Source organism: Paenibacillus sp. FSL R7-0345 (assembly GCF_038595055.1).
Taxonomy (GTDB): Bacteria; Bacillota; Bacilli; order Paenibacillales; family Paenibacillaceae; genus Paenibacillus_AQ.
In genome coordinates, this window is record NZ_CP152002.1 from 3,565,390 (window position 1) to 3,680,732 (window position 115,343).

General features: G+C 47.4%; 88 protein-coding genes, 2 pseudogenes and 1 riboswitch (2 of these 91 only partly in view). Of the genes and pseudogenes, 73 read left to right on the top strand and 17 right to left on the bottom strand.

What is annotated here, in order from left to right:
* A protein-coding gene (locus NST84_RS15130) for a helix-turn-helix domain-containing protein (protein ID WP_342561020.1) crosses the window boundary here: on the bottom strand, positions 1-170 show its start. The gene continues 448 nt to the left of window position 1, outside the view; the window shows 170 of its 618 coding nt (coding positions 1-170); it begins with the start codon at positions 168-170; its stop codon lies off the left edge, out of view.
* Positions 171-299: 129 nt separating this feature from the next.
* Here NST84_RS15130 and NST84_RS15135 point away from each other — a divergent pair, with 129 nt between their 5' ends.
* From NST84_RS15135 to NST84_RS15145, 3 genes are all read left to right on the top strand, one after another.
* Complete coding sequence (locus tag NST84_RS15135; RefSeq protein WP_342561021.1) at positions 300-1,067, top strand: alpha/beta fold hydrolase; 768 nt, start codon at positions 300-302, stop codon at positions 1,065-1,067.
* A 155-nt stretch (positions 1,068-1,222) separates the two neighbouring features.
* On the top strand, positions 1,223-1,648 hold the full coding sequence (locus NST84_RS15140) for a hypothetical protein (RefSeq protein WP_342561022.1): 426 nt from the start codon (positions 1,223-1,225) through the stop codon (positions 1,646-1,648).
* Positions 1,649-1,904: 256 nt separating this feature from the next.
* On the top strand, positions 1,905-4,085 hold the full coding sequence (locus NST84_RS15145; protein ID WP_342561023.1) for a penicillin-binding transpeptidase domain-containing protein: 2,181 nt from the start codon (positions 1,905-1,907) through the stop codon (positions 4,083-4,085).
* Between the two features lie 84 nt (positions 4,086-4,169).
* Here the strand turns inward: NST84_RS15145 and NST84_RS15150 are convergent, their stop codons facing one another.
* Positions 4,170-5,387: an FAD-dependent oxidoreductase gene (locus NST84_RS15150; protein ID WP_342561024.1), complete on the bottom strand. Its 1,218-nt coding sequence runs from the start codon at positions 5,385-5,387 to the stop codon at positions 4,170-4,172.
* 156 nt (positions 5,388-5,543) lie between these two features.
* On the opposite strand from NST84_RS15150, the gene NST84_RS15155 reads away from it, so the two are divergent.
* The 15 genes from NST84_RS15155 to NST84_RS15225 all read left to right on the top strand — a co-directional run bounded on the left by NST84_RS15155 (position 5,544) and on the right by NST84_RS15225 (position 24,206).
* Positions 5,544-5,732, top strand: coding sequence for a hypothetical protein (locus tag NST84_RS15155; protein ID WP_342561025.1), 189 nt, complete (start codon positions 5,544-5,546; stop codon positions 5,730-5,732).
* 137 nt (positions 5,733-5,869) lie between these two features.
* Positions 5,870-7,723 (top strand): sensor histidine kinase, encoded by a 1,854-nt coding sequence (locus NST84_RS15160; RefSeq protein WP_342561026.1) that lies wholly within the window; start codon positions 5,870-5,872, stop codon positions 7,721-7,723.
* The gene (locus NST84_RS15165) at positions 7,720-8,568 is read left to right on the top strand and encodes a response regulator (RefSeq protein ID WP_342561027.1); all 849 of its coding nucleotides are present in this window, start codon (positions 7,720-7,722) and stop codon (positions 8,566-8,568) included. Before NST84_RS15160 ends, NST84_RS15165 begins: the two co-directional genes overlap by 4 nt.
* A gap of 236 nt (positions 8,569-8,804) precedes the next feature.
* Positions 8,805-10,097 (top strand): extracellular solute-binding protein, encoded by a 1,293-nt coding sequence (locus NST84_RS15170; protein ID WP_342561028.1) that lies wholly within the window; start codon positions 8,805-8,807, stop codon positions 10,095-10,097.
* A gap of 117 nt (positions 10,098-10,214) precedes the next feature.
* A complete protein-coding gene (locus tag NST84_RS15175; protein WP_342561029.1) occupies positions 10,215-11,099 on the top strand; it encodes a sugar ABC transporter permease in 885 nt (294 codons plus the stop codon).
* A 12-nt stretch (positions 11,100-11,111) separates the two neighbouring features.
* Entirely contained in the window at positions 11,112-11,939 is an 828-nt protein-coding gene (locus tag NST84_RS15180) for a carbohydrate ABC transporter permease (RefSeq protein WP_342561030.1), read from the top strand.
* A 21-nt stretch (positions 11,940-11,960) separates the two neighbouring features.
* Complete coding sequence (locus tag NST84_RS15185; protein WP_342561031.1) at positions 11,961-13,571, top strand: 5'-nucleotidase C-terminal domain-containing protein; 1,611 nt, start codon at positions 11,961-11,963, stop codon at positions 13,569-13,571.
* Positions 13,572-13,710: 139 nt separating this feature from the next.
* Positions 13,711-14,328, top strand: a complete 618-nt coding sequence (locus NST84_RS15190; RefSeq protein WP_342561032.1) for a methyltransferase domain-containing protein — start codon at positions 13,711-13,713, stop codon at positions 14,326-14,328.
* A 39-nt stretch (positions 14,329-14,367) separates the two neighbouring features.
* Positions 14,368-14,988, top strand: a complete 621-nt coding sequence (locus NST84_RS15195) for an SDR family oxidoreductase (protein WP_342561033.1) — start codon at positions 14,368-14,370, stop codon at positions 14,986-14,988.
* A 177-nt stretch (positions 14,989-15,165) separates the two neighbouring features.
* On the top strand, positions 15,166-16,500 hold the full coding sequence (locus NST84_RS15200) for an extracellular solute-binding protein (protein WP_342561034.1): 1,335 nt from the start codon (positions 15,166-15,168) through the stop codon (positions 16,498-16,500).
* Between the two features lie 93 nt (positions 16,501-16,593).
* Entirely contained in the window at positions 16,594-18,669 is a 2,076-nt protein-coding gene (locus NST84_RS15205) for an alpha-glucuronidase family glycosyl hydrolase (RefSeq protein WP_342561035.1), read from the top strand.
* Between the two features lie 175 nt (positions 18,670-18,844).
* On the top strand, positions 18,845-19,807 hold the full coding sequence (locus NST84_RS15210; RefSeq protein ID WP_342561036.1) for a sugar ABC transporter permease: 963 nt from the start codon (positions 18,845-18,847) through the stop codon (positions 19,805-19,807).
* Complete coding sequence (locus tag NST84_RS15215) at positions 19,804-20,649, top strand: carbohydrate ABC transporter permease (protein WP_342561037.1); 846 nt, start codon at positions 19,804-19,806, stop codon at positions 20,647-20,649. The genes NST84_RS15210 and NST84_RS15215 overlap by 4 nt, the downstream gene beginning before the upstream one ends.
* Before the next feature lie 99 nt (positions 20,650-20,748).
* Positions 20,749-22,485 (top strand): sensor histidine kinase, encoded by a 1,737-nt coding sequence (locus tag NST84_RS15220; RefSeq protein WP_342566444.1) that lies wholly within the window; start codon positions 20,749-20,751, stop codon positions 22,483-22,485.
* 101 nt (positions 22,486-22,586) lie between these two features.
* A complete protein-coding gene (locus NST84_RS15225; protein WP_342561038.1) occupies positions 22,587-24,206 on the top strand; it encodes a response regulator transcription factor in 1,620 nt (539 codons plus the stop codon).
* Positions 24,207-24,236: 30 nt separating this feature from the next.
* Here the strand turns inward: NST84_RS15225 and NST84_RS15230 are convergent, their stop codons facing one another.
* On the bottom strand, positions 24,237-25,094 hold the full coding sequence (locus NST84_RS15230; RefSeq protein ID WP_342561039.1) for an AraC family transcriptional regulator: 858 nt from the start codon (positions 25,092-25,094) through the stop codon (positions 24,237-24,239).
* Between the two features lie 149 nt (positions 25,095-25,243).
* Between NST84_RS15230 and NST84_RS15235 the strand changes: the two genes are divergently transcribed.
* Entirely contained in the window at positions 25,244-27,220 is a 1,977-nt protein-coding gene (locus NST84_RS15235; RefSeq protein ID WP_342561040.1) for a hypothetical protein, read from the top strand.
* Positions 27,221-27,266: 46 nt separating this feature from the next.
* Here NST84_RS15235 and NST84_RS15240 read toward each other — a convergent pair whose 3' ends face one another.
* Positions 27,267-28,220 (bottom strand): AraC family transcriptional regulator, encoded by a 954-nt coding sequence (locus tag NST84_RS15240; RefSeq protein ID WP_342561041.1) that lies wholly within the window; start codon positions 28,218-28,220, stop codon positions 27,267-27,269.
* Positions 28,221-28,410: 190 nt separating this feature from the next.
* Between NST84_RS15240 and NST84_RS15245 the strand changes: the two genes are divergently transcribed.
* Together NST84_RS15245 and NST84_RS15250 are read left to right on the top strand one after the other, a co-directional pair.
* On the top strand, positions 28,411-30,081 hold the full coding sequence (locus tag NST84_RS15245) for a carbohydrate-binding protein (protein ID WP_342561042.1): 1,671 nt from the start codon (positions 28,411-28,413) through the stop codon (positions 30,079-30,081).
* A gap of 355 nt (positions 30,082-30,436) precedes the next feature.
* Positions 30,437-36,811 (top strand): S-layer homology domain-containing protein, encoded by a 6,375-nt coding sequence (locus NST84_RS15250; protein WP_342561043.1) that lies wholly within the window; start codon positions 30,437-30,439, stop codon positions 36,809-36,811.
* Between the two features lie 119 nt (positions 36,812-36,930).
* On the opposite strand, the gene NST84_RS15255 is transcribed toward NST84_RS15250, so the two are convergent.
* Together NST84_RS15255 and NST84_RS15260 are read right to left on the bottom strand one after the other, a co-directional pair.
* On the bottom strand, positions 36,931-37,713 hold the full coding sequence (locus tag NST84_RS15255) for an AraC family transcriptional regulator (protein ID WP_342561044.1): 783 nt from the start codon (positions 37,711-37,713) through the stop codon (positions 36,931-36,933).
* Between the two features lie 15 nt (positions 37,714-37,728).
* Positions 37,729-38,874, bottom strand: a complete 1,146-nt coding sequence (locus tag NST84_RS15260; protein ID WP_342561045.1) for a glycosyl hydrolase family 8 — start codon at positions 38,872-38,874, stop codon at positions 37,729-37,731.
* Between the two features lie 206 nt (positions 38,875-39,080).
* Here NST84_RS15260 and NST84_RS15265 point away from each other — a divergent pair, with 206 nt between their 5' ends.
* Both NST84_RS15265 and NST84_RS15270 read left to right on the top strand, forming a co-directional pair.
* Positions 39,081-40,520 carry a glycoside hydrolase family 43 protein gene (locus NST84_RS15265; protein WP_342561046.1) on the top strand — a complete coding sequence of 480 codons (1,440 nt, stop codon included), beginning with the start codon at positions 39,081-39,083 and terminating at the stop codon, positions 40,518-40,520.
* A 13-nt stretch (positions 40,521-40,533) separates the two neighbouring features.
* Positions 40,534-42,057, top strand: a complete 1,524-nt coding sequence (locus NST84_RS15270) for a glycoside hydrolase 43 family protein (protein WP_342561047.1) — start codon at positions 40,534-40,536, stop codon at positions 42,055-42,057.
* A 145-nt stretch (positions 42,058-42,202) separates the two neighbouring features.
* On the opposite strand, the gene NST84_RS15275 is transcribed toward NST84_RS15270, so the two are convergent.
* Entirely contained in the window at positions 42,203-43,009 is an 807-nt protein-coding gene (locus NST84_RS15275; protein WP_342561048.1) for an AraC family transcriptional regulator, read from the bottom strand.
* A gap of 226 nt (positions 43,010-43,235) precedes the next feature.
* On the opposite strand from NST84_RS15275, the gene NST84_RS15280 reads away from it, so the two are divergent.
* Genes NST84_RS15280 through NST84_RS15290 form a run of 3 tightly spaced genes read left to right on the top strand, consistent with a single transcriptional unit; the run spans position 43,236 to position 46,078 of the window.
* The gene (locus tag NST84_RS15280; RefSeq protein WP_342566445.1) at positions 43,236-44,066 is read left to right on the top strand and encodes an amidohydrolase family protein; all 831 of its coding nucleotides are present in this window, start codon (positions 43,236-43,238) and stop codon (positions 44,064-44,066) included.
* 24 nt (positions 44,067-44,090) lie between these two features.
* Positions 44,091-45,056, top strand: coding sequence for an aldo/keto reductase (locus NST84_RS15285; protein WP_342561049.1), 966 nt, complete (start codon positions 44,091-44,093; stop codon positions 45,054-45,056).
* Positions 45,056-46,078: a zinc-binding alcohol dehydrogenase family protein gene (locus NST84_RS15290; RefSeq protein ID WP_342561050.1), complete on the top strand. Its 1,023-nt coding sequence runs from the start codon at positions 45,056-45,058 to the stop codon at positions 46,076-46,078. Before NST84_RS15285 ends, NST84_RS15290 begins: the two co-directional genes overlap by 1 nt.
* A gap of 839 nt (positions 46,079-46,917) precedes the next feature.
* Here the strand turns inward: NST84_RS15290 and NST84_RS15295 are convergent.
* Positions 46,918-48,585, bottom strand: a complete 1,668-nt coding sequence (locus tag NST84_RS15295) for a PucR family transcriptional regulator ligand-binding domain-containing protein (protein ID WP_342561051.1) — start codon at positions 48,583-48,585, stop codon at positions 46,918-46,920.
* Between the two features lie 203 nt (positions 48,586-48,788).
* Between NST84_RS15295 and NST84_RS15300 the strand changes: the two genes are divergently transcribed.
* The 8 genes from NST84_RS15300 to ureC all read left to right on the top strand — a co-directional run bounded on the left by NST84_RS15300 (position 48,789) and on the right by ureC (position 58,239).
* On the top strand, positions 48,789-50,018 hold the full coding sequence (locus NST84_RS15300; protein WP_342561052.1) for an amidohydrolase family protein: 1,230 nt from the start codon (positions 48,789-48,791) through the stop codon (positions 50,016-50,018).
* Between the two features lie 41 nt (positions 50,019-50,059).
* On the top strand, positions 50,060-51,274 hold the full coding sequence (locus NST84_RS15305; protein WP_342561053.1) for an amidohydrolase family protein: 1,215 nt from the start codon (positions 50,060-50,062) through the stop codon (positions 51,272-51,274).
* A gap of 314 nt (positions 51,275-51,588) precedes the next feature.
* Complete coding sequence (locus NST84_RS15310) at positions 51,589-52,503, top strand: ABC transporter permease subunit (protein WP_342561054.1); 915 nt, start codon at positions 51,589-51,591, stop codon at positions 52,501-52,503.
* Positions 52,504-52,522: 19 nt separating this feature from the next.
* Positions 52,523-53,401, top strand: coding sequence for a carbohydrate ABC transporter permease (locus tag NST84_RS15315; protein WP_342561055.1), 879 nt, complete (start codon positions 52,523-52,525; stop codon positions 53,399-53,401).
* A gap of 25 nt (positions 53,402-53,426) precedes the next feature.
* Positions 53,427-54,911, top strand: a complete 1,485-nt coding sequence (locus tag NST84_RS15320) for an ABC transporter substrate-binding protein (RefSeq protein WP_342561056.1) — start codon at positions 53,427-53,429, stop codon at positions 54,909-54,911.
* A gap of 14 nt (positions 54,912-54,925) precedes the next feature.
* Positions 54,926-55,882 carry an amidohydrolase family protein gene (locus NST84_RS15325; RefSeq protein ID WP_342561057.1) on the top strand — a complete coding sequence of 319 codons (957 nt, stop codon included), beginning with the start codon at positions 54,926-54,928 and terminating at the stop codon, positions 55,880-55,882.
* 24 nt (positions 55,883-55,906) lie between these two features.
* A complete protein-coding gene (locus tag NST84_RS15330; protein WP_342561058.1) occupies positions 55,907-56,530 on the top strand; it encodes an urease subunit gamma in 624 nt (207 codons plus the stop codon).
* The gene (ureC, locus tag NST84_RS15335) at positions 56,527-58,239 is read left to right on the top strand and encodes an urease subunit alpha (RefSeq protein ID WP_342561059.1); all 1,713 of its coding nucleotides are present in this window, start codon (positions 56,527-56,529) and stop codon (positions 58,237-58,239) included. Before NST84_RS15330 ends, ureC begins: the two co-directional genes overlap by 4 nt.
* A 92-nt stretch (positions 58,240-58,331) precedes the next feature.
* Here the strand turns inward: ureC and NST84_RS15340 are convergent.
* Both NST84_RS15340 and NST84_RS15345 read right to left on the bottom strand, forming a co-directional pair.
* Positions 58,332-58,560, bottom strand: a pseudogene (locus tag NST84_RS15340) (helix-turn-helix domain-containing protein); the annotation flags it as partial.
* A gap of 364 nt (positions 58,561-58,924) precedes the next feature.
* Positions 58,925-59,473, bottom strand: a complete 549-nt coding sequence (locus NST84_RS15345; protein ID WP_342561060.1) for a TetR/AcrR family transcriptional regulator — start codon at positions 59,471-59,473, stop codon at positions 58,925-58,927.
* 196 nt (positions 59,474-59,669) lie between these two features.
* On the opposite strand from NST84_RS15345, the gene NST84_RS15350 reads away from it, so the two are divergent.
* The 5 genes from NST84_RS15350 to NST84_RS15370 all read left to right on the top strand — a co-directional run bounded on the left by NST84_RS15350 (position 59,670) and on the right by NST84_RS15370 (position 64,394).
* Positions 59,670-60,671, top strand: a complete 1,002-nt coding sequence (locus NST84_RS15350) for an NADP-dependent oxidoreductase (RefSeq protein WP_342561061.1) — start codon at positions 59,670-59,672, stop codon at positions 60,669-60,671.
* A gap of 278 nt (positions 60,672-60,949) precedes the next feature.
* The gene (locus NST84_RS15355; protein ID WP_342561062.1) at positions 60,950-61,528 is read left to right on the top strand and encodes a TetR/AcrR family transcriptional regulator; all 579 of its coding nucleotides are present in this window, start codon (positions 60,950-60,952) and stop codon (positions 61,526-61,528) included.
* A gap of 211 nt (positions 61,529-61,739) precedes the next feature.
* On the top strand, positions 61,740-62,438 hold the full coding sequence (locus NST84_RS15360) for an SDR family oxidoreductase (protein WP_342561063.1): 699 nt from the start codon (positions 61,740-61,742) through the stop codon (positions 62,436-62,438).
* Between the two features lie 44 nt (positions 62,439-62,482).
* Positions 62,483-63,580, top strand: coding sequence for an alkene reductase (locus tag NST84_RS15365; protein WP_342561064.1), 1,098 nt, complete (start codon positions 62,483-62,485; stop codon positions 63,578-63,580).
* Positions 63,581-64,052: 472 nt separating this feature from the next.
* Positions 64,053-64,394, top strand: coding sequence for a family 20 glycosylhydrolase (locus NST84_RS15370; protein WP_342566446.1), 342 nt, complete (start codon positions 64,053-64,055; stop codon positions 64,392-64,394).
* Between the two features lie 480 nt (positions 64,395-64,874).
* On the opposite strand, the gene NST84_RS15375 is transcribed toward NST84_RS15370, so the two are convergent.
* A complete protein-coding gene (locus tag NST84_RS15375) occupies positions 64,875-65,300 on the bottom strand; it encodes a MarR family transcriptional regulator (RefSeq protein WP_342561065.1) in 426 nt (141 codons plus the stop codon).
* A gap of 199 nt (positions 65,301-65,499) precedes the next feature.
* Here NST84_RS15375 and NST84_RS15380 point away from each other — a divergent pair, with 199 nt between their 5' ends.
* The 8 genes from NST84_RS15380 to NST84_RS15415 all read left to right on the top strand — a co-directional run bounded on the left by NST84_RS15380 (position 65,500) and on the right by NST84_RS15415 (position 75,577).
* Positions 65,500-66,699 (top strand): MFS transporter, encoded by a 1,200-nt coding sequence (locus NST84_RS15380; protein WP_342561066.1) that lies wholly within the window; start codon positions 65,500-65,502, stop codon positions 66,697-66,699.
* A 429-nt stretch (positions 66,700-67,128) separates the two neighbouring features.
* Complete coding sequence (locus NST84_RS15385) at positions 67,129-68,601, top strand: 4-hydroxyphenylacetate 3-hydroxylase N-terminal domain-containing protein (protein WP_342561067.1); 1,473 nt, start codon at positions 67,129-67,131, stop codon at positions 68,599-68,601.
* Positions 68,602-69,188: 587 nt separating this feature from the next.
* Complete coding sequence (gene nikA / locus NST84_RS15390) at positions 69,189-70,967, top strand: nickel ABC transporter substrate-binding protein (protein WP_342561068.1); 1,779 nt, start codon at positions 69,189-69,191, stop codon at positions 70,965-70,967.
* A gap of 24 nt (positions 70,968-70,991) precedes the next feature.
* A complete protein-coding gene (gene opp1B, locus NST84_RS15395; RefSeq protein ID WP_342561069.1) occupies positions 70,992-71,924 on the top strand; it encodes a nickel/cobalt ABC transporter permease in 933 nt (310 codons plus the stop codon).
* Entirely contained in the window at positions 71,925-72,818 is an 894-nt protein-coding gene (gene opp1C / locus NST84_RS15400) for a nickel/cobalt ABC transporter permease (RefSeq protein ID WP_342561070.1), read from the top strand.
* Between the two features lie 5 nt (positions 72,819-72,823).
* Positions 72,824-73,645: an ABC transporter ATP-binding protein gene (locus NST84_RS15405; RefSeq protein ID WP_342561071.1), complete on the top strand. Its 822-nt coding sequence runs from the start codon at positions 72,824-72,826 to the stop codon at positions 73,643-73,645.
* Positions 73,632-74,414 carry an ABC transporter ATP-binding protein gene (locus tag NST84_RS15410; protein ID WP_342561072.1) on the top strand — a complete coding sequence of 261 codons (783 nt, stop codon included), beginning with the start codon at positions 73,632-73,634 and terminating at the stop codon, positions 74,412-74,414. Before NST84_RS15405 ends, NST84_RS15410 begins: the two co-directional genes overlap by 14 nt.
* Positions 74,411-75,577: an MFS transporter gene (locus NST84_RS15415; protein WP_342561073.1), complete on the top strand. Its 1,167-nt coding sequence runs from the start codon at positions 74,411-74,413 to the stop codon at positions 75,575-75,577. The genes NST84_RS15410 and NST84_RS15415 overlap by 4 nt, the downstream gene beginning before the upstream one ends.
* A 344-nt stretch (positions 75,578-75,921) precedes the next feature.
* Here the strand turns inward: NST84_RS15415 and NST84_RS15420 are convergent.
* A pseudogene (locus tag NST84_RS15420) lies at positions 75,922-76,569 on the bottom strand (transposase).
* A 773-nt stretch (positions 76,570-77,342) separates the two neighbouring features.
* Between NST84_RS15420 and NST84_RS15425 the strand changes: the two are divergent.
* Positions 77,343-78,701 (top strand): TrkH family potassium uptake protein, encoded by a 1,359-nt coding sequence (locus NST84_RS15425; protein ID WP_342561074.1) that lies wholly within the window; start codon positions 77,343-77,345, stop codon positions 78,699-78,701.
* 219 nt (positions 78,702-78,920) lie between these two features.
* Here NST84_RS15425 and NST84_RS15430 read toward each other — a convergent pair whose 3' ends face one another.
* Positions 78,921-79,787 carry an alpha/beta hydrolase gene (locus NST84_RS15430; RefSeq protein ID WP_342561075.1) on the bottom strand — a complete coding sequence of 289 codons (867 nt, stop codon included), beginning with the start codon at positions 79,785-79,787 and terminating at the stop codon, positions 78,921-78,923.
* A 368-nt stretch (positions 79,788-80,155) separates the two neighbouring features.
* Here NST84_RS15430 and NST84_RS15435 point away from each other — a divergent pair, with 368 nt between their 5' ends.
* The 6 genes from NST84_RS15435 to NST84_RS15460 all read left to right on the top strand — a co-directional run bounded on the left by NST84_RS15435 (position 80,156) and on the right by NST84_RS15460 (position 87,326).
* Positions 80,156-81,394: a cation:proton antiporter gene (locus NST84_RS15435; protein ID WP_342561076.1), complete on the top strand. Its 1,239-nt coding sequence runs from the start codon at positions 80,156-80,158 to the stop codon at positions 81,392-81,394.
* Positions 81,395-81,445: 51 nt separating this feature from the next.
* Positions 81,446-83,026 (top strand): ClC family H(+)/Cl(-) exchange transporter, encoded by a 1,581-nt coding sequence (locus tag NST84_RS15440; protein WP_342561077.1) that lies wholly within the window; start codon positions 81,446-81,448, stop codon positions 83,024-83,026.
* 68 nt (positions 83,027-83,094) lie between these two features.
* A riboswitch (cyclic di-AMP (ydaO/yuaA leader) is annotated at positions 83,095-83,233 on the bottom strand.
* A 453-nt stretch (positions 83,234-83,686) separates the two neighbouring features.
* Positions 83,687-84,352, top strand: coding sequence for an HAD-IA family hydrolase (locus NST84_RS15445; protein WP_342561078.1), 666 nt, complete (start codon positions 83,687-83,689; stop codon positions 84,350-84,352).
* A 42-nt stretch (positions 84,353-84,394) separates the two neighbouring features.
* The gene (locus NST84_RS15450) at positions 84,395-85,612 is read left to right on the top strand and encodes a mannitol-1-phosphate 5-dehydrogenase (protein WP_342561079.1); all 1,218 of its coding nucleotides are present in this window, start codon (positions 84,395-84,397) and stop codon (positions 85,610-85,612) included.
* A 353-nt stretch (positions 85,613-85,965) separates the two neighbouring features.
* The gene (locus NST84_RS15455) at positions 85,966-86,448 is read left to right on the top strand and encodes a Na+/H+ antiporter subunit E (RefSeq protein ID WP_342561080.1); all 483 of its coding nucleotides are present in this window, start codon (positions 85,966-85,968) and stop codon (positions 86,446-86,448) included.
* Between the two features lie 62 nt (positions 86,449-86,510).
* A complete protein-coding gene (locus tag NST84_RS15460; protein ID WP_342561081.1) occupies positions 86,511-87,326 on the top strand; it encodes an alpha/beta hydrolase in 816 nt (271 codons plus the stop codon).
* Positions 87,327-87,951: 625 nt separating this feature from the next.
* On the opposite strand, the gene NST84_RS15465 is transcribed toward NST84_RS15460, so the two are convergent.
* The 3 genes from NST84_RS15465 to NST84_RS15475 form a co-directional block, all read right to left on the bottom strand.
* Positions 87,952-88,428, bottom strand: a complete 477-nt coding sequence (locus tag NST84_RS15465) for a DinB family protein (protein WP_342561082.1) — start codon at positions 88,426-88,428, stop codon at positions 87,952-87,954.
* A gap of 66 nt (positions 88,429-88,494) precedes the next feature.
* The gene (locus NST84_RS15470) at positions 88,495-89,067 is read right to left on the bottom strand and encodes a TetR/AcrR family transcriptional regulator (protein ID WP_342561083.1); all 573 of its coding nucleotides are present in this window, start codon (positions 89,065-89,067) and stop codon (positions 88,495-88,497) included.
* Positions 89,064-89,525: a nuclear transport factor 2 family protein gene (locus NST84_RS15475; protein WP_068724138.1), complete on the bottom strand. Its 462-nt coding sequence runs from the start codon at positions 89,523-89,525 to the stop codon at positions 89,064-89,066. Before NST84_RS15475 ends, NST84_RS15470 begins: the two co-directional genes overlap by 4 nt.
* A 178-nt stretch (positions 89,526-89,703) precedes the next feature.
* Here NST84_RS15475 and NST84_RS15480 point away from each other — a divergent pair, with 178 nt between their 5' ends.
* The 17 genes from NST84_RS15480 to NST84_RS15560 all read left to right on the top strand — a co-directional run bounded on the left by NST84_RS15480 (position 89,704) and on the right by NST84_RS15560 (position 110,461).
* Positions 89,704-90,318, top strand: a complete 615-nt coding sequence (locus tag NST84_RS15480) for a VTT domain-containing protein (RefSeq protein ID WP_342561084.1) — start codon at positions 89,704-89,706, stop codon at positions 90,316-90,318.
* A gap of 200 nt (positions 90,319-90,518) precedes the next feature.
* Positions 90,519-92,345: a sensor histidine kinase gene (locus tag NST84_RS15485; RefSeq protein WP_342561085.1), complete on the top strand. Its 1,827-nt coding sequence runs from the start codon at positions 90,519-90,521 to the stop codon at positions 92,343-92,345.
* On the top strand, positions 92,333-93,919 hold the full coding sequence (locus NST84_RS15490) for a response regulator (protein WP_342561086.1): 1,587 nt from the start codon (positions 92,333-92,335) through the stop codon (positions 93,917-93,919). The genes NST84_RS15485 and NST84_RS15490 overlap by 13 nt, the downstream gene beginning before the upstream one ends.
* 98 nt (positions 93,920-94,017) lie before the next feature.
* Positions 94,018-95,331: an extracellular solute-binding protein gene (locus tag NST84_RS15495; RefSeq protein ID WP_342561087.1), complete on the top strand. Its 1,314-nt coding sequence runs from the start codon at positions 94,018-94,020 to the stop codon at positions 95,329-95,331.
* 71 nt (positions 95,332-95,402) lie between these two features.
* Positions 95,403-96,272, top strand: a complete 870-nt coding sequence (locus NST84_RS15500) for a sugar ABC transporter permease (protein WP_342561088.1) — start codon at positions 95,403-95,405, stop codon at positions 96,270-96,272.
* A 2-nt stretch (positions 96,273-96,274) separates the two neighbouring features.
* Positions 96,275-97,141: a carbohydrate ABC transporter permease gene (locus tag NST84_RS15505; protein ID WP_342561089.1), complete on the top strand. Its 867-nt coding sequence runs from the start codon at positions 96,275-96,277 to the stop codon at positions 97,139-97,141.
* Between the two features lie 365 nt (positions 97,142-97,506).
* Positions 97,507-103,098 carry a sugar-binding protein gene (locus tag NST84_RS15510; protein WP_342561090.1) on the top strand — a complete coding sequence of 1,864 codons (5,592 nt, stop codon included), beginning with the start codon at positions 97,507-97,509 and terminating at the stop codon, positions 103,096-103,098.
* Between the two features lie 473 nt (positions 103,099-103,571).
* Positions 103,572-104,129 (top strand): sulfurtransferase TusA family protein, encoded by a 558-nt coding sequence (locus tag NST84_RS15515; RefSeq protein WP_342566447.1) that lies wholly within the window; start codon positions 103,572-103,574, stop codon positions 104,127-104,129.
* A 46-nt stretch (positions 104,130-104,175) separates the two neighbouring features.
* On the top strand, positions 104,176-104,571 hold the full coding sequence (locus NST84_RS15520) for a DsrE/DsrF/DrsH-like family protein (protein ID WP_038696162.1): 396 nt from the start codon (positions 104,176-104,178) through the stop codon (positions 104,569-104,571).
* 19 nt (positions 104,572-104,590) lie between these two features.
* Positions 104,591-105,712, top strand: coding sequence for an MBL fold metallo-hydrolase (locus tag NST84_RS15525; protein WP_342561091.1), 1,122 nt, complete (start codon positions 104,591-104,593; stop codon positions 105,710-105,712).
* A gap of 16 nt (positions 105,713-105,728) precedes the next feature.
* A complete protein-coding gene (locus NST84_RS15530; protein WP_342561092.1) occupies positions 105,729-105,956 on the top strand; it encodes a sulfurtransferase TusA family protein in 228 nt (75 codons plus the stop codon).
* 302 nt (positions 105,957-106,258) lie between these two features.
* Positions 106,259-107,047 carry a sulfite exporter TauE/SafE family protein gene (locus NST84_RS15535; protein ID WP_342561093.1) on the top strand — a complete coding sequence of 263 codons (789 nt, stop codon included), beginning with the start codon at positions 106,259-106,261 and terminating at the stop codon, positions 107,045-107,047.
* A 149-nt stretch (positions 107,048-107,196) separates the two neighbouring features.
* A complete protein-coding gene (locus tag NST84_RS15540; RefSeq protein WP_342561094.1) occupies positions 107,197-107,466 on the top strand; it encodes a metal-sensitive transcriptional regulator in 270 nt (89 codons plus the stop codon).
* Positions 107,467-107,736: 270 nt separating this feature from the next.
* Positions 107,737-108,054 carry a rhodanese-like domain-containing protein gene (locus tag NST84_RS15545; RefSeq protein ID WP_342561095.1) on the top strand — a complete coding sequence of 106 codons (318 nt, stop codon included), beginning with the start codon at positions 107,737-107,739 and terminating at the stop codon, positions 108,052-108,054.
* 489 nt (positions 108,055-108,543) lie between these two features.
* Positions 108,544-108,915, top strand: a complete 372-nt coding sequence (locus NST84_RS15550) for a rhodanese-like domain-containing protein (protein ID WP_342561096.1) — start codon at positions 108,544-108,546, stop codon at positions 108,913-108,915.
* Between the two features lie 1,130 nt (positions 108,916-110,045).
* Positions 110,046-110,228 carry a hypothetical protein gene (locus NST84_RS15555; RefSeq protein ID WP_342561097.1) on the top strand — a complete coding sequence of 61 codons (183 nt, stop codon included), beginning with the start codon at positions 110,046-110,048 and terminating at the stop codon, positions 110,226-110,228.
* A gap of 53 nt (positions 110,229-110,281) precedes the next feature.
* On the top strand, positions 110,282-110,461 hold the full coding sequence (locus NST84_RS15560; RefSeq protein WP_342561098.1) for a hypothetical protein: 180 nt from the start codon (positions 110,282-110,284) through the stop codon (positions 110,459-110,461).
* A gap of 126 nt (positions 110,462-110,587) precedes the next feature.
* Here the strand turns inward: NST84_RS15560 and NST84_RS15565 are convergent, their stop codons facing one another.
* Positions 110,588-111,436: an AraC family transcriptional regulator gene (locus tag NST84_RS15565; RefSeq protein ID WP_342566448.1), complete on the bottom strand. Its 849-nt coding sequence runs from the start codon at positions 111,434-111,436 to the stop codon at positions 110,588-110,590.
* A 301-nt stretch (positions 111,437-111,737) separates the two neighbouring features.
* Here NST84_RS15565 and NST84_RS15570 point away from each other — a divergent pair, with 301 nt between their 5' ends.
* Together NST84_RS15570 and NST84_RS15575 are read left to right on the top strand one after the other, a co-directional pair.
* Positions 111,738-114,692, top strand: coding sequence for a glycoside hydrolase family 2 TIM barrel-domain containing protein (locus NST84_RS15570; RefSeq protein ID WP_342561099.1), 2,955 nt, complete (start codon positions 111,738-111,740; stop codon positions 114,690-114,692).
* A 141-nt stretch (positions 114,693-114,833) separates the two neighbouring features.
* Positions 114,834-115,343 carry the 5' portion of a glycoside hydrolase N-terminal domain-containing protein gene (locus NST84_RS15575; RefSeq protein ID WP_342561100.1) on the top strand. The gene runs 1,779 nt beyond the window's last position, so the window shows 510 of its 2,289 coding nt (coding positions 1-510); it begins with the start codon at positions 114,834-114,836; the stop codon falls past the right edge of the window.

Below are 115,343 nucleotides of genomic sequence, written 5' to 3' on the forward strand. Positions count from 1 at the left end.
GCCTGCTTGGACACGCCGCACCGGTTGCCGATCTGCTGCAAGGAGACCGATTCATAGCCATATTCTTTAAATAATGCGGAAGCCGCCGAAATAATCGTCTGATAAATAGTGGTGTCTGTGTCCCCCTGTTTGGGTCTCCCCGGCAGGCGTTTTGCTGATTTCTCTGGCATTGCACACGCTCCTTCATGAATATATTATGACAAACACCGGACATTAGCAAAACCGGCTTGTAATTTTACTTACCAGTAAATATAATTTAATTTGTAATTAAAATTGTAAGGAGTAAAGGTGGTTAACTATTGAATACGGCGAAACGCATGAGCAGATGGAAGAAGATACTGATATGGATAAGCGTGGTCGTCGTTGTCCTGGCAGCCGGAGTATATGTATATGTTGCATCGGCTACATACAGCCCGTCCGCACAAGCTGAAGCAGCTATGCAAAGCGACAGTAAGGTAAGTGTTACCGAGGTAAAGCAGGGTTACCGGTTTGAGCCGCAAGGGGTAGAGGCGGTGGAGCCGAATATCATCTTTTATCCTGGGGGTCTGGTAGATCCGGCAAGCTACTCTCCTCTAGCAAGAGCAATGGCAGAACAGGGTCACCGGGTATATATTGCCAAGATGCCGCTGAATTTGGCGATCTTTGGTAAGAATAAGGCCGATACATTTATTGCAGAGCATCCGGATGAAGCCTTTGTGATTGGCGGCCATTCGCTGGGCGGCGCTTTTGCCTCCCGATATGCAGCAGAGCATCCTGATAAGCTTGAAGGAATTTTCTATTTGGCAGCTTATGCTGATGATGGCGGAAGCTTAGCTGCTGCTACAGGCCTATCCGCATTGCAAATTACAGGAACAGATGATGGCGTATTAAACTGGGAGGAATGGGAGAAGACCCAAACCAACCTGCCGGTGGACACGACATTTGTCAGTATAGACGGAGGCAACCACGGGCAGTTCGGATCATACGGTATGCAAAAGGGAGATCACACACCCGAGATTACCGGAGATGAACAGCTTCAGAGTGTCGTTCAGGCGCTGGATGACTGGTTAGACGTGTTGAACAAGTAAGCAGAGGCTCGAATTACTAAACCTGAAAAGGGTAGTGGTTCGAGTCTTTTAACATTGTAATGAAAAAAATATAATTAGATTTAAGATTGTAGTCCAATCTATCATTCCAGCTTCAGAATAAAGTAGAGTATACCCTTGAAATGGAGTGATCAAAGATGGCGACAATAATAAGCTATGGCTCGCAGGCAAAACTTCCGTTAGACCCGCTGAATACAGCTGTAACGATTGCGGGCATTCCTGGAGCTGGAGCAGGCTTAGCCACAGCACAAGTCGTTCTTAGTCCGGCTAATCCTGCTTCTTTCTCCAGCAGAGTCGAGTTAAATGGTAGCTTTAGTGTTAATGCACCAGCCAATAGTCCATTCTTTGTACTGATCCGGCGCGCCGGAACCGATATTTACCGGTCCTTTTTCAATTTTACGACAACAACTGATATCCAATTAAATGTACAATGGGTGGACGGTCCTTATATTGGAATCCAAAACTATGAGCTGGTCATCCAAAATGAAAGTAACCTGCCTTTAAGTCTATTCGGACCCATATCTTTCACAGCGACTGCTATTGGGGGAGAGGGCGTTATTTAGCCTGATAGATAAGAAAGCAAAAAAAAGAGAAGCGGATTACCGGCTTTTCTTTTTTTTGCGCAGGTATTTTTTATTACAGATGATTTCACGTTTCTGAATGGAAATGTGTAAATAGATACATTTTATTGGTTGAATTTACCTAGTTCTGCATTGTACAATGGGTAACTAGGGTGAGAATACTAACATACGATTTACCAAAAGTCGCAAATACATAGGTTTGTGAGGTTTGCATATGATGAAGAGAATAAAGTTTCGGATGCTGCTTATTGGAGGGTGTATCACCCTCTTTTTTCTTATTTTACTCGCCAGAGTGTTCTGGATTCAGATGCTGGAGCGGGATTACTGGCAAGCCGAAGCCGCCAAGCAACGTGCCCATACTTCTGTGATTAAAGCAGTGCGCGGTTCGATCAAGGACCGCAACGGCAAGGTGCTCGCCAGCGATGTACCAGCCTACACAGTAGTGGTTAACCCGGAAATGATCGCTGCGCTCGGCATCGGGGAAGAAGTGATCACCGGTCTGCATAAACTGCTCGGCAAGCCTGAGGATGAGCTTAAGAAGCTGGTGGAGGCCAAAGACAAGAACGGGAAGTATCTGAAGAACCGGGAAATCCGTAATGAAGGCTGGAAAATAGACAAAGAGCTGCGCGACCAAGTGAACGGGTTCATTGAGACACTGAAGAAAGAACATAGCACACTGGAGACTGGCGTCGGTCTGATTAGGGAGCAGAAGCGCTATTACCCGCAGCAGACACTGGCCGCACAAATTTTGGGTTATACGGACCGTGACGGCAAAGCAGTGATGGGCCTTGAAAAATATTTTGACAAGCAGCTTACAGGTGTAAACGGCAAGCTGCTGTACCAGAGCGACGGCAAGGGCATAAAGCTGCCTGAATCAAAGGATACATACCAGCCGGTGATAAATGGAAGTAATATCAAACTGACGATTGACAGCACAATCCAGTACTACATCGAACAGGCGATGCAGAAGGCCTATGAAGAGTATAAGCCCAAAAGCATTACGGTAATTGCTGCAGATCCGAACACCATGGAAATATTGGGAATGGCGAATATGCCAACCTTTAATCCGAACGAGTTCTGGAATTATGCCTCGAACCCCGGAGTATTCTTCAACCATGCCATCCAGGCGAGATTTGAACCGGGCTCGACCTTCAAGATTGTAACGCTTGCCGGAGCGGTCGAGGAGAATGTGTTCGATCCGGACGCAACCTTCGTCTCCGGTTCAATCCGCATCAAAGGGTATGGCAAGCCGCTGTATGACCAGAAGAGAAGCGGTTACGGCAGAATTACTTTCCTGGAAGGTGTAAAACGTTCAAGTAACGTGGCCTTCGTTAAGCTTGGCTATGAAATGCTCGGTCCGGACAGGCTGCTTAATTTTGTAGATGCCTTTGGTTTTAATGATCCTACAGGCATCGACCTGCCGGGCGAAATCAGCGGGGTCGTCAATCCCACACCGAACAATGCTGCGGAGAACGCGACGATCGCATACGGGCACGGCAAAGTGCTGGTCACACCGATTCAGCAGCTTACGGCCATGGCAGCTATTGCGAACGGCGGCAAGCTGATGGTACCGCATGCCGTTAAAGAAATGACGAACCCGAATACCGGGAATACAACCATTACCCAGCCGGAAGTGGTCCGTCAGGTCATCTCCAAAGAGAGCGCAAGAGAAACGGGAAGCTACCTGGAACAGGTCGTTGCGGATCAGGTCGCCGGGACCGGGCGTCATGCTTATATTGAAGGATACCGGGTAGCGGGCAAAACCGGTACAGCGATTAAACCTGACGGTAAGGGCGGGTATAACCGTAACAAGGTGCTTTCATCTTTTCTCGGCTACGCACCGGCTAATAATCCGAAGATTGTGGTTTATGTAGTCATTGATGAGCCTGTGTATGCTACTGGCGGCGGTGCTGCGGCGGGTCCGGTGTTTAAAGAGATCGTATCATCCGTATTGCCCTATATGGGTGTGCCAAAAGTGACAACGGGTGATAAAAGCAATACCTCGCTTTCTCCCAAGAATTCATCTGTCCCGCAGCGCTCTACACCCGATCTGACCGGTAAATCGCTGCAGGAGGCCAGGAAGCTGCTGATTGATCAGGGAATTGATTTTGAAGTGGTCGGGTACGGAAAAGATGTAGTCCGCCAGTACCCGGAATCGGAAGCTCTGCTTGCTGCGGGACAGCGGATTTATCTGATAAGCGAGCAGGACGACCAGGCATCCATCCCCAACCTGCGGGGACAGTCGCTCCGTGATGCGCTGGAGGTGCTCACTTTGCTGAAGGTTGCAGTTTCCGTTGAAGGCGAAGGGTATATTACCAGCCAGACAGAAGCCATTCTACACGGTAAAAGACTTGTACAGCTCAAGCTTAACCCGCTTAATACATATGGTGAGGATCTTCCGGTATCTGCGGCCCAATAGGAAGCTGCGGATACCGGGGTTTACGGAAGGTAACCGGCAGCTGGGATCAATCCTCTAATAATGGCTCCACAGACTGTCTTTAAATCAGGTTACAGCCAGTGGTCTGGTTTGCAGGTAAAGCTCCAAGTCCGGGCTTGAGCCTGTTAGGATTTTGTCCGTAACAATTTTGGCCAGAACACCGTTATATACGGTTCCGTTGTCTCCGTAAGCCATAATAATATAACAATGCGGGTAGCTTTCGTATTGGCCGATGATTGGCATTCCGTCATGCGTTCCTCCGTAGAAGGCGCCCAAATAGTATTCCGGTATAGCCTGAATGTCAGGAAAGAGGTCTTTAAACGCCTCAAGCAGCTTGTCCTTGCTTGCAAGGATTTTGGAATCTCTTGTGCCGGAGTAGGATGTATCCTTATCCATGCCCCCAATGATAATCCGGTTATCAGGAGTGGTACGCATATAGACATACGGGCGCGCGGTTTCCCATATTAAAGTTCTTTTATGCCAGCTTGAAAAATCGGCGACCGACTTTGTAATGACAGCGTAAGAGCTTGCCAGTGTAGCATTTTTTTCCGTTTTAAAGTCACTGTCCTCGTAACCGGCTGCGATAATAACGTGTCTGGCCCGGATTTCGCGGTGCTCTTTTGTATAAAAGACGGCATAATCCTGCTCGAACCGTCTGCCTGTTATTTCTGTATTTTCATAGATCTGTCCGCCCAATGCTTTTACTTTTTCAAGTAATCCGTAAACAAATTTAAGCGGGTTCATTTCGGCATCATCGTGGTAGTAAAGTGCGGCTTCTTTCTGAAAAGGATATCGTCCGGTTATTTGCCCGGCATCCCATAGATCCACCTTGAACCCGTAATTCTTTAACAGGTGATATTCCGCAGTCAGATCAGAAACATCCTCCTTGCAGCTTGCATAATACAGGCTGTCCCGTCTTATAAAATCAGGATCTACGGGTAACCGGCGGCTTACCCGCTCAATCTCATTGATAGACTGTTCACAGAGCTTAAGATGGCGTGCAGCGGCTTCTTCCCCAAAAGAGTGGCTCAGGGATACAAAGCTCTTTTCTCCGGCATATTGGATTAATGCTGTATTCGTGCTGGTGCTGCCTTCACCGGCTTTTCTTTTGTCAACTAGAACAACGGACAAGCCTTGCTCACACAGGAGATTTGCACACTGTGCACCGGAGCTGCCCGCACCAATTATAAGGACATCACAAGATATATCCTCTTCAAGCTTGGGATAAGAAGGGGGAGCCGTTATCGTTGTTGGCCAGTACAATTTACCGCTTTGCAAATCCATATCATATCTCTCCCTTAATTATTTTTCGACGCTTAGTATGGACACTTTACCGCGACTCGATGCAAAACATTCCTGATGCATAAGCCTTTCATTCTAATGGAAAACTCTCATGGAACGCATAAGCAGTGTGATTTCATTTTCAGGGAGGTTAACCTAATGACAACTCAGGATCCGAAGGAGCTTTTGAAGAAAAAACATGAGCTGGATGAGCAAAAAAGACAGTTCACAAATTTTGCCCGGAGTGTCAGCGGCCATACTGAGGTCGAAGCAGGCCAGGAATTTAGTAATGACCGGATATCTGACGATCAGAACCGTATGAAATCGGTTGAGAACAAACGTGATTGATTGTATATGAAGCTATAAAATGAGCCGATCCTTTTGAGGGTCGGCTTTTCTGGTTGACAGAAGACAATAATGCTTTAGACTAAATATTGCTTATATATCAGCAAGTCATTTACATACATCACATAACGGAGGGAAAGATGAAGAGATTCATGTCATACCAGCCCTTCAGGAAGCAGCTCCGGGCAGTGCTTTCTTTTTTACTTAGAGGGAGTATGCCGCTCAGACGAAAAATTCTGGTCAGCAACATCCTTATTGTCTCGCTGGCTCTGGTTATTTTTATGATTAGCATTCACCGGATTGTCTTTAACCAGACGCTGGAAAGAACCACGGCAAGCTCACAGCAGGAAGTGAAGCTGGTCAAGCAGTCGATGGAGACTGTGTTTCAGTCTGTCCAGAATTTCACCAAATTCGTGCTGATTAATCAGGACACTCAGAAGCTGCTTAGCAGAGACACCGGTGCGAGTCATGATGTGGCTGCTCTGAAATCGATCTATAATACACTGGCTGCAATGCTGGAGACAGAACCGAATATCGATTCCGTCATTATTGAATCCTTAAACGGCGACCTCTATTTCACATCTAACCTGACCGGCGTTACCCTGCAGAGTCTCGGCATCTACCCCAAAGATGAAATGGATGCCGCAAAAGGCGGGGCCGTCTGGACAGATTCGCTTAGTCCCTCATTCCTGTCCGGGATGCAGCACAAGAACATGATCAGTGTGGGCAGGGTCATTATGAGCATGGAAACGGGAACTCCGCTAGGTTATATTTATGTGAATATTGATGAGCGGACGCTTGCCCGTTTGTACCATAATAATGATCAGATGGATCAGAATGCTACTCTGGTCATTAACCGGGACGGAACCATTGTATCTGCCAATGATGCTTCAATCGTTAACCAGCCGGTTGGGGAAGAAGCTCTGGCCAGCTGGGTGAACGCAGTCAGTCAAGGGAGTAAGACATTCCGGGTTGCCGGAGAGCGCTATTTAGTGTCACTACAGAGCCTGGCCCCCTATGGCTGGAAGGTTGCCCATCTGGTTACTATTTCGGAGCTGACTTACGGCTATTGGAAAATCGCATTATTATTAGCCGGCTTTGGACTGATCAGCATCCTGTCAGCGGCGTTACTCTCCTTCGTATTCACACGTCTACTGACCCGGCCGCTCAGCCAGCTCAGTGAGGTGATTGTCGAGGTAGGGGCCGGGAACTTTGAGCGGCGTGCTCCTGCCGACACAGAGGATGAGGTTGGCCGGTTAGGCGCTACCTTCAACGAAATGGTACAGCATATTCAAGACTTGATGGGAAGAGTTGAAGCTGAAGAGAAAACCAAGCGGATGCTGGAGCTGAGGCTGTTGTATTCGCAGATTAAACCGCATTTTTTGTACAATACGCTGGACACAATCCGTGCAATGGCTGTGATGGCAGACGCTAAAGACATCAGCAGTATTCTGAAGGCGCTTGGTGAGTTCTACCGGATTTCGCTGAGCAACGGCCGGGAGCTAGTTACGGCGGCCCAGGAACAGAAGCATCTGGAAAGCTACTTATATATCCAGCAAATCCGCTTTAACAAGCTGAGCTACCGGATTTCGTTCGAACCGGGCATTGAATTATGCCAAGTGCCTACGATGCTGCTGCAGCCGCTGGTTGAGAATGCGATCCACCATGGCATAAGAGGAATGGCGGACGGGGGATTATGTGAAATCAGCGGTTATATTGAACGAACGGACGGGCAGAGCAATCTCTGCTTTATGGTCCGCGACAACGGCAAGGGCATGAGTGAAGAGCAGCAGCGGCTGATCTGGTCGGACAACAGCAGGGAAGAGGACTACAGCTTTGGGCTCAAAAATATCCAGGACCGCATTCAGCTGCGCTTCGGGGAAGCTTACGGGATCTCCCTGTCGTCCGAACCGGGTAATGGCGTGGAAGTGAAGGTACGTTTACCGATGATCTTGAAAACGAACGAACAGGAGGAGGGGACAGCGAGATTATGAATACAGCGCCGGTAGCCCGTGTCCTGATTGTAGATGACGAGTATTATTTCAGGCAGCTTTTGATCCGTCTGGTGGATTGGGCTTCCGCCGGATTTAAGGTCGTTGCAGAGGCCGAAGAGGGTTCAGCCGCATTGCGGATTATAGAGGAACAGGCGATTGATCTCATTATTACGGATATTGAAATGCCGAATATGAACGGGCTTGATTTTATTAAGGCAGTCCGCAAGCTGGACTCTGCGGCCAAGCTGATTTTTATCACAAGCTATGATAACTTCTCTTATGCGCAGCAGGCCATTTCACTTGGAGCAGACCATTATTTGCTGAAGCCCGTTGATGAAGATGCAGTTGAACAAGCTCTTGCCGCAATCCGTGCCCAATTGACGGAGAAATGGGAAGCGGAGCGCTATCTCAGCCGGCTGAAAATAGAAGCGGGTTATGTGCAGGAGCCGGAAGCGGAGAATGTACAGGAAGAGAGACGGCATAGCAGCGGTAAGCGGCTGATTAACAACGCTATAGCCTATGTAACCTCGCATTATGCCGAGGATACGTTGTCGCTGCAGAGTACGGCCAGCGCCCTTTTTGTGAATCCGAGCTATTTAAGCCATATGTTCAAGAAGGAGACCGGTGAATCGTTTGTAGAATACGTCACGAATGCCCGCCTTGCACAAGCTATGGAGCTGCTCAGCCAGGGGATTGCCGCCGATGAAACTGAAGCTCCCAAGGTAGCGACGATAGCCCGCCAGGTGGGATACAAGGACCCGTTCTATTTTAGCAAATGCTTTAAGAAAAGGTATGGCATTACCCCGAATAAAGTACACAGCGGTACCCGTTCAGACCCATATTGAGCAGTTTAGGCGTGGTCCGGTTTTTCTGCCGGGCTTTTTTTTGTTGGAGTAAAATAAACGCTGCGTAAAGCAGCTGTTAACATACGAACACTCTGTAAATCCTGTGTAAAGTATCATGACACACCTAAAAATTTTACTGTCAGAACCAATATTTATCCATTCGAACCTGACCGCACACTTGTTAAGATTGTACCTGTAATTCGAATCCGTAAATATGGAAAGGTGGTCCACATCAAATGTTTGGGAAAAAGCTTGGGGTTGTTGCGGCATCTGTCGCGCTCTGTAGTGTAGTGCTTACTGCTTGCGGAGGTGCGGAAGTAAACAATGGGGGAACCCAGAATCAGGATGCTACGGCGGACAGCAAGGAGTCTGTTACCTTATGGATTTTTGATGCAGATCCGATGTACCATGCAGCAGCTGAAGCTACCGCAGCAGAAGTCGGCGTTGATTTGAATTATGAGTACATACAAGATGAGACCTACAAAACAAAAATCAGTGTGGCGCTGGCTGCAAATGAACTTCCGGATGTATTCCAGCAGCATGCCGGGAAGTCCTACCGTACTCCTGTGCTGCAGTCAAAAACCGTTGCTCCACTGAATGATATACTGGATTCTACCGGCCTGGGCAAGCAATTCCTGGACAACCAACTGGTAACTGAGGAAGATGGCAATATTTATTCTGTTCCTTCCAATATCAGCACAACACTGGTACTGTACTATAACAAAAAGCTGATGAATGAGCTCGGCGCTTCTGCACCGGCAACCTGGGCTGATCTTCAGGCGCTTATTCAACAGGCTAATGAGAAAGGAATTATTCCTATTTCATTGGGCGGAAAAGAAAGATGGCAGGGCGATCTGCTATACAACATGCTTGTAGCACGCCAGGATGTTAATGCCTTCGATCATGCGATTAACGGACAAGCGAAATTCACGGATGCCCCATTCCTGGATGCAGCTAAACAGGTGACAGATTTGGTCAGCACGAATGCCTTCCAGAAGGGTTTCCTCGGCTCCGCTTACCTGGATGCACAGGAGCTGTTCAAGAACAATAAGGCTTTGATGTGGATCGACGGCAGCTTTAACTTCACTGCCCTGTCGGAGGCTATGGGTGACAATCTCGGATATATCGCATTCCCGGCAACGGGTGCGGAGGATATCTACAGTGCAACAATCGGGTTCCAGAATTCGGCAGCACCTTACTCCCTGTTCGTGAATAACAGCTCCAAAAACCTGGACAAAGCCAAAGAGTTTGCCATCCGCCTGTCCCTGAAGCTCAATGATGAATTTGTCCGTAAAGGCCTGCCCGGATATGCAACAAGCGAAGTGAAGTCGGAATCGCAGAATGAACAGCTCTCCGCGTACGCTACGGATATCGGTAAAACAGCCAAAACACAGGCTATGTGGTTCGGTCTGCTGTCAGCGGATACGGGGCAAGAATACCGTGATCTGACCCAGCAGCTGTATGGCGGTAACCTGACTGCTGAGGAGTATACGGCTGAACTGGAAACCTTGCTCCGTTCGGCAGAGTAAGACGGCGTTAATAACAGATTAACTCGGTATTGCTGTGTTTCAAAAATAAAAACTGGGAAAGGCGATGCAGTCCCTTGGACCCGCATCGCTTTTCTGCAAGCTGACAGGTGGTTAGTGATGGAAAGAGCGCTCTCGAACAAGAAGCTGATAGCTTTGTTTTTAGTGCCCGGTTTAACTGTATTCCTTGTATTCTATTTTGTGCCGATTATAATGACAGCCTATTACAGCCTCCATGACTGGGACGGAATTAATCCTATGACCTTCATTGGACTGGATAACTACACTAAAATGTTCACGACGGATAAAAGCTTCTGGCAGGCGGTATGGAACAGTCTTGCCTTTTTGCTTGTGGGTGTGCTGATCCAGCTGCCGATCTCGTTTGCTCTGGCAATGCTGGTCTCCCGTAAGATGAAGGGACGCAAATGGTTCCGTAATATTTACTTTTTCCCTGTGGTAATGTCAACGACAATGGTGAGTCTGCTGTGGGTTAAAATTTACGATCCGAACATCGGGATGCTGAACACGCTGCTGGATGCTGTTCACCTCAGCAGCTGGACACAGGCCTGGCTTGGAGATACCAAGACCGCTCTCTTGTCTGTACTGATCGTAACGACTTGGCATTATGTGGGTTACAACATGCTGATTCTGTTCGCCGGTATGCAGGGGATCTCCGAGCAATATTATGAAGCCGCGAAGCTGGACGGAGCGGTTGGCTGGAAGGCAGTACGGCATATCACGCTTCCTTTATTGTCAGATGTGCTGCGGATTTGTATCGTTCTAAACGTCATTTATGCGCTGAAAACATTTGAAAGTGTATACGTGATGACCAATGGCGGGCCGCTGAACTCGACAACGATGATTGCCCTGAAAATGTTCCAGGAAGCGTTCCTGAAGCAGAATTTCGGTTACGGCAGTGCGCTTGCTGTGTTCATGGTGCTGGAATGTCTCATCATTGCCTGGGTACTCAATAAAGTGCTGACCCGGGAAAAAATTGAATACTAGGGAGGACTGGTCATGCTGAAGAGAACAAAAAACACAGGACTTTATATACTGATGATGCTCATTGCCGTCCTCCAGCTGTTCCCGCTTTACTGGCTTGTAGTCAGTGCCTTTAAGGATAATTCGGAGATTATTGGCGGAGTCGTCTGGGCCTTGCCAACCAAATGGCGGTTCAGCAATTTTTCGGAGGCCTGGGTGAGCGCCAAGGTCAATCAATACTTTTTTAACAGTGTGTCTGTTACGCTGATTACCCTCTTTTTTGTGCTGCTGTTTGCGTCCATGATGGCTTATGCGCTGACACGAATGAGATTTAAATATAACGGTGTCATTTTGTTCATTCTGCTGATGGGGGTCATGGTGCCAATCCACGCTACGCTGATCCCGCTCTTTATGATCCTGAAAAACCTGGGGATTCTCAGCTCACGGTTATCAATTATCTTGCCTTACATTGCTGTGAATCTGCCTATCGGCGTCTACATGCTGTCAGCTTTTCTGCGGAGCATGCCGAAGGAGCTGGAAGAGGCTGCGTTCATTGACGGCTGCGGGGTGCTTAAATCCTTCTTCAAAGTCGTGCTTCCATTGCTGAAGCCGCCGCTTGCCTCGGTAGCAATCTTTGTATTCCTGGCCGTATGGAATGAACTCCTGATGGCAGCTACCTTTATTCAAAAAGAGGCGCTGCGGACACTTCCGCTCGGACTGATGAATTTCAGCGGCCAGTACAGTATCAGCTGGGGCCCGCTTGCAGCGGCGATGGTGATTTCGACTCTTCCGATTCTGCTGGCTTATGTACTGTTCAGTGACCAGATGGAGAAGAGCTTCACCGCGGGCGCAATTCTGAAATAAAGAGACAGAGAAGGTGACGGAATGAATGAACTGGCAGCTGCCTGTAACAAGATTAATATCGTAATTATTGCTACCTCGGATGTTCACGGCAACCTGTGGGGTTACCGTTACGAAGACGGCCTCGACACAACAAATGACGGGCTGGCCAGAGTTGCCTCTTATGTCCGGGAGCTCAGACAGAGCGGTGCGGAAGTCCTCCTGATCGACAACGGCGACGTGTTCCAGGGGAACATGCTGACTGACGATGTCTACAATAAACGGCCGGATGTTGTCCATCCGGTCTCTGTTGCGCTAAATAGCATGGGCTATGCGGCGATGACGTTAGGCAACCATGAATTTAACTTCGGACTTGGCCTAATTGAGCGGATCAAGCAGGAATTGAATTTCCCTGTGCTGGCTGCAAATGCCTGGTATTCTAATGGTGAAGCTTTTGCCGAGCCTTATATTATAGTTGAAGTGAAGGGCATCAAAATTGCGGTAATCGGACTTACCAACCCCAATGTCCCGCGCTGGGATGGAGGCAAGGTGGAAGGGCTCAGGTTCGGCCATATGGCGGAGACTGGGCAGAAAGTTGCGGCATCCCTCCGGGCGGAGGGGAAAGCGGACATTATTGTAATCAGTGCCCATGCGGGAATGGTCGCAGAGTTCGATGAAGACGGCGGCTCGGATGCCGCCGAACGTATTGCGGAGCTTGTACCTGAAGCAGATGTGCTTATGGTCGGTCATATGCATATTACGGTTAACCAGCGCATGGGGAATACCGTCATCGGAGGGCCGCGTGACCGCGGGCGGGAGGTTGTGCGCTTCGATCTCACGGTAGATCTGGACGGTGAACAGCCTCAGGTAGTGAACCGGGAAGCAGCCGTTGTGGATATGGCCGGCCGGGAACCGGACCCGGAATTCCGGAGTCTGGTTACGGAGGCGCATGAAGAGACGCTTCGTTTCATCGCGCAAGGCGGCGGAGGTACTTCGGCAGAGGCGGATGGCGGCGTCCTGGGTTATGCGGCAGCCGACTTCCAGCCCCCTGATGAAAACGCAGATATACCGGCGGGAAGATTGATGGATACGGCGGTCATTACGTTGATCCAGAAGGCCATGCTTCAGGCCAGCGGAGCAGATGTTGCCGCCACAAGCCTGTTCGCCGATAAGGCGGATTTGAAGCAGGGGCCGCTGACTTACGCGGATGTATACCGTATTTATCCCTTTGATAATGTGCTGTATGTCGTTACTGTCACCGGTAAAGAGATGAAGGCTTACATGGAAGCTTCGGCCACACATTTTAAACAGTGGCGGCCGGGCGACCTTGCCATCACAACCGATCCCGATGTGCCGAGCTACCTCTATGATATGTTCGCCGGCATTGATTATCAGATCGACCTGTCACAGCCGCCAGGACAGCGGATTATCAATGTCAGGTTCCAAGGCAAACCGCTTGCCGATACCGGCCGGCTGCAGCTTGCCGTTAACAATTACCGCTACAGCAGCTTATTAAAAGCCTCTAAACTGGTCAGTGCCAACAAGCATTGGGAGTCGGAATGCAGCGTCCGCGATATGCTGGTAAGCTATATCCGGGAGCGCAAGACGATCTCGCCTGAGGTTGATAATAACTGGTCCATTGTAGGGATCAACTGATGATAGAATAGATAAAAGATCAACTCCGTTTGATGGGTTGATCTTTTTTTGACGACGTTCTCCATAATTGACTAATTAGTCAGCCCAGTTATAATGAACATATGAGTAATCATTCATATAATATACGGGAGTGAACCCTATGAACAACCGCTGGAACAAAATCATCTACAAGCTATGGGCTCCTTTGTATGACCGGGTTTTCAATGCAGGTGCTTTTGCCCGGGCGCGGGTTAAGGCATTATCCGGTCTTGATTTAAAACCCGGCCAGCGTGTGCTGCTGGTAGGAGCGGGTACGGGGGCCGATCTGCCTCTGCTCTCAGGGCGCGGCCTGCTCATTACTGCGATCGACCTTTCGCCGGAAATGCTGGCTGAAGCCCGCGCGAAAGTGAAAGCAGGAGAGGATATCACCTTTTTAGAGATGGACGCACAAAATCTGCGCTTTGGGGACGAGGCCCTTGATGCCGTAATTGCAAATCTGATCGTGTCCGTTGTACCAGATGCGGAGCGTTGCCTGCAGGAAGTTGTTCGCGTAACAAGCAGGGGCGGCAGCATCGTTATTTTTGATAAATTTGCCCCTAACGGACGTGTATCTCCGGTAATGAAAGCACTGCGTCCGCTGATCTCCCTTCTCGGAACGGATATTGGCCGGGACTTTAATCAGCTGTTTCTTCCTCATCAGGACCAGGTGTCCATTAAGGAAGACCAGCCGCTTCTAATGCGCGGGATGTATCGTAAAATTGTACTTATGAAACAATAACGGAGAAAATAGATTTCATTATACAGGAGGGGCATTCCCATGAACATTCTCATACTAGGTGCAACCGGACGTGTCGGGAGTCAAATATTGAGCTATGCACTTCAAGACGGACATCATGTTACAGTATTAGTTCGCACTCCGGAGAAGATTCAAATCGATAATGAGAATTTAACTATTCTTCAAGGCAATGTGTTAAATCAAGCTGATATTGTCCGTACTGTACATGGAAAAGATGCGATTATCAGCGCACTGAGCACTGATGGTACAGATACTTTATCACAAAGTATGCCGCTAATGATTGAAGCCATGGAGAACGAAGGGATACGACGAATAATTACGATTGGAACTGCCGGTATACTGCAAAGTGTGAGCAATCCCCAATTATTGCGTTATCAGACGGATGAATCCAGGCAAAAGTTAAACCGTGCAGCAAAAGAACATCACAAAGTTTACGATATGCTGCAGCAATCAACACTGGAATGGACGATCGTATGTCCTACGTATTTACCGGATGGTGAACGGGTAGGTAAGTACCGTATCAAACCTGATTTTTTGCCGGAAGGCGGGACTAAAATTTCTACTTCAGATACAGCAGAGTTTACTTATAGCCAGATAAAGAGCCGTGAATTCATACAATCACGTGTGGGCATCGCCTATTAATACATAGACAATCTTAGAAGACATCATGATGCATGGAGCGGCAACTGCTGTTGCTCCTTCAGCCATTTCCGTGCGATTTTAAAATAAATCGTGCATCACCCTCATATGAACTTCGATCTTTAATTGTTACTATAACGGTGTAGCAAGTGAATAAAGATCAAAATAGGAGGGTTAAAGATGTTCAAATGGAAGCGTTCTCTTACAGTGCTGGCCATGACGGCCTTGCTGGGAACGATGGCAGCCTGCGGCGGTAACGGAAACGGGGCTACAAACAAGGCAGAGCCTACTAACGAGCCTGCCAGCACGGCTGCAGCGGCAACGGCTGCGCCCAGCAATGAGCCTGTTAAACTGCGTATTATGTGGTGGGGTTCCCAGCCCCGGCACGAGGCAACCTTGGCTGCTCTGGACTTATACACTAAGAACAATCCTAATGTGACCTTCGAGCCGGAATATTCAGGTATGGATGGCTACCTGGATAAATTATCGACCCAGGCTGCAGCGAAAAATGCACCGGATATCGTTCAGCTTGATCCGGGCTGGATGCCGGACTGGATGTCCCGGGGCCAGTTAGCCGAACTGGCGCCTGAGGTGGATGTAAGTAAATTCGATGCCAAGCTGCTGTCCGGCGGACAGTTTGACGGCAAGCAGTACGCTGTTCCGCTTGGCTCGGTAGCATTCGGAATGGTATATGACAAGGCGGCCATGGATAAGCTCGGGATTGCAAATCCGGCTAACGGCTGGACATGGGATGATTTCTTCGCGCTGGCCAAGGAGTCCAAATCCAAGCTGCCTGACGGTCAATATTTCACCTTGGATTATGGCGGCAACTACTTTATGTACTCAGCCTACCAGTACGCCAAAGGCAAGGGGCAGGTCATTACAGATGACGGCCACTTTAACGTCGATCAGGCAGCCTATCTGGAGTGGACCAAGAAATTTGAAGAGCTGCGCAAGGAAGGGCTGGTTCCTCCGGCTGACGTAAATGCTTCCGATAAGGAAAATGATCCGCAAATGGATCTCCTGGCAGCAGGTAAGGTTCTGTTCCGTTACAGCTTCTCCAATAACCTTGGTACCTGGGACAGCATCAAGCCAGGTGCTTATGCTCTGGTAACGATGCCGCGTGCGGAAGAAGCGGGCGGCTGGCTGAAGCCGTCCATGTACCTGTCCGTTTCCGAAAACTCCAAGCATGCTGAGGAAGCCAAGAAATTCATTAACTGGTTTGTGAATGACCAGGAGGCAGGAAATATTCTCAAGACTTTCCGCGGACTTCCGGCCAACAAGGAAATAGCTACGGCGCTGGAAGCAAGCATGAGTGATCTGGATAAGGTTGGTTTGGGCTTGCTCCGCGCTACAGAGCCGGACGGCCAGACCTGGTCAGCCGGAGCCGGCGGCTGGACCAACTTTATCGACAAGGACTGGGTGCTTGTCCGTGACCAGCTCAGCTTTGGAAAAGTGACACCGGAGAAGGCTTTTGAGCAGTTGAAGGAAGCAGCTCAGTCATACGAAAAATAGTTCAAGAACGAAAGCCCGGAGCATTTTGTTCCGGGCCTTGTTTTTATTAAGAATTCTATTACGGAATCAAAAGTTAGAGAGGATGTGTCACTCATGAATCACAATGTAGAATATCAGCCTGGAGACGGGTATCTGGGCTGGCTGCAATACCGCCGTCCTGCGGCTGAAGAGCAGGTCCGGTATCAGGATTACCGGCATATTGTTGCCGCTGTCCAGGGAGATGCTGTTGTTCGTACAGCTGTGGTCGAGCTGGCCCAAGGCCTGAAGGGAATCACAGGCAATGATATTTTGATCTCGAAGTCACGAGCAGCGGCCCCCTGTATCATTATTGGAACCTTCGGTACCTGCACCGAGGTTGATGAGGCTTTCAGCAAGGAGGTAAGCTCTGCTGTTAAAGCGGAGGGCTATGCCATTCAAACCAACAGCCATACCGGCAGTATTGTTATTGGGGCCCTTACCTCTGCAGGGGTATTATATGGCGTATTTCATCTGCTGCGGATTATAGGAACAGGAGATTCTGTCCGGCAGTTAAATATACTTGAGAATCCGGCCAATCAGCTGCGCATGATCAACCAGTGGGATAATATGGACGGCAGCGTGGAGCGGGGGTACGCCGGGCAATCCATCTTTTATGAGACTAACCGGGTCACAGACAATCTTGAACGGATACAGGATTATGCCCGTCTGCTGGCTTCCGCCGGAATCAATGCCATAACGATCAACAATGTGAATGTCCATCAGACCGAGAGCCGGCTGCTGACAGAATTTCTGCCGGATGTGGCGAAGCTGGCAGCCATTTTCCGCAGCTATGGCATCAAGCTGTTTCTGAGTATTAATTATGCCAGCACAATGGAAATCGGAGGTCTGGAGACGGCAGATCCCCTGGACCCTAATGTCCGGGACTGGTGGCGCATGGCAGCATCCGCTGTATATGAAGCTGTGCCTGATTTCGGGGGATTTCTGGTCAAAGCCGATTCGGAGAACCGGCCGGGACCATTCAGCTACGGCAGAGATCATGCAGACGGAGCCAATATGCTGGCTGAAGCGCTGAAGCCGTATGGCGGCATTGTCATCTGGCGCTGCTTCGTCTACAACTGCAAGCAGGACTGGCGTGACCGTGCCACCGACCGTGCAAAGGCAGCCTATGACCATTTTCAGCCGTTGGACGGACGCTTTATGGACAATGTCATTTTGCAGGTAAAGAATGGGCCGATTGACTTTCAGGTAAGAGAGCCTGTCTCGCCGCTGTTGGGTGCAATGCCGGAGACGAATCAGGTCATTGAATTCCAGATTGCCCAGGAGTATACCGGCCAGCAGCGCCATGTATGCTATCTGGTGCCCCAGTGGAAGGAAATCCTGGATTTTGATACACAGCTCCATGGGGAAGGAACAACTGTACGGCGCATTGCGGATGGCTCTGTTCACGGCAATCCTTATAGCGGCTGTGCAGCCGTTTCTAATATAGGCAATGACAGCAACTGGACGGGCCATCTGCTGGCGCAGGCCAATCTATACGGTTACGGCCGTCTTGCCTGGAATCCCGGACTCTCTGCCGGGGGGATAGCCGGGGAATGGATTACCCTTACTTTTGGCTTTAGCCCGGAACATAAGCCGTTCCAGATCCTGTTAAGAATCCTGATAGATTCGTGGGAGATCTATGAATCGTATACGGCCCCCCTGGGCGTCGGATATATGGTCAACCCTGACCATCATTACGGGCCTAATGTAGACGGATATGAGTATTCCATGTGGGGCACGTATCACTTTGCGGATTGTCACGGAATTGGTGTTGACCGCACAGCAGCCACCGGAACTGGTTATACGGCCCAATACGCCAAGCCCAATATGGAAAAGTATGAGTCGCTGGAAAGCTGTCCGGATGACCTGCTGCTGTTCTTCCATCATGTGCCTTATACACATGTGCTGCATTCGGGTAAAACCGTGATCCAGCATATTTATGACACGCATTTCGATGGTTCAGAGCGGGCATACGGGCTGCTGTCTGACTGGAAGCAAATGAAGGGACACGTAGATGAACAGGCGTACAGCCATGTTGAAGCGCGTCTTACAGAACAGGCAGGGCACAGTAAAGAGTGGCGGGACCGGATTAATACCTACTTCTTCCGGAAAAGCGGCATTGCCGACCTGCATGGAAGAACAATCTACTAATTATGCTGCTGGAGAGAGGCGGAGCAATCCGCTTCTTTTTTTTATGGCGGGAAAGGCTGGAGAGGGTTCGTTTCCCGTTATATTTTGAAAGAATTCGAGCATTCCCCTCCTTTAGGAGGACAAAAGCGGCCTATATACTTAAAGTATACAAATTAACCACAAGAGGTGACCACAGATGAACCGTTCCACAGCCGCCATAGCCAAAACTGCTGCGAAGCCGAAAAAGAGCTCCTATTTCAAAAGCAGATGGAACGCTCCGCTAGCAGGCTATTTGTTTATTTCCCCCTGGCTGATCGGGTTTCTAACGCTTACGGCGTACCCGTTATTTTTGTCCCTGTACTATTCATTTACCGACTACACGCTGATGCAGCCGATGAAGTGGATCGGAGCCCGCAACTATGAGCGGATCTTTACGGCAGACCCCAGATTCGTCCAATCTGCCAAAGTAACCTTCACTTATGTGCTTGCTTCCGTACCCTTAAAGCTGATAGCTGCACTTTTTGTGGCAATGATTTTGAGCAAAGCGGTTAAAGGGATCAGCATCTACCGCACTGCCATTTATTTTCCATCGCTGATCGGAGGCAGTATCGGGGTATCGCTGCTCTGGCGCAACATCTTTGGCGTGGACGGGGTTTTCAACAAGCTGATCGCTGTCTTAGGCTTTGAAGGAAAGGGCTGGATCACAAGCCCCGATACGGCGTTAGGCACGCTGATTCTGCTGACAGTCTGGCAATTCGGCTCAACGATGGTTATTTTCCTGGCCGGCCTGAAGCAAATTCCTAACGATCTGTATGAAGCCTCTTCCGTGGACGGGGCCAGCAAAGTGACCCAATTCTTCAGGATTACACTGCCGATGCTCTCACCAATTCTCTATTTCAACCTGATTATGGCTGTTATCGGCGCCTTCCAGATGTTCACTTCGGCATTTGTTATTACGAACGGCGGCCCGATGAATTCTACTTACGTGTATGCAATGTACCTGTATGAAAGAGCGTTCAGCCGTTACGAGCTGGGGTATGCTTCCGCACTTGCCTGGATTATGCTCTTGGCTATCATTGCCGCTACGCTGCTGATCTCTTATACCTCGAAGTACTGGGTATTCTATGAAACAGACACTGGAGGGAGAAAACGTAAATGACCACATTAAAGGTAAAGCCGGCGCTTCGTCATCTGTTTATGATTCTCTTCAGCTTCGTGATGGTCTATCCGGTGCTCTGGTGGATCGGCGCATCCCTGAAGCACACTACAGAGCTAAACTCGCCGTCCATTTTCCCGTCTGTTCCGCAGTGGAGCAACTTCAGCGACGGCTGGAATTCGGTACCCGGACATACATTTACTGATTTCTATCTGAATACCTTCGGCCTTGAACTGGCTGTCATTGTCACAACACTTTTATCTACTACACTGGTTGCCTTCGGGTTTGCCAGACTGGATTTTCCGCTCAAGGGCTTCTGGTTTTCCATCCTGATGCTTACCTTGATGATGCCTGGCCAAGTGCTGATTATTCCTCAATATGCCTTGTTCTATCAGCTTGGCTGGGTAAATACGTATCTCCCGTTCATTATCCCCCATCTGCTCGCAGGCGGGGCAGGCGGCAGCTTCTTCGTCTTCCTGCTGATCCAATTTATACGCGGAGTTCCCAGAGAGCTTGACGAATCTGCCAAAATTGACGGCTGCTCCTGGTTCGGCATCTTCTGGAGAGTGGTGATGCCGCTTGCTTTTCCGGCCATCGTTACCGTGACGATCTTCTGCTTCCTGTGGAACTGGGATGACTTCCTGGGTCATCTCCTGTATATCAACACCGTTGACAAGTATACGGTCGGCCTGGCGCTGCGGATGATTAATGATTCCCAATCCGCCCAGGAATGGGGCCAGCTGCTTGCCATGTCACTTGTATCGATCCTTCCGGCAACCATCGTGTTCATGTTCCTACAGAAGTATTTTGTGGAAGGGATTGCAACAACGGGAATAAAAGGATAAGATGTAAAAAACATTTATTCACTAACGGTAAAGCCCCGAATTTCTTTCGCTGCTTTGCCGTTTATTTTGTCTGAACCGGGGCCGGGAGGAGTGAAGGAACTGACTAATCCTTTTAAGAAATATAGAATTGACCGGCTGTTTTTCCATAGCTTCGCCATTGTGCTGATTGCAGTTATCGGGGTTACGGCATGGACAAGCTACAGCAATTCATCCAAAGCGCTTGTTGAGACGACCTCCCATTACCAGCAGCAGCTGCTGGATGAGCTTAACAATGAAATTACAACCAAGCTGGTCATGATCGAGCAGATTTCCCTGTCCAGCACCCGCGACAGTGAATTAACCAATTTTCTGCTGAACAGGCAGGATGAGTTCGAGAGATACCGCAGGCGTGCCGGGGTGGAGAGCGCACTCGCGAATCTGACCTACGCCATTCCCCTGATCCAGGGGATCGATCTTTACATGGATAACCCCATCTTCAGCGAGCGGCAAAGCTATATTCAATTCCGCAGCTTCAAAGATCTGAATAAGCAGGAGGGGATCCAGTGCCTGGAGAAAAGCGACTTCTGCTGGTCCAGGGAATATAACTTATCCACTTCACAGGGGGACGTTCCTGTACTCAGCTTTTTCCGGAAAATTGTTTATGAGAATGACTACCTGGGTGTTCTGATGGTACATATCAAAGCGGGTGAAATAAGGAAGCTGTTAACCGGAAATTCAGACAGTTCAAACCGGATCATGGCAGACAGCGAAGGCCGGGAGATTATGAAGATCGGCGATACGCTGGCCCAGGACGACTGGCCAAGGTGGATTGATCTGAAGAGCAATAATTCAGGTTATGTGCATATACCGGCAAAGGAAGGAGCGCGTGATACACTGCTAGTCTATTCCAGGGTAGATAATTCCATCTGGACGCTCATAGAGTTTACTTCCTGGAAGCAGATCACGGCAAGCAGCCTGAAGCTGGCGGAATGGATTGGTCTAATCGGGCTTGGTGCAGTGCTGATGGTCGTGCTGCTGACCCATTTTTTGAGCAGGCAGTTTACGAAGCCGATCAGGAGGCTTGTAAATGCGATGCGGGTATATTCCGTAGGCGGCGATAATGTGGAGCTCCCCTCGGACTATGAGAATGAGTTCGGATATTTATTCTCCGGCTACCGTAAGCAGAATGAGCGGATTGAAGAGCTGTACCTCTCCCTTGAAAGCCGTTATGAGCAGCAGCGCAAAGCTGAAATTGAAGCGCTGCAGGCCAATATTAATCCTCATTTCCTGTACAATATGCTGGATCAGCTTAACTGGATGGCGATTGAGGCCGGCCAGGATGAGTTAAGCCGGATTCTGGAGCTGATGGGCCGGATGTTCCGGATCGGATTGTCCAACGGGAATAGCTTTATTACCATTGCAGATGAACTTATGCATATTAATTGTTATCTTGAAATCCAGCAGCTGCGCTGGGGTGAGGGGCTGGAATACAGCATCGAAGCTTCCACAGACATTCAGACTTTATACATTCCCAAGCTTACGCTGCAGCCGTTCGTGGAGAATTCGATCGTCCATGGCTTCAACAAGCAGCGGAGCGGTTTGGTTACGATCGTGATGGGGAAGAGCGGTGATAAGCTGCAGATTAGGATTGAGGATAACGGGTCTGGACTGAAGCAGCCTGAAGAAAAGCCGCAGAACAGGCATACCGGAGGCTATGGCATCCGTAATGTGAGAGAACGGATCGACGGATATTTTGGAGCAGGCTATGGCATTGTTTTGGAGGACCGTAAAGAAGGCGGAAGCAGAGTGCGGATTACCCTGCCGCTGCTGACGGAGCCTCCAGGTGGTAATGAATGATCCGGAGACCGCGCTGATGTAGCCAAGGGACTGCGCTAATTTTCCGTAAGCGCTTCCTTAGACAAGGTGCTTTCACTGAAGGAGTTAAGGAGGTAAGGGCAATGTGGAAAATTGCAATCATAGACGATGAGCGGCAGGTACTCAAAGGAATGAAACGCTCAATTCCCTGGGATGATCTGGGGGCGGAGTGGGTCGGAGAAGCGATGAACGGAGAGGATGGACTGGAGATTATCCGCCGAACACTGCCGGATATAGTCATTACTGACTTGTATATGCCTGTCATGAACGGGCTGGATATGATGGAGCAGCTAAGGAAGGAGGGCTTCAGGGGCAAACTCATTATCTTGAGCGGCTATTCGGATTTTGAGCACGCCAGGCAGGCCCTGCGGTTTCAGGTAACTGATTATGTATCCAAACCAATCAGCCTGCCGACCTTAAGAGCGATTCTGTCAAATGTCGTACAGGAGCTTGAGGCAGAGGAAGAAAAGCGTATGCGCCAATTGGAGCTCGAATTCAAAATGACGCTGTATGAGCCTTTTGTAGAAAAGGAGTGGGTCCGCTCGGCTGCTGTCGGCACGCTGGATTCCGCATACAGGGACAGCATGCATCTTCCGCCGTCCTACCAGTATTGGCAAAAACGCAGGCATGTCACGGTCGGCATCGAGCTGATCCGGGATGAACGGGCCAAATGTCTCTCTGTCTCGGACTGGAACCTGTTCCGCTTTGCAGTCAGTAATATCGCATGTGAGGTTGCATGCAGGCTGTTCCCGGATCTGGAATATACAGAGCTGCACAGTACAAGGGCTTTATTAATTATTCATCCGGAGGAAGGGCTGCAGGAACAGCTTGAGCTCCGGCTGGATGAGCTGGGAGTCAGGCTGACCGACAGTATCAGCACCTATCTCAAGCTTGTCACCCGCATAGGGATTGGGGGAATCAAGGATTCCTGGACAAGACTATCGGACTCGACGGAGGAGGCCTTCCGGGCCATGGACCAGACTGCTTTACGGTGCGCTCCGGCCCATGAGGTGTACAGATACAGGGAGAGCAGCAGCAGCGGGCAGGTAAGGGGCGCCCACTTTCCCGTGAAATTTTCGTATAAGCTGGCAGCGGCAATGAAGGCTTCACAGGAAGCAGAAGCCCATGACCTTGTGCTGGCTTATATAACGGAAATGAAGAAACAAGAGGGCATTTCGCAGGGGTACGTTCAGATGCTGGGAAGCGAGCTGTGGGGGATCATAGCCTACTCGCTTTATGAATCCGGATTTGTCCTGGATGATCTGTTCACCAATGACCAGATTGCCAAGGAGATCAGCGGCCTTGTTGTACCGGATCAGCTGGCAAGCTGGCTTATGGACAAAATCAGCAAAATCTGCACCAGCAGACAATGGAAGGGAAGCAGCAAGCACCGCCAGATTGTCGATTTTATGACCAGCTATATTCATGAGCATTATGCGGAGGAGCTGACCCTTGCCGAGCTTTCGGATAAGGTATTCATTTCACGGAATCATCTGTCTATCCTGTTTAAGAATATCACCGGAGAGACGTTCAACAATTATTTGACCCGGGTACGCATCGAGAAGGCGCGGGAGCTGCTGATGGAGCGGAACATGCTGGTATATGAAGTGGCGGAGCGGGTCGGCTACAGGAACATCCCCTACTTCAGCACGCTGTTCAAAAAGATTACCGGTATGAACCCGACAGAACTGATAAAAAATTGACATAGCGGAAGTTCGTATAGCGCAAGTCTCCTACTCCGGGGAACTTGCGTTTTTTTTGGCGTACCTGCCGGGTGATAGTCCCGTGATCTTGGTAAAACTGCGGATAAAATTCGCATAATCGCTGAACCCGGATTGATAGCAGGCTTCAGTAATGCTCAGTCCTTCACTGAGAAGGGATTTGGCGAGTGATATGCGGCGGTCCAGGATATAGGAACGGAGGGTTAGTCCAGTATGCTTCTTGAACTGGCGGCTGATATATGTGCTGTTCAAATGAAACAGGCAGGAAAGCTGTTCCAGTGTGATGTCCTCACCGAGATGTCCTTCAATGTAATCCATTGTTTGGCGTACCAGCTCAGGCATAATATCTGCCGGGATAAAGCTGGCCTGCTGAAAAACAGTATTGGTCAGCACCAGAAGTTGAGCGATACAGCAGTTGGCCTGAACATCTGTTCCATACGCATCAGACGAAAGCGCTTGTTCCAGCTCACCCGTAAGCTGCAGAAACTGTTCCAGCTGCACTTCTGTTAAATGCACGATATTTCCTTTTCCGACCGGCCGGTAGTGGAAGCATGAAGCTAAAAGTGTGGCCGGAGTAGAGAGGCGGTGCAAATAGGATTTCTGCAGGTTGATGGTGATCCGTTCATATTCGGTTTCATCCAGGCTAAAGGAACGGTGCATTTCTTCCGGGCTTAAGACAAGCAAATCACCAGGCTCCAGGCGGTAACAGCTGTTTTCAATATAAAAATTGACGTTGCCCCGGAGAAACAGGTACAGCTCATAAGCTTCATGCCGGTGATAGAAGGTCCCCATATTGTAAGTAGTAGTCCTGTGCAGGTAGAGAAAATCCTTGTGAATAAGATCATATCGAAGCTCTGCAGACTCGTTCACTCTGTAACCTCCTGATCAGTTGGCGCAATAAATACCGCGGATATCGCAATGATTATTCGCTGAAGGTACTTTAAAATGTCAATATCCTAACATGTTAGGCTGATTAATACAAGTGAAATGTAACTTTAAGCAGACTGGAGCGTGTTGATGTGGAGCTGATAATAACAGCAAGAAGCAAATTTCAGGAGGGGCCGGAATATACGGAGCCCGGCAGGCATGGACTAAGTGCAGCTGTATCACTTACCGGCGGAACCGGCAGTGCGGTACAGCCGTTACAGGCCCGGGTGCGGATCAGTAACCTTTCCTCTGCTGCATGGTCGGGAGTCATTCATATTGAGCTTCCTTTTAAGAAACGGAATCCGCGCTTCTTCCTGCCGGCATTTATGTATGGCCGAAACCGCGGTGAAGCCCCGCAAAATGTCCCGAATGAATTCCCCAGACTGAGGGAAGGCAAGCCTTCGCGGCCTTCCTCCCCCTGGTGGATGGTGCGCAGCGACCGTTTATCCCATCCGGCGGCCTTTGTCTATGACACGGGCATCATATACGGTCTTTGCGCCAGTCCTTATTTTATCTTTAAGGATGGGGTCAAAACGGAATGGAAGCCGGAGCTTAGGGGTGAGTTCTACCAGTATAGCGGCTTTACGTGCTCGCTTGCCAAAGGAGCTGTCGGGTATACGCTGGGTTATGAGAATGCCCCGCTGCTGTTCATCAAATCACGGCTGGTAAAGGAACGGGCGGCTCTGGATAAAAATTGCTTTGAGCTGTCTCCCGGTGAGGAAGTAGCCTTCACGTTGGAGCTCTTTGCATATGAAGCCGGGTCGGAGCTCGGTGTCAATACTGCGCTCCGGGAGATCTATTACCGTTATCACCAGTCTCCTAGACAGGGAAGCGATATCCGGACAGCCGCAGCTGATCTGTCAAAAGCCATTTTCCAGGATGCCTGGCTGCCCGCGGAACAAACCTATTCCACCTTTGTCTATGAGGACAAGGAGAAGGGAGGCTACCGCTACAATAAAATAATCTCGATCAGCTGGACGGGCGGCTTGACCGCAGCAGCTCCGGTGCTAATGGCCGCCCTGCGGCTTGGTGAGGAGTCCATGCGTGAGCAGGCGCTTTTCTGTATCGGGAACATTATCACAAATAGCCTGAACCCGGACTCCGGGCTTCCCTATGAGGCCTATCAGGACGGGCAATGGAGTATATCCGGCTGGTGGTTTGACGGAATGCGTACACCGGGACATTCTGCCTACCTGTGTGCGCAGGCATTGTTTTACATTATGAAAGCGTATGAATTTGAGAAGAGGATCAAAGATATTCACCATGAGGATTGGATGCATTTTGTCAGCAAGGTACTGCCAATACTGGAAGCAAGTAAAAACACAGACGGGGAATATCCGGCCATATTGTCGGAGAAAACCGGCGCCGGACTTGAATATGATTCCTTCGGCGGGGTATGGTGCATGGCTGCTATGGCATACTACAGCTGGCTTACCGGAGATAAAACCTGTCTGGTGGATTTGAAGTTCAGTGAGAAGCATTACTATGAAACCTATGTGAAACGAATGGAATGCTACGGGGCTCCGCTTGACGCGGATAAGGCGGCAGATTCGGAAGGCATTCTGGCCTATATCAAGGCCGTCAGATTTCTACACGCATTAACTGGAGATGAGCTGTTCCTTGACCATATGAAGGATGCGATCGATTATGAATTCAGCTTTAAATTCGCTTATAACTCACCGGTTAAGGTACCGCCGCTAAGCACCATCGGCTGGTCCAGCTGCGGCGGAAGTGTTACCTCGGTTGCCAATCCGCATATTCATCCGATGTCCGGCAATCTTGTTGATGAACTCTTTTACTATGTACAGCAGCGTGAAGATCCTTATGTCCGGCAACGGATGCTGAATACGGTGGGCTGGGGCTGCCAGACCTATAACCGCTACGATAACGAATTTGATTACGGCAAAAGAGGCTGGATGTCTGAACGGTTTTGTCATTCTGAAGGTCTGCTAACAGAAACTTACAGCGATGGTGCTCCGGCGAGCACCTGGTTCTGTCTGATGCCTTGGGCCGGCGGCAGTGTTCTGGAAGGTCTGGTCGGCGATTACTGGGAAGCGGAAGCCAGATAACAACAACGTTTACCCCGAATTGAAGAATGGAGCTAACCCGGCAGGGTCAGTTCCATTTTGTTTTTCTGCCGGCATTTGCAGCTCCTTCGCTCCGGTACCGCTCCGAATGTTTTTTGGCCTTGTATTTGCCGGGGGAGATGCCTGCCGTCTTCTTGAAGCTGCGGATGAAGTTGGCATAATCGCTGAACCCGGATAGCTCACAGGCTTCCGCAACGGATTTACCGGCAGCGAGATGGCTTTTGGCGAGCGATACGCGCTGGTCAATGATGTAGGAACGTATCGTAAGTCCGGTATGCTCCCGGAACAGCCGGCTGATATATTTGCTGCTGTAATGAAACTCCTGCTCCAAATGTCCGGATGTAATGTCTTCAGCCAGATGGCATTTGATATAGGACATCGTATTGCTGACCAGCTCAGGCATGATATCGTCCGGACTATGCGTGGAGGAGCGGTAAAGGGTGTTGATGAATACAAGCAGTTGGGTTGCGTAGGCTTCCGCCAGAACATCCTGTCCATATTCCCCTGAGCTCAGGCAGGAGATCAGCTGATCAGCTAATCCGGTGTAAAATACCATTTGCTCGTGCGTGAGCCGGGTCAGATTGTTCTGTCCGAAAGCGTGAGTCTCGAAGCAGGAGGCCAGGCTGGTGCGGCGGCTTGAAAGCTTTTCCAGTGCTGTTCGTTTGATATTCAATCCGATCCGTTCATACGTTTGGGTATCTAGACAGATACACCGGTGCAGCTCACCCGGGCTGATAATGATTAAATCTCCAGGTACCAGCTTGTAGCAGGATTGTTCAAGATACATCAGGGAATTGCCCCTCAGGAACAGATAAACTTCATAGGCATCATGCCGGTGATAGGGCAGCGTCGGATCGATCAGCTCTGTCGTGGACGTGTTGTGAAAGCAGATTAGCTCTTCCTTGATCGGTGAAAAAATGTGGCCGGTATCCTGCAGCATCGCATCCAATCCTTTTCTTGTAATCTTTGGAATATGTAGCATTCACGCAATAATAAATCGTTCTACTGCAAGGAATATAAGGCTAATAACTATTATAATACATTAAAAGGAAGCGCTTGCAAGTAATGCAAGTAAGGAAGACAAGCTATGGACTAATACAGCCGCTTCGACCAGACTGGGGGTGGTACAGGTTTCAGTGATGCAGTGACATATTCAGTGAGGAGATGGATAAATGATAACCGGTGTAAAAAAATCAATGTGTACCCTCCTGGCAGCCGTAACGGTACTGACGGCAGTACTGGTTCCTGCACCTCCCAAAGCTTCGGCAGCAAGTGATGTCACAGTAAATCTGTCAGCGGAGAAGCAGGTCATCCGCGGTTTCGGGGGAATCAATCTTCCCGCCTGGATTGGAGACCTGACCCCTGCACAAAGAGAAACGGCATTTGGCAATGGTGCCAACCAGCTTGGCTTCTCGGTTCTGCGAATTTATGTAGACGAGAACAAGAATAACTGGTACAGGGAAGTAGATACGGCGAAGGCCGCTATCGCCAAAGGAGCGACAGTCTTCGCTTCACCCTGGAATCCTCCAAGTGACATGACAGAAACCTTTACCCGTAACGGGGAGTCAGCCAAACGGCTCAGATATGACAAGTATGCTGCCTATGCACAGCATCTTAATGACTTTGTTACGTACATGAAGAATAACGGAGTAGACCTTTACGCGATTTCTGTGCAGAATGAACCGGATTATGCCCATACCTGGACCTGGTGGACACCTGAAGAAATGCTTAAGTTCATGAAAGAAAATGCTGGGTCCATCAATTGCCGGGTGATCGCTCCAGAATCCTTCTCCTATCTCAAAAATATGTCGGACCCGATTCTGAATGACCCGCAGGCCCTTGCGAATATGGATATTCTGGGTGCTCATACTTACGGCACCTCGTTCAGCAATTTCCCGTACCCGCTGTTTAAGCAAAAAGGGGCAGGGAAGGAGCTGTGGATGACGGAAGTGTATTATCCTAACAGTAATAACAGCTCAGCCAACCTCTGGCCTGAGGCACTGGAAGTCGCTTACCATATGCATAATGCAATGGCCGAAGCGGATTTCCAGGCCTATGTGTGGTGGTACATCCGCCGCCAATACGGCCCGATGAATGAGGACGGCACGATCAGCAAGCGCGGTGACAGCATGGCCCAGTTCTCCAAATTCATCCGCCCGGGCTATGTAAGAGTTGATGCAACCAAGAATCCGGACACAAATGTGTACACTTCCGCTTACAAGGGGGATAACAAGGTTGTCATTGTAGCCATTAACAAAGGCACCTCAGCAGTTAATCAAAACTTTGTCCTGCAGAACGGGACGGCTTCAAGTGTTTCCACATGGGTCACCGATGCCACCAGAAAGGTTGCTGCCGGCGCAGCAATCAATGTGTCCAACAATGCGTTCACAGCCCAGCTTCCTGCGCAGAGTGTGACAACCTTTGTAGCAGCACTGGGAAGCGCAAGCGGAAGCGCCGGGACCACTTATGAAGCCGAAACAGGTACAACCTTGACTGCTGCGGTAACGGAAACAACCAATTCGGGCTATAACGGCAGCGGTTATGTCAACTTTAATGCAGCGACGGATGCGGCCGTTCAGTGGAACAGTATCTACTGTGCTACTGCCAGCAGCAAAAATGTGAAGTTCCGTTATGCACTGGAGTCAGGCACGAGAAACCTGGATGTCTATGTAAATGGCACCAAGGTTATCAGCAATCTTGCCTTTACAGCAACCGGAAGCTGGACAACCTGGAGCGAGAAAACGATTCAGGTTGCGATGAATGTTGGAATCAACACGCTCAAAGTGGTCACTACCGGCACTGAAGGTCCTAATATAGACAGCGTTACAATCACGCTCAATTAAATGAACTAGCCCGACAATTGCATATTTCTGATTCCTGAGAATCCCGGTTTGCAGACTCCGCTTGTATAAGTGCGGATTGCAGACCGGGATTTTTTACGTAATAAATAGAAATTGTGCAATACATGTTGGATGAAGAACAGGGGATCGCACCTCTTTGCACTGCGCCGAAATAAACCTATGGTTTTCCCGTTGTACGGTAAGGGATGTTTTTTTTGTGCAAATTTAAAGCATTACAGTGTTATTTTAAAATGATTCGTGCATCGCTCTCATACAAATCCCATTTTTGAATTGATAAGCTATAACCAGGAAAGGCGATGTAAGCGTATACAGAATAACCTAAGGAGGAACACGCAGAATGAGGAAAAAGATCTGGAGAAAGACACTTGCGGTTTCAATGGCAGGCGCGCTTGCGCTGTCCGTTATTGTCCCGGTGCCGTTTTCCAACCCGGTTCAGGCTGCTGCGGCAGCTGCAGCTCCGGCACAGGTAACCGCCGACTGGTACAAGACCTACCAGACGATGGACGGGGTAGGGGCAGCCTATGCGTATACGGATTCTATCCATATGCTGCAGCTGGCCACAGCCGGCCATCAGGATACGGTCAGGCATCTGCTGGATTTGACCTTCAGTGAAAAGGAAGGCACAGGCCATGACATTGTCCGGGTTATTATCGGCGACAACGGCGGTCTAACCACTACAGGAGCCACTGCGGCCAGTCCGGGGTTCAACCCATTGACAGGACTGCTGGCAGATGTCAGCAAGCCCGGCTTCGATGTTGAAGGAAATGCGATTCCGATGCGGGGATCAGCAGGACAATACGGGTATAAAATCGAAGCCGAGAACCGCTATTATGACGGGAATACCGACAGCATCTGGCCTGTTGAACCTGAGCATGCTCCCGGTACGCTTGTCCCGGTACAGGATTTCGTCTGGGATTATCCATCGTGGAATGAGCCGATCGGCAATGATGACGGCGGCCCGACCAATCTTTTAAGCGCGCCGGGAGAAGCTCCTGTAGTCATAAAGAATTCGCCGCGTACCCGCAAGGAGCTGTTCGATGTGGATCAGGTCTGGACGATGCGGCAGGCCATGCAGTACGGTGTTAAGCAATTCTATGCATGTACCTGGACTGCACCTTACTGGATGAGCCAGTCTTCGACCAATACCCCAAGTAAAATCATCCGCAACGACACGGCTACCATAAACGGAAAGACAGTAAAAATCTATTATCAGGCCTATGCGGATTATCTCGTTAATTATATCCGCGGCATGTGGGAGCAATGGGGAATTCCCATTACACACATCAACCCCTTTAACGAGGTCGATCTGGCAGGCGGGACCGCCTCCTATGTAACCGAGCTGATCAACGGCTATATTGGCCCGACTCTGAAGAAGTCCATGCAGCCGGGCGGCGCCCTCTATGATATCCAGAATCCTGACGGCAAGCTGATTGACTTCATTCCTCAGCTCGCAGCAGTAGACGGCACCAATCTCGGCGCGTCGCTCAGCAGAGGAGGGGAAGTATTCTCCCAGACCGACCCTGACAATGCGCTCGACAAAAATCCGTATCTCGACGTCTTTACGACCCACTTGTACGGTACGGTCGGCATAGGGACAGATGAGAACAAGCTGTACCATACGGGTGACTTCTCCCAGAATCCTCTTGATTATTCAAGAGACGGAAGCAAGTATCCCGAATATTTAACCAAGTATAAGCTGTGGCAGGCCGAATTCATGAATCAGGATACCGCTGACGGATCAGCCGGCGCCTATACCCAGCGGTACGGCAATCAGAATATTAACGATGCTGTGCGCTGGTCGAATCTTATGACCAATATGTTCAACAGCAACCCGGGTTTTAACGGCTTTGTCTGGTGGAGCATGTGGGATAGCAATGGTGCAGACGGCTCTGACCTGATCCGTTTCGTCACGACCAACTCACAGCAGGAACCGGGACGTATCAGTACATTAACGGGTGAATATCGTCTGTTCAAGCGCTTTTACGGCTACGGGCATTTCTCCCGGTTTATGAATCCCGGCGATGTCCGGTTTGATGTGACGCGTAATCCCGCCGCCGATATTAATGTTACCGGGTTCAAGAATCCGAATACCAATGATTACTCCATCACAGTTTCCAATGCCAGGAATGATGACAGTGTTCAGCCGCTTGAATTTAACTTAAAGGACTTTCCGGCAGGTACCAATAGTGTAACGGTGTTCCGTACTTCGGGCAGTGAAAATATGAAGAAGCTGACAGCCATTCCTGTTACGGACGGCAAGTTCGTCATTGACATCCCGTCCGCCAGCATCGTTACCCTCGTTCCGTCCCAGGGTACATTTGCCACATACAAGGGTCTTGAAAGCGAACGCGACATTTTCTCCAGCCTGGAGGCTGAAGGAAATGATAACGGCGTACCGGGTGACAGCGCAGGAAATGCCGGACGTGCGAACGAGGCCGTCTCGCTCGGTGATGGCGGATTCCTGGCCTACAAAAACCTGAACTTCGCCGACGGCTCCGCTAACGGCGGTGTTGTCCGCAGGCATTTGCTGTATCTGACTGCCCAGACGAAATCGGCCCATGGAGGAAAGCTTGCCGCTTATGTCCTTCCGGTAGGCACAGCAGTCAGCAGCAGTGCTGATGTCCTGTCCAAGGGGACGCGTGTAGCGGAAATTACAGTACCAGCCAATGAAATCTACGGCAAGTACCAGGATATGGTTGATACGGGTGATCTGAGCGCCTATGGCCATAAGGATCTGTACATGGTTGCCGAACCGAACGGAGCTGGCGGTACGATCACGATTGACCGTTTTCTGTTCGGAGCAAACGATTCCGACTGGAGTGTTGCCGCTAATAATTCGACAGTCTCCATTCCGGGGAACATTCTGCAGAATGGAGATTTCGATACAGCTACCTCCTCCACTACAGAGCATTGGTCCACGGGACGTTACAACAAGGGCACCTTTGAACCGTCTGTCACTGGACCGGCGTTAACGGCAGATACCATCCAGAGCTATTCGGGCCTGTCCCGTTACCTGAAAAACAATGCCACCTCGAAGGTTGCCGGTTCCGCAAAAATAGCGGGACGCACCGACACAGCCGGGCAGTATGACGGAATGTGGCAGGATGTAACCGGTAAGCTGAACAAGGGCGAAAGCTATAACTTCAAGGGCTATTTCCTCTCTATGCTGAGCCGGCCGGAGAGCTATGATCTCGCCGCTGAGAATCCCGGTGATGTGGAGGCTGCGCTGGTATTTTATGACCAGAACGGCAATCAGCTGGGCATAAGCGGGATCAATAACCGCGATATGCCTGAGCCGTATGCAGCCCGTGAGGCTGGTGATCCGGCTTACTGGAGCAACGGCAAATTTAACGGACGCATCCTGGAGGGCGGGCCGCTTACTTTAAGCTCCTTCCAGCCTGTAGACGTTAGGGTCGCAGACTGGCATGAGACGCCAAACCGGCCGTTTACCTACGACGAACCGGCAGGCACTGCCAAGGTACTACTGGCAGTATATGCAAAGGATGCCAACATCCTGTATGCAGATCAGCTGTCGCTGACTCCAGAACGGGTAGCGTCATACAGTATCTTTATTGACGGCATTCAGCTATCCAATTTTGATGCAGCCAAATACGAATACACGTATACCGTGTCCGGAAATGCCATACCGGAGGTTAAGGCTGTTTCCAGTGATCCTGCAGAAATCATCAGTATTTCACAGGCAGACAGTGCGCAGGGTACGGCAGTAGTCCGGTTTATAAAAGGGGAGAATGTTAAGACATATAGAATTACTTTCAGCACTAACGAGCTGATTTCATTTGCAGATGGTCTTCCGTCAGGCTGGGAAATTATGAATCCGTCAGATCCGCAGAGCGCCTTAAGCTTTAGCGCCGAAGGCGCCACGATTAAGACACTTAAAGGCGATACTGAATATCCTGCCAGCCATAATATGCTGCAGTTTCCGGGTACTGCCGAAGGCAACTGGACGCTGACAGCAAAGCTGGTAGTGGATAAACCGCTGAATGATTCGTCCATGGGGGAGAATTCCCAGGCCGGACTTGGCATCAGCCGGGTTTCGAGCGGTGAATTCTACCGGATCAATGCAAGAAAAGTAAGCGCGAATATTAAAGTCAATAATTCGGGCAAAACAGGCAGCACCTCCTTTACCAACAATACCAATCAGACCAATTTGAGCGGAGTGAACTATTTCCTGCGCATTGTAAAGGAAGGGAATGTCGTTCAGGGGTATTTCTCGACGAATAGCGGTTCCAGCTGGACCGCTATGGGCAGTCCGTCAACGTATACCCCGGAATTCTTTAAGGATGCAAGGGTACAATTGTACGGAACCAATAACAGTGCTTCTACTGATTTCCAGGTAACCTTCACCAATGTGAATCTTCTCAAAACATCCGGAGGAACCGGCGGGGTCAGTGCGGATCAGCTGGCACTAGAAGAAGCAGCGGCACTGATCGGCAACCGGATTACAATTCCGGATACTGCCGGTGATGATGCAGCAGCACTGTTAGCCAAAGCACAGGAATATCTGAACAACCATAAGGAGCTGAAGGCGCTTGAAGTAAAAGCTGCGCTCACCTACCAGAATGAGGCTTTCTCCCTAACGCTGTCCAAGGGCAGTGCAAGTGTATTGATCAGTCCGTTAACCATTGCGGAGGGTGTGAAAGCTGTAAGGGATTTTGAGGATCAGACGCTTCAGGGCTTCAAGCCCAAAGGCAGTGCAGGCGTAACGCTTACGTCTGTAAAAGAGACAAACCATACTCCAGGCGGAGCATATGCCCTGAAGGTAACCGGCAGAACAGCCAACTCCGACGGCCCGTCCGTTCATGTGAAGGATATGATTAAGACCGGTAATGCGTACAAGGCTGCCGTATGGGTTAAGCTGATTGAGCCCGCAAGCGCCCAGCTGAAGCTGACCGCACTGGTCAATGCTGATACGCCTTATTACATCAGCCTTTCAACCCAGACTGTAAGTACAACCGGAGATTGGGTCAAGCTGGAAGGCATCTACCGTTACCTGCACGATGATGTCACTCTATATGTAGAAAGCCCTAACAGTGCTACGGCTTCGTACTACATTGATGATTTCAGCTTCGAGGAAACAGGGCCGCCGGCATGGGGTGAGGGAAGCAAGCTTGAAGCTTCTGATCTGACGAGTACTGAAGTCACCTTGTCGTGGCCGGCAGCAACAGATGAAACTGGAGTCACCGGATACCGGATTTATACGGGTGCTGGTTCAGACCCGGTTACTGTGAACGGGGATGAGCTTACTGTATCAGACGCTGTATACCGTTATCAGCTTACCGGATTGCTTCCGAATACCCTGTATAGCTTCAAGGTAGAAGCAGGGGATGCAGACGGCAACTGGAGTACGGACGGACCTTCTATTACAGTAACAATTCTGCCTACTTCCGATACCACACCGCCGGTATGGCAGGAAGGCAGTACGCTTGAAGCCTCCGGCGTTACCGACACGGAATTAACGTTGACATGGTCGGCAACAGCAACCGACGAAAGTGGAATCTCCGCTTACAGAATTACTAACAGTGTTGACGACAAGCCGGTTACAGTTACAGATGCCGTATACACGGAGACTGTATCCGGGGCAGTATACCATTATCAGGTCAAGGGCTTAACACCTGATACGAAATATATCTTTACCGTAGAAGCCGGGGATACCGGGGGGAATTGGAGCACCGGCGGACCATCCGTTTCGGCTGCTACCCTGCCGTCTGCGGATACGATCCCGCCTTCATGGCCTGCAGGCAGCAAGCTTCAAGCCGCCGGGGTAACCACTTCCGGGCTTACCCTGACATGGGACAATGCGGCTGATGATAAAGCGGTCACAGCATACAAGATCTTCAGGGGTGCTGAGGAAATCGCAGCGCTGTCTGGAACGGCACACCGCTATGAGGTGTCCGGTCTTTTAGCCGGTACCGGATATGAATTCTCAGTCCAAGCCGGTGATGCGGCAGGCAACTGGAGCATAGACGGTCCTAGCCTTACTGTGACCACGCTGAACAACAGCGGAGGGCCATCGGGTCCGGAGCCCACACCAACACCAATACCGACACCAATACCAACACCGACACCGGTAACCGGAGCAACTCCGGGCACCGCACCGGGAACAGCAACACCGCCGCCGGCAGCAACGAAGACACCTGCACCTTCAAGCGGCTTTGAAGACTTGGGCAGTAAATATAGCTGGGCTTCCGAGGCTATAAACGAGTTGTATGCGGAAGGAATCATTAAAGGCACATCCGATACAACGTTTAGTCCGGGGAGTAATATCACAAGAGCGGACTTTGTAGTGCTGCTGGTACGCGCTCTAGGCCTCGAAGTGGAAGCCGGCTCCAATTTCGCAGATGTTAGTCAAGGGACCTACTATTATGAAGCATTAGGGATTGCCAAGCAGCTGGGAATCATTAATGGCACAGACGGCAACAGCTTTAATCCAAAAGGCGAAATCTCCAGGCAGGATATGATGGTCATTGCAGCCAGAGCGTTGAAAGCAGTGAACAAGTTATCCGCCAGCGGCAATGCCGGGGATTTGAGCAGCTTCACAGATGGAGCGAAGGTCGCTAAATACGCTGTTGAAAGCGTAGCCGCTCTGATTAAGGAAGAGATCGTCACAGGAGACGGGAAATTCATCAACCCGGCCGGTACAGCCACCAGGGCTGAAGCCGCTGTAATGATCTTCCGTATCCTCAAAAAGTAAGCAGTTGAAATACGCAGCACAAGAAATCCCCTCACGGCGCCGGCCGGAGGGGATTTCTTGTGCTGCTGATGTTTCAGTTAATAGAATTCTTTTAACGGACGTTTAATGCATAAATCATTTTACGTTGCCTTGATATGGCTGACTCCTATATGCTTTTGAAAATTTTTGGGCGTTTGCCCGGTTATCTGCTTAAATTGCCTGCAAAAGTGCTCTACATTCTGATATCCGCACCGGGAGGCAACCTCGCCGATACTCTGGGCATTATGAATTAAATATTCCTTTGCCATACGGACCCGGCTGTTGATGACATCATCAATGCAGGAGATGCCGAATGTTTTTTTGTAGATGCTTTGGAGATAACCCGGACTGATCCGGAGAAATTCAGCCATCATGGAGACCGTCCAGTATTCTCCGGGATTATTTTGGATGGCGGTACGCAATTTCAGCAGCTTGTAGTATTGGGGCGTAATCTTATCCTGGAAGTAGGACTCCAGAAGCTTGTTAAATAACGCCCTCAGCAGAAGATCGACAGAGGATTCCTTGCAATCCAGACTGAAATTCTGCTCAATGATAAGCAGCTCCAGCAGCTTCCGGCAATATTCCGGATTACTGAGGCCAAAGGGAACACCGAACGGAAGAGGGGATTCTGTAATATAAGCTTCAGTTGCCTCGAAGCGGAGCCAGTCATTAACGAATCGACCGGTACTGGCCCGGTAATAGACCTTTTGCTGCGGACGATAGAGGATTGCGCTGTGGGCAGGGTACTCCTTAAGCACGCCATTAACCCAGAACATTGCCGGGGTCTTGGTGATTACCAGTAGCCAATGATGGCCCGCCGGAACATCTATAACAAAATTGCCCGGGTGCGTGGTGTTACACTCAACAAAGTGAATATGGGCCATCTTGACACCTCCCCTTTACCTATAGATGCGATAGTGTCCGCTAAGAGCCAGCATGGTGAAAAAGTACAGGCAATTGTCATAATACCGGCGGTCTCCGGTGCGCAGCGGTGTATCCCAGAATAGTTTCACATAGTATTCCGCATCAGGTCCGTCGGCAGCGAGTGAAGCCATGGCCAATGTTGCCAGCAGGCCGACCGGATGCAGGGACTTCTCCTCAAAAGGCTGCCCGTCTATGGTGTAGCGGCGGTAATCGGCAACCTCGATGTCCCGGAAGAAGGCCTGAATCCGGTTCGATTGCTCCACCTGCCAAGGATCACAGCGGTACCATTCATAGTCAAGCCCGATATTCGCCGCCACCCGGTAAGCATCACTGAAGAAATGGCGGAAGTCCCCGTGCGGCTGAGGCTCAGCCGGAGTTCCGTCGAAGTTGGCGTATTCGGGTGACAGCCCCGTTTCAGGATGACATGCCTTGTGCAGATAAGCTCTGCTGCCGGCTGCAGCTTCTTTCCAGAAAGCCCTGTCCTGTTCATCCGCCTGCAGGGCAAACAATTCATAGAAATGCGGCAAATGATAAGAAGGATCACTAAACGGGGTTTCCGGAACAAATTTAATCAGCCGGGTTGCCGGATCCCACATCGGATCGCCTTCACCGTCTTCTCCTTTATGAATACAAGCCCGCAGTATGATTCTGGCCTGCTCGGAATAGTTGAACGGCTCGGCACCGTCACCCCAGCGGTTGGAAGCAAAGAACAGGGCCATTGCAAAGAACTCTTCTCCGTCCGGCGCCGGGCCCGGTGACAGCCGGGTTCCGTCCAGTTTGCAGTGCCAGGCGAAATAGTCCTTGTAACGGCCTTCCGTATGCTGCATATGCACCTTGGCAAATTTCCAGAGCCGGTCAAATTCCTCTTTTTTATTCATCTGGACAGCCATCATCATTCCGTAAGACATGCCCTCTGTACGCACATCCGTATTGCCTGTATCTACGATGTAGCCCTTGTCTTCGCCCATAGTATGGTAGAAGCGGACATCACCGGCTCCGTAAAACAGCTCGTTCCAGGTATCCTCCAGCCTTTTGCGGATGAGCTCTTCCGGTACTCCTATCTCTCTAAACAAGCTTCTATATTCCCCGGTATAAAAGGAGCCTTCATTAAGATTTTTCATAACAATCCCCCGTCAGCTATTATTTTCGAAAAGTATAACATAAGCCACGCTGAAGAAATTAAAGCGTTTTCTTTAAAAAGTATAGGAGTTTTGTGCACCAGCAGATTGTGAGGATAGATCAATTCTGAGTGTTCATCTGTCATGGACTTCGCTAAAAAGGTCTGACTATAATCGATATGAATCATTCACGAAATGGAGCGGATAAAATGGAAAATCTATTGAAGCAAGCCACCGGAAAACTACCTCCTGCCGGTAATCCGCTGGTTGCGCACCGTTATGGTGCTGACCCTTATGCCCTTGTATTCGGTGACCGTGTCTATCTGTATATGACCAATGACGCTTTGGAATATGATGAGAATGGCGTGATAAAAGAAAATACTTACAGCAGCATCAATAAAATTGCGGTGATTTCTTCAGCTGACCTGGTCAACTGGACCGATCACGGCGAAATTGCGGTTGCCGGGCCGAATGGTGCAGCTAAGTGGGCAACCCAGTCCTGGGCACCGGCGGCAGCGCATAAGGTGATCGGCGGCAAGGATACCTTTTTCCTTTATTTCGCCAATAATGCCAGCGGTATCGGCGTTCTCTCAAGTGACAGTCCCGTCGGTCCCTGGGTTGACCCTATCGGTGAAGCGCTCATTTTGCGTTCTACTCCCGGGGTTGAAGAGGTAACCTGGCTGTTCGATCCGGCTGTTCTGGTCGATGATGACGGTAACGGTTACATTTATTTCGGAGGCGGGGTGCCGGAGGGAGAATACGCAGAGCCCGGAACTGCCCGGATGATGAGGCTTGGTGATGACATGATCAGCGTTGCCGGTACGGCAGAGGTTATAGCCGCGCCGTTCATGTTCGAAGATGCCGGTATCCATAAACGGGATGGCCTCTATTATTTCACCTACTGCTCCAACTTTTATGACGGGGAACGCCCGGAAGGCAGCCCTCCTGCGGGAGAGATTGCATATATGACGGGCAGCACACCGATGGGGCCCTGGACCTATCAGGGGACGATGTTGCGAAATCCGGGGCATTTCTTCGGAGTATCCGGGAATAACCACCATGCGATTTTCCAGTTTCACGGAGAGTGGTATATCGCCTATCATGCACAGACCTTGTCCAAAGCACAGGGAATAGCCAATGGCTACCGTTCAACGCACCTCAACCGCCTGTTCCATGAGAAGGATGGCTCCATTCCTCATGTTGAAGCGGATTATTCCGGTGTGCAGCCGATCAGCCGCTTCAATCCGTATCAAAATGTCCAGGCTGTAACGATTGGGTGGAGCGCAGGGATAAAGACAGAACGAAAGCCGGGCTCGCAGGAGCAGATAGTCACAGATATTCATAACGGCGACTGGATCGGATTGTCCGGTGTTGACTTTGGGGATGTCCCTGCAGCAGCATTCCTTGCAACTGTCATAAGTCTCGGGGGCGGATCAATTAAACTGCATCTGGATCATCCGGCCGGCCCGCTTATAGGGGTACTGACGGTTCCGGCCTGTGGTGAACCTGAGCTGCAAAGTCAGTGGAGGACAGAGGTCAGCGGAGCAGACGGGGTCCATGATCTCTATCTGGTGTTCACAGGCCCTGAGGAGGCTAAATTGTTCGAGCTTGTATCCTGGCAATTTTCTAACCGGATCCATGCATCCTAAGGAGGGCCTCTAAGTGAATACCGCTATCATAACGAATCCTGTAATGTGGGCAGACGTGCCGGATGTGGATGTTATACGCGTTGGACCTGTGTTTTATATGGTAAGCACCAGCATGCATTCCATGCCGGGCTGCCCGATTATGAAGTCGGTCAATCTCAGAGATTGGGAAATTGTAAATTATGTGTATGAAACCTTCGAAGACAACGAGGCACACCGGCTGCAGGACGGGAAAGGGATTTATGGCCGGGGCTCCTGGGCAGCCTCTCTCAAGTATAAAGACGGGATATTCTATGTTTGCTTCTCATCCAACGATATGAACCAGTTCTATATTTACAGAACGAAAGACATTGAGCATGGAATCTGGGAGCGTTCGGTCTTACCCGGGCTTTACCATGATCCGGCCCTGCTGCTGGATGACGACGGCCGCAATTTTGTCCTTTACGGCAATGGCGATATCCGGATCAAAGAGCTGACGGAGGACCTTGGCGCTGTGAAGCCGGGCGGGGCCGATCAGCTGCTGCTTGAGGGCGAACGGACAGGCATGGGGCTGAGGATTGAAGGCTGTCATGCCTACAAGCTGAACGGTTACTACTATTTATTCTTTATTGAATGGCCGCTAACCGGAAATAAACGCAGACGGCAGGTAAGCTACCGTTCCCGCGAGCTTTTTGGTCCCTACGAGTTCAAGATCATTCTGGATGATGATCTGGGCTACCATAATAAAGGGGTTGCACAGGGCGGTATTGTCGATACTCCGGATAACGGCTGGTATGCCGTATTGTTCCAGGATCATGATGCTGTCGGGCGAATCCCCTGTGTGCTGCCTGTGATCTGGGATAGGGACTGGCCGGTTATCGCAGATAGCGGTAGTAAGGCCCCCCGCCAATTTGAGACCGGGCTGCCAGCTGCGGAATCCAAGCCGCTGGTCATCAGCGATGAATTCGATTATGCAACGGATAAGCTGGCCTTGAACTGGCAGTGGAATCACAATCCTGACAACAGCCTATGGTCTGTTACAGAGCGGCCAAGCTTTCTGCGCCTTCGTACCGGTCAACCGGCAGACAGTATTTTAACGGCGCGCAATACATTAACACAACGGACGGAAGGTCCGGCTTGCAGTGCGGAAACGGTTATGGAGCTTTCGGGCATGCAGCCGGGTGACCGGGCAGGGATGGCAGCGCTGCAGAATGAATTCGGCGTTGTACGGATCACAGCTGCGGAGCAGGGACAGTACACTATCGACATGTGCGTCAACGGCGGCGACGGCCTCGAAAAACAGCTGGAAAGCGTTGAATTCACGGCTAAGCACGTTTATCTCAAAATTGAATTCAATTTCGAGGACAGCCTTGACGAGGCAGTCTTCTTCTATTCAAAAGACGGGATAGCATGGACCCAAATCGGCCATACCTTGCATATGAAGTACACACTGGATCATTTTATGGGGTACAGAATCGGGCTTTTTAATTATACGACCCGGCAGTCAGGAGGTTATGCGGATTTCGGTTATTTTCACTATAGAAGGGGCATTGTTTACTAATGAAACCGACGGGCTGGGGAACGGCTTTCAGAATGACATAGCGGATATTATGAGCCCGGAATGATATTTCGAATAATTATCTAAAGTTGCCAAAAAAGCCCGGGGAGCAGTGCTGCTTAGTCACTGAAAACGCCTCAGGCTTCTTTTATATTCGGGACTGGTTTTGTCTGTATTTATGGGGGGTTACTCCTGTTAAGGCTTTGAATACGCGGTGAAAATGTGTGACTGTCTCGTAGCCGCATTGCTCTGCAATATCTGTAATCTTCTGATCCGTACGTATCAGCAGCTCCTTGGCGCGGATAATCCTTTTGGCATTTACATATTGGGTTAGATTCATCGTTGTGAGCTGCCGGAAGACGCGTGAGAAATGTGGGGCAGATACATTGGCTTTGTCTGCGAGCCGGGCAAGCGAGTTCTCATGTTCAGGATGCTCGTCAATGTCACGCAGTACCTGCCTCATCCACAATGGACCTACACCGGGCTCAAGCGGGTCTTCGCGCCTGCGGACAGACTGGACATGCCGGTTGATTTGCAGCAGGAGCTGGCAGGAAAGCAGCTTGACTGCTTCATGATAACCTAACCTATGTTCTTTAAGCTCCGTATGAATTTGTTCTAGCGCCGTTTCCGCAACAACTCTCAGAGGCTCTGTCAGCTCAATCCGGTATATCCCTTTTTGCCTGGCCAGATCAAAGCACAATAAGCTCCTGTATGAATCATCGATCGGGTCCATCGCAAGCAGTGTTGGTGCGAAATAGAGAGCAGAGGATACGATGGGATCTTCGTTATGAGGCAGGGAGTGGTGAATGGTGTTCCCCGGAATGATGAACAGATCACCCTGCTTTTTCTCGTACCAGGCATTATCAATAAAAAACACACCCTTACCCTGATGAATATAAACGAGCTCATACCGGTCATGCAGATGGTCCGGGAGCTCGTTCGTTTGTCTTTTCACCGATTGGTATGCAAGTTCAAACGGAAACAGAGGATCGCCAATAAAGGGCTTGCGGATAGGCGCCAATCAGATCATTCCTTCTAAATAGATTCGCATTGTATATTCAAGATATCAAAATAGGTTATAAAATTGCAAGATAAGGACATTAACTACTTCATTAACTTGGTATACAATGTTCAGAGAACAGGATCACGACACTATGAATGCAAAAGAGGTGTGCAGCAGAATGCGCATTGACGCTCATCAACACTACTGGAAAATCAAACGGGGGGACTACGGCTGGATCACGCCGGAGCTGCCGGTCCTGTACCGTGATTTCATGCCGGCTGATCTGGAACCGCTGCTTCAAGCACACCAGCTGGATGGAAGTATTATTGTCCAGGCAGCACCGACGGCCGAAGAAACAGATTTCATCCTATCCATTGCCGATAATGCTCCATCTGTACTTGGGGTTGTGGGCTGGCTGGATCTTTTTGACCCTGATCACTATCAGGTCTATACAAGGTTCCGGCAGAACCCGAAATTCAAGGGCTTCCGGATTATGATTCAGGACATGCCGGATGCTTACCGCATCCTGGAGCCTGGGTTTGTTGAAGCACTCCGCCAGTATGCAGAAGAGGATGTACCCGTAGATTTACTGCTGGCTGCAAATCAGATAGATGCTGTATTAAAGCTGCTTGAACGGGTTCCGGATCTGCGGGGCGTTATCGATCATATCGCTAAACCGCCGGTCAGGAACAAAGAAATAGAGATCTGGACGCAATATATGAGAGCGCTTGCCAAACACCCTCAAATCTATTGCAAGCTATCCGGAATGGTTACAGAAGGGGAGCATGACCGGTGGAGCAAAGAAGATTTTGTTCCGTATATCCGTACGGTTATCGACCTTTTCGGCCCGGACCGGGTAATGTTTGGCAGTGACTGGCCTGTATGTCTTTTAGCGGCGGATTATGCAGAGGTTGTAGATCTGCTGGCCGGCTCTTTACCTGAGGCCTGGGGGGATGCTGAGCGTGAAAGATTATTCGGTGGCAATGCGAAGGATTTTTATAAACTATGAGTCTGTTGAACGGGGGAACCTCAAATGAAATATCGTAAACTGGGAAATACCGGACTAGATGTATCTGTGCTAAGCTTTGGCGCCTCATCGCTGGGCTCTGTGTTTCGTGAGTCGGAGGACAGCCAGAGCATCAGGACGGTGCATGCCGCCATTGATGCAGGCATTAATTATATAGATGTTTCACCTTATTACGGTCTGACCAAAGCGGAGACGGTACTTGGCAAGGCTATTCAGGAGCTGCCGCGTGACAAATTCCTGCTATCCTCCAAAGCGGGGCGTTACGGGGAAGCGGTGTTTGATTTTTCCGCAAAACGCATATTCAGCAGTGTGGAGGAAAGCCTCAAGCGGCTGAATACAGACTATCTGGATATTTTGTTCATGCATGATATTGAATTCGTGCCGGCCTCAATTATTCTGGAAGAAGCCGTGCCCGCGATGGATAAGCTGAAGGAGCAGGGCAAAATCCGGTTCAGCGGGATCAGCGGACTGCCCTTACAGTTGTTTGACACACTGCTCCCGCAAATCAATGTGGATGCCATTTTATCCTACTGTCATTATTCGCTTAACGATACTTCTCTTATTGAGCTGCTCCCGCTGCTTAAGTCCAAAGGGACCGGGCTGGTCAATGCTTCGCCTCTGTCGATGGGACTGCTGAGCACGCGTGAGACTGCAGCCTGGCACCCTGCCGGAAGCAGATTAAAAGAAGTCTGTAAACAAGCCGCCGGGCACTGTACTGCCAGAGGTGTGGATATTGCCAAGCTCGCTGTACAGTACTCTACCAGCCATGAACAAATTCCGACTACACTGGTCAGCACAGCCACTCCGGCAAATATAATCAACAATGCCGCCTGGACGGAGGAGGCAATGGACACCGTGCTGCTGAAGGAAGTGCTGGATATCCTAAAGCCTGTTCACAATGAAACATGGATTAGCGGCCGGCCCGAATACAATGAACGTCTGGAACCAGCTAAAGGGGGCGGCACCGTATAATGAAAGGGATTGTCTGCGAGGAAGTCGGTAAATGGGTATGGCATGAGGATTTGGCCGGACCTGCTATAGAGGAGGGAAAAGCCATTGTCCGCATTCGCCGGATCGGAATCTGTGGAACTGACCTGCATGCCTATCTGGGCAATCAGCCGTATTTCAGCTATCCGCGGGTGCTTGGACATGAGCTTGCCGGTATTATCGAAGCTGTAGGTGAGAATGAGGCAGGGCTGAAGGCAGGGGATCAGGTCAGCATTGTGCCCTATATGCACTGCGGCGAGTGTTCTGCATGTCTCAGCGGAAAAACAAACTGCTGCAAAAATATGAAGGTATTCGGTGTCCATATCGATGGAGGCATGCGTGAGCTGGTTGCGGTCCCTTCCGGACATTTAATTAAAACAGAGGGGCTTACGCTGGACCAGGCTGCAATGCTGGAGCCGCTGGCGATCGGGGCACATGCCCTCCGGCGCTCCGGCTTGGCTGCGGGTGATACTGTACTCGTAATCGGAGCAGGCCCGATCGGTCTTGGTATTATGGCACTTGCCAGGTATGCAGGAGCCAGGGTCATCGCTATGGATGTCAATGAGGAGCGACTGGACTTTTGCCGTAATTGGGCCCAAATAGAACACACCGTGAATGCACTGCAGCCGCCGCAGGAGCAGCTGACAGCCATTACAGGTGAGCCAAAAGCCGCATTTGTCATTGATGCAACCGGTAATGCCAAATCCATGACGAATGCATTCAATCTGGTCGCGCATGGCGGATCACTGGTCTATGTCGGCTTGGTCAAAGGCGATATTACCTTTAATGACCCCAACTTCCACAGCCATGAGCTGAGCCTGATGGGCAGCCGTAACGCAACCATGGAGGACTTCGGTTTTGTGCTGAAGGCAATCTCGGCTGGCTACGTTGATGTCGACCGTTATATAACACACCGTTCAAGCTTTGAGGATATGATTCATCATTTTGAGAGCTGGCTCAAGCCGGAATCCAAAGTGATTAAAGCGGTGGTTGAGATAGGTGAATGAATCCGCTTCTTATAACAAGTGTAATGAGATATTCATTTTTTTCGATAACTGCCGATCCATACCGTGACCTTTCTATGAACCTGAGTTTTATATGATCCCTGCTGTAACCTATAACAGAAATGACTGGGGAAAAGGATTTGAACCAAAGGGATTGACAAAGGATGGTGAACCATGGGTATTTGCCTGGCACAGGACAGCTGTTGCAGGGGCTACGTATTCAGAAGGAAAGGGGGGGACCGTCGCTTTGTTTGGGCATACACCGGCGGATATGAATGGTTTCTCCTGCTCCTTGACACCCCTCAATGGCCAAGTATTACACAAATTAATCTGGCCTGAAAAAGAATCTCCGGTTGTTTACTCAGATAGAGATCAATATTCAGAAGCATTTTATAGTAAACTATTGCTTTCTCCTGGGGAGACCTTTACCACAGCAGCCTATCTGGTCATTAAACAATATGAACAGCCCAGGGTTGCATGGAGTAAAATGTTAGAAGTAGCCTGGCAATTAAATGCCCATAATATTAAAACGAATGTTAGCTTATCTGATATTTGGGACCATTCCATTAATTATGCCCGGAAGGGCTTATGGAAGGAAGACGGGGCTTTTAAAGGTTTTACGATTGGCACGCATTGGAGCGACGGAGAATGGACTCAAGTCCGTCATTATGAGATCGGCTGGTGTGGACAAAATGCATCCCTGGCTAATTCCTTTCTTGCGGATTATTTACGAACCGGAAATCTCACTTCCAAAGAGCAGGGACTGGCTGTCTTGGACGTATGGGTAAAGAACGGGAGACTGCCAAACGGATTAATACATTGCCACTATGATTATTTATTGTTTAAATCGAGCCCTTCAGCAGGGGTTCAATCGCTATGGCAATCCGGATTCGGAGGCTTTCAACCGGGTCCTTCAGCTTCACGCCGAGCAATTTTTCGCATTTTTCCAGTCTGTATACCACCGTATTGCGATGGATGAACAATTGCTTTGACGTTTCGACGAGCTGGCATTGGGTGTCGTAAAAAGCACTTAACGTGCGGAGCAGCTCCGTCCGCTCTTGCTCTGCCACATCTATAAGTCCGCTCAGGGTCTCCTCGTAAAATTGCCTCAGCTCAGCATGGGGAAGCATATGGAACAAGTAACTGATATCTTTGGCCCGGTATGACTGCACAAATCTCCTCCGCTTCATCCGATATCCGAAATTCAGCGCATTCACAGCCTCGGTATAGGAATGCTTGATTCCCAGCATATTGGTGGTTGGTTTGCCGATGCCTGCGGACAAGCTTAAACCATATTGATTGTACAGGGATTCGGTCATTTCATTCAATTGCCGGATAAGGCCCGCCTCGTCCCAGCCCGTCTCCGGAATATGGAGCAGAATGCAAAAGGTATCCTGTCTGGTAAACATGACAAAAGGATGTCCAAAAAGGTTGAAGAACCGCTTAATCCGGTCATATTGCTCCTCTTGCTCCGAGAAATTGTCCTCGCGCAAAACGGCCGGGCTCCTGAAGTTGGAACGCTCCCCATCCACGGCTGCCGTAAGCGCCTCATCATTTCGCAGCGCCACTACGGACCTTGTGCTATCCGGGTACAGGCCATATTTTTTGCCGCGGTTCAGTGCCTCCTGTTCAGCATTAATATAGCCCTCGATCAAATCGGAGAAAAATTCGGTTTTATATCTTCTGGAACGCTCTTTAACCGCCTGGGACTTGGTGATTTCCATACCAATGACGTTGGTTGCCTGCTCAAGTGTCAGCTCATAGAGCGCCGTTGTCCTTTCAGAGGAGTGGAATGACAGCAGGTAGCCTTCATGCCGGTAGGTCCGTACCGGATATATTAGCAGGTGGCTGTATTTACGAAGCCGGGGATCCGCCAGGCAGATGGAAGTAGGAGAAGCGGATTCGCTCAGCTCCTGCAATGCCCGTTCGGCGGCGGCGATCAGCCCGGTGTTGTCCTTTAGATTATCCGGAACCGCTATGGCTTGCAGTTTACTGTTCACCAGAATGACAGGGGAGAAGAGCAGCTTGGACAAAGAATTAATAATATCAGTGATCCCTTTACCCTTCATAATCATCTCGGAAAATTTCTTGTGTATGCTAAGCGCATATTGCAGCTCATCATTCTTATTATTCAGAATTAAGCTGGTCGATTGCTGCAGGATTTCGCCAAGTGACAGCGGGACATCGGAAATTTCGATTAAAGGGAATCTGCTGCTTTCTGCCAGCCGCACAATTTCGTCAGGGAGAATCAGTTCAAAGCGGCGGGTCTTAATCGCCATTCCGCAGCAATTCAGACGCTGCATATCTCTGATTAATTGAATCAACAGCTCCGGCTGCTGCTTCATGAAATAGCCGTTGGTCAGAAGAAGCTCGTTCGGCCGAAGAAACCGGATGATATCCGGAGAATCCATAATATTGACGGTTTGAACTTCCCGCATCAGACCGTCAATCCCGGCAATAACTTTGGCATTCTCGTAAATACCGGTACTAAGCAAGTCGTTTAGCAGCACATTGATCGGTCCCTTCCGTTTTGCTCATGATTATGAAAAGTAATATAACACGGCGTTTGTGGAGAGTAAACCACGTTTGGTCTATTCATCCAAGGACGCCGCTTTTTTTTATTCGATTCAGCCAATGACTTCCGTGACGGGAAACGATATGCTGAATAATGTTCTCGTTGAGTAATGTATGTTAACACGAAAAGAGGTTTAAAATGACCGATTTACTTGTGAAAGATGTGCTTCTGCCGGATGGCAGCGGACGGATGGATGTTGGCATTTCATCAGGGAGAATCGCATTTATTGCTCCAAGTAGTGAAGGCGGGCGGGAGGCTGCTGAGATCGTAAACGGAAAAGGGGGATTATTGCTCCCCGGATTCGTTGAGCCGCATATTCATTTGGAAAAGGCTTATCTGCTGGCAAGGATGGACAGGGAGACGGAATCCCTGCAGGATGCGATTCAAATGACAGCCCAGATGAAAAATACGTTTACTGCAAAGGATATTACAGAGCGGTCACTTGCCGTAATCCGCGAAGCCAGCAGACACGGAGTAACGCATATGCGCTGTCACGCCGAGGTTGATCCTATTCTGGGCCTTAGTGCCATTGAATCGGCGCTTGAACTGAAGCAATCCGTCAGCCGGCAAATGGACCTGCAGGTGGTTGCATTCCCCCAGGAAGGCATCTTTAAATGTCCAGGGACTGCCGAGCTTATGGAAGAGGCGATGCGGCTTGGCGCAGACGTGGTAGGGGGCATCACCTATCAGGACCACGACCTGGGCGGGCACTTGGATTTTACTTTTTCCCTGGCGGAAAAGTACGGAAAGCCGCTCGATTATCACGCCGATTTCTCTGACAATCCAAGTGACCGTGCGATTGTAGATATTGCCCGCCGGACTATTGCCGCAGGAATGCAGGGTCTCGTATCGGCAGGTCATGTCACCTCACTCGGATCCATGCCCGTTATTGAGGCATGCTCCATAGGGGAATTGCTGCATGATGCGCAGATCCATGTCATTACATTGCCTTTGACCGATCTGTATTTAAACGGGCGGGGAGATGGAGAGAAACCTCGAAGAGGTCTAGCCCCAGTCCGCCTGCTGCGGGAATGCGGCGTAAATGTGACCCTCGGCACCAATAATGTGCGAAATCCGTTCACACCGTTTGGCAAGGCTGATCCGCTCGAGGTGGCCTGGCTGCTGGCCATTGCCACCTACATGGGCGGAGGGCAAGATGCACACAGCCTAATGAACATGCTGACGGTTGATTCGGCCAAGGCTCTTGGTCTTGACAGCTATGGGATACACGTAGGTTCTCCGGCGGATATGGTGCTGTTTCGGGAGTCCTCGGTCCGGGAGGTATTGCTGAACCGTCCGGAAATCCGAACCGTCTGGAAGCGAGGGAAGCAAGTCGCCCATACCCGCATGAAACAGCAGCTGTTATAAAGCTATGCAGTAGAAGGGATGAGACCATGAACAAGCAAAGCATGAACAAGCAAATAACGATAGTGAAGCATGTAAAATGGCTGGAAAGCTTATTTGATTTAACCATAGACCGGGTGACAGGAAGCATCATTCATATTGGACACAGCAATGCAGATGGCGGCAGTGCTGTGGAGCCGGGTGCGGAGATTACCGTTTACGACGCGGCGGGGCTGCACTATCTTCCTCCGCTGGCGGATATGCATATCCATCTGGACAAGCATTTTCTCGGCGAGCCGTGGAAGCCGCTGCAGCCCTTTGTCACGCTGCCCGGCCAGCTGGAATTCGAACGTAAGATGCTCTCTTCACTTCCTACGGGAGCGGGTGAACGGGCAAGGCGGCTGCTGGAGGTACTGCTGGCCCAGGGCACGACCATGATTCGCACGCATGTGGATGTAGATCCGCGTATAGGACTGTCACATCTGGAAGAAATTCTGGAAGTGCGTGAATTGTACAGGGGACGTATAGAGATGGAGATCGTGGCCTTTCCGCAGCAGGGACTTCTGCGTTCGGGCTCCCTGCCGGTTATGCGGCAGGCGCTTAAGGCTGGAGCCGATTATGTCGGCGGAGTCGACCCGGCCGGATTGGACCGGCAGGTAGATGCCAGTCTGGACGCGATGTTTGAGCTGAGCACCGAATTCAATGCAGGCATTGATCTGCATTTGCATGATCCCGGCCATCTCGGCATATACACGATGAGCCGTTTCGCCGACTTAACGGAGCAGACGGGGAAGGCTGGACGTGCGGCGGTCAGCCATGCTTATTGTCTGGGACAAGTAAGTGCGGCTGAGACAAGGACGATCGGCCAGAAGCTGTTCGCCAGCGGTGTCGCAGTCATTACAAGTGTGCCGATTGACCGGCCAATGCCGCCTGTCAGCCAGTTACTCGACATAGGCGTCACTGTACATGTGGGGTCCGATAATATCCTGGATGCTTGGAGCCCGTTCGGTAATGGCGATTTACTGGCCCGCGGCTCGAGACTGGCGGAAGTGTCCGGCTGGATTGAAGACAAGCCGCTGATGGATACGTATCCGCTGATCTCCAGGTCAGCGGTATTTCCCCAGGTAGGTGACCGGGGAAGCTTCTCCTTAGTGAATGCAGCCAATGCGATGCATGCCATTGCTTCAGCTCCTGCGCGTGCGGCTGTATTTTCAGGCGGAGTTCTTGTTGGGGGATATACCACCCTTGACGCTCCCCAAGCGGCAGCCACAAATCGATAATTGAACAAAGGCAGTATATCTTACCGATATGCTGCTTTTTTTGCGTTATTAGAAAGTATATAAGCAATGTTGCCAGCAGAGTTATGTTATGTATCATTACAGAATTAACTGATTTCGGCTTCGGACTGGTGGATTCATCCAACACTCACCACAATTTTTAGTCAGGTCGACTAATGACTTTAACCTGCCGGCATCGTATTATTCATATAAGAAAAGAAAACATGTAATAAAACATCACATTAACAAGGAATAGGAGGTTTGATGAACACTCACGAAACTGATTGGAACCAAAAAAACGGAAAGGGGGGCACCTTATGGAGAGAATAAAAAACATTAGAAGACATGGGCTGCTGCTGATTATGATTTTACCGGGAATCATCTATCTGTTTGTGAATAATTATCTTCCTATGCTTGGAATTGTAATTGCATTTAAGGATGTCAATTTCGCAAAGGGGATTTGGGGCAGCGATTGGGTCGGGTTGGATAATTTCGCATACCTGTTCCAGACGAAGGATGCCTGGCTGATTACCCGCAACACCCTTTTGTACAATGGCGCTTTTATCGCACTCGGAACCCTTCTGGCGGTGGCTGTTGCCATTCTGCTCAATGAAGTAAAGGTCCGTTTCTTCTCACGGCTGTATCAGAGCATGATCCTGCTGCCTTATTTGATCTCGATGGTCATTGTTGCCTACTTGGTACTGGCCTTACTCAATGAGCAGAACGGTTACCTGAATCATTATATCCTTCCATTACTCGGGATTGATCCTGTCTCATGGTACGCAGATGCCGGGAAATGGCCGTATATTCTGACCCTTGTCTATTTATGGAAGACCGTTGGCTATACCTGTATCGTGTATCTGGCTTCCATTGTAGGAATAAACCAGGAATATTACGAATCTGCAAGGCTGGACGGAGCCTCCAAATGGAGACAAATCTGGAGCATCACGGTCCCGCTGATCAAGCCTACGATTATCATCATGGTCCTGCTGGCTGTAGGCAGGATATTCAATTCCGATTTCGGATTGTTCTATCAGGTGCCGCTGAATTCGGGGGCATTGCAATCCCACACGGATGTCATTGATACCTATGTCTACCGGGGACTGATGACGTTCGGTGATTTCGGGATGTCCTCTGCAGCCGGATTATATCAATCGATTGTCGGGTTTGTTCTGGTCCTGACGACCAACGCTGTCGTCCGCCGCCACAACCGAGACTTGGCTTTGTTTTAGTAAAGGAGCGAGACCAGGTATGCAATCTAACAGAATTTATCAACTGGCCATTCACGCGGTATTTATAGCAATGAGTATACTTGCACTGTTTCCGTTTATGCTGCTGGTTTCCGCCTCTTTCACAGAGGAACAATCGATTATACAGAACGGGTACAGCCTCATTCCGGATCAGCTGAGCCTGGATGCCTACGCTTACTTATTCAATAAATCTTCAATGATTCTGCGGTCATATGGCATTTCCATTTTCGTAACGGCTGCCGGAACGCTGGCGGGTGTCTTCATTACTACACTGGTGGCGTACCCTCTGTCCAGAAGCGTATTGCCGTTTCGTTCTTTCCTCTCCTTCTTCGTATTCTTCACCCTGCTGTTCAACGGCGGACTGGTTCCGTTCTACCTGGTGTACACCGACCTGTTCCATATGAAAGACACCGTGTGGGCGCTTGTCATCCCCAATTTGCTTACCAACGGATTCTTTATCTTGTTGATGAGAAGCTTCTTCTCCACATCAATTCCCGGTGAGGTTGTTGAGTCGGCGTATGTCGACGGTGCCAATGAATGGACGATCTATTGCAGAATCGTTCTGCCGCTTGCTCTTCCGAGTCTGGCTACCATCGGTTTGATGCTCATGATTTCTTACTGGAATGACTGGTTCAATGGACTCATCTTCATCAACGACGGAGGCTTGTACAGCATTCAGAATCTGTTGAACCGAATGCTATCCGATATTCAATATTTACAGCAGAATGATCTGTCCGGTCAGTCCGCCGTAGCCTCCGTCCCGCTTGGCAGTGTGAGAATGGCCATTGCCGTTATCGGCGTATTGCCGCTTATAGCAGCCTATCCATTCTTTCAAAAGTTCTTTGTAAAGGGACTTACCGTCGGTGCCGTAAAAGGATAATTACATTGCATGTGGAGGGATCGGAATGTTGAAAACAGTTAAAAGCATCTCGCAGTACGTGTCCGTGTTGGCGGCATTTGTTCTTATGCTGACTGCCTGCGGTAAAGAAGCAGCGCCGGAATTAGGATCCGCCAGCGCATCAAGTCCGGATCTGTATGAGGTGGTAATCACCTACCCGGCGTTCGGTGATGTGACAGATGTCAAAACGGTACAAGAGGAGATCAGCAAAATTACAGCTGAAAAGGCCGGGGCAACGGTCAAGCTGCTTCCAGTCAACGGGTCGAACTATGCCAACCAGATGAATTTGATGCTGGCCGGCAGTGAGAAGCTGGACCTGGTCTATACCAGCGTCTGGTTTGGCTATGAATCCCAGGTGAGCAGGGGGCAGCTGCTTCCAATGGACGATTATCTCAAGAATTCCGGCAAAAGGATTCTGGAGACGATTCCGCCGGAAGCGGCGGAAGCCGGGAAGCTAAACGGGGAGACCTACGGTGTTCCGAGCGTGAAGGCATGGGCACTAACTCCAAGTCTTGTCATGACCAAAGAATTGGTCGATAAGCATGGGATCGATATTAACAGCGTAAAGAGCTGGAGCGATGTGTCCGGTATTCTGCAGATCATTAAGGACAATGAACCAGGGATAACTCCGATTGTCAGTTACACCTCACAGGAGACCCCGGGGCTTGGAATGCTGCATTTTGATCCGCTGGGATTATCGCCCGGTGTCCTGAAATTCGAAGGTACGGATTACAAGCTTCTTGATATCGCGGGCACCTCCGAGTTCACAGCCATGGCAACCCTCATGCATGAATGGTATGAAAAAGGCTTTTTCAGCAAAGACATCGCAACGTCTCAGGAAACAGGCTCGAACCTGATTAAAGCCGGAACCGCCTTTTCGTATATCCGCAACATTAACGAGGTTTATACCGAATCCGCCGCCGCAGGCAAGGAGCTCGTCGCCGCGCCGCTGGAGTCCCCGTATATGACCAGAAACAGCGTCGCCTCCAACATGATGTCATTGGCACGCAACAGCAAGCAGCCCGATAAGGCAATTCAAGTGCTTGAGCTGCTGTACTCTGACGAAGAGGTAATCAATCTGTTTACAAACGGTGTGGAGGGCAAGCATTACGTGAAGCAAGACAACGGCTTGATCCGTAAGCCGGACGGGGTCTCAAGCACGGGCTATGATTCGAACCAATACGCCGTCGGCAACAACTTCCTGTCTTCTATCTGGGAAGGAAATGATCCAAAGACATGGGAGCATATGAAGGCGCTGAACGAAAGCGCAGTAAAATCAAGGGCGATGGGCTTCAGCTTCGATATCAATCCCGTCAAGGCACAGATTACTGCCGTTACCAATGTGCAGAACCAATATGATACCGGCTTTCAGACGGGAACCTTCGATCCTGCGGAACTGACCTCATATCTCGATAAATTGAATAGCGCAGGAGTCGATACTATTATCGCCGAGAAGCAAAAGCAGCTGGATGAATGGCTTAAAAACAAATAAAGGAGCGGTTAACGATGAACTATCCTGTTATTGATGTGCATCATCACATTATCTCGCGTGCAATGCAAAAAAAGCAGCTGGAGCTAGGAATGACGATTCCCAGCTTTATGCCGAAATGGACCCCTGAAATCGGTATTGAAAAAATGGAGCTGACCGGCATTTCCTGCTCCTTTCTCTCCGCACCTTCCGATTTGACCTTTATTGACCAGCCGTCAGCTAATTTGCTGGCCCGGCAGATGAACGAAGAGCTTGCCTCCTATGTGCAGAGATACCCGCAGCGATACGGCGCCTTCGCCACGCTGCCGCTGCCGGATGCCAAAGCGGCACTCGATGAAGTTATCTATGCCCTGGATGAGCTTAAGCTGGACGGAGTGGCCATCCTGTCCAGCTATCAGGAGAAATATTTAAGCCATCCTGATTACACGGAGCTGCTGGAGGAGCTTGACCGCAGGAATGCAGTCGTCTTCCTGCATCCCATCTTAATTAAGCAGAAGATCGCGGGGCTGAGCCCCGCACTGCTTGAGGGAACCTTTGACACAACCCGAGCCGTAACGACGATGGCCGTTAACCGGATTTTTGATAAATACCCGTCCATTCAATTCATTCTACCGCATACGGGAGGAATGGTTCCCTATATTAAATGGAGAATTGCGCTTGCTGCAATCGGACAGGATTCCATTCAAGTGGAGGCGACGCCGGAGCAGTTTCAGGAGGAGATCGCCAAGCTGGACAATCTGTACTATGACACAACCCTGAATCTGGGCACTCTTCAGAAGCTTATTGCTCCTGACCGGATCCTGTTCGGTGCAGATATTCCCTGGCCGGCCGACAGCGTGCTGCGCATGCAGAATGAATCGGTATTCAGCGAAGCCCTGCAGGCCGGAGAAGAACATGCGAAGGCTATCGCCTACGGGAATGCATTCCGTCTCTTTCCGCGCATTGCCGGGCTGTTTCATGTTGAGCTCAAATAGACTGATTCGAAAGGAAGGATAGCTATGAATTTAACAGTCCAGGAACGGGAGAAGCTGCTGGTCTATGTGGCGGCCGATATGGCGCAGAAGCGTCTGGCCCGCGGAGTAAAGCTTAATTATCCGGAGGCTATTGCATATATCAGCGGCTTTGTCATGGAAGGCGCGCGTGAGGGGAAAACCGTGGAGAGCCTGATGGAGGAAGCGAGGCATCTGCTGCAGGCGGGACAGGTTATGGAGGGAGTCGCCAATCTGATGGGTGAGGTGCAGATTGAGGCAACCTTCACCGACGGTACCAAGCTTGTGACAGTGCATCAGCCGATTGCCGGGGAATCCGCGTTGTCTCCTGGAGAATATGAGTTCGCCGAGACGCCAATCGAGCTGCTGCCGGACCGTCAGCGGATACAGCGCAATGTGACCAACACCGGAACCAGGCCGGTTCAAGTCGGGTCCCACTTCCATTTTTATGAGAGCAATCCGGCCCTTTCGTTCGAGCGGGAGGGAACGCTTGGCTACAGACTCGACATTCCTTCAGGCCTGTCTGTACGATTCGAGCCGGGAGAAACAAAAGAAATCGGCTTGGTGGAAATCGGAGGACTTAAACAAATCTATGGCTTTGCCGGAAAAGTAAACGGAGGGATTACGCCATGAAAAGCATAGACCGTGCCACGTACGCCAGTATGTATGGGCCGACAACCGGAGACCGCATCCGTCTGGCCGATACTTCGCTGAAAATTGAAATCGAACAGGATTATACCGTCTACGGCGACGAATGTGTATTCGGCGGCGGGAAAACGGTACGGGATGGAATGGGGCAGCATCCGCTTGCAACGCGGGACGAAGGCGTACTGGATACCGTAATTACGAATGCCGTCATTGTGGACTATTGGGGAATTGTTAAAGCAGACATAGGGATTAAGGATGGACTTATCGCCGGCATCGGAAAAGCGGGAAATCCTTATATCATGGACGGGGTTACTCCAAATATGTATATAGGCGTAGGTACCGAGGTCATTTCTGGTGAGAACCTGATCGTTACAGCCGGAGGCGTAGACAGTCATGTACATTTGATTTGCCCCCAGCAAATTGATGTTTCCCTACAAAGCGGTATCACCACCATGGTTGGAGGAGGCTCAGGACCGGCTACCGGCACGCTCGCCACCAATTGTACCTCCGGCGTATGGCATATTGAGCGGATGCTTCAAGCGACGGATTCCCTGCCGATGAATTTTGTGTTCCTGGGCCGGGGGAACAGCTCCCGCCCGGAAGCGTTAATTGAACAGGTGAAGGCAGGCGTAGGCGGGCTGAAAATCCATGAGGATTGGGGCAGCACTCCATATGTGATCGATAAATGCCTGGAAGTTGCCGAAGCCTTCGATATTCAGGTCAATATTCATACCGATACTTTAAATGAGGCCGGATTCGTGGAGGATAGCCTGCGGGCCTTTAACGGCCGGGCGATTCATACGTACCACACCGAAGGGGCGGGAGGGGGCCATGCGCCGGATCTGCTCCGGGTGGCTTCCATGGAGAATGTGCTCCCTTCCTCCACAAGCCCGACCATGCCTTTCACCCGCAATACGGTAGCCGAGCATATGGATATGCTGATGATGTGTCATCATCTCGATCCGCGGATTGAGGAGGATGTGGCTTTTGCCGCCTCGCGTATCCGGGAGACGACCATCGGTGCCGAGGATATTCTGCATGATATCGGCGCGATCAGCATGACCAGCTCGGATTCACAGGCCATGGGAAGAGTCGGCGAGGTGGCAATTAGAACCTGGCAGACCGCAAATAAAATGAAGCAGCAGCGCGGCGTGCTTACAGGAGACGGGCGGGCCGACAACAGCCGCGTCAAAAGGTATATTGCCAAATACACCATCAATCCGGCAATTACGCATGGCATCTCAGCCTATGTCGGATCCATTGAGGTCGGGAAAATGGCGGATCTTGTTCTCTGGAAGCCGTCATTCTTCGGAACGAAGCCCGAATTGGTCTTGAAAGGCGGAATGATCGCCCATTCATTAATGGGAGACCCCAATGCCTCGATATCGACTCCGCAGCCCTATATGTACAGACCGATGTTCGGAAGCTACGGCCAGGCGAGAGCTGCGACAAGCGCGACCTTTGTATCACAAGCCTCACTAGACTTCGGAACGCTGGATAAGCTGCATCTGACGAAAATGCTGAAGCCCGTTCTGGGATGCCGGAAGGTTAACAAAAAATCACTGATCCACAACGGCGAAACCCCGGAGATTTGGGTTGACCCGCGCAGCTACTCCGTGTCCGTTAACGGCGAGACACTCCAATGTAAGCCGGTAGACACCGTTCCGATGTCGCAGCTGTATTTTCTGACTTAAATTCAAAAATGAAATAGCGGTATTCATTGGACTTAATACATAAGTCATGAATACCGCTATTGTTCAACTCCCGTTGCCCTGTTAGCTCAGACTTATAAATGCAGCTTGATTCCCTTCTCCGTAAGTGAGTATTTAACCCGCGGGGGCACTTCTGGATACACATCACGCTTAATAATACCATCCTCCTCCAGCTCCTTGAACTGCTTTGTGAGCGAGCCTTGCGATAAGCCTCCAATTTAAATTTTTTATCTCAGTAAACGAGCGTCTGTCACCTTCCAGATACCAGATAATAAAATATTTCCATCGCCCCGAAAGTACATTTTATGCGCCGTGAGATTCGTAAGACTAATGATTACTGACTCAGATACACAAAAGGATATGCCAGGAAGTAAAGGCTATTTGAATGTGGCATGATGTCAAACTTACAGATGCCCGCAGGATTGAGCAGCTGGAAGGAAAAAAATTCGGTAACAGCGCCTATCCATAGCAATTGCAGTTTATAACCATTCGCATAAACAATCAGTCATGAACGTAGTAAATGAGCTCGGCTTCGACCCGGTAGATGGCGGATCTCTCCTGATATGGATCATTATATGCCAATAAACACATGGTTTGTACTAAGAAAAGGACTGTAATAGAAGTCCTTTTTTTGTTTTTTAAGTCTCGTTCGAGGAAAAATTTTGAATTAAAGCCCATCCTTAATTAAATTCCAGATGCGCTCAAACCTTGCTTGGTAGTCTGGTGAATTCCAGGATTCCTTGAAGGAAGGCAGACTAAATACCGCAAATACGGATAGAATCGCCTCCGCCCGCTCGAAGAGGGGATCTCGATATTCCATGATACCATCGATAATTTGGTAGGAGTCCCAGAGAACGTCACGCAATACCAATGGATTGCTGTCCACATATTGTGTATTAAGAGCAAACATTTTGGGATTTTCGTTGTATGCGCGTTTTTTAGCGTTAACAAAGGACCAGAGCCACTCGTGGAGCACATCCCTTGGCATAGCCAAATTAATTGTGTCTATTTGGATTTGTTCTGAAATCATCCGGTTGAACCAGCTTTTAGACACAGCCGCCCAGAGCTCTTGTTTATTTTTAAAATGTTTATAGAGCGCTGCATGAGTGATACTTAATTCATCGGCAATTTGAGAGAGTGTCACTTCCGGTTTTTCCGTTCGTTCAATTAATGCTTCTGCTGTTTCAATAATAAGTTCTTGTGTGATTCTAGCCATTTGTTTTGGCAGGTGCCAACCCTTCTTTCTTTAATGAATTCATTAATCGCCGTGTCTATACCTGTCTGTAGTATAGCATAATATAACATCAGGTAACAATTGTTGACTTTTGTAACTTCAGGTATTATGCTTATCGAGTCAGTTACAATTCAACTTAAATGTTACTAACCATTTTTGTAGAGGGAGGTTATAAATTATGAAAGCTGCTCAGATTACTAAATATTCAAAACAGTTCAAAGTTGAAGTGAATGATATCCCAGTTCCGGGAATACGGGATGACGAAGTCTTGGTTAAAGTGAAGGCTGCGGCAGTTAATCATCTGGAACTGCTTATCGCTACTGGAAGCGTGAAGTTAATCCAGGATTATGGGTTCCCGCTGACACTCGGTAATGAGCTCACAGGCATTATTGAAAAGGTTGGCAAAAATGTTCAGGGATTCAAAGCAGGCGATGCCATTTATTCACGTCTGCCTATACAAAAAATTGGTGCATTTGCAGAATACGCGGCGATTGAGGCTGATGCCATCGCACATTTACCTGCTAATCTGGATTTTGTTACCGGTGCGGCTGCACCCTTGACTGGATTAACGGCTTACCAAGGATTGCATGAAGAGTTAGCTGCTAAAGCTGGCGAAAGTGTATTTATTCCCGGAGGCTCTGGTTCTTTTGGCCAAATGGCTATTCCGATCGCCAAAAGTATGGGGCTCAAGGTTATCGTCAGTGGTAGTCCACAAGCACGTGAGCGGACAATGATGGCTGGAGCTGACCAATACATTGATTACACGACCGAGAACTATTGGGAACAGCTTAGAGATCTTGATTATGTAATTGATACCTTGGGATCAAGCGAATTTAATCATGAGCTTTCCATTATTAAAGCAGGCGGCCGTCTTCTTTCTTTGCGGACCGGTCCTAACAAACGTTTCGCCGAGGATATGGGCTTGTCAGGTTGGAAGCAAAAGCTCTTCGCTATTGCTGGAGCCAAGTATGACCACAAAGCCAAGAAGAAGAACATTCAGTATCATTTCATTTTTGTTCGCAGTGATGGAGAACAATTAAAAAGCATTACAAATATGATTGAAGAAAACGGAATTGTTCCAGCAGTGGACCCTACAATATTCCATATTGGAGATATTAATGAAGCCTTAAAGTTGGTTGCTGCAGGTCATCCGAAAGGAAAAGTCATAATCCAATTTTAAGGAGAGTATCGGGACGTGGGCGAGGGAAAGTCATATTGGAGATAGGCTAATCAGATGATTTCTTTACCTTTAACGAATCTTGTTATTATTAGCGTTAAAAAGGATTAAAAAACAAAATACGTGTAAATGCAGGATTTACTAAAATCATGCGCTTCTCCATGAAGGTTGCTCCGGATTTCATAACGCATACTTGGGGTCAATTGCTTCTTAAGTTAAAATAAATCATTCTTTACCAATCGTTCTCAATATGTTATATTGAACAACAGGGAGGGAAAAGAATGGCAAGGAGCAAAGAATTCGAAGAGAACGTGGTATTAGAAAAGGCGATGAAGCTTTTTTGGGAACAAGGTTATGAGAAGACATCTATGACGGAACTGGTTGAGCATATGGGAATTCATCGAAGAAGTTTATATGACACATTTGGCGACAAGCATACGTTATTTTTAAAAGCAATGGACCAATTCCACGAAAAAGTATGTGCTACACTTGTAGGAAAAGTTAAACGCTCTAAGACTGCAACTGAGGCACTTCAGCATATTTTTAGTTTCGTGATCTTTGGTGATGAAGATTCTCCTTCCGGATGTTTAATGGTGAATTCAGCGGTGGAACTGGCAATGCGCGATGCCGATGTGGATTTAAAGACCACAGAATTATTTGTATTATCAGAGCAGCTGTTCAAAGATATTATTCTGTGGGGACAGCAGAATGGAGAGTTTAATCCGGACTATAAAGCCAGTGATCAAGCGGAACATCTGCATGCTGTCTATGTAGCGTTACGGGTGATGACAAAAACCTCTATGCGTAAAGAAAAGCTACAACGTATAGCCGATGTATCGAGTAAACTTTTATCTAAATAATTATTCATTTAATTCCCTATGCACTTTCTAGTATGATCGTTCTCAAAAGCTTAGTCCTTCCATCTCTTGCACTAAGCTTGTACTCACAAAGGGTATGGTCATTTAATTTGCAGTTATTAGAACGATTATTCCCGTATGGTTAGAGCTTTCTAACCCTGGAACTTTTTTTAAAAAAAATGTACTCAAACAATGAATATAAGGAGCTAATACAATGAATATTTCTGAACAAGTCGCTTTTGTCACTGGAGCAAATCGGGGTTTTGGCCGCCAGCTTACTCTTGAACTTTTATCTAGGGGAGCTAAAGTTTACGCGGGTGCAAGAAATCCGGAAACCATTGATATTCCTGGTGTTACACCGGTAAAGCTTGATATCACCAACCCTCAAGAGGTTGCCGAAGCAGCTCTAGTCGCAAAGGATGTAACGCTTTTGATTAACAATGCAGGATCATCTACAGGAGCTTCTTTGCTGGAAGATGATGTGCAACAAATACAGCTGGAATTCGATACACATTTCTTCGGTACGCTATCCATGATTCGTTCCTTTGCACCGATTATTGAAAAAAACGGGGGAGGCTCCATTCTAAATGTTCTTTCCGCATTATCCTGGTTTAGTTCAGGAACTGTGGGTGCATATACAGCTGCAAAGGCTGCAGAATGGGCATTGACGAATGATTTACGTTTGAATTTGTATTCTCGTAATGTACGAGTATCAGGATTGCATGTGGGCTTTATGGAGACAGACATGACCACCGGTTTAGATACTCCAAAATCCAACCCTGCAGAGATTGCAAAAAAAGCTGTTGCTGGCATAGAATCTGGCAGCTTTGAAATTATTGCTGATGATAACAGCCGTATGTTACAGGCAGCACTTGCCGGCGGCGTTCCTGCCTTATACCCGCATCTTTCTTAATCACTGTTCCGTTGTTAACTTAATTATTAAGAGGAGTGTATAAAATGACAAAATTATGGAGTAAAACAAAAGTTGGAAACTTGGAACTGCCACATCGATTAGCGATGGCACCAATGACACGCAGCAGAGCAGAAGAAGATGGTACTCCGGGAGATTTAAGTCCCCTTTATTATGCTCAAAGAGCATCAATGGGACTCCTTATTACGGAAGGCGCACAGCCTTCTGATGATGGTCAAGGATACCTATGGTCACCGGGGATCTATACTGAACAGCATATAAAAGGGTGGAAACAGGTTACGGATGCAGTGCATGAAGCAGGTGGATATATGTACATCCAATTAATGCATGCCGGTCGTATGTCCCATCCTGACAATACACCCCATCATCGCCAACCCGTTGCACCATCAGCCATTGCTCCCGGTGTTCAGATGTTTACAGCTACAGGAATGCAGGACATTCCCGTTCCGCGTGAGTTAAGTAAAGAGGACATTCAAACGACTATTTCCGATTTTCGTAAAGCAGCAGCAGCAGCAATTGAAGCTGGTGCGGATGGCGTTGAAATTCATGGAGCCAATGGATATCTCATTAATCAATTTCTCGGAGAAAATTCGAACACACGGACGGATGAATATGGAGGATCTATTGAAAATCGTGCTCGTTTCGCGATTGAAGTCACAAAAGCCGTCGTACAAGAGATTGGAGCAGACAGGACCGGTTTCCGTATTTCACCAGGGACATCTCTTGGGGGAATTCAAGATGGGGAGCAAGGTTCACAACTGTATCTCTACCTGGTAAAAGAGCTAGCTAAGCTGGAATTAGCATATCTCCATGTAATGCATCTTGGAAATGAAAAACTGCTCTATGATATTCGTTCCATTTGGACAAATCCACTATTAGTCAATCGGGCGGGGCGTGCTCTGGAAAATCTAAGTATTGATCTTGATAATGACCTGGCTGATATGGTACCAGTCGGTGCATGGTCATTAGCTAATCCGGATTTAGTAGAGCGGCTAAAATCAGGAGCGCCATTAAATGAAGCAGATCCTTCAACATTTTTCGGAATAGGAAGCAAAGGGTATACGGATTATCCTACGCTACAAGAATTGGAGTCAGTGTCACTACATAATGAAAAAAACGAATAGTTCATTCGCCTTCTGACTGCGGCAAGTGCAGATGGGGTATCCAGTGTTGTTTACAGCGGCACAGTAACAACCAATAGCCATGGCATGGGCCACTAAATTACTACTATCCACTTTATTTTATTTTGTCATCGGACAAGAACATGTTACATTAGAACCCGCGCTGAGCGCGGTTTTTTTTGTGGGATCAAGTTTTGCTTATGTGAAGCGGAATGCTACTCTATCATTTTTTCTTCAATTTGACTAGTGTATCTTTAATATCGCTTCTACTTGGACCGGCAAATCCTGCTATATAGTGATTTTGGATAAAACAGAAAGGGGAGGTATAGCGGATCTTTTCATGAATGCGATTTCAAAAAACACTTGAGCCAAGCACCAGATATTATCATGGAATGAGGAGAGTGAACAATGGTATTATATCCACGAGCATACAAGCTCCAAAAGCTGACTTCAGCTGTACTTAGACTATCCCGTGATGCCCGAGCGGGCGCTGCATATCGACACCGGACGGAAATACTATTCTGCTGAATGGATCAAGGAGCGGATCGAGGAGATGTCCAGGCTCAGGATGAACACGCTGCAGCTGCATTTTTCCGAGAATGAAGGTTTCCGGCTGATGAGTGAAAAATATCCTGAGATGATGTCAGAGCAGTATTTAACGAAGGAGCAGGTGAAGGATATTATCCGCTCGGCAGCAAAGTATCTTATTGCTGTCATTCCTTCGGTGCAGGAATACAGTAAACCGTATCCACCCGGGCTGATTGGCTGCTGTTCATGTAAAAGAACAAAAAAAGGAGGAATTACTGGCCATGACTAGACTCCTTTCTTCATTATTTTCCGCTTTACTTCTGTCACTTGTTATCACAATGGTAAGCCAAAACAACAATACTGACGATAATGTTCTGTACTATTCATTTACGAATGAATTTTTAAATGGATTTTTGATACTTTTATGCATTTATTTATTCTTAGTAACTCCAGTCTCCTTGTATATAGATAGAATAATCAGGAGTCGCAGTATTATATTACATCTACTTCTGTATTTTGGTATCGGCGGCCTAATGGGTTCATTAATCCTTTTGATCAATTCTGCAAATGATATACAGGCTTCATTACAGCTAATATTACTTTTCGGATTGGGTGCATCTGTATTTATCTTATTTTTATACTTGTTTACTTTCATTAAGAAGAAAAGAAAATGATGATAGTACAGCTAATTTCGTAATATGTGAGCCTGAAGTCAATAGAATCCCTGCACATTAATAATTGTGCAGGGATTTTGATTTTGGAAGCACCATTATCCAACCAAGCTGTGTAGCATTTCCCTCAATTGCTGACGCTGTTCCACTGTAAGCTTCTCCATGAGCTTCTCGGAGATTTCCGCGCTAATCGAGCGAATCGTCCTGATATGGGGCTTCGCTTTATCTGTCAGTGACAGGATGGTTGCGCGCCGGTCTGTCGGGTCGCCGGTACGTTGTATAAGTCCATCTTCCTCTAAAGCGTTCACGAAATCCGTGATTGTACGGGGCTTTAAGTCCATGACAGCCGCAAGTTCATTCATACGCATATGCTCCGCTTTCCAGACTTCCATCAACAGGCGCAGCCGGGCTCCAGAGAGCGGAATTGGCAGGTCTAAAGAAGCCAGGCGTTTATCAAATTCGAATTTCAGAATACGGGAAGTGGTTATGAGTAAATAAAAGGTATCGGCAGCTTCGTCATCCATGTAATCCTGTGGCGATAGGTTCATTTGCTTATACAGCCTCGTTTCGAAAAAGTCTACCCTTATTTTATCGCAAAGAGCCTTTTTTTCAAATGACTCCATACAAATAAGCATTGACTTCAATGAAATTAGTGAGTAAACTCACTATAAACAAATAAAGTGAGGTTACTCACTAAATTAAGCATGCTGGAGGCAAGCTATCATGAAAACCGGTTATTCACAGCAACAACAGTCTACTAAATTATGGACAATGGATTTTGTACTAATTACGGCGGCTAGCTTTTTTTTATTCTTCGGATTTCAAATACTGCTGCCTACGTTGCCGGTTTACATGCTGGACTTGGGTGGAAACAATACAGCGGTCGGCTTGATCATCAGTATCTTTACTGTATTCTCGTTATTCAGCCGGCCATTGGTCGGAGCACTTATGAGCCGGAGCAAAAAAGGCTGGCTTGTTGCAGGTCTAGTCCTTTGTTTTATTATTATATCCTCGTACAATTGGACGCTTTCAGTTGGATTGCTACTACTGGCACGCTGTGTTCATGGCGTTTGCTGGGGAATTGTCACCGTCACGTCGAGTACAATGGCCTCAGATATTATTCCGGCTAACCGGCGGGGAGAGGGGATTGGTTTTTTCGGGCTCGCCAGCACGCTTGCTATGGCACTCGCACCTGCGATCGGACTTGCTCTTCTAGATGGAAAATGGCAGATGCCTGGTGTCATTTTTGTTGCAGCCGCCAGTACAGCGCTAGCCTTGATATGCGTGTGGGGCGTTCAGAAGCAGCGTAATCATAGTAATGAGCGTTCCGGCAGCACTGATCAGGCACAAGCAAGGCTTCCTCTCCGGTCACAGCTATTCGAGCCAAAGGCGCTGTTTCCCTCCTTGCTCGGCTTGTTGATCGGGATCGTTTACGGCGGGATCGTCAGCTTTATTACGCTGTTTGGTGAAGAAGCCCAGATTGGCAATGTCGGTTTGTTTTTTACGTTAAATGCCATCAGCCTGCTCATCGTGCGATTAATTTCCGGACGGCTGTTTGACCGTAAAGGCCACGTATGGGTCATTTTTCCAGGCAGTTTGTTACTGGCCGCTTCGCTCCTCGTTTTGTCCTATACCCATAGCATGACTATGCTGGCAATTTCGGCAGTCCTTTTTGGTTTCGGGTTCGGTGCAGTGCAGCCTTCGCTCCAGGCGTGGATCTTAAACCGCGTAGAACCGGAACTGCGGGGTCCTGCGAATGCGACATTTTATTCGGCATTTGATCTTGGCATCGGCGGAGGGGCGCTACTCCTTGGCCGCCTTGCAGAAGCAAGCAGTTATGCGGTGATGTATCGTTATTCCTTTCTCGTTATCGTACTATTCTGTACTGTCTATATAGCGTATATCTGGAGGAAATCTAATTAAAGGGAAAACACTTGAAGAGGTGATCTTTTCTTTGTTCTATACAAGCCTATAAAAGGCAGCCCCAATAGGGACTGCTTTTTTCTTCATTTTATAAAAGATGGTGTTTCCTTACCGGTAAGAGCTGCTTATAAACTGACAAGTGAAAAGAAAACGTTTCGGAATTTAGAATATAGTCCCACAAGAGCCCGCGCCCAGCGCGGGTTTGTTGTTTTTAAGGAACAACGTTCTTGTCTTTTGCTCAGGGCAAGAACTTGCCCCCATTGCCGAATTGATAATTATCTAAGTTATTTGTGCTAAGTAGTAATATGTTTGACTTGAGATTGATGGAAAGTAAATGTTTGAACATGGACAATGTACTGCTTTCAACGGTACAACGTATTTTATAGCAACTGGATTAGTCATATTGGCTGAACCGTTGAATCTTCATGAATGGGGTGGTGGGCCACGGCAGTTAAGAACGGCAAGGAATATACCGAGCGTATCAACCGCCAGCAAATCAATATATGGTATCAGGGTAAAACCATCAAAGGGCCTTTATCCAGCCATCCCGCTTTCAACGGATTAATGAAGACCCAAGCTGAAATGTATGATATGCAGCATCAGAAGAAAATCATGGAACAACTGACCTTTCAGAGCGGGACTGACGGGGAGCGTTACGGACTTTCCTTCCTGGCACCGAGAAGCAAGGAAGACCTGGTTCGCAGGAGAATCATGATGGAATTGTGGGCAGAGAAGCACCATGGGTTTTTAGGGAGATCACCAGATTATATGAACACGACGCTGATGTCTTTATATACCGCAGCTCATCTGTTACAAGAATACAATCCGGAATATGAAGATAATCTCAAAAAGTACTATGAATACTGCCGAAGTCAGGACATCACATTATCCCATGCATTCATTCAGCCGTTTGCCAGCCGATTGTCCGAGCTGGTGGACGAGTTTGATGATTCCATTACAGCTAAAGTTATCGATCACACGGAGAACGGAATTGTGGTAAGCGGTGCTTTTATGATGGCTACGCAGGCTGCAACCTGTGATGAAATACTGGTGTTTCCTTCACCTTTACCTTCCATGCTGGAACAGGATAATCCATATGCCTTTGCATTTGCCGTTCCCAATGATCTGGAAGGAATGACCTTCATTTGTCGGGAGAGTTATTCAGGCTCATCTCATTATGATCATCCGCTGAGCAGCAGATTTGAAGAAATGGACGCCATGGTTATCTTTGATCACGTGTTCATACCACGCAACCGTATCTTTTACTTAGGGAAGGAAGAGATTGGAGAGCGGCTGTTCAGCGAAGGGAATTTTCACAGCCATACCGGCCATCAGGTGCTTACACGATACATTGCCAAGACGGAATTTCTTCTCGGCCTGGTCTCTAAATTGTCGGATGAACAGAATATCTCGCTCGAACCGGTTACTATAGAGCGGATATCTCGGATTTTGACCATGCTTGAAAATTTGAAATCTCTTCGCCTGGCTTCGGAAATGTTGGCAGAACCGGATTCCAAGGGCTATTATGTGCCGGCCAAAAATCCGCTGATTGCTGCTACGATGCAGTATTCCTCTTTTTATCAGGAGATGCTGGGTATGCTCCAGGACATCAGTTCCAGCAGTCTCGTTATGCTTCCTTCCGAGACAGATCTGGAATCTGATGCCGGCGACTTTATCCGTCTTTATCTTAAAGGACAGGATACATCCGCCTGCGACCGGATTTCTCTTTTCCGGCTGTCCTGGGAGCTGGGTGTCGGCCCCTTCGGCGGCAGACAGAAACAGTTTGAGCGCTTTTTCTTTGGAAACACCCGTACGCTTACTTCCCGAATGTATAACGGGTACAGTCTGGACAAATACAAAGCGATGATTGAGGAATTTCTGCACCGCGGGGAAACCCGCTAATTCCAGAAAAGTGGCAATTCTAGCCTGAACTTCACTGCATGGAAAGAACACCAAACGGATTTCTCAGATTGTTGAGAAACCCAGGTCTTTTAAAGACTCCGGGTTTCTTTTGTATTTCAATGTCGATCTGCAAAGGGGCAGTAATATCCGGATATTAGGATCTGGCCCAAAAAGAACGAAAAAACATTTCTCAATAAAAAGCATAGGATGTACGAAAACTTTCCCTGTACCTTACCCGGGTATCAGCAGGAAAGCTTTTTTTTGTACAAGAGTATTCCCGGATAATCCAAAAAGAATATATTGACCAAAGCAATAAACATGGATATAATTTACACTGTTAATCGTAATAATTACTATTAATTTTTATACCATTCATTAGTATACAGGAGGTGAGGACTGCTTCAGAAAATATCGTTCGCCAAAGAATCATGTATTGAACAGGAATTCGGGAGCTTCCACCTCAGCTCTGATTCAAAGGTTGTAATGATCGGGTCAGGAGCCCATACGTCTGGTAACAGGGGAAATACATGATTTCGGGCTAGAAATAAAGTCAGCGACTCATATTATTTTTAATTCAACGGTTTAGCATGACTGCAGATGCTTATCTGAGTGTATTAAGTAGCCTTAACAGGGATGTACTGGCGCATGTAAAATGCATTCTGTTGATTTCTCCAACTTCAGGCTCTAACAGTCTGCTTCACCCATACATACAAAAGACCGGCTTGGAAGTGGAAGTAATCAGCTCATACTATGGGGGAAATCAAATGAAACGAAAATTAATTACTTTATTGGCGGCAGTCACGGCGCTGGCTTTGCTAGCCGGATGCGGTAAGGCGGAGAACGGACAAACCGATGTGTCCAGTCCAAAGCAGGAGCTCGTTTACGCAACAGTCAAGGATATTAACGATATGAATCCGCATCTTTATCCAGGCTCAATGCCGGCCCAAGGAATGGTTTACGAATCATTGGTTGAAAACACTCCTGAAGGAATCAAGCCGCTGCTGGCAGAATCCTGGGACATCTCTGAAGACGGAACTGTATATACCTTTCATCTAAGACAAGGTGTTACCTTCCACGATGGAGAGCCGTTTAATGCGGAGGCAGTCAAGCAGAATATCGATGCAGTTCAGCATAATGCGGTCAAGCATTCATGGATCAGGCTGTCCACCAAAATTATCGATACCAAGGCAGTGGACGAAAACACCTTCCAGATGACTTTGTCAGAACCCTATTATCCTGCTTTGCTTGAGCTCTCCATGACCAGACCCTACGTCTTCCTGTCACCGAAAGACTTTATTAACGGGGAAACCAAAGATGGAGTGAACGGTCACAACGGAACCGGCCCTTATCGGCTCACCGAACACCAGACAGATCAATATGCTATTTTTGAAGCAAATCCTGATTACTGGAACGGCGCACCGGAGATTAAGAAAATTACCGCAAAGGTGCTTCCGACAGGAGAAACAACATTCCTGGCCCTGCAAAAAGGGGAAGTTAACTTTATTTTTACTGATGACAGGGGAACCGACAGTATTGATACAGAGGCAATGGACTGTCTAATTGAAGCCGGGGATTATCAAGTCGTTAGAAGTGAGCCGATGAACACGAAAGTAATTGTGGCCAACAGCAGCAAAGCTGGAAGTCCTGCACAAGAAAAAGCAGTCCGTGAAGCGATCTGGCATGCGATCGACCGCGAAAGTATCGCCAATCAAATTTTTAACGGTAAAGAAACGCCCGCTGAAACTTTGTTTTCGGCCAACGTGAACTATGCAGATATCGAATTGAAGACGCGCACCTATGATTTACAGGCGGCAGCACAGCTGCTGGACGATGCAGGCTGGACAGTCTCAGAAGGCGGAATCCGCTCTAAAGAGGGTAAGGTTTTATCCATGGAGCTCTATTATGATGCAGCTTCCATATCTCAGAAGACACAAGCTGAATTGATCCAAAATACCGTAAAAGGGATCGGCATGGAGCTGAAGCTGATCGGCGAAGATTCCTCCTCTATCGCTAACCGGAGAGCTTCAGGGACTTATGATTTGTTGTTCAACCAGACATGGGGCCTAGCATATGACCCGCAAAGTACAGTTTCTGCATTTACCTCCGAATCCTCTTACTATCATGCAACAAGCGGTATCGCTCAAGCAGAGCAGCTCTTTGAAAAAATCAATAATGTTATGGCAACCACTACAGAGGACCAGCGAAAATCACTGTACACGGACATCCTGACGATTGTCCATGATGAGGCCATCTTCATTCCAATTACGAACGGAAATCTTACTGTAGTCGCTCCAAGCAGCTTGCAGGGCATCGCCTTTAAGCAAACGCAATTTGAGTTGCCTTTCGAGAATATGCATTTTGAATAACCGGTTACGGAAAGGAAGGTCTTTATGGGCATCTTTATCCTCAAAAGATCATTGCTGGCGGTTCCGCTGCTGATCATTATCTCATTCCTGAACTTTGCTCTGAATAACCTCTCACCGCTAGACCCGGCCGAGGTTGTTCTCCGGGCACAAGGAGTCCCGCAAGTCACTGAAGCCTTGCTCATGGAGACCAAAGCTGCACTCGGCATGGACCGGCCATTTCTGATCCGTTACTTTTATTGGCTGACCTCCTGCCTCCGCCTGGACTTCGGGGACTCTTATATCACGGGTACAGCAGTGTGGGCGCTGCTTGGCCCGGCTTTTATGAACACGCTCAAATTAACTATGGTATCGGTGATTGCTATACTGGCGGTTTCCGTCGGACTCGGAATCCTCTGTGCGCTGAAGGAAGGCAGGCTGCTTGACCGTTCTATCCGGGGCGTTTCATTCTTCCTGACTTCCATGCCGTCGGCATGGCTTGCAGCAATGATGATCTGGTATTTCTCAGTAAAGCTGGATTGGCTGCCGACCAGCGGAATGGATTCCTGGGCCAGTTACATTCTGCCGGTGATCGTCCTTACTGTCAGCTATGCAGGCATTTACTTCCGTCTTGTCCGCAGCTCCATGCTGAGCCAGTTGTATGAGGACTACACGCTATATGCCAGAGCCTGCGGTCTGCAGGAGAGGAAAATTACACTTAGAATGTTAAAGAACTCTATGCAGGTTGCTACTTCTGTGTTCTGTATGGCGGTCCCCATTATTCTGGGGAGTACAGTTGTCGTCGAAAGCATCTTCGCCTGGCCCGGTTTAGGTCCATTAACCGTAAATTCAATCCTGGGGAGGGATTTTCCGGTCATCCAGGCTTATGTCCTGGTACTGGCCGTTTCCTTCGTGCTGTTTAATACACTCTCGGATCTCATTAATGCAGCACTGGACCCCAAGTTAAGAAAGGAGTTCTAAATGAGCGTATTGCAAAAGATATGGGGGGACAAGCTTGCTGCCTTGTCCCTCACGATCATCGTGCTGACCGCAGCTGCGGGAATCTTAGCACCTTGGTTAGCGCCCCATAGTCCAGAGCAAGTTCATATGGAGCTGCGCTATGCTCTACCGTCCTGGAAATTCCTGCTTGGCAACGATCATTTGGGACGCTGTGTATTATCCAGATTAATTTACGGCATACGTCCCAGTGTCCTGTGGGTATTTGTTGCGATGGCCGTATCTGCGCTTTTCGGGGCATTGCTGGGATTGCTGGCCGGTTATTTCAGGGGAAAGACAGACAGTGTGATCATGAGGGTCTGTGACGTAATGCTCTCCTTTCCCGGTTATGTCATGTCGCTGGCTGTAGTAGGGATATTGGGGCCGGGAATCCAGAACATTCTAATTGCCTTTGTCGTTATGAAATGGGCCTGGTTTGCGCGTGTCATCCGCTCTTCGGTCCTGCAGTATGCCGATGCAGACTATGTAAGATTTGCCAAAACGAGCGGAATGGGCAATATGACAATTATGATAAAGCATATCATGCCTGTGGCGCTTCCGGATTTTGCCGTCATTGCAAGCAGTGCGTTCGGAACGATGATTCTGCAAATCTCCGGACTGTCCTTTCTTGGTTTAGGGATCGAGGCGCCTCATGCGGAATGGGGCATGATGCTGAATGAAGCCAGAGGGGTAATGTTCTCCCGGCCGGAGCTTATGCTGGCTCCAGGGCTGGCCATCGTCATCATAGTATCAGCGGTAAATTTCTGCTCTGATTCCCTGCAAGTAGCCTTAGATCCAAAATTGCAAAGAAAGCCTTCCAAACCGCGGCGGGCATTTACGAGATTTTCTGCCAAACTGAAGGGGGAAGAGGTGGCATAACTTCCATGAACACGCTGGAGGTTTCAAATTTACGATTATGGGATGCTTTAACGGATACGATCCTTGTCAAGGACAGCTCTTTTCAGATCAAGCCCGAGCGCTGTCTGGCTATTGTAGGGGAGAGCGGGAGCGGGAAGTCTGTAACCTGCCGGGCGATTATGCGGCTGAACAGGTCCAACATTAGGCAGAGCGGAAGCATAAAGCTTAACGGAATGAATCTCACCGGACTCTCTGATCAGGAAATGCGGAAGCAAAGGGGCCGGCAGCTATGCCTGATTATGCAAAACGGGATGCGCGCTTTCGACCCTTCCAGCGTTGTCGGCAATCATTTCAAAGAGACGCTGAAGCAGCATTATGGTTGGAGCAAAACGGAAATTATTGCGAAGATGGCCGTCGCCATGGAAAACGTCATGCTTAAGGACCCGGTGACGCTGATGAATAAATACCCGCATCAGCTATCAGGAGGCATGCTGCAGCGGATGATGATTGCGCTGGCCATCGTCCTGAAGCCAACGCTGATTATCGCCGATGAACCGACATCCGCACTGGATACATTATCCCGGTATGAGGTTATGGAGCAGTTCATTTCCCTGAAGTCCGAGACTGGCTGTTCTATGATTTTTGTCTCGCATGATCTTGGCGCGGTAAAACGGATTGCTGATGATATCGTCGTTATGAGGGACGGCGAGATTGTCGAGAGTGGAGCGGCTGCCGAGATTTTTACCAACACCAAACATGCTTACACCAAATATCTAATCGAAGCGAAGCAGGCACTGAACAGCCACTTCATCCGGAGTATGGGAGGTCTTAAGCTTGTTGACCGTTAATCAGGTGGATAAATCATATTCTAGCGGGGGATTGTTCTTCAGCAGGAACAAGCAGGTGTTGCATCATATCAGCTTTGCCTTGGAGGCTGGCGAGGTGCTAGGCATCATCGGAGAGAGCGGAAGCGGGAAATCAACTTTGGGACGTCTGCTGCTTGGCATCGAGAAGCCGGACCACGGCACGATTCAATTTGAAGGCAGGGATATAGGGGAGCGGGCCGGCAGAAAGGGAAAGATCAGTGCTGTATTTCAAGATTATACCTCTTCAATCCATCCCTATTTCACTGTGGAGAAGGCATTGGCGGAACCGCTCAAAATTCAAGGACGTAATCATATAGAAGTCGATCAAAAAATTGACAGCCTGTTACGTGAAGTAGGCTTGGACAGCTCTTACCGGAAAAAGTATCCCCATGAGCTGTCGGGAGGACAAGCACAGCGGGTGTGCATTGCTAGAGCAGTTTCAACGGATCCTCATTATATTCTCCTGGATGAAGCCGTCAGTTCTCTGGATGCATCTGTTCAGTTCCAGATTCTGGAGCTACTGAAGAAGCTGAAAGAGACGTACGGCATGAGCTATATTTTCATTACGCATGATCTTCAGGCAGCTGCCTATTTGTGCGACCGGATGATGTTTATCCGCGGCGGTCAGATCGAAGAGATCATATCCGCCCAGCGATTAAACGAGGTGCAGTCTGAATACTCCAAAGCGATGCTGCAGATGGCATTACGTTTAACAGACAGCAGAGATGGGAAGGGGAGAAACATATTGTGAGGGGAGCTTTGGCTTGGCCCTTTATGAGATTATATTTATTGACACTTTTCTACTTCAGTTCAAATTCGATTCTGAATGTAATTATACCTTTAAAAGGTGAATCACTCGGTGCAAGCAACTCGACTATAGGTATAGTCATGGGAGCTTATTTGTTTACAACGATGTTCCTGCGGCCCTGGGCAGGTCAGGTCATCTACCGGCAGGGCCCGGTAAAAATGCTGCGGATCATCCTAATCATCAACGCCCTGGCTTTGTCACTGTATACGATTACCGGTTTAGGCGGCTATTTCTTTGCACGGATGCTGCAAGGGGTGTGCACAGCCTTTTTCTCCATGTCGCTGCAGCTTGGCATTATCGATTCGCTGCCTGAAAAAGACCGTTCGCAAGGCATATCCATGTATTCGCTCTGTGCCTCAATGCCCGGGGTCATAGGACCGTTCTTGGCACTGAATATTTGGGAGTCTGGAAACATGAGTGTTTTTTCGATAACAATCATTAGCATGGCTGTACTTACCGGCGCTTTTGGCTTTAGTGCTACGATGGAAGCGCCAGATAAACGTCCATTGCCACAGCAAGCTGACAGGCAAGGTTCCTTCAGCCAGTTATTCACTAACCCCCACCTGTTTTTATGTAGCATACTGATGCTGGGATCATCTGTTATCTTCGGCGGAGTCACCACGTTTATTCCTTTGTACGCAGGACAGGTACAGCACGCCAGCGCAGCTCTCTATCTGATGTTGCAGGCGGGAACGATTGTAGCCGCAAGATTCTTTTTGCGCAAAAAAATACCTTCTGACGGCAAATGGCATCCTGCCTTTATAAAAGCGGTCATTTTGGCCCTTACTGCTGCTTCCCTGTGTACCGGACTATCCGGTTATGGCGGATTTGTGGTATTCTATTGCGGTGCATTGCTGATGGGATTGGCCCAAGCGATGCTGTATCCGACTTTAACAACCTACTTAACCTTCGCTCTCCCGGAGTCTAATCGCAATGTGCTGATCGGGCTGTTTATTGCTATGGCTGATCTGGGCGTATCGCTTGGTGGAGTATTGCTTGGTCCTGTTGCCGATTTGCTATCCTATTCCTGGATGTATATACTTTGTGCCATGCTTGGATCAGGGTTGTTTCTTTTTATTTCCAGTCAACAGCTGAAACTGAAATGAAGTTAAACGGATTCAAAAACATGCGTATCGTTTTGCGTATGTTTTAGCATTTTTTTAATAACGGTCAGTGAGGCAGAGGTGTTCTTAAAGTGAAAAGCTCGCACAGGAATTTCTATAGAACAGCCAAGAAAGCCGCCGTACAACAATAAAGTAACCCATGACAGGAACGGAGAGGCTTTGCACGGCAGCCGTAGCACAAATGAATCGCCACCCATTCTTAAGGTATTTCAGTTTTGCTGACATCAAGAAATACAAAAGAAATAGTATGAATAGTATGCAGTGTCTAAACTGTATCCTTTTTCTCTTTGTATAAACAGGATTATCGGCTATGTACCAAATTTATATCAATTTCCTTTGAGAAAAGCATAAAAAAAGCTATACATTACTAAATTAACGGAGAACATTATTTCAACACGCGTATATGGATGGTTGTTAATTCGCTTCATAAACTGACTCACATGAAGTCTAGTCTTATAGAATTTTTCAAAAAAGATGTTGTTCACTACGTCAGCTTTGAGCCATAGCCAAAGTCCTTCAACGGGGTTAAGGTTTGGGCTGTAAGGTGGTAGAAAGACAAGCTGCAGACGCGGATGCTCCTTTAGAAACAGTTGTAACTCGGTAGCGTGATGAATCCGACTGTTGTCCAAAATCAGAGCCATTTGGCAGAGTCCAGGTATAACGAGCCTCGAAACCCACATCGATAGGGGAATGCTGCTCCAGCATCGCGGCTAACTGATGACGCTGTTCTTCCGTAAGTTTTGTCGGTTGCCCGGGAGAATGCTCCATTTCTAAACCTGTGAGTCCTTGGGTCTGATAGGCTTGCCAATAAATACTGATTGTTTAGCGCGCACGACTAAGTAGCTCACCTATGTTCTCAAAGGTATGGCCTTCGAGAGAAGGCGAACCGCTAAATATCTTTCGTAAAGCCGTTTGTCTGAAGTTTGTTTCATCGCTGGATTCAATTGCTCAATCTCTTTGGCACTCATTTTCATCGCCGCCTCGAGTTTATTTACTTAGGTATTACCCGATTTGGCGACGCGAAAATTATGTTAGTTTATTAATTACGTTCTATATAGATGAAATTCGATTGGGACCTAAATGGAAATGTCCACATCGAGATGGGCGCAAGAAAGAAGCGATTCAATCCATGAAATCTTATACACCTCAGAAAATTGCAATGCTCGTTATGAGTAACCCTGATGAAGAGAACTTAAAGCTACAAAAGTCAGTTGATAAATATGTGAAAAGATTAAGTTTTTAAAACCCGTCAATTTTCAAAAAGTGGTCATACAAAGACAGTGACCGTTTGAGGGTTTTACGAACAGATTGAAGCGGCAGTAAAAGTAATATGGTTTATCTTCATGTTTCATCGGATGATTTTCACCTTCTTTATATGCGCGCATGGATTGGCTGATTTATTCGAGCTTAAGCAGCCATTTCACCTTTCTTATACCTTTGGCACTGTTAAGCATTCCATTGGCCATGCTAGTTTGGGATAATCCATCGGTTACAGCAGAAATAACAGCTGTCTGGCCGACAGGGGTTATCTTCTTTAATATCTTATTGCCTTTGTCTTGGCTTATATTTGGTAAAATCAAACAAATATTGATAACCAGGCAGAGCTCCAATGTTATCGTGTTCCCTTTACTTCTTACTCGGGTAAATATATAATTGCTCTAATTGTTGACCACAAAAATGAGGAGCCTGCGTGCAGCAGGCTCCTTCTGTAATTATTATTATTATTAGCCAGACAGGAGCTAACACGATGCCAAAAATAAAGATTCCCTTATTTGTTAGGAACTTAAACTTAACATCATCAAGAATCATTTTCCTGGGCTTTGCAGTGCCTTTAATTGTTGGAGCTATATTACTGAATTTGCCGTTTTCTTCTTCAACAGGGGAAAGTGTGGGGTGGTTGAATGCACTCTTTACTTCGACCTCGGCGATCTGTGTCACTGGATTGGTTGTCATTGACACCGGCAGTGATTTTTCCCATTTCGGGCAGATAGTAATCCTGTTCCTGATCCAACTAGGCGGTTTAGGTTTTATGACATATGGTGTCTTGATTGCCGTAATTATGGGCCGGAAGATAGGATTAAAGGAACGCATGCTCATTCAGCAATCTGCTAATGCAGTTACGCCTCAAGGGGTTGTTAGGTTGTCACTTAATATCTTTCTGATTTCAATAATTGTTGAGACTGTCGGAGCCGTTATACTTGCTCTGCGGTGGGCAGGTGAAATGGGACCGGCAAGAGCTATTTACTACGGTGTGTTCCATTCTATTTCAGCCTTTAATAATGCGGGATTCGCTTTATGGCCGGACAGCTTAAGCCGATTTGTTGGGGATCCGTTGATTAATATTGTTATCTCACTGTTGTTTATCATTGGTGGGATCGGGTTCATTGTCATCCTTGATTTATACCGGAAAAGAAGATGGCGGGATCTCTCTTTGCATACCAAAATTGTACTCATCACTTCCGGTTTTCTTTGTTTAGCTGGTTTTTTGATTGTATTTATGATTGAACTCTTTAATAGCCGGACCTTTGGCACGCTTTCGTGGAAGGAAAAAATATGGGCTGGATATTTTCAAGGAGTCGTTACACGGACTGCCGGTTTCAACTCTATTGATATTGGAGCGATGCTACCAGCCACCCAGTTTTTCATGATCTTCCTTATGTTCATTGGAGCCTCTTCTGGATCAACAGGCGGCGGTATTAAAACAACTACCTTTACTGTACTTCTTTTGAGTATCATTGCAACGGTAAAAGGGAGCACAGATGTACAATTTTTGAAAAAGCGCATACCACAAGAAATTGTATTCAGGGCGTTGGCTGTAATGACAATCTCAATGGGCGTGGTGCTTACAGCTACATTTCTTTTAACAATAACAGAATATCCGGAACATAATAATTTCCTTGCACTGCTGTTTGAAGCAACCTCTGCTTTTGGCACGGTCGGAATGTCCATGAACCTGACAGCTGGTCTATCCGATGCAGGAAAATGTATCATCATTATTACGATGTTTATTGGAAGACTTGGACCCTTAACCTTGGCTTTTGCCCTTGCTCAAAAGAGTGTAAAACAAAAATATCGTTACCCTGAAGATAAATTACTGATAGGCTGATTCTAAGTAGTTGAAGTAGATAAATCCCATTCCGTTTTGCCTCGTTATCACACCGCTGCATGCTACAACCATGACTAACCCTTTATGTTCTCTATTATAGTCGGTCAGTAAATCTTATCGCAGTCTTAATATGCTGACGAAAGTCATATTACGATCCTCATATAAAGACAGCAGCCTTAGCATAAAATATGATGGATGAATGATAAAGCAAGTATGAGGTTACGAATCTACAGTAGTCAGGAATGAATTCAACTTCTTATGAACAGAATCTGCTCCTCTTCCCAGCCAGATTAGATGTCCCCAGCTTTCAAGAAGACAAAGTTGTGACCCTGAGATATGATATTTTGCAGCATATGCATGCTCAGGTAAAACAGCATTATCATATTTGCTGTGCATGATTAAGGTTGGACATAAAATGCTTTTCATTTCAGGTACAAGAGAAGAGGCCGTTTGCCTTAGGTCAAACATGAAGCCATGATGTGAACGCTGACGCTGAATCATGGCAGAAAATTGGTCGATGTCATCTTCATTCCATTGAAGCATAATTTCAGCAGCCGGAAGTTTGCTGAAGGATGGGAGCATTTGCTTCACGACAACTTTAGGAACGCGGCCACTGAGATAAGAAAGCAGTCTCCATGTGTATTTTTCTCTGGAAGGATGAAATAGTATTCGGGCTGCTTTATAGGTTGTGTCATTTTGATCGTGCCACTTTTGGGCTACTGCAGACTGGAGTATGAGACTGCTGACACGTGTTGGATACTTCGCAGCAAATGTAATACCGGTTGGGCCGCCGGCAGACACAGCTATGACATGGACCTTGCTGATTTGGAGAGCATTCAATAATTGATAATAAGCTTCACAAACTGAATCCAGAGAGGGTCCCAACTCCTTGCTTGTCTTTCCGTAGCCTGCCCGAGAGGGAGTAAGGATACTGTAGCCTTGTTCCAATAGATTACTGTATCCAAGCTCCTCGTGGCAATCAGAGTGTCCTCCATGAAAAAGCAATATCGGCTTCCCTGATCCAACAAGGGTATATTCTATTCTTGATCCATTCTTTAACTGAAATAACTTAGATAATCTCGACATGATCCGCCTCCCCATCTTGTGTTCACAGATATATCTTAAACCAATAAAGTTAGTGCGGGAAGAAGCGATTCTGGTTATATCTCGTCTTAATATCCACCTCTTACGCCTATTATTTAAGCAATAAACAGAAGAAGCCTGCCAACATCGGGCTCTATTTGTGCTTTTTGGTAATGATAAACTCATGGATAATGGGTTATTGAATAGCGACAGGGAGGACGGGTAATGAATAAGGGGACATCTGCTGCGAAATCGCCTAAATAGCGACTATTCATTCACTGCTGTATATAATGATCAAAGCCTTTGAAAAGCGGGCAGATTAAGCTGCATGATACAGATACGAAGCTTAAAATTGAAATAAGGGGTGTACTATGAATCATTTTAATGATGTATTTATTCAGATTTTAATTCTGCTTGCCATATCCATGGCGGTCATTGCAATTGCGAAAAAATGGAATCAGCCCTATTCCATCGCGCTTGTAGTGGTAGGGCTTCTGCTGGGATTTTTACATGTTCCTGTTTTGGTGGAAGCAGAGGCTTTTATCACCCAATCGCATGTATTTCAGGCCATAATCATCTCCTTATTCCTGCCGATCCTCTTGGGGGATGCCACCCTAAAGCTTCCTTTCGCTCATCTCCGGGAACAACATAAGCCGGTGCTGGCCTTAGCTTTTGGAGGAACTCTGCTGTCATTTCTCATCATCGGCCTGGCTGTTTATTGGGGACTCGGCCTTCCGCTTATTGTTTCTTTTACTTTTGCTGCGCTGATGAGTGCGACAGACCCTATTAGTGTGATTTCGATTTTTAAATCTTTGGGTGTCCCGAAGAACATTGTTACTATTATTGAAGGAGAATCTCTTTTTAATGATGGAATTGCTGTAGTACTATTTCAAATATCTTCGGTATACCTGTTGTCTTATATGGAAATGGGCTGGGCAGGGGTTGGCAGCGGCATTTTACTGTTCCTGAAATTTTCTTTAGGCGGTATCCTTATCGGAGCGGTAATGGGCTATTTGTTCTCGCAATTAATCCGTCTGTATGATGATTATCCGTTGGAAATCGGCTTCTCCATGCTGCTGTTCTTCGGGAGTTACTTTATAGCAGAACATTTTCATGTATCCGGAGTTATTGCTGTCGCGGTAAGTGGACTGATCTTTGGGAATTACGGTTCGCGGATAGGCATGTCAGAGACTACCAAGGTAAATATCAATTCTTTTTGGGATGTCATCACCCTGGTAGCTAACTCATTGATCTTCCTGATGATTGGACTTGAGATCAGAAATATTAACTTTACCGATAAATGGCTGCTTATTATAGCTTCGATTCTTATTGTGCTGGCAGGACGGACTCTCGCATTGTATGCCAGTCTTAGCTTTCTGAAGAATTTCCCGGCCTCTTGGAAAGTTGTATTGAACTGGGGCGGATTGAAGGGAAGTCTCTCCATTGCACTCGCATTAAGTCTGCCTGCAACTTTTGAAGGCAGGGAGGATATTCTGGTCTTAACCTTCAGTATTGTCCTGTTTTCCCTTCTGGTTCAAGGGCTGTCCATCAAACCGCTGGTGAAGAAAATGAAATTGACCGGGGATAATGTTATGGAAAAGTCTTTATGAAAGCTGTAAGATAGTAACCGTGTCAAAAAATTAGCAAAGAAGGTCCTGCAATTGAATGAAAATGATACCCGGAAATCGCTGAACATCTGGTTTGATTTTAAGTTCCGGCTGCTGGCCGGCGGAATAGCTGTAGGCGTGCTGTCCGGTGTAGTCGTCGTGTTTTTCCGGTTTGTCCTGGAGTATGTACTGGAACAGGTACTTATTTTTTATCGTTATCAGCTTAATCATTTATGGATCATACCCTTGTGGTTCATCGTTCTGATTGTATCCGGATGGGCAACGGGTATGCTTGTAAAAAAACAGCCTGCGATTTCCGGTAGCGGGATTCCTCAAGTTAAAGCAGTACTCCAGAATAAATTAGAGGTGAACTGGTGGAAAGCAGTATCTGCCAAATTCATTGGAGGAACCGTTAGTATCGGCGCGGGATTATCCCTCGGAAGAGAAGGCCCCTCCATTCAGATTGGCGCATTGGTGGCCCAAGGCTTCAGCAGGTTAATGCGAAGAACAAAAACAGAAGAACATATGCTGATTACCTGTGGAGCAAGCGCAGGACTGGCCGCGGCATTTAATGCACCTATTGCGGGCGTGATATTTGCATTAGAGGAAGTGCATATGAACTTTTCTCCTCTGGTCATGATTGCCGCGCTGGCTTCCTCACTTATGGCCGATTTTGTATCGAAAGAGTTTTTTGGACTGAATCCGGTTTTTCACTTTTCCAGTATTGGCGCGATTCCGCTTAGTCAGTATTTCCATTTGATCCTCTTAGGGTTTATCGTAGGTGCAGCAGGAATCGGGTTTAATAAAGGCATATATGCCTTTCAGGATTTGTACCGGAAAATAACATGGCTGCCTGCTCATTACAGACCGGTCATTCCTTTTGTGATGGCTGGCATTGTCGGGTTATTCCTGCCTTCAGTTCTTGGGGGCGGGAACAATCTGGTCAATGATCTGGTAGCCGGTGCATTTCAAATAAAGTTTCTGCTCATTATCCTGGCAATCAAATTCTTATTCACTATGTTTAGCTACGGGTCGTCTGCTCCTGGCGGCATATTCCTGCCGATGCTGGTAATTGGCGCATTAATCGGTGTAATATACAGCAAACTGATGAATGGTCTGATTGGGGCGCCTGTACTTAGTGAAAGCAGTTTTCTGATCTTGGCCATGGCCGGATTGCTCACTGCCAGCTTAAAAGCTCCGATCACAGGAATTATTCTAATTACCGAAATGACAGGCTCATTTACCAATTTACTCTCCACTGGCGTGGTTTGTCTGGCGGCATACATGACAGCAGAGTTATTCCGCTCTTATCCTGTTTACGAGGTGCTTCTTGAGCGTTTCCTGCACCAGGGCAGAGGAACACGCTCACCTGAATCTTCGGAATCTTCGTCAAAGATTATTCTGGAAATTCCCATTCATCACGGCGCTCTCCTTGATGGCCTCTCTATCAAAGAGTTCTCATGGCCAGCCCAATGTCTGATTGTTTCGGTCAAACGCGGTTCACAGGATATGATTCCTTACGGCGATTTAATATTAAGAGCAGGAGATTATCTGACTATTCTAACGGGGGACCACAATGTTCCTGTTGTTAATAAGTCTTTGGGGCAAGCTGCAAATATCAGCCAGTTTCAATAGCAGGCGGGTCAAAAGAACACAAAAAGAGACCCTTAGCAAGGGTCTCTGGTTAATTAAAGTACATAAGGCAGACCCATCCACTGCTGACGAGGTTAGCTGACGGACTCGGGTAAGATGGTACCCTACACTCCTGTGGAATGATTCGCCCCAATAAACTGGTTCCCCCGCTTTCCGGCTGAAGAACCGGAAATTAAGCGTAATTGCATTATACCCATGAAGCTTTCAGAAGTCAAAAGGCTTTACTGAAGATCTTACAATTGCATATTGTAAACGAAACGTTCAACCCAGATATCTGAAGGGGTTGATTTTTTTTTTTGCTCGTAAAAAAGAGAGGAAGGAGAGGAGAGCTAACCACACAGGTAAATGTTGTAAATGCCAGCATGAAAACCTGTTGCATCAAGGGATTAGGGTTATATTTCCAAAGTGGGCAGCCGAAGAGTACATCCAAAAAACAGCACTGGTTATAGGCTTGTCTCTTCATCAATGTAACCGCAATCATTACGTGATATGTTAGCTGACGTGCTTGACGTAATCTAAAAGCCTTTGTTATGGTTTTTCTAGACAAACGCAAACAAAACAAACTTTTTGTGGCGTATTATTCTTTCTTGCGTGAGCTATTTTGACCAAACCAACCCAATTAAGCCTGAGGAGATGATTGATTTGATCAAGGGTATTATTTTTGACTTCGACGGAACTATTATCGACACAGAGACTGCCTGGTACACTGCTTTTAGTGAGGCCTATGAAGAACATGGAGTGGAATTGACTCTTGAGAAGTATTCAACCTGTATTGGCACGAGTTTGAACAGCTTTAACCCGTATGAATATCTCATAACGGATCTGAAGCTGGATATTGACAAAGATAAATTTAGAACGGATGTTCAGCTGAGACATAGCAAGCTGATGGAGCTCGAAGAGATGCGTCCGGGGATTCAGCATTATCTTGATTCTGCAAAGGATGCCGGACTGCGCATGGGGTTAGCTTCAAGCTCATCCATGGAATGGGTCGGCAGATACCTGGATCAACTGGGGATTAGCGATTATTTTGAATGCATCCGGACTTCTGATCATGTTAAAAACGTGAAGCCTGACCCTGAACTCTATAATCAAACCTTAGCGTATCTGAATATTGCTCCAGAAGAGGCCGTTGCCATTGAAGATTCACCGAATGGTGCGAGGGCAGCGGCAGCAGCTGGTATGAACTGCGTAATTATCCCGAATGCTATTACCTCATTCCTGGAGTTTGATGACGCATCTTCCAAAATAGAATGTCTAAGCCAGCTGGATTTTGAGCAGGCAACTTCCCGGAGCTACTTCAGCAATTAATTAACCTTTACAATCTAAATTCATTCCAAGGGGGACAACGTATTGAGAGCCGTTCATTTTGGGGCAGGCAATATTGGCAGAGGGTTTATCGGACCCATGCTGTCTAACTCAGGGTACAGAGTTTGTTTTGTCGGGAGAAACACAAGCAAAATAACCCAGCTGCAAGGACGGGGCCAGTATTCTATTACATTTGCCAATGAGAATCGGGACCGTTATATTGTCGATAACGTGACTGCGGTCAATCTGGGGGACACTGCAGAGGTAGCGAAGGAAATCGCTAAGGCCGAAATCGTGACTACAGCAGTGGGGATAACGGCTTTAAAAGATATCGCCAGTACACTTGCGCGGGGAATTGAGCTGAGATTGAGCAACGGTGAGCAATCCAAACCGCTTCATGTATTTGCCTGTGAGAACGGAATAAAAAGCAGTCAGCAATTGAAGGAGGCTGTTTACCGGCATTTGAAGCAATCCTGTAAGGAGCTTGCAGATCGTTTTGTCGCTTTTCCTAATGTGATGGTTGACCGGATCGTCCCCGTTCAAAAAAATAAAGATCCACTTGAAATTCTAGTAGAGCCATTCAGTGAATGGGTCATTCCCCGCAGTGATATGATAGGTGATTATAACGAAATTAAAGGCGCACATTATGTGGATTCACTGGATCCCTACCTCGAGCGCAAGCTTTTTACCGTAAACACCGGTCATTGCAGTGCAGCTTACTTTGGATACATGGAAGGTTATCACAGTATTAAGGAGGCCATGTCAGATCCGGGTATCAGATCCCGGGTTCAAGGGGTTCTGCGTGAGACTGGAAGCTTGTTAATTCACCTGTATGGATTTGAACCAGAAGCTCATGAAAAGTATATACAGAAAATGATGGGCCGTTTTTCAAATCCTAACTTTACAGACACCGTTAATCGTGTAGCCCGTTCCCCGCTTCGCAAGCTTTCCCCATCAGAAAGACTGGTTAAACCCGCTATGCTTGCTAATGAATTGGGCTTGGAGACGACATATCTGGTTCTTGCCATTTCTAATGCGCTTTTCTTCGATGATACCAAGGATCAGGAAGCCGTTGTTCTTCAGGAAGCTATCCGTAAACAAGGCGTTAGTGACGTAATTAAAACAAAGCTGGGAATTCCCGTAGAGCATCCGCTTCATTACCAGATTGTCAGGGGATATAATAAGCTTTGTTTGCAGTATCCTCATATGTCGAGTAGCGGATTTCAGTCTATGTTTCTCCGCATTCGTGAATCACACTTTTAAATAATTCGGATAACAACGAAATTAATTAGACTTGAGGTCTTTCGCCATCTTTTACAATATTCATCCAAAAAAAATCTTAATACAATCTTAATGTCTCTGACGAATGCTTAATGTTATCTTAATGACCCCCATGGTATACTTCTGCTTAAAGGAATTCGGCTTATAATAGGCTATAGCAATTTGGAGGATTTCAACTCGCTTAAATAAAGAATCCGGTCTCATTTATAGGCCTATTTCATTCAACAAAATAAGTATTAAACCGGAGGAGCCTGCCAACAGCGGGCTCTTTCTGTGTTTTTACAAACTGGAGCATCTGCTGACCTATGTTTAAAACACAATAAGGAGTGAATAAAGTGGCTTTACAAGGTTTATTAAATCTGTTAATCGCTTTTCTTTGGATGGCGATAAACAACAGCAGTTCCAGCGCAAATTTTATAATAGGGTATCTGTTAGGTCTAGCATTTTTATTAATGTTCCGAAAAGCAAACCCACAGAAAAAGCCGTTTTATCTTTTCCGCTTTTGGGCAATAGTGAAGCTGTTACTCATTTTTTTACGCGAGTTAATTCTCTCGAATTTTGTTGTAATTAGTCACATTCTTCGACCCAAATTAACTATTCGTCCCGGCATTTTTGCATACGAAACTTCATTAACCACACCCTGGGAGGTCACGCTCTTATCTAGCCTAATCTGTTTGACACCGGGGACATTGACCCTTGATATTTCAGGAGACGGTAAGACTTTGTACATTCACGCTATAGACATTAAAGATACTGATAAGCTTGTTGAGCATATAAGAGGGACCTTTGAACAGGCTATTGCAGCAGTAACGCGCTGATTATTTATTATTTGAGAGGAATGGAGTCATCCAGGCGATCAACAATGAAAGGAGCATTTGACATGCCACATGTTCAAGTCAATGGAACTATGATTTATTACGAGATGTATGGAAGTGGTCTTCCTATTGTTTTTATCCATGATTATTCAACCTCTCATCATCTATTTGCACCGCAAACAGAGTATTTCAGTAAACGTGCTAAAGTTATTGTATTTGATTTGAGAGGCAACGGAAAATCAGGTAAGCTGGATGTCGAAACTAGCCGGATTATAGATACTCAATGTGAAGATTTGAAGGAATTAATAGAAACTTTATCTATTGATCGAGCAGTAATTGTAGCCTCCTCCAGTGGAGCCGTACTTGCCCTCAAATATGCCTCACTTTATCCCGGCAGAGTAATAAATCTGATTCTTGTTGACAGTTATTTTAATAGTGATGTAACAGCTTTAGGTAGTAAAGTGATGAATACACTAGAAATCATCGCATGGGCGTCCCATTATCTTCCTGCAGAAATGTTTATCCGTTCTTTAAGAATCACTTATAATAACTGGCTGTTAGCTTATCATATCTTGAAAAAGGAACTTATTCAGCAACGAACCACGGAATTAATTAAGCAGCGACTGGCTCTCCGATACACCATTAATTGTATAGATTTATTAGAATTAAAAATGCCTGCTCTTTATATATCTGGAGACCGCAATAATTGGATACTGGAACAGGTAAAAAAAACGGCTTCTCGATCTCCTCAAGCCCAACTCGCAGTCCTGGAGGATGCAATGTATCCAAGCCATTTGTGCCAGCCTGAGCTCTTTAACCGGCTGCTGCTGGATTATTTAAAGGATCAGCAATGTTTTCAATCAGTTAATCAATACGGATAATTAGAAACCGGATGACCAGTGGGGCGGGCATAGACCTAGCAGTTGTAAAAGCGATCATTGATGTTCCTTCAGGCATGATAATAGGTTAGGGTTTCGGCTTCGGGGGAGAGGGAAACAGGAGAAAACGGGGGAGAAACTACATAAAAAGAATATTTCCGGATAAAAAATATCCTTCGAGATCGTATGTAAAATGTGTATTTAAGTTTTAGACTGAGAAAATAAAGCATTAAATTGTCGATACAGAGATACCGGCAACAAAGCAGAAGGCTTTCCTGAGCATGTAACCCGTCATCATTTTCCTTGTCGAGAATGAATGGATTGAACGGATAACTGATCCGGAAAACCGACGTTATATGAAATTGACACTTTCTCCAAAGGGGCAGATGCTCCATGAACATATTATATCTGTTTTGAATTCTTATTTCGAAACGATTATGAAGGATATCCCCGAGGATAAAAGGGAGCAAATGGACAAGAACTTGCTCCCATTGTTGATTTAATAAGTATCTGTCAATTACTTGTCTGCGGTGCAGTATTTTTGAACGGGAGAAATGTCTTCAACTACTGATTTATTGCTTTGGTTAATTCCTTTAAATTCATACTCATTGAGAGTATATTATAAAACTTAATCCAAACTGTTAACTATGCTCCTGATATTCTTAATCGTCGCAAAGTGCATGGCCTCATGGTAAATTAGAAAACCCAGTAACTGTTCTACCGTTGAATAGGTATTTCCTGTAGACGACTTATAGTGGGGATTAATTTCCTCTTTCCATTTGCTTGAAAGCACCGATTCAACCCTTTCCATTTGTTCAGTTAACAGGCTAATGATTTGAAACTTCGTTGGAGGTTCTATATCCCAGTCAGAAGGTTTAGTTCCCGGATTAAACAACGTGCTAAAATTAGCAGGATAATTCGTTTCTTCCCCGGTAAGCTGGAAAGCAAACTTCTCAAATACAACATACATGTGGCCTAGATTCCATATTATATTGTTTTTCAAGCCTGCCGGAATGACTTCCGCTTCAGAATCACTTATGCTCCGCACATAATCAACGGTCTGACGGCGAACAAATCCCAACTGATCCACGACAAAATGACTCATAATTGTGACCTCCCTTAGAATCACTGACGAACATTAAATAGATAATAACTTTCCGTCAGAGTATCACTACTGCAAATCTGCTATTGTTTTCGAGACTCGCTGTGCCAGGTTTGCCAACGTACGTTCAAAAAAGGATTCATCATGAAGTGCTCTGCTCAGAATTAATCCCCCCTGAATACCAGCAATCGTTTCCTCTGAAATTTGGTCAGCGGCTTCTTGGGAGACGCCTGTCCGGACTAGTGCCGCACTTAATGCTTCAATCCATCTGATAAAATACTGACGAATAACAATAGCAAACCGATCCCTTGTTTCGTCTAAAGCAAATGCACCAATAAGACAGATACGCTGTCCCGACTGAAAATAAGAATCGACCTCTTGCCACATATGATCAATGGCTGCCCGGGGGTCATGCTTTTCGAGCGGTTCATAAATGTTACTGATAAACCACTGATCAATATGAGCTAGAATTTCAGCGGCCATCTGATCTTTTCCTCCGGGGAAGAAATGATATAAGCTTCCTTTAGATAGACGTGTCCGGGCTGTTATTTTACTCATGGATGCACCCTCATAACCCAGCTCACGAAATACCTCAGTAACGAGAGAAGTTACGTCAGATTTTTCAAAAACAGTTCGAGTCATAGGTTTAACTCGCTTAGGCTTGGATGATCAGCGGGACGCGTGCCGAGAGGCCAATGAAATTTGCGTTCTTCTTCTTTAATCGGCATGTCATTAATCGAAGCAAATCTGCGTTTCATCAAGCCGTCATCAGCGAATTCCCAATTCTCGTTCCCATACGATCTGAACCAATTGCCGCTGTCATCATGCCATTCATATGCGAATCTTACAGCAATACGGTTATCCGTAAATGACCAGAGTTCCTTGATAAGCCGATAGTCCAGCTCTTTGGCCCATTTTCTAGTTAGTAAAGAGACAATTTCTTGACGGCCTGTTATGAATTCACTCCGGTTTCTCCAATAACAATCCTCAGTATATACAAGTGAGACGCGCTGCGGATCTCGGCTATTCCAGCTGTCTTCTGCCATACGGGTTTTTTGAATTGCCGTTTCACGAGTGAATGGGGGAGTTAAGTTAGTCATTACATTTCCTCACTTTCTGTACCGTTTGTATTAGTATATACCGATCGGTTTAGAGATGCAAGTTAATCTTCTTAATCATAATTCGAAAATTGAACCCCCTGTATCCAAATGCTAAAATACACTGAAGGACAACGCTCCAAAAACTTGAAATATTGCGGAAGGTTGGGCACAAGAGCTTATGAAAATCCAGAAAATTTCAGGCGGTATTGTATATTTAATGATCCTGATGATCGTTATCCTTTGGAGGAAAGATCTGATACAACTGATGGAATGTATGCATACAGGTAACTGGCCAGCTATACTGGCTGTAGCCTCAATGATCGGTATGGTTCCTATAATTCCTTACGCTATTGTGTCTGGTATACTGGGAATTAAGTTCGGATTATGGGTAGGAGGGGCCATGAGTGTAGTTGCCTCGACAATTGCAGCCATTATGACCTACATGATTTTCATTACCGGGAAGGGACGAATCCTGACTAATATAAGCAAGTTTAATTATTTGCATACACAGATTCGTAATCGAGCATTTTTATTTGTACTGATTGGAAGGATGCTGCCTTTTGTTCCGGCTGCCGTTATTAACGGATATGCAGGACTCTATAAGCTTCCATTCAAAACATTTGTAGTTGCTACTATCTTAGGAAAGATTCCTACGATGTTTGTCTTTGCTTATATGGGGCTGTCTGTAGTTTCAAAATCGACTTATTGGCTGCCTGTTATCCTTTTTTATTGCATTTTTTTAGGCGCAATTTACATCATTTATAAGAAGTTGTTTCCGGCAGCACAAAGGTAACCCATTTCGATAAACGATTTCTGCTGACTGTTCCATTAAACCTCAGATTACTTCTTCCAAATCTTCCTCTGAACTATTAAGAAACTATAAACATTCGATACCAACACTGAAGATTGATACTTGAAAAAAATGTGAAGTTCTGCATAAATAGGAGGGAGTAATCTGGAGAGACAGCAATCATGAAATCGGAGGGTCAAGCCGTGAACTTGCATATCAAGAGCATTAGGTCTTTATTTCGCAGTAAAATAAGGAAACTGTCTTTTAAAATCCCGTTTGCCTATTTTCTAGTGATCTTATTCACCGTAGGGTTCAGTTATTTGGTGCTTAACCAAATATCCTCGAAATCAGCACAAAAGAAAATTAGTGAGGCTTCGCTACAGACGATTACGTCTATACAGACCAATGTTGACTTAATGATTGGAAACGTTAACAACTATTCAAAAATGATTTTTTCCGATCATAATCTACAAAACCTGCTAAGGCAAGGGAATGTATATGCTAATTTGGATACCCAGTCTAAGGTTAGCGCCTATTTGTACAATCTCATGCAAGCAGTTCCAACGATTGATTCCGTTTATATTTTTGACAATACTGGTCATAGCTTTTCCGTTGGGACTCAGGAAATGCCGACGTTTAAAGAGGCGAACGTAAAGGATGCTCCATGGTATCAACAGGTGGTCCAAATGGAAGGAAGGTATATCTTGAGACTGAATGGGAGCGGAGTCTTCTCCGAAGGAACGGCCGATGAGAATTTTATATCCGTGATCCGATTGATCCGCGATATCGACAACACGTCTTCGCTTGGTGTTTTAATCATGAACATTAAGGCAGATTCCTTTGTTCAGGCCTACTCTGATCTACTGAATGAAGACTCCTTTGAGATTGCCATTTTGGATGAGAACAATCAAATGATTGTAGCGAACCCCGCCTTGGGACAACAGGGGGCAGTTCTTCAGCAGATCGTGACAGACAATAAAGACAAGCTTGATGAAAGGTTCAGGCAGGGACGCCCCGGGTCGCTTACCCTAAACTCAGGCTCACGAAAATATACCGTTTCTTATATGACTGGCGGAAATTACAACTGGAAGTTTATCAGTGTGAATTCATATGGAACCGTCGATTTCAAAAATAAATCACTGGTTCTGTTGGCGCTGATTCTGCTTGTGATCAATGGAACCATATTCTTTGTGAGCTCCTTCGTCATCTCACGCAGCATCATTAAACCGATCCACAAGCTTTTGCGTTCCATGAACAAAGCGCCAAGCGGTAATCTCCGCAAAGTAAATGTGGAGCTAAACAGTTATGAATTCGAACAATTATACAAAGGACATAACGATATGATCGAACAGATCGATCAAATGCTGAAGCGAATTATTGAAGAGCAGAGCACGCTACGCAAGGCGGAATTAAATACGCTGCAAGCCCAGATCAAACCCCATTTCCTATATAACACCCTGGACTCCATTACCTCACTGGCAATGTCCGGTTTAAATGAACAGGTCTGTGATCTGATTGAAGCTTTGGGGAGTTACTACCGCCTGAGCGTCAGCAAAGGAAGAGAGATTATTACAGTTGGTGAAGAGGTTGAAATTGTCCGCAATTATTTAAAAATCCAGAAGACGCGTTATCCGGATGTCTTTGAAGTTCATTTCGAAGTGGAAGAGACCTGCTGCCAATATCCAATTCCTAAGCTTGTGCTGCAGCCGCTAGTCGAAAATTCCCTTTATCACGGAATACGGCCGAAGGGATCACGGGGAACGATAGGAATCAGCGTGAGTTGTACGAACGATAAAGTAAATATAACGATTGCTGATGACGGGATTGGAATGTCGCAAGAAGAGATCGCACAGATTCTCTACACGGAGAGAAAAGGTCAGAATCAGAGCTTCGGCCTCTGGGGAACGATGGAACGTTTACGCATTTTTTATGGTGATAAAGACTGTATTCATATCGAAAGCGAACCGGGAAAAGGAACTGCTATCCTATTAAATATACCGAATGGGGTGGATCCGGCATGGGTGAATTAAAGGTGTTACTTGTTGATGATGAGTATCTGATACGGAATTTAATGAAAATGCGTATTGACTGGGGAAAGCAGGGCATGACCATCATCGGTGAAGCCTCTAATGCCGTTGAAGCACTTCAATTTGTGGATGAGCATAAACCGGATGTCATATTTACGGACATCTATATGCCTTCTATTGATGGTATTGAATTTAGTGAAAGGGTGTTAAAAAGGTACCCCGATATTAAAATTGTGGTCGTAACCGGTCACGACGAATTTGAATATGCCCGCAGAAGCATCAAGCTGGGAATAACGGATTTTATATTAAAGCCGATCCACGCTTCGGAGTTGCTTCATGTTACCGATAAACTAAGACAGATAATAAATGAAGAACGGACACGGGGACAGGAACTGGAGAAGCTGAAAGCAGAGCTTAAGCAGAATTTCCCATATCTCAAGGAGAAATTTCTATATCATTGGTTAAACGGTACGCTTTTAAGGGAAGAAATTCATGAAAAAGCAGCGTATTTCGGAGTGCCTTTAGGTATTGGTGCAGAAGCGCTTCAAATTGCCGCTATTGAAATTTCTCCAGCTTCAACGAAGCAGACCGAGGAGCAGCTGATTCTCCTAAGAATGGAATGCGCAAAGAAAATAGAAGTGTTCTTTAGAGAGAATCCCCTTGTGATTATTTTTACGGATACCCGGAATCAGATTATCATGATACACCAGAACCCGGATACCAATCTGGCTGCAGCTTACGAAGAGTTAATCACGAATCTGACCGAATCGGGAGGCTGTACGGTAAGTATCGGTATCGGGCAAAAACATGAACACATTGAAGAGGCAAATTTGGGATATCAGGAAGCCTGCCGTGCACTGTATTATCAGGCTTTCATCGGAAAAAACCAGGTGATTTGCTTCGAAGATATCGTAGAGAATGGAAATCAGCAGTACCGGTCCAACGCGACTCTCCTTCAGCAGCTTCAGTTCGGTCTCAGTGTCGGGTCTGCTGAACAGGTGGTTGAGGTATTAAGAGAGATCTTTAGCATGTCGTTCTTCAGTGTGTCGCAGTTCCGTTTGGCGGCAATGGATGTATTCAGGGAATGTCAGCGTGCGGCTATTGAACAACAGATCGAGGACGAACCTGATTTTAATGAAACCCTCGTCTCCATCCTTACCGCCGATCATCTTCCCGAATTAACGGGAGCGCTCAAGAGCTACGTGCTTAATGTCGCAATGGCTATCTATTCGAAAAAGCAAACCAAAGAAGGCAATCTGATCAGCCAAGTGAAGGAATATCTGAAAAATAACATAAGCAATCCCGAAATGGGACTTGCAAGTACGGCTGCCGCATTTTTCGTAAGTCCGGGTCACTTGGGACGGCTGATGAAGAAGGAGACCGGGCAGACCTTTGTTGAGTACCTAACAAATATACGCATGAAAAAGGCGGAGACTCTTCTGAAGCGAACGGACTTGAAAGGCTATGAGATCGGAGAACAGGTAGGAATTATCGATCCGCATTATTTCAGCATATTATTCAAAAAAAATCTGGGCCGGTCCATGAACGAGTATAGAAGCAGCAGAAATGATGTTTGAATTTTAAAAGGAAATGCCCGTATTTTGAATGGAGCTGCACGGGGGATTTCCCTAGAATTTGATATAGAAACATTGAATATTCATAGGGAGGTCAGATAATGAAAACGCTGTTAAAAAGAACGATGGGAATTGCTTTAGCTGTAGGAATGGCAGGTAGCATCGCTGCTTGTTCATCTAATTCCTCAAATGAATCGAAATCAAATGAAAGCGGATCCATAAAATTGACGCTTTGGGATCAATCTGTTGGCAATACGGATCCCTCGGCCAAATTATTACCTCAAATCATTGAAAAATGGAATTCCGAGCATCCCGATATTCAGATTGACCGGACAGGTACAACAGGCGAGCAATACAAGACAAAGATTAAGACCTCTATTGCCGCGGGCGAATCGCCGGATATCTTTTACGGCATGGGCGGAGGCAGCTTCATGGAGCCTTATATTAAATCCGGTAATGTCCTTGAGATCTCCAGTTATTTGACCGATGACGTTAAATCCAGAATGGGCCCGGGTATGGCGGAAGCCATCGAGAACGACGGTAAAATTTACACACTTCCGGTCTACACCCATATTGCGAATCTTTATGTAAATACTGAATTGTTCGATAAAGCGGGAGCCAAGCTGCCGACGACCTATTCCGAGCTGCTTGATGCGATTGATAAATTAAAGGCAGCCGGAATCACTCCGGCTCTCATCGGAGAAAAAGACCGCTGGCCTGGCATGTATTGGTACGATATCGTTGCGATGCGCCAAGCAGGAAATGATCAAGTGATGGAGGCCTTCAAAGATCCTACAAAATGGAATTCGCCGGACTTTGTAGCTGCGGCAGCGAAAATGCAGGATCTGGCCAAGGCCGGCGCTTTTAACAGCAGCATGTTCAGCATGAGCTATGATGAAATGCTCGGTGCATTTAATGCAGGGAGCGGAGCTATGATGGTTCAGGCAAACTGGGTAAATGCCGGTATCGAAGATCCTTCTTCGGCGGTAAAAGGAAAAGTAAAGGTCATTCCTTTCCCGGTTTTTGAAGATGGAAAAGGTAAAGGCACTGAAATATTCGGTGGCGCGGTAGACGGTTTCTATATCAGCAATAACACCAAGCATCCTAAAGAAACCGTTGAATTCCTGATGTATCTAAGCGAACAGCTTGGCACACAGGGCTATCTGGCCGGTGCGGGTCTTCCAAGCTGGAACATTGACGGGCTGGATACCTCAAGCCTGTCCTCGCTGGATCTGTCCAGCGCAGAGATTATGAAAACGGCAACCTCATTTATTGCCTGGTGGGATAATATTCTGCCTGCCGATTCCGCAGAGTCTCACAAAAACTTAATTGCACTGCTATTGGCAGGAGACATCACTCCAGAGGAATTCTGCAAACAGATGGCACAGCTTAAGCCGACGGAACTAAACCTCTAATGATGAAATAAATGCAAACAAGATGTGGTCAGGGATGAGTCCCTGACCACATCTTTGAGAGGAGAAGGACGATGAACTCTGTATTTTCCAATAAGACCGCAATTGCTATATTTGTTCTTCCTACATTCCTTATCTTTAGTGCCATTGTCTTAGTTCCGATATTCGTCTCCAGTTACTACAGCTTACTTGACTGGAATGGGATTGGAAAAGGTGTATATGTCGGACTTCATAACTATGCTGAGATGTTCACGGATTCACGGGCGTTACATTCCATCCGGAATTCGCTCCTGTTCGCCGCCGCATCTATTTTTATTCAATTACCCATCTCTCTAATCCTGGCCCTTATCCTGGCGTCCAATGTAAAAGGGGAAGGGTTTTACCGTACGGTGTATTTTATTCCCGTTCTGATATCAACAGTAGTTATCGCTCAACTCTGGTCCAAAATATATAATGCCGATTACGGCCTTCTAAACTCGCTGCTGGAGAGTGTAGGTCTTTCCAACCTGGTACAGGATTGGCTTGGCCAGAAGAAAACAGCGCTTATCGCTTCGTTTATTCCGACGCTTTGGCAATATATCGGCTATCATATGCTGCTGATGTATGCCGGAGCAAGGTCGATATCCGCGGATATTTTTGAAGCGGCAAAGATTGACGGGGCTTCCCGTGTGCGGACTGCCTTTCTGATCACCATACCGTTGATGAGACCGATCCTTAAAGTATGTCTGGTCTTCTCGGTCATCGGTGCATTTAAAGTATTCGATCTGATTTATGTACTGACAGGCGGTGGCCCTTTCTTCACTACGGAAGTGCCGAGCACATTAATGTACACATCTATCTTTGATGCTTTCCGCTATGGATACGGCAGTGCAATTTCCGTGTTCATTATTGCTGAGTGTCTGCTCTTCACATTAATCATCAATAAATTTTTCAAGACTGAATAGGGGTGAGAAGATTGAGTGCCGCTGAAGCAGTGCTGCAGAAGAAGCCTAAATCTATTGGAAAAATACTGTTGCAAGTGTTGTTAATCCTGGTTGCGGTTACGCAAATTTATCCGCTCATCTGGCTCGCCTTTTTCTCACTTAAAGATAATAGCGAGATATTCAGCGGAGATGTAGCGGGACTTCCCAAACATTTTCTGTGGAGCAACTATACTAAGGCCTTGTCCGATGGGCACATTTTAACATATTTTTTCAACAGCGTACTGGTAACCGCCGTGTCTATCCTCCTCGTGCTGATCCTGTCTGCCATGACAGGTTACGCCATCACGAGAATGAACTGGAAGCTCAGCAACATAACCATGACAATAATCCTTTTGGGGATGATGGTACCCATACATGCAGCTTTGCTGCCATTGTTTATGGTTCTGAAGAATGTAGGATTACTCAACACCTATTGGGCTTTGATCATTCCTTATGTCGCATTTGGGATCCCGATGGCGGTGTTTATTCTCGGAAGCTTTTTTAAAGGAGTTCCCCGGGAACTGGAGGAAGCGGCCGTTATAGACGGCTGCGGGATATACCGGACCTTTTTCTCCATCATCTTGCCGCTTGTTCGTCCTGCCGTGTCTACAGTCGCGATCTTTACGTTTCTTTCCTGCTGGAATGAGCTAATGTTCGCTGTGACCTTTATCAATAAAGAGTCTTATCAGACGCTTACGGTGGGCATGATGTCGATGGTCGGAACTTATATTACACAGTGGGGAATTATTGGAGCGGGGCTGATGATAACGACGATCCCGACGATTCTGATTTATTTACTGCTTAACAAACAGGTTCAGCAGAGTATGATTGCCGGTGCGATCAAGGGTTAATCCATCGTGACATATATTCCTATGTTATAGCAGTTGCTCAGATTTCCGGAGCGGCTGCTTTTTTATATCCATTATATGAATCGGAAAAAAAGCCTGGATGTTCGAATTTTGAAAGCGGATGCACGAATTTTGAATGGAGTAAAGGCAGCCTTTTCCCTAAAATTGGAGGTGAAATAACAACAAATTTACGGAGGAGGCAGAATATGAAAGCGCTGTTATGAACCACTGCGATGATGTACGCTGATGGAGCCTTGGTGTTTACGAATGGTCCCGGTTTGTGGTCGGGTATATCAAATTGACAATGTGTCCGATTACGATGTGGGTAAGCCGTGGGCGCACCGGATCGAATAAAAGGAGGATTTTCAATGATGTCAAAACGATTTGGCAGAATGCTCGCGTTCTTCTGTTGCTTGCTAATGGTGGCGTCACTAATGCCTACCAGCTTTGCCGCCGCCACTGACAACAACGAGTATACAGAAGCACTTAATGGCGACAGCAGTTCTACAACTCTTACAAGCTTGCAGGCAAATGAAACGCCGACTGCCATTTTTGGAACTCCCGAACTCGGGTCAGGCGACCCGCTGTGGGCTCTGACAATGGAGCATCTCATCAACAAAAGCACTGTGCCCGGCGATCCCAGACCCCATGCCACAGGCACAGCCAGGATCCTTTGGGACCAAGACTACCTGTATGCCCGCGTAGTTGTGGAGGACAGCAATCTATATCAGGGACCCGGCAATGATTACCAGTACGACAGCCTGGAGTTTTATCTCGGCGCTGGGAACCAAGGCGCAAATCAATGGCGCATCAGCTCGACGGGCGTGTTTTCAGGGCAGAGCGCTCCTGGCAGAGCTGCGTGGACTGAGATCACGGACACAGGATATATCGTGGAGATGAGAATACCTAAAAGAACCTTGAACCTGCAGGCAGGCCCGTTTACCTTCGAAGTTTATATCAATAACTCGACGGAAAAGGGCGGTGACCGCTATGAAGTCGTTTCCTGTTTCGGAACTCCGGACGCGGCTTATAACAGCGCTGCTTCTTTTACAAACAGCCTGAATCTCATTGCTGCCAATGAAGCGGACGACAGATTTTCAATCACCGCCACGGCGGGATCGGGCGGACGAATAACGCCGAACGTACCCGGCGATGTTTTTAGAATAGCAAGCGGCTCAGACGAAACCTTTAAGGTTATCCCCGATTACGGCAAAATTGTAGATACCGTAAAGGTAGACGGAGAGGACGCAACTCTATCCGATGATGGCTCTTATACCTTTTCAAATGTTGTTGCTAACCATACCATTCAAGTGACATTCAAAAATGATTCGACCGCGGGCTTGCTCCCCTTTATCGTGTGGAATGACAACTTCGCCCGTGGGGAGTACACGACGGCTGTCATCATCGACTTAGGCGAGGGGAAGGCGGCGGAAGGCTCCAAGCTTAATCCGGACTTGTTTACCGTCTCGGCTAGGAACACGACCCTGAACGGCGACTCAGTAACCTTTGAAGGGACGCGCAAGATCACAAGGGTATACGCCAATGACGAACCGAAGGTACGCGGCTATCTGGGGACGGTAAGCCGTTCACCGGATTATCAGGATGGACTGGAACGCGGCCGTTACATCGTAGTTGAGTTTGAATTTTATTCAGAGAGCGGCGGCAATATAACGCTGGATGGCAGCATGAACTCAACAAGACAGGTTTACAGCGTCGTCCAAAACGGCGAGCTCGTACTGACTGAAGGGGATCCGCTTAACTACGTGGTTTTTGAACAGGAAAAAGTTGTGAATCCGATCCTGGACCAGTTTACAACACCTACGGGCAATTCGGTCAATCGAGCGCTCTACCTTCACAAGGATGAAAACGGTGAGGTGTCACGAGGATTGCCGCTGTATGTCTATACCCACGGCATGGGACGCGGCGGCACAAGCGCTGCGACTGACCAAAAAGCGGCCATGAAATCCGCGAGCGGCGCGGTCGCTCTGATGAAGAAAATGGAAAAAGATCCCAAGAAATACGCCAGCCATATACTGAATCTATCCTATAATGGCACAAGCACTCCCTCCACAGCCAATGTTAAGAAGGTTATAGACGACCTGGTTGCCAGCGGAGCAGTAGACCCTAACCGTATTTACGCGGCGGGCTTCTCATGGGGCGGTCAGTATACGAACAGCTTAGTCAACGCTTATCCCGGCTTCTTCGCGTCCGCCGCACCTATGTCTCCGGTAAGCGGCTCACCAAACGCGAATGCCAACTACGCCCACACTAGCCTGGCCTATTGGATGTTTATCAATGAGTATAACGTTGGAGGATACCAGACTAACCTCAATACCTTCATAAACACAAATATGCCGAAAATGGTCAACGCAAGGGCTTCGCGCTTTGAGAGCAATGAGGCTCTCACGTGGCCTTACAATCAATTTGATCAGCCGACTCAGAGGCCGAATCCGGCCAATACACCTGTCCTGGCTGATTATATAGCGCACGAGGTCGAAGCTGCGGTTCTTTACAACGAGATAACGATGGGGACTTGGAGCATAGCGCCAACAGCGCAGTCCACTAACTTGCCGGCTTGGAACAATGACTACACTGACGTCTTTGATTGGATGTTCGCGCAGACCAAAGCAAACGATCGGCCTGTTGCCAGATACGGTTCACCTGTATTGGGTACTAACGACAAGCTGTGGGAACAAGCTGTGGAGTTTGACATAAACAACAGTAGCGCACCCGACCAGAAGGTAGGCCCCAAGGCCACCGGCAAAGCCAAAGTACTTTGGGACGAGGACTTCCTTTATGCACGCGTTGTGGTTACCGACCCGAATGTGTGCGTCGGTCACACGCCTGGCACTGAGCACATGACCGACAGCGTGGAATTTTATGTCGGCGACGGAAGCGGAGGCTCAAACCAGTGGCGTATTGGCGCAAGCGGTATTTTCTCAGGTCAAGCCGCTGTGGGCCGCGACGGTTCGGTTATACGAACGGACACCGGGTATATCGCCGAAGTAAAGATACCTAGAAGAACTGTTGAATTCACTACCAATTCCCCGATTACGTTTGATGTGTACATCAATAACTCAACTAGTGCGGGGAATGATCGTTATGAGGTTGTATCCGGTTTAGGCCAACCGGACGCGGGTTATGGCAGTTCTGACAGTTTCAAGAATAGCTTGCTGCTGTTTGGAGGCTCCGCGGTGTCCAGGCACCCCGTTAACGCCACGGCAGGATTAAACGGCACAATCTCCCCATCCGGCTTGATTCGGGTAGCTGACGGAGGAAGCCAGGCCTTTACATTCACTCCAATCAGCGGTTATGTAGTGGATACGGTAACTGTAAATGGTGCGTCTGTAGAGATTGCAGACAATACCTATACCTTGGAAAAAGTGAACACCGATGACAAGGTAATCCATGTTACGTTCAAACCCGATCCGGCCGCAACGTTACTTAACTTTATCGTATACAACGATAACTTTGCCACCGGAGAATTTACCACAGCCGTTATCATCGATCTGGGCGCGGGAAATGAAGCTGTGGGTACCGACCTTAGCTCAAACCTGTTTACAGTATCGGCGAGGAATACTCTGCTGAACGGTACTCCGGCATATCAAGGCACACGCACCGTCAAAAGAGTATACGTCAATGACGAACCTAGACCCAGAGGATATAAGGGTGTGAATCAGAACTCCCCTGATTATCAAGCTGGACTTACCAAAGGTCGCTATATCGTAGTAGAATTGGAATTTTGGACATTAACCGGCGGACAGTCCACTTTGGAGGCATCCAATTCCACCGTCCAGAATTACAACATTGTATCTAGTGGCGATATCAAGCTTGACGGCAAGGCTGCCATTGTTAAGTCGTCATTCGCACAGTCAGATATCGTCAATGAAATCATCGACAAATTTGAAGTTGGCCCCAAAATTGACAACGCGGAAGCGATGCAGTATGGACTCTATATTCATAAGGACGGCAACGGTGTCCCGGTAAAAGGGCTTCCCCTTTACATCTACGCTCACGGTTCTACCCGCGGCGGTACACAGGACGGGGATACCTTCGCGCCCATCAGGTCCGCCAACGGAGCCATCGCACTTATGAAGAAAATGGAGACGAACTCCAAATACGCTAGTCATATAATCGCTTTGCGAGCTCAAAACAACGTTCAGGCAACAGCTGCTACCTTAAAGGCTTATATCGATGATCTGGTAAGCAAGGGCCTTGTGGACCCCAACCGTATCTACATGGCAGGCTTTTCTATGGGATCCGCTTATACTAATACATTCTTGACGACATATTCTGAGCTGCTCGCAGCCGCGGCGCCTATGTCTTATCCACCTTCAATCAACGCGAAACAAGCCGAAACTCTTAAAAGCTTTCCATACTGGTCATTCGTTAACACAACTGATTCTCCATTTATAAAAACAGGAGCGGAGACTTTTATAGCGAATATTATGCCCCTATTGGAAAACGCTCGGCACACGTTCATCGACAGAAATGAAATATTCGTATGGCCTTATGACCAATGGACAAAGGCGGAAGCACCAATTAATGGAACCAATTGGATTCCGTCCGGCCATGAGATGGAAGCTTCAGTACTGTGGAACAATATTTCAGGCTACACGGATACCTTGTCCAATGTAGGTTCCGGCAAGGAGTGGAGCCTTAAACCTACGGCGCAGTCCTCTAACCTGCCGACTTGGAACAATGACTACACTGACGTCTTTGATTGGATGTTCGCGCAGAGAAAAACGGACGTACCCGGTGCTCCAGGCAGCTTCAAGGCGACGGCGGGCGACGGACAGGTCACATTGAGTTGGACTGCTCCGGCTGACGATGGTGGCAACGCGATATTGGGTTACAAGGTCTGGTATGGCAACGTGACCCCGGTCACTCTAGATGCGAAGGCGACCCAATATACCTTCAAGAGCCTGAAAAATGACCAAAGCTACACCTTCAAAATCGTTGCGGTGAGCGCGAAGGGCGACAGTCCGGAGATGAGTGCGACGGCGATACCGGCGACTTCCAATGTGCCCAATCCTTCTGGTGGCAATACCGGCAACACCGGGAATACCGGCAGTGCGGGAACCGGGATAGACACCGGATCATCGAAGCCGACCTACACAGTGAACACACCGAAGGATAAGCCCGCGGTCACGGACAAGAACGGAAACACCACCCTGCCTGGCGGTGGCGAGATTGTGATCAAGGGCGGGACGAAGATTGAGGTACCCGAAGGCACGACTATAGACTCAAACGGTAAGGTGACCATTCCGGCATGCAAGAGCGCTAAAGTGACACTACACGGCGGCGCGAGTGCCGGATTAGACAACGGCATGTCGCTGAACATCCATGGGGGGACGGAGCTTGTGTTCGATGACGACACCCCGCTGGGCTTCCTAGTGATGTCGGGCAATCCTTTCAGGGATGTCAACATGAACGACTGGTTCTACAGCTACGTAAACTCCGCTTACACATACATTCTTTTCAACGGCACGACGTCCACGACGTTCTCACCGGGCACCTCAATGACACGTGCGATGTACGTGCAGGCGCTGGCCAATCTTGAGAATGTAAACCGCTCCGGCTACACGAGTTCCCGCTTTAGCGACGTGACGGACGGTCAGTGGTACTCGGCGGCTGTCGAGTGGGCGGCCGAAAGCGGCATAGTCAACGGTATAAACGCAGACCTGTTTGATCCCAATTCACCGATAACGCGCGAGCAGATGCTGGTGATGCTGTACAACTATATGAAGTACAAGGGCTATGAAATACCTGAAATACAATCTAAGTCCTTCGCGGACGAGAGTGAGATCAGCTCATGGGCGTTGAAGGCCGTTCAGGCACAGCGGGGCATCGGAATTGTATCAGGCAAGCCGGACAACTTCTTTGACCCCCAAGGCACCGCCACCCGCGCTGAAGTAGCTACTATCTTTATAAAGTTCATCGAATATCTGGCTAAGTAAAAGCGTAAACAGAAAAATGCAGACTCTTCCGCTGGGCAATATCCAGCCGGAAGGGTCTCGTTCTATTTTACAAAGAAAATTTCCAGTGCTGATGCTGCTAAAGGGAAGCGTTTATTTTCACCTGATCAATGTGACCTCAAGCAATATTGTACAGAGATTTGGATAATTCCACAGTGGATGCGCAAATGTACCAAGCTATTTCCTAATGGACAAGACCAGGGTACTATTGCCGATTTGTATGGAATATTTTGTTAACCATGTAAACTTGAACAGATGTTGACAATAAACATTCAACATTGTAATATACCCATAGGGGTATTGGTATTGTGATAGAAATCATATCATTATCGCCGGCGTTCGTTATTTCAAAAGTCGAAAGTTATCATCCGGTTTAGGACAGATTAACCAAGACTGCACTTAAATCTATAACCCAGTACAAGGAGGAGCCTACATTGCCGGAAATTAAAACAAACATGACCCTTGATTGTAAAGGGCTCGCATGTCCAATGCCTATTGTAAAGACCAAAAAGGCGATCGATCAGCTGGAGGCGGGACAAGTCATTGAAGTCCAAGCCACCGATAAAGGTTCTCTTGCTGACATTCAAGGTTGGGCTAAGAATACAGGCCATCATTATCTCGGTACAGTAGAAGAAGGCGAGGTGCTTCGACACTACATCCGTAAATCCAGACCCACTGAAGTAAAAGAGGCAAAAAAGCATCCTCATATCATTTCCAATGAAGATTTAGCCAATAAACTGACAGCAAATGATAAGGTTACCGTCATTGATGTCCGGGAGCCTGCTGAATATTCGTTCAACCGAATCTCCGGAGCCATTTCGATCCCACTCGGAGAGCTTGAGGATCGTGTTCACGAGTTGGACACGGAAGATGAAATTTATGTTGTCTGCCGGACCGGAAACCGCAGTGATATGGCTTGCCGTATGCTCAGCGAAAAGGGATTCAAAAAAGTGAAGAACGTCGAGCCAGGAATGTCGGGTTGGACGGGTCCTATGGAAAATACAGAGAAGTAAACATCTAATACAGATCCACAAATGAAACTACACGGAGGTTATTAACATGAGTACAAAAGTAGCGATTATTGCAAGTAATGGTGGTTTGTTTGACGCTTATAAAGTCTTTAACATCGCAACAGCTTCTGCGGCAACCGATGCGGAAGTTGCGATCTTCTTCACTTTTGAAGGGCTGAACCTTATTCACAAGCAGGCGCATCATCAACTGCCGCTCCCGGCGGGAGCCGAACACTTCGCAGAGGGCTTCAAGAATGCCAATATTCCATCGATTCCCCAGCTTGTAGAGATGGCACAGGAGCTTGGTGTGAAGATCATTGCCTGTCAGATGACGATGGATGTTATGAATTTGAAGAAAGAGGACTTTATCGAAGGTATTGAAGTAGGCGGGGCTGTAACTTTCCTGGATTTTGCCAAAGATGCTAACGTAAGTCTGACATTCTAATTCAAAGGAGGATTCAAGCATGAATGCCAAAGAATTGACTACGATCGTTCTGGCTAAAGAAGAGTTGTTTATTTTGGATGTGCGTAACGAAAGTGATTTTAAGGATTGGAAAATTGAAGGCGAGAGCGTGGATATCATCAATATCCCCTACTTTGATCTTCTGGATGGAGTAGACGAAGCTCTTGATCAAATCCCGGATGGCAAAAAACTCCTCGTTGTCTGTGCAAAAGAGGGTTCTTCCAAGTTTGTTGCCGATCAGATTGTAGAGGCCGGCCGGACGAATGTGCACTATCTGGAAGGCGGTATGAAAGCTTGGAGCGAACATTTGGAACCGGTGAAAATTGGTGAATTGAAAAACGGCGGCTCTTTGTATCAGTTTGTCCGGATCGGTAAAGGCTGCCTATCTTACATGGTCGTATCCCAAGGGGAAGCTGCCGTTATCGATACCCTTCGGATGACGGATGTATTTGAACAGTTTGCGAAAGAGAAGGGAGCGGTGATCAGACATACGCTCGATACGCATCTGCATGCTGACCACATTTCCGGCGGACGCAGACTCGCGGAACAAACAGGCGCCACGTATTGGCTGCCGCCTAAAGACGCAACAGAAGTCACCTTCACTTATGAGAAGCTTGAGGAAGGCCGTGATATTTCCGTAGGGTCTACGACCATCCGGATTCAACCGGTATATTCGCCCGGTCATACGATCGGGAGCACCTCTTTTATTGTAGACGATCAATATTTGCTGACAGGCGATATCCTGTTCATCGAGTCGATCGGACGCCCCGATCTGGCTGGTAAGGCGGAAGATTGGGTCGGCGATCTGCGCAATACGCTCTATAGCCGTTATAAGGAACTTTCTCAGGATCTTATGGTTCTTCCTGCACACTTCGGTAAAGTTACGGAGCTGGGGGCAGGCGGCCGGGTGATGGCCAAATTGTCGGATCTGTATCAGAATAATCCCGGCTTGAACATTCAGCAGGAGGAAGAATTCCGCCGCACAGTCACCGAAAATCTGCCTCCGCAGCCTAATGCTTATCAGGAAATCCGCCAGACCAATATGGGAAAAATAACACCAAGTGAAGACGAGCAGCGGGAGATGGAAGTCGGTCCCAATCGCTGCGCGGTTCATGACAAATAAGAGGAAGAATATAAAAATGAAAACAGACATTGTAGTGGACACTAAAGGAATGGCATGTCCAATGCCCATTGTAAAAGCAAAGAAGGCTTTGGACGGATTGGAATCCGGGCAAGTTATGGAAGTCCAGTCTACAGATAAAGGCTCCATTAACGATTTTCAAGCATGGGTAAAGCAGACGAAGCACGAACTTTTGAAGCATGAAGAAGACAATGGCATCTATAAATTTTTTGTAAAAAAGGTGTAGAGTAAAATAAGCGAACACATCAGGCGTGTTCGCTTATTTCAAGCCTTTATAGGTAACCTTTACTCCAAGTGTACAATAGGCTTCTTCTCTATAATGACCTTGGGGACAGGATTTGGTAGTGCACGCGAGATTGCTCTCTGCTTGAAGTCTGTCCTGGCATACAGGGCATGTATCAGTGAACCATTTTTTTAATACCATCAGCATACTTTTATACCTCATTTCCCATGTGTTAACTATGCTTTGATTATAACCTGACTTTTACGGATCGTATACAACAAATTCACACGATAAGGAGGCAGATTATGGATCCCTTGCTAATGATCATCATGGTTGCGCTTGGTTTGATCGGCTCTTTCTTTTCAGGCTTACTTGGGATCGGAGGAGCAATTATTAACTATCCGCTGCTGCTTTATGTGCCCTCTCTTCTCGGTGCTGCCCAATTTAATGCGCATGAAGTGTCATCGATTAGTATGTTCCAGGTTTTCTTTGCTTCATTAGCAGGAGTATTGGCTTTCCGGAAAAAGAGTAAAACGGGGCCTTCTCTCGTGAACAAACGGCTCGTTTTATATATGGGCACCAGCATATTGGCTGGCAGTTTAATCGGAGGTTTTGTCTCCGGAATGCTTGAAGGGGACATCATTAACCTGATTTATGGCATCCTGGCTGTTCTAGCCGTGATCTTGATGCTGATACCGAACAAAGGAACGGAAGAGAAGGGGAAGGATCTTCAATTTAATACCTTCATTGCAATTGTATCTGCGTTTATAGTCGGAATCGTTTCAGGCATTGTCGGCGCTGGAGGAGCTTTTATTCTGATTCCGGTCATGCTCACACTGCTCCACATTCCGGCACGTACGACCATTGCATCTTCACTGGCGATTGTCTTTATTTCAGCCATTGGCGGTGTGGTTGGTAAAATTACCGGAGGGGCTATTCCTTTATGGCCGACACTGTTTACAGTCATTGGCAGCTTGATCGGTGCACCGCTTGGTTCAACAATAAGCGCCAAATTGAATGTAAAGGTGCTGAGATATGCTTTAATCATCCTTATTTCCTTAACCTCTATTAAGATTTGGTCTTCTATCCTTTAGGAGAAATGGTATGTTCTGCTGGATGATGCCGCACGGCGCAAACAAGCTGGGTCTAACTTCTGGAGGGTATCGAATATGCGTGTACATTCAATGGTTTTGCTCTATACTATACCTGTATAGGTATTGTTTAAAAGAGGAGATGAACAGAAGTGGAATACAATTATCCCAACGAAATTAAAACCCGCTTGCGCAGGATCGAAGGACAGATACGCGGCGTGCTGAGGTTAATGGAGGAAGGCAAGTCTTGCAAAGAGGTTGTATCACAGTTGTCAGCGATTCGTAATGCCACAGACAGGGCGCTTGCTCAAATTGTGGCGGAGAATCTGCAGCAATGTATTTTAGAAGAACAAGCCAACGGTAATCCCGATCCAGGAAAACTGGTCAAAGAAGCCGTGGAATTGCTTGTTAAAAGCAGATGAATGCAGAATTTCTGTGAGCTTCAAAACGATAAGGGATTCAAGGTAATAAAAATGACCGGCGGTCTCCGTGCATGGACTGACAAAAGGGTACGCGAATAAATCAAACCAAAGATATGGAGCAGCAGTTGTGGTTTTAAGCAGTTGCTGCCTTTTCATTAACGGATAAGCGTGTTTACCATTGTGAAGTATTGATAATAGATCAGTGTCGCGCTATAATACCCATAGGGGTATTAGTATAATGGATAGAAAACAGGAAAGGGGAAGTTAAAAATGGCATTTAAAATACCAAGCTCGATTACAGCACAAGAGGTTGCTGAACAAATAGAAACAGGAAAGTCGCTGAACTTATTAGATGTCCGCGAATTAGCAGAGTGGTTAGAGGGACATGTTGAAGGAGCTAAACATATTCCGTTGAGCCAATTAGTTGAACGGCAAAAGGAGTTAGACCTCGACCAGGAAATCATTATTATGTGTCGTAGCGGAAATCGAAGCGGTTTGGCTTGCGAACTGCTGCATGAAAAGGGATATAAAGTGGTTAACATGACTGGCGGGTTAAATGAATGGACCAGTAAACTTGTCAGGGACTGATAAATGAGAGTAATTAAAATGGAAAGGAAAAGGATACCTAGATGACCATTGTCTATACAGCAGGTGTAATAGTGTTATGGTGGATATCCGTACAGCTTTTGCCCGTTCCGACTCTTACCTATTTGAATCGCAAGGAATGGTCTATACTGGATGACCGAGGGGCTAACGCGAAAATCCTTGACGTTAGGGATGCGAATGAGTACCGCGAGGGGCACATACCGGGCTCTATCAACATTTCAGTTGGACGGCTGCCCGTTGTATGGAATAAAGACCTATCTCCAGAGGACAGAGTGATTATTTTCTCCCGTAACTGGCTGCAAAGAAAAAAAGCGGCCAGGATTTTGGCAAGAAGGGGATTTACTAAACTTTATGCCGTCAAAGGTTGCTTTCTTCCACGAAACCACGAGGCAGAAGGTTATGAGCATACATGCAGTTATTAATCTACACTTATTGTGGCTTTTAAATGGAGTGGAGGACGGGAGAAGAAAAATGGATAAAATATTATATTTAATTCTATTGTCATTAGTAATTTGGATTTTATACAAACAATTCGTGCCAGTAAAAGGTTTGCACGTTTTGACTCCGGAACAGTTTGAGAGTGAAGCCAAGAGAAACAAGGTGATCGACGTTCGAGAAGTACATGAGTATAAGCGTGGCCATATTAAAGGAGCAGTAAACATTCCCCTTAGCCAACTTCCGCAGCAAATTGATGATATCCCTAAAAATTGTAAAGTACTGCTGTATTGTCAGAGTGGGCTGCGAAGCAAACAGGCCGCAAAGCTGTTAGTTAGAAAAGGCTATCCTAATGTAGCGGAGCTTCGTGGCGGGATGATGTCCTGGAAGGGTCCAACTCAAAAATAAACCGGAGGTTCCATGACATTGCCATGGGGCTGTACTCATTGGTTTTGAATTATCATATTCTTGAGGTGTGTAACCCGGTGGAAGCAAAAAATAACCTTAGTAAGGCGTTAACTTCACCAAGTGTACGCCTTACTAACTTACATTTACAGGGGTGGCTAGATGTAGGAAGACAAGAACATAGTCCCATAAGAGCCCGCGCCCAGTGCGGGTTTTCTGTTTTATGGGACCAAGTTCTTGTCCTTTTCTCAGGACAAGAACTTGATCCCATTGCCGATAATGGACAAGAACATGGTACTATTGCCGATTTGATAAACATCTATAAAGTAAGTATTAATTGCACATGTACTATGAATTTTAATTGCTGTCGATGTGAGAAGTTTATGAAAGACAGTGGGAGTTAAATCCTATCAACTCTTTGGCTTGGGTAATAACGGTGGCAGACATTTCAGATGCCGGAAGCCTTAACTCGATTGAATTGCCGCATGGTCGCGACGGCGGTTTTAATCGGACTTCTCCCGATGCCCCGGACGACGCAGCAACTTCTGCACCATTCAATCATTTTTGGTCAGTTAAGCTCTAAGAGGTGTTGGTTTGCAAAAAAAGTTTTTACTTCTTTGATATCTTCTGGACCCCATTAAGCTTTCATTATCTACAATTTTATCCGAATCATTATAAGTCTTGACAATCTCAATACTACTCTCAAAAGTTATAGTTTTTTGAAAAAAAAGAAGTGATGGACTTTTTTCCTTCTAATATTTATATACCAACTGCTTCTTCAATTCTTGCATTATCAGCGAAGAGAGAAAGCAAGATATCCTCGTTGCTATTATTAAAACAATCAACGTATTCTTGCATAACAGCCTTCATTTGCTTGTGTAAGCATTCCCTTAACATGGGGTTTTAAAGTACTGCCATACATTTCATTCTTCTTGTAAAGTTACAATTAAAGGAAGGATTTATCACTTAAAGGTTAAACAACTGGAGGCAGTTGCACAAGTTTTCTTACCTAGTCGTTATCGGAAAAGTCTTGAAGATTGAAAATCCCATATCAAAAATGAGGATGTCAAAGATTAATTACTCTCAAAAGTGATACGGCCAACTATGCAAATCTGCAAGAATTAGTCTGGTATGTGAAAAGTAAATACGGCGAGATTGCTCATGCTGTGGCAAGTATAGGTGGAGGATGGTCTGGAAAAACCATACTGGAAGTTTACGAAGAACGTTGGGGCATGTTTTATATTGAATCTATAACTGGTCATTATGCTATTGCAAGCGCGTTTGATGATTACTCTATGTTTAGTTTACTCGTGTAGAAAAATTGGTAAATAGGCTATTGGTTAATAATAAACATTTAGTGAGGCATGAAGTGAAAATTAATGCCTTTTATCAAGAAAATCTATTATTTGGTAATAAAATGGTATCTGCAGGTTATGTTAATCTCGGCGGCTATCTAACGCATCGCTCCACCTTCGAGGATATGATCGGAGAATTTGAGGTCTGGCTCAAGCCTGAATCAGGGGTTATTAAGGCAGTAGTTGAACTGTAAGTCTGTTACTAAGTTGGCTTCATGATATATTAAACTTTAGTGACAGCCAACTTTGAATTGAATGATAAAGACATATTCGAAGCTGCATTCGATCAGAATTACAGCTCTGTATATGTCTTTTTTGAATCAATCCAGATCCTGTTTGGTTGGAGCAGGAGTAAGGGAAGGGGTATATCCATAATAACGGCGATACAATTTCGAAAAGTACACCGGCTCCAGTCCAACAGTAGCTGCAACCTGGCGGACATTCAATTCTGGATTGTCGATTAAGAGTAAGTTTGCCGTTTTTAATCGAAAATTTTGAAGATATCTTGTTGGTGTCTGATGCATTTCTTGTTGGAAAATACGAGTGAGCTGCTTTGAAGAGTATCCCGCATGCTCAGACAGCTCGTCCATTGTAATCCGGCGCCCCAAATGATCATGCATAAAACGAATGGTACTCTCGACAACGGTCTCTTGAACTTTTCTAAACGATACAGATTGCTGACCATGTCTGTTCCGATGGATCTGTTTTAACAGCTTCAGACACAGGAGAATGAGCATTTCTGTTGACTTCCATGGCTTAGGATCAAGCCCGGAGTTCATCCATATGTCGTGAATAAATGGAAGGAATTCAGCAACATTTTGTAAGCTACAAGTGAAGGGCTGTGCACCAAAGCCCCAGCTCTTTAACATGCCTTCAGCGCCTTCCAGATAGCTGACATAACCGACATGCCAGGGTGTGTTAAAGAGTGGACGATATTCATTAGGAAGTTTAGCAGGTACATAGAGCAATGAGCCCGGCTGCAAAATGTCCCAATGCTCTTGTCCAAGAAGTCTGAATTTTCCTGTTCCTGAAAACGTAAATAATAACTGATGGGCCGAGTAGCCCTCCAGTCTGGTAATCGGCAGTTGTAATTCTGTTCCTACTGTATAAACAGCAATGGGTAAGCCTTCCTCAAATGAGTAGTTTCCATTACTTCTTTGATTTAACATCTCCACCAGTATCACCTCATGAGGCAATAGTATCTTACTTTTACCCGAGCTTCAATATAAATCCCGTGGTGTATTAGTATGCAATGTCCGTTTTTTACTATGGTTTGTCTTTAATGACTCCTGTTTCAAATCTCGTCCTACAGATAAAATTGAAGCATATCACACATAGGAGGAGACTTTAATGTTGCCAATAAATAAATATTGGGAGGACTTAACTGTCCTTCAGATCAATCGTGAACCAGCAAGGTCATACTATATTCCATATTCAAGTGAGAGCGAGGCTGCGAGCGAAAGAAGGGGCATGTCCCCTTATTATCAATCACTCAACGGTGTATGGAAGTTTAAATACTTTAACAGCATTAGTGACGTACATGAACCTCTTTATCTGGAGAGCACGGACAGCAGTACATGGGATCAGTTACTTGTACCGTCTTGCTGGCAGATTCACGGTTATGATCAAATGCATTATCTTAACTATCATTATCCGATTCCCAATGACCCGCCTTTTGTACCAGATAGTAATCCTGCCGGATTTTACACCCGCAAATTCAATTTGCCTTCCACGTGGGAAGCCAATAAAGAGCAGTTTATTGTATTTGAAGGCGTCAATTCCTGCTTTTATTTATGGATCAACGGTACATTTGTCGGTTACAGTCAAGGAAGCCGTATGCCGGCAGAGTTCAATGTAGGCTCCTATCTGCGTTCCGGTGTTAATCACGTTTCCGTTCTGGTGTTGAAATGGTGTGATGGAACCTACATTGAAGATCAGGATATGTGGCGCTTCAACGGTATTTTTCGGGATGTGTACCTGCTGGCCAGGGACAAGCATCATATAAGAGATGTGTTTAACCGCCAGATTCACACCTCCGACTATGGAAGGGCTACACTCCTTACGGACGTTGAGACGACCGGACCGCTTGAAGTAACGGCCAGGCTCTATAATGCATCGGGCACATTGATTGCGGAATCTGCAGCCTCTATTGCCGCATCAGGAACATTGGAGATGAATGTGGACTACCCTGAGCTCTGGAGCGCCGAAAATCCTGTCCTTTACCGTTTATATGTGTCGGCGGGTGAAGAGTTATTAACTTTTCAGGTGGGGTTCCGCACGGTTGAGGTGAAAGAAGGGGTCTTCCTCATCAATAGCCGTCCTGTCAAGCTAAAAGGAGTCAACCGGCACGATTCGCATCCAGAGCTTGGACAAACCATTCCAATGAAGGCTATGCGTGAGGATCTGCTCGTTATGAAGCGTCATAATATCAATACAATTCGGGCTTCGCATTACCCGAATGATCCCCGTTTCCTTGAATTATGTAATGAATACGGCTTCTATGTCATGGACGAAGCTGACCTAGAGAGCCATGGAACAGGACAAGCCTATGAATTTAAGCATGGCTCGTTTCATTATCTGTCGGCGGACCCCTTATGGCTTGAGGCTTTTAAAGAGCGTGCCGTCCGTATGGTCGAACGGGACAAAAATCAGCCGTCAGTTGTTATCTGGTCGCTTGGCAATGAATCCGGTTACAGCCTTAATCACATTGCCATGGCTAAATGGACGAGGGAGAGAGATACTTCGCGACCTATTCACTATGAATGTACGGCTCCTGAAATGCTGGGACATTCCGACATCTCCTGTCTGGATATGGAGAGCAAGATGTACGCAACCGTGCAGGATCTGGAGGAATACGCGGCAGATGACAAAAATACACTGCCAATGTTCCTGTGTGAATATAGTCATGCTATGGGCAACAGCTCGGGTGACCTCAATGATTATTGGAAGGTTATCTACAAGTATCCCAAACTGATGGGCGGCTGTGTCTGGGAATGGTGTGACCACGGAATGCTGGTAAAGACTGAGGATGGCCAGTCCTATTATGCTTATGGAGGCGATCTGGGTGATGATGATCGGCCTAATGACGGGAATTTCTGTATTGATGGGCTTGTTTACCCGGATCGTACCCCGCATACCGGATTGCTGGAGCTCAAACAGATTATTGCTCCAGTACGCGTGAGCGTTAAAGACCTGGAAGCCGGTATCTTTGAGGTTTCCAATTACTATGATTTCGTTGATCTCTCGCATATTTCCCTGCATTGGAAAATCGAACGGGAAGGAATACTGAAGGAGCAAGGAAACATCTGGAGTCTTGACGTCAAGGCTCGACAGAGCGAACCGATTCAATTGCCATATACGTTGTCGAGTGATCAAGGATATTCTCAGGTTACGCTTTCTTTCAGGCTTAATCAGGATACAGCGTGGGCAGAGATTGGCCACGAGGTTGCTTTTGCCCAATTTTCTTCAGCTGCGCCAGCCCGGCGGATGCTTCTAAATAATATCATCAAAAAAACAGTCCACCATCAGCTTGATGCGGAAGAAGAGAACGGCTTCCTTGTTCTGCAAGGGTCTGATTTCCGCTACCGTTTCAGCCTGGATCTGGGGACCTTTGTTGGCATTGCCCGCCATGGGCTGGAGATGCTGGATGCGCCAATCACCTACTCCATCTGGCGGGCGCCAATTGACAATGATATGCACATCGTCCATAAGTGGCGTGCGGAAGGATATGACCGGGTTCAGACAAAGATATACGAGTGCCAATGGGAACAGATCAGCAGCTCTCTGGTACAAATTACGGTCAGCTTCAGTCTTGCCGCCTCCAACCGGAATACGGTAATGCGCGGAACGACGACCTGGTCCGTTCGAGCCGACGGTACTATTGTCTCCTCCATTCAAGTGAAGGTAAGAGAAAATTTTGTCTTTCTTCCCCGCTTTGGTCTCGAGATCACGATGCCGAAGGGGAACAATGAGGTGGAATACTTCGGACTCGGACCTCACGAAAGCTATGTAGACAAAAAGCACAGTGTTCGAAGAGGACGTTACGAAAATAAGGTCAAGCAAATGCATGAGGATTACATTATGCCGCAGGAAAACGGATCGCGTTATGATACAGAGTGGGCGATTGTCTCCAATTCATTGGGGATGGGGCTTATGTTCTATACGGATGAACCGTTCTCGTTCAATGCGTCCAAATACAGCATGCAGGATCTTGAACAAGCGAAGCATAATTATGAATTGAAGGAGAGAGAACAGACTTACGTTCACCTGGACTACAAGATGAGCGGCATTGGTTCTGCATCCTGTATTGTCGAACTGGTAGACGAGTATCAGTTGAAAGAGAAGGATATTGAATTTAGTATCACAATATTACCGATTTTCAAAGAGGACGAAGGGGTCTATCTTCAACAAAATGCTTCTTATTAAGAACATACCGATGGATTCGATATTTGCACCCCACAGCTTAGGAATGGCATGGTAATTTAGGAGTAATGTAATAGTGCTCTGCTTGCTGGGGCACCAAAAGAAAAAACAGTGGAGTAGGTGACAGATGTGGGGAATTTGACCATGTGGTTCAAGCAACCGGCCCATATTTGGGAGGAAGCGCTCCCGATCGGAAATGGTACGCTGGGTGGAATGATCTTTGGCGGTATAGATGCAGAGCGCATTCAACTGAATGAGGACAGTCTGTGGTACGGGGGACCTTCTGATCGCAATAATCCTGATGCATTGACGCAGCTTCCGCGCATCCGGGAGCTGCTTCTTCAAGGGCGGCCGCAGGAAGCGCAGCGCCTCGCTGCATTGTCTTTATCCGGCATTCCGGAATCCCAGCGGCATTATATGCCACTAGGCGACTTGCATTTGAATGTGCGAGCTGGACAGGAAGAGCCTGAATCGTACCGTCGCGAGCTGGATCTTGAGAAGGGCGTTGTGCGAATTCAATACTGCCAAGACGGCATACAGTACCGTCGCGAGATGTTCGCCTCCTACCCCGATGGAGTTATCGTTATCCGGCTGGGTGCCGATACACCCGGATCGATATCTGCGGATATCCGGTTAGGCGGTGTACGTAACCGG

What these genes read in the sequence shown, in the direction of transcription:
- NST84_RS15140 (WP_342561022.1), top strand. Translation starts at nt 1,223, where the DNA reads ATGGCGACAATAATAAGCTATGGCTCGCAGGCAAAACTTCCGTTAGAC.
- NST84_RS15145 (WP_342561023.1), top strand. Translation starts at nt 1,905, where the DNA reads ATGCTGCTTATTGGAGGGTGTATCACCCTCTTTTTTCTTATTTTACTC.
- NST84_RS15150 (WP_342561024.1), bottom strand. Translation starts at nt 5,387, where the DNA reads ATGGATTTGCAAAGCGGTAAATTGTACTGGCCAACAACGATAACGGCT.
- NST84_RS15155 (WP_342561025.1), top strand. Translation starts at nt 5,544, where the DNA reads ATGACAACTCAGGATCCGAAGGAGCTTTTGAAGAAAAAACATGAGCTG.
- NST84_RS15160 (WP_342561026.1), top strand. Translation starts at nt 5,870, where the DNA reads ATGAAGAGATTCATGTCATACCAGCCCTTCAGGAAGCAGCTCCGGGCA.
- NST84_RS15165 (WP_342561027.1), top strand. Translation starts at nt 7,720, where the DNA reads ATGAATACAGCGCCGGTAGCCCGTGTCCTGATTGTAGATGACGAGTAT.
- NST84_RS15170 (WP_342561028.1), top strand. Translation starts at nt 8,805, where the DNA reads ATGTTTGGGAAAAAGCTTGGGGTTGTTGCGGCATCTGTCGCGCTCTGT.
- NST84_RS15175 (WP_342561029.1), top strand. Translation starts at nt 10,215, where the DNA reads ATGGAAAGAGCGCTCTCGAACAAGAAGCTGATAGCTTTGTTTTTAGTG.
- NST84_RS15180 (WP_342561030.1), top strand. Translation starts at nt 11,112, where the DNA reads ATGCTGAAGAGAACAAAAAACACAGGACTTTATATACTGATGATGCTC.
- NST84_RS15185 (WP_342561031.1), top strand. Translation starts at nt 11,961, where the DNA reads ATGAATGAACTGGCAGCTGCCTGTAACAAGATTAATATCGTAATTATT.
- NST84_RS15190 (WP_342561032.1), top strand. Translation starts at nt 13,711, where the DNA reads ATGAACAACCGCTGGAACAAAATCATCTACAAGCTATGGGCTCCTTTG.
- NST84_RS15195 (WP_342561033.1), top strand. Translation starts at nt 14,368, where the DNA reads ATGAACATTCTCATACTAGGTGCAACCGGACGTGTCGGGAGTCAAATA.
- NST84_RS15200 (WP_342561034.1), top strand. Translation starts at nt 15,166, where the DNA reads ATGTTCAAATGGAAGCGTTCTCTTACAGTGCTGGCCATGACGGCCTTG.
- NST84_RS15205 (WP_342561035.1), top strand. Translation starts at nt 16,594, where the DNA reads ATGAATCACAATGTAGAATATCAGCCTGGAGACGGGTATCTGGGCTGG.
- NST84_RS15210 (WP_342561036.1), top strand. Translation starts at nt 18,845, where the DNA reads ATGAACCGTTCCACAGCCGCCATAGCCAAAACTGCTGCGAAGCCGAAA.
- NST84_RS15215 (WP_342561037.1), top strand. Translation starts at nt 19,804, where the DNA reads ATGACCACATTAAAGGTAAAGCCGGCGCTTCGTCATCTGTTTATGATT.
- NST84_RS15225 (WP_342561038.1), top strand. Translation starts at nt 22,587, where the DNA reads ATGTGGAAAATTGCAATCATAGACGATGAGCGGCAGGTACTCAAAGGA.
- NST84_RS15240 (WP_342561041.1), bottom strand. Translation starts at nt 28,220, where the DNA reads ATGCTACATATTCCAAAGATTACAAGAAAAGGATTGGATGCGATGCTG.
- NST84_RS15245 (WP_342561042.1), top strand. Translation starts at nt 28,411, where the DNA reads ATGATAACCGGTGTAAAAAAATCAATGTGTACCCTCCTGGCAGCCGTA.
- NST84_RS15250 (WP_342561043.1), top strand. Translation starts at nt 30,437, where the DNA reads ATGAGGAAAAAGATCTGGAGAAAGACACTTGCGGTTTCAATGGCAGGC.
- NST84_RS15255 (WP_342561044.1), bottom strand. Translation starts at nt 37,713, where the DNA reads ATGGCCCATATTCACTTTGTTGAGTGTAACACCACGCACCCGGGCAAT.
- NST84_RS15260 (WP_342561045.1), bottom strand. Translation starts at nt 38,874, where the DNA reads ATGAAAAATCTTAATGAAGGCTCCTTTTATACCGGGGAATATAGAAGC.
- NST84_RS15265 (WP_342561046.1), top strand. Translation starts at nt 39,081, where the DNA reads ATGGAAAATCTATTGAAGCAAGCCACCGGAAAACTACCTCCTGCCGGT.
- NST84_RS15280 (WP_342566445.1), top strand. Translation starts at nt 43,236, where the DNA reads ATGCGCATTGACGCTCATCAACACTACTGGAAAATCAAACGGGGGGAC.
- NST84_RS15285 (WP_342561049.1), top strand. Translation starts at nt 44,091, where the DNA reads ATGAAATATCGTAAACTGGGAAATACCGGACTAGATGTATCTGTGCTA.
- NST84_RS15290 (WP_342561050.1), top strand. Translation starts at nt 45,056, where the DNA reads ATGAAAGGGATTGTCTGCGAGGAAGTCGGTAAATGGGTATGGCATGAG.
- NST84_RS15300 (WP_342561052.1), top strand. Translation starts at nt 48,789, where the DNA reads ATGACCGATTTACTTGTGAAAGATGTGCTTCTGCCGGATGGCAGCGGA.
- NST84_RS15305 (WP_342561053.1), top strand. Translation starts at nt 50,060, where the DNA reads ATGAACAAGCAAATAACGATAGTGAAGCATGTAAAATGGCTGGAAAGC.
- NST84_RS15310 (WP_342561054.1), top strand. Translation starts at nt 51,589, where the DNA reads ATGGAGAGAATAAAAAACATTAGAAGACATGGGCTGCTGCTGATTATG.
- NST84_RS15315 (WP_342561055.1), top strand. Translation starts at nt 52,523, where the DNA reads ATGCAATCTAACAGAATTTATCAACTGGCCATTCACGCGGTATTTATA.
- NST84_RS15320 (WP_342561056.1), top strand. Translation starts at nt 53,427, where the DNA reads ATGTTGAAAACAGTTAAAAGCATCTCGCAGTACGTGTCCGTGTTGGCG.
- NST84_RS15325 (WP_342561057.1), top strand. Translation starts at nt 54,926, where the DNA reads ATGAACTATCCTGTTATTGATGTGCATCATCACATTATCTCGCGTGCA.
- NST84_RS15330 (WP_342561058.1), top strand. Translation starts at nt 55,907, where the DNA reads ATGAATTTAACAGTCCAGGAACGGGAGAAGCTGCTGGTCTATGTGGCG.
- ureC (WP_342561059.1), top strand. Translation starts at nt 56,527, where the DNA reads ATGAAAAGCATAGACCGTGCCACGTACGCCAGTATGTATGGGCCGACA.
- NST84_RS15345 (WP_342561060.1), bottom strand. Translation starts at nt 59,473, where the DNA reads ATGGCTAGAATCACACAAGAACTTATTATTGAAACAGCAGAAGCATTA.
- NST84_RS15350 (WP_342561061.1), top strand. Translation starts at nt 59,670, where the DNA reads ATGAAAGCTGCTCAGATTACTAAATATTCAAAACAGTTCAAAGTTGAA.
- NST84_RS15355 (WP_342561062.1), top strand. Translation starts at nt 60,950, where the DNA reads ATGGCAAGGAGCAAAGAATTCGAAGAGAACGTGGTATTAGAAAAGGCG.
- NST84_RS15360 (WP_342561063.1), top strand. Translation starts at nt 61,740, where the DNA reads ATGAATATTTCTGAACAAGTCGCTTTTGTCACTGGAGCAAATCGGGGT.
- NST84_RS15365 (WP_342561064.1), top strand. Translation starts at nt 62,483, where the DNA reads ATGACAAAATTATGGAGTAAAACAAAAGTTGGAAACTTGGAACTGCCA.
- NST84_RS15370 (WP_342566446.1), top strand. Translation starts at nt 64,053, where the DNA reads ATGCCCGAGCGGGCGCTGCATATCGACACCGGACGGAAATACTATTCT.
- NST84_RS15375 (WP_342561065.1), bottom strand. Translation starts at nt 65,300, where the DNA reads ATGGATGACGAAGCTGCCGATACCTTTTATTTACTCATAACCACTTCC.
- NST84_RS15380 (WP_342561066.1), top strand. Translation starts at nt 65,500, where the DNA reads ATGAAAACCGGTTATTCACAGCAACAACAGTCTACTAAATTATGGACA.
- NST84_RS15385 (WP_342561067.1), top strand. Translation starts at nt 67,129, where the DNA reads ATGGGGTGGTGGGCCACGGCAGTTAAGAACGGCAAGGAATATACCGAG.
- nikA (WP_342561068.1), top strand. Translation starts at nt 69,189, where the DNA reads ATGACTGCAGATGCTTATCTGAGTGTATTAAGTAGCCTTAACAGGGAT.
- opp1B (WP_342561069.1), top strand. Translation starts at nt 70,992, where the DNA reads ATGGGCATCTTTATCCTCAAAAGATCATTGCTGGCGGTTCCGCTGCTG.
- opp1C (WP_342561070.1), top strand. Translation starts at nt 71,925, where the DNA reads ATGAGCGTATTGCAAAAGATATGGGGGGACAAGCTTGCTGCCTTGTCC.
- NST84_RS15405 (WP_342561071.1), top strand. Translation starts at nt 72,824, where the DNA reads ATGAACACGCTGGAGGTTTCAAATTTACGATTATGGGATGCTTTAACG.
- NST84_RS15425 (WP_342561074.1), top strand. Translation starts at nt 77,343, where the DNA reads ATGCCAAAAATAAAGATTCCCTTATTTGTTAGGAACTTAAACTTAACA.
- NST84_RS15430 (WP_342561075.1), bottom strand. Translation starts at nt 79,787, where the DNA reads ATGTCGAGATTATCTAAGTTATTTCAGTTAAAGAATGGATCAAGAATA.
- NST84_RS15435 (WP_342561076.1), top strand. Translation starts at nt 80,156, where the DNA reads ATGAATCATTTTAATGATGTATTTATTCAGATTTTAATTCTGCTTGCC.
- NST84_RS15460 (WP_342561081.1), top strand. Translation starts at nt 86,511, where the DNA reads ATGCCACATGTTCAAGTCAATGGAACTATGATTTATTACGAGATGTAT.
- NST84_RS15465 (WP_342561082.1), bottom strand. Translation starts at nt 88,428, where the DNA reads ATGAGTCATTTTGTCGTGGATCAGTTGGGATTTGTTCGCCGTCAGACC.
- NST84_RS15470 (WP_342561083.1), bottom strand. Translation starts at nt 89,067, where the DNA reads ATGACTCGAACTGTTTTTGAAAAATCTGACGTAACTTCTCTCGTTACT.
- NST84_RS15475 (WP_068724138.1), bottom strand. Translation starts at nt 89,525, where the DNA reads ATGACTAACTTAACTCCCCCATTCACTCGTGAAACGGCAATTCAAAAA.
- NST84_RS15480 (WP_342561084.1), top strand. Translation starts at nt 89,704, where the DNA reads ATGAAAATCCAGAAAATTTCAGGCGGTATTGTATATTTAATGATCCTG.
- NST84_RS15490 (WP_342561086.1), top strand. Translation starts at nt 92,333, where the DNA reads ATGGGTGAATTAAAGGTGTTACTTGTTGATGATGAGTATCTGATACGG.
- NST84_RS15495 (WP_342561087.1), top strand. Translation starts at nt 94,018, where the DNA reads ATGAAAACGCTGTTAAAAAGAACGATGGGAATTGCTTTAGCTGTAGGA.
- NST84_RS15500 (WP_342561088.1), top strand. Translation starts at nt 95,403, where the DNA reads ATGAACTCTGTATTTTCCAATAAGACCGCAATTGCTATATTTGTTCTT.
- NST84_RS15510 (WP_342561090.1), top strand. Translation starts at nt 97,507, where the DNA reads ATGATGTCAAAACGATTTGGCAGAATGCTCGCGTTCTTCTGTTGCTTG.
- NST84_RS15515 (WP_342566447.1), top strand. Translation starts at nt 103,572, where the DNA reads ATGACCCTTGATTGTAAAGGGCTCGCATGTCCAATGCCTATTGTAAAG.
- NST84_RS15520 (WP_038696162.1), top strand. Translation starts at nt 104,176, where the DNA reads ATGAGTACAAAAGTAGCGATTATTGCAAGTAATGGTGGTTTGTTTGAC.
- NST84_RS15525 (WP_342561091.1), top strand. Translation starts at nt 104,591, where the DNA reads ATGAATGCCAAAGAATTGACTACGATCGTTCTGGCTAAAGAAGAGTTG.
- NST84_RS15530 (WP_342561092.1), top strand. Translation starts at nt 105,729, where the DNA reads ATGAAAACAGACATTGTAGTGGACACTAAAGGAATGGCATGTCCAATG.
- NST84_RS15535 (WP_342561093.1), top strand. Translation starts at nt 106,259, where the DNA reads ATGGATCCCTTGCTAATGATCATCATGGTTGCGCTTGGTTTGATCGGC.
- NST84_RS15545 (WP_342561095.1), top strand. Translation starts at nt 107,737, where the DNA reads ATGGCATTTAAAATACCAAGCTCGATTACAGCACAAGAGGTTGCTGAA.
- NST84_RS15550 (WP_342561096.1), top strand. Translation starts at nt 108,544, where the DNA reads ATGGATAAAATATTATATTTAATTCTATTGTCATTAGTAATTTGGATT.
- NST84_RS15565 (WP_342566448.1), bottom strand. Translation starts at nt 111,436, where the DNA reads ATGTTAAATCAAAGAAGTAATGGAAACTACTCATTTGAGGAAGGCTTA.
- NST84_RS15570 (WP_342561099.1), top strand. Translation starts at nt 111,738, where the DNA reads ATGTCCCCTTATTATCAATCACTCAACGGTGTATGGAAGTTTAAATAC.